The organism is Nocardia sp. NPDC051833 (assembly GCF_040681225.1).
Taxonomy (GTDB): Bacteria; Actinomycetota; Actinomycetes; order Mycobacteriales; family Mycobacteriaceae; genus Nocardia.
The window spans coordinates 453,621-566,687 of sequence record NZ_JBFAYK010000002.1; the positions used below are offsets into that span (position 1 = coordinate 453,621).

Below are 113,067 nucleotides of genomic sequence, written 5' to 3' on the forward strand. Positions count from 1 at the left end.
TCGGCAGCGAGGACGTCACCGTGGCCGTCGCCAGGGACATGCTCGAGGCCGGTTTCTACACCTCCCCCGTGTTCTTCCCGATCATCCGGCGCGGCAGCGCGGGCCTGCGCCTGATGCTGCGGGCCGATCTCGCGCCCGAGACGATCCACCGCTTCGCCGACATCTTGAGCGCGAGCCTGGCCGAGCATCAGCAGCGGGCGGAGCAGCCCGCATGACCGTCACCGTGGAGAACACCCTCGGCTTCGAGGGTCAGCGCACGCTGCTGCGCGAGCACACCGCCGAGATCGTCGCGCCCCGCCGACGTCCGGGCGACGCCAAACTGCCGGTGCGCGAACGGGTCAACCGCGTCCTCGACCCCGGCACGCCGTTCCTGGAGATCGGCCGCCTGGCCGCGCACGAGGTGTACGACACCGACCTGCCCGCCGCCGCGCTGATCGTCGGGATCGGCACCATCCACGGCCGCCCGTGCATGATCTTCGCCAACGACCCGCACGTCAAAGGCGGCACGTACTACCCGCTCACCATCAAGAAGCAGCTGCGCGGCCAGAAACTGGCCCGCGAGTACAAACTGCCGTGTGTCTACCTGGCCGACTCGGGCGGGATCTATCTGCCGCTGCAGGAGGAGATCTTCCCCGACGAGGAACACCTCGGGAAGATGTTCCGCAATATCGCGGAGATGTCGGCGCTGGGACTGCCGCAGATCTCGGCGGTGCTGGGTATCTGCACCGCGGGCGGCGCCTACATCCCCGCCATGAGCGACGAGACGGTGATGGTCAAGGACCTCAGCACCGTCTTCCTCGGCGGACCCCAGCTGGTCGAGGCCGCCACCGGCGTGGTCGTCGACGCCCAGACCCTCGGTGGCGCCGACCTGCACGTGCGCGAGACCGCGGTCGCCGACCATCTCGCGGTGAACGAGGTCGAGGCACTGGCGATGATCCGTGACATCGTCGCGCGCACCCCGGGTGACCGGGTGCATCCCCCGGCCTTCGAGGTACGCGAACCCCTCGACGACCCGGCGCGGCTGCCGGAACTGATTCCGGCCAGCACCAAGAAGGAGATGGACGTGCGCGCGATCCTGCGCTGCGTCGTCGATGCCGGATCCTGGGTCGAGTACCGCAAGGACTACGGCATCACCATGGTGTGCGCGACCGCGCGGATCGCCGGCTACGAGGTCGGCATCGTCGCCAACCAGGGCGTGATCTTCCCCGACAGCGCGCTCAAGGCCACCAACTTCATCCAGATCTGCCACCAGCGCCGCATCCCCCTGTTGTTCGTGCACAACGTGAGTGGGTTCATGGTCGGCGAGGAGTACGAGCGGGCGGGTATCGCCAAGCACGGCGCGAAGATGGTCAATGCCGTGTCCTGCGCGACGGTCCCGAAGATCTCACTGGTGATCGGCGGTAGTTTCGGCGCCGCCAATTTCGCGATGTCGGGCCGCTCGATGGGCGGCCAGTTCATGGCAATGTGGCCCAATGCCCGTTCCACCGGCGTCGGCGGCGAACAGGCCGCCGCGGTGATGGCGATCCTCAAACGCGACCGCCTGCGCCGCGAGGGCAAAGAACTCGGGGCGGCCGAGGAGGCCGCCATCAAGCAGCCGATCATCGACAGTTTCGAACGCCAGTCGCTGCCCACCTATATCGCCGCCCGCATGTGGATCGACGCGGTGGTGGAGCCGGAGGACACGCGATCGTGGCTGGCCCAGTGCCTCTCACTGGCGCACGAACGATGGGACCGGGCCGAGCCCGCGCCCGCGAACTTCGGGGTGTTCCGGCTGTGATCACCCGACTGCTCATCGCGAACCGGGGCGAGATCGCCGCCCGGATCGCACGCACCTGCGACCGTCTCGGCATCGAGTACGTGACGGTCGCCGTCGACGAGGACCGCGACCTGACCGGCCACGCCGGTGCGGTGACCACGGTCCCGCTGCCCACCGGCGGCTACCTCGACGCGGCGGCGTTGATCCGCGCGGCCACCGACACCGGCTGTGACGCCGTTCATCCCGGCTACGGGTTCCTCTCCGAGAACGCGGGATTCGCCCGCGCGGTGCGGGCGGTCGGGCTGGTGTTCGTCGGGCCGAGTTCGCGGGTGATCGAGACCATGGCCGACAAGGCCTCGGCCCGCCGCGTCATGGCGGCCGCAGGGGTGCCGGTCCTGCCGGGCACGGCCGAGGCGACCGAGGACATCGACGTGCTGGTCGACGCGGCCGCCGCCATCGGCTATCCGCTGATCGTCAAACCCGCGGGAGGCGGTGGCGGCAAAGGCATGTCGGTTCTGCGCTCGGCGGCCGGGCTGCCCGCGGCGCTGGCCTCGGCGGCGCGCACCGCGACCGCGGCCTTCGCCGACGGCCGCCTGCACCTGGAACGCTACGCCGAGCGGGCGCGCCACCTCGAGGTGCAGGTGTTCGGTGACGAATTCGGCAGCGCTGTCCATCTTTTCGACCGCGACTGCTCCTTGCAACGACGGCATCAGAAGGTGATCGAGGAAGCACCCGCGCCCGGGATTCCGGCGCAGGTGCGCGAGGCGATGCTCGCCGCCGCGGTGCAGGGCACGCGGGCGCTGCAGTACGTCGGCGCCGGCACCTTCGAGTTCCTGCTGGTCGGCGACGAGTTCTTCTTCATCGAGATGAACACCCGGCTGCAGGTGGAACACACCGTCACCGAGGAGATCACCGGCGTCGACCTGGTGGAGTGGCAACTGCGGGTCGCCGCGGGCGAACCGCTGCCCGCCGATCAGGCCGAGATCACGGCATCGGGCGCCGCGGTGCAGGTGCGGATGTACGCCGAGGACCCGTTCCGGTCGTTCCTGCCGTGCCCTGGCGAGCTCGAGGTCACCCACTGGCCGCCGGTGCGGGTGGAGCGGGCGTTCACGCGACGGCTGCGCGTCACCGGCGGGTTCGACCCGATGATCGCCAAGCTCGTCGCGACCGGCGCCACCAGGGCCGCGGCCCTGGCCGCCGCCCGAGACGCCGCCCTGGCGCTGCGCTGGACCGGCATCTCGACCAATCTCGGCTTCGCCGCACAGGTGCTCGACGCCCCGATCGTCGCGGCGGCCGACCACGACACGGCCTACCTGGACCGCATCGACCCCGTCACCGAGTTCGGCGACCCCGACGAGCTCGCCGCCCTCGCGGTGGCAGCGACACTCGCCGCGCCCGACCGGGCGACGCCGTGGTCGGCGGGCGCACCGGGCGGTGACCGCGTCTGGCTCGATCCCGCCGACGGCGACCTGGGCACCGTCGACCTCACCGTCGACGGCAGGCCGGTCACCGTGCGGGTCGGCGGCTACACCGGCGACGCGGTCCTGCTGCGCGCCGACGCCACCGCACCCGCCGTCCCCGCCGTGCACACCGGCGAGACGGTCACGGTGGACTCGGTGCCCGGCACCGTCCGGCGCCGCGGCGACGGATGGGAGTGCCAGATCTCCGGGGTCACCCGGGCGGTCCGGTTCGCCGAGTACCGCGCACTCGCCGGCGCCGACGCCGACCCCGAAATCCGTTCTCCCATGCCCGGAACGCTCGTCCGGCTGCATGTCGCATCGGGCGCGGCGGTCGAGCAGGGCCAGCTGCTCGGGGTGGTCGAGGCCATGAAACTCGAGCACGAACTCACGGCGACCCACGCCGGAATCGTCACGGTGACCGCCGCCGAAGGCGCGGTGGTCACGACGGATCAATCACTGTTTCTCATCGAGGAGAGGGGCGCCGCGCTGTGATGCGGACACGCCGACTTGCGACAGCTCTGATCGCGGCCACGGCCGTGCTGGTCTCCGCGTGCAGCGGAACCGACACCGCCGCACGCGAATCGGCCCAACCGACGAGCGGCGGCTCGGTGACCTGGGGGGTGGAAACCGAGCCGACCACGCTCAACCCGCACCTCAACGGCCAGAGCAACACCAAGATGCTGCTGCGCAACACCTACGAAACGCTGCTCGCGCGCACCGCCGACGGTGGCTTCGTGCCGTGGCTGGCCACCGGCCACGAGGTGTCTGCCGACGGACTCACCTACTCCTTCACCCTGCGCGATGGCGTGAAGTTCACCGACGGCACCCCGCTCACCGCGGCCGGGGTGGCCCGCAACTTCACCACCATGCAGGACGTCGCCTACTCCGGCGGGTTCTCCTCCGGCCCGCTGTCGAACCTCGCCGGCGTGACCGCCCGCGACGACCGCACGGTGGTCTTCACCCTGAAGAATCCGTACGCGCCGTTCCTGGACTTCGCCTCCGGCTTCGACATCATCTCCCCCGCCGCGTTCGACAAGCCACAGCTCAAGGCCGGTGGGCCCGAGATCGCGGGCACCGGTCCGTTCATCCTGGACCGCTACGTCAAGGGCCAGGAACTGCACTTCCGGAAGAACCCCGACTACAACTGGGCCCCGCAGAACGCCGCGCACCAGGGCCCGGCCTATCTCGACGAGCTCACCTACCGCTTCCTGCCCGAATCCTCGGTCCGCACCGGCGCGCTCACCTCCGGCCAGGTCGATCTCATCGAAGGCGTCTCGGGCAACGACGCGTCGCTGTTCCGGGACAATCCCGACTTCACCTATCGCACCGCGCTCAACAACGGCAGCCCGTACACGCTGTACTGGAACGCCACCTTCGGCGCGGCCACCGACGAGAAGGTGCGCAAGGCGCTCAACAACGCCGTCGACGTCGACGCGGTGCTGCAATCGATCTATCGCGGCCAGCGCACACGCGGCTGGGGCATCGCCTCCACCGTCGACACGCTGTTCTACGACAAGAGCATCGAGCGTGCCTACGGTGCCGACAAGAACGCCGCCAACCGCCTGCTCGACGAGGCGGGCTGGACGGCCAAGGACGCCGACGGGTTCCGGACCAAGGACGGTCAGCGCCTGACCATCGAACTGGTGCAGGCCCAGTCCACGGTCCGCGACCAGCGTGAGGTGTTGCTGCAGGCCGTGCAGGCACAGGCCAAGCAGAACGCGGGCATCGACCTGAAACTGTCCTATGTCGACCTGGGCACCTACGCGGAGCTGCGCAAGAACAACACCTTCGGCTCGATCGCCAACTCCGACACCCTGACCGGCGGCATCGACATCGAGAACCACTGGTACCCGCCCACCGCCAAGGGCACGCTGAACTACAGCCGCGCGGGTGACCCCGAGCTGTCCGGCTGGCTGCGGGCCGCCGCGGCCACGATCGACACCGCCGAGCGCGCGAAACAGTACGCCCAGCTGCAGCGCTTCGCGCTCGTCGACAAGGCCTACGGGCTGCCGCTGTACATCCCCGAGAACCAGATCGCGGCCGCGGCCCACGTGCACGGCGCGGGCTTCCGTCCGTACAAGCAGCTGCCCGAGAGCGCCTACGACATCTGGGTCGATCGTGGCTGACCCGGCGCCCGCACCCACCGCCGCGAGGTGGTGCCGGTGACGCTCGACGTCACCGCGCCCACCCCGGTGGCACCCGCGGCCGACTCCGCTCCCGGCGCTCGCGCCGGGGTGGCGGGACGGGTCGCGCTGCGGGTGCTTTCGGGCCTCGGCGTGCTGTGGGGCGCGGCCACCCTGTCCTTCCTCGGCGTGCGGCTCGCGCCGGGCGACACGGTCGACGTCCTGATCGGCGAGCAGCCGCGCACCCCGGAGGTGGAGGCCGCCATCCGCGCCGAATGGGGTCTCGACAGCCCCACCGTGGTCCAGTACGCGCGCTACCTGTGGAATGTGGCGCACGGCGATTTCGGGCGCTCCTATGTGCTGCAGCGGCCGGTGTCGGAGGTGATCGGCTCGCAGGCCGGGCCGACGCTGGCCCTCACCGGGGCGGCACTGCTCGTCGCGCTGGTGTTCGCCGTCGTCGTCGCGACCACCACGGCCCGGCGGCGGCGCGCCGCCGCGGTGGCGAACGCCGTGGAGCTGGCGTTGGTCTCGACACCGTCGTTCTGGCTCGGCATCGTGCTGCTGTCGGTGTTCAGCTTCCAGCTGAAGATCTTTCCGGTGGCGGCGAACAAAGGGCTGGCGGCGCTGGTCCTGCCCGCGCTCGCGCTCGGCCTGTCGCTGGGGGCGGTCATCTCCCAGGTGCTGCGCGACGGACTGGAGCGGGCTCTTGACGAACCGTTCGCGGTGACGGTGCGCTCTTGGTCGGTCAGCGAGACCGAGCTCCGGCTGCGGCACGGCCTGCGCCACGCCGCCCTGCCCGCGGTGACCCTGACCGGCTGGCTGGTCGGCGGACTGCTGGGCGGGGCGGTGATCATCGAGGAGGTCTTCGGCAGGCCGGGGCTGGGCCGGGTGACGGTGGACGCCGTACTCGCCCAGGACCTTCCGGTGGTGCTCGCCGTGGCCATCCTGTCGGCCTTCGTCTACGTGGTGATCAGCACGCTGGTCGATCTGCTGTACCTGGTGCTCGACCCGCGGCTGCGACGGGGCGGTGCGCGATGACCACGATCGCACTCCCGAGCGCACGACGTCTCACTCCCGCGCCCGGGGTCGCCGTCGCGGCGGTGACGGTGGGGCTCGTCGCCGTCGCGGTGCTGGCGCCCACCGTCCTGGCCGGCGCCGACCCGCTCGCCGCCGATCCGCTGTCGGCGCAGCTGCCGCCCAGCGGCTCCCACTGGTTCGGCACCGATCATCTGGGCCGCGACGTCTTCACCCGGGTGGTCCACGGCGCGCGCTACTCACTGCTCATCGGCGTCACCGCCGTGGCGATCGCGGTCGTGGCGGGCACGCTGCTCGGCCTGCTGTCCGGGCTGGCGCGGGGACCGCTCGACGAGCTGATCACCCGCTTCCTCGACGTGGTCTCCGCGTTCCCCGATCTGCTGCTCGCCCTGGTGCTGATCTCGTTCACCGGGCCCGGCACCACGAATCTGATCGTCGCCCTCGGCATCGCCTCGATCCCCCGGTTCGCCCGGGTCGTGCGCGCACAGACACTGGTCGTGCAGGAGTCCGGATATGTCGAACAGGCCCGCACCTTCGGGCTCACCCGGGCCACGCTGGTGTGGCGTCATGTGCTGCCGCACGCGGTGGCGCAGGTGCCGATCCTGGCGACCATCGGCCTCGGCACCGCGATTCTCGGCGCGGCGGGCCTGAGTTTCCTCGGCATGGGTCCGCAACCGCCGGAACCCGAATGGGGCGCCATGCTCGCCGAGGGCCGCAACTATCTGCGCAATGCCTGGTGGATCGCCGTGCTCCCGGGCGTGGCCGTCACCGCGACGGTGATCGCGGTGAGTTCGCTGGGACGGCACTGGCAACGGCACTACGACGGAAGGCCGCGGGCATGAGCCTGATCGACATCGCGAACCTGCGCATCGGATTTCCGGGGCAGGGCGAGGTGGTGCACGGCATCGATCTGCGGATCGCACCGGGCGAGGCCGTCGCCCTGGTGGGCGAATCCGGGTCGGGCAAGTCGGTGACGGCCCGCGCGCTGGTCGGCCTGTCCGGGCCGGGCGCGACGGTCCGGGCGGACCGGCTCGCGCTCTTCGGACAGGACGCGCGGCAACACCGAGACCGGCAGTGGCGCACGATCCGCGGCAGCGACATCGGTTTCGTGCTGCAGGACGCCCTCGTCTCGCTGGACCCGCTGTGCTCGATCGGCGGTCAGCTGGCCGAAGCGCAACGCGCCCTCACCGATCTGCGCGGGCGGGCACTCGCCGAGCGCAGCGTGCGGCTGCTCACCGAGGTCGGCGTGCCCGAACCCGAACTGCGCCTGCGCCAGTACCCGCACGAACTGTCCGGCGGCCTGCGGCAGCGGGTGCTGATCGCCACGGCGATCGCGGGCGACCCGCGCCTGATCATCGCCGACGAACCGACCACGGCACTCGATGTGACCGTGCAGCAGCAGATCCTGGACCTGCTCCGGCAGCGCAAGGCCGACGGCACCGCGCTGCTGCTGATCAGCCATGATCTCGCGGTGGTCGGCGAGGTGGCCGACCGGGTACTGGTCATGCGCGACGGCGAAGTCGTCGAGCAGGGCAGCACGATCGATGTCCTGACCCGTCCGGCACACCCGTATACGAGGAAACTGCTGGCCGCCGTGCCGTCGGCGGCCTCGCGCGGGTCGCGGTTGTCGGTACCCGCCGAACCCGCGCCGGACCACCCGGCCGCACCCGAGCGTCCGGCCCTGCCGCCACGCGTGGTCGACGAGACCCGGGTCGTGCTGTCGGTGCGCGCGCTGCGCAAGGCCTACGGCGCACGCACGGTGGTCGACGGTGTCGACTTCGACCTTTTCGCGGGCGAAACCCTCGGCATCGTCGGCGAATCCGGCTCAGGGAAGACCACGACCGCCCGGCTCGCGCTGCGGTTGGTCGCACCGTCGTCCGGGCGCGTCGAGGTCGACGGGAAACCGTGGAGCGACTACTCCGAGCGCGAGCTCCGCCCGTCGCGCGGCGCCGCGCAACTCATCGCGCAGGATCCGCTCAGCTCCTTCGATCCGCGCTACACCGTCGAGCGCGTCATCGGCGAGAGCCTGGACACCGTCGCCGTGCGCGGGGCGGCGCGCGCCCGCCGGGTGCGCGAGCTCCTCGACGCGGTCGGCCTCGGCCGCGACCTGCTCGAGCGTCATCCGCGCACGCTGTCCGGCGGGCAACGGCAGCGGGTCGCGATCGCGCGCGCCCTGGCACCCAGCCCGGCGCTGCTCGTCGCCGACGAACCGGTCTCGGCCCTCGACGTCTCCGTGCAGGCCCAGATCCTGGACCTGCTGGCCGATTTGCAGGCCGAGTTCGGTACCGCGCTGCTGCTCATCTCGCACGATCTCGGTGTGGTCCAGCACGTCGCGGACCGCGTGCTGGTGATGAAGGACGGGCGCGTCGTCGAGTCGGGTGCGGTCGACGACGTCCTGCGCGCACCGCGGCACGACTACACCCGCCGCCTGATCACCTCGGTTCCCCGGCTGCCGGAGTTCGCCGACCCGCACCGGGACTGACCGCCGGTGCGTCTCAGAACGGGTACTCCAGGCACAGCTCGCCCGCGAAACCGCGAGCCGCGTGCTCGCGCATGCGCCGCCCGTACACCGGGTCGGCGGCCAGGGCAGTGTAGGTCTCGAACACGCAGTGCACCAAGCCCGCCGCCTCCGCCGCGTAGACGTCGAACCCCGGGTACATCAGGCCGACATAGGGCATGTCGTCCACGTCGAGGGCCAGCACCGGGTACTCCCCCGCCGAATCCGGCTCACCGACCGCCAGCACCCGCCGCGAATCCGAGCCACCGGGCAGCAGGAAGCACTCGGGGAAACGGTCGGCCAGCGGCGCGTAGATCTCCCCCCACGGTGCGCCCAGCTCGTCGTCGACCAGTTCGTCCAGGGTGCGGGGCGCGAAGCCACCGTCGTCCGCGAACCAGCCGTGGCGCTCGAACAGGCCCCGGTCGAAGGCCAGCCATTCCCGCAGGCTCGGCGACAGCGGGCGCCCCGACGGGAACACCGCGCACGCCAGCTCGTCGGCGGACATCGGCCGCGGCGCGCCGTCGACCCACGGCATGTGGCCGACCCACGCGGCGGGCTCGAACATCGACCGGCCGGGATCGGCCCGCACCGCGTCGAGCACCCTCCGGGTCAGGCCGACACCGTGCTGGACCTCTACTGTCATGGCGCGCAACGTAACAGGCCACACCGACAGCCGCGAGCGCACCGGTATCGCGGGCAGCGCAGCCGGAACGGACGCGCGACAGGCCGCGTCGGTGCCGAAATGTGGGCTCCTCCGGGGCGACACTGGGATCCGTGGACACCGACTCCCCGGACAGCACCGCGCCACCGATCGCACGGGCGAGGATGCCCGAGTGGCTCCCGCGGGCGATGGTGCTGGCCCTGGTCCTGTTCGGGCTGTTCCTGCTCGCCGACTGGGCGTTCCGCCGGCTGCTCGGGCTGCTGATCGTGCTGCTGGTCGCGTTCTTCGTCTCGCTGGCGATGGAACCGGCCGTCGGCGTGCTGGCCCGCCGCGGCGTACCGCGCGGACTCGCCACCGCGCTCGTCTTCCTCGGCACCTTCGCCTGCGTGCTGGCCTTCCTCGCGGCGCTGGTGACGCTGCTCGTGGAGACCACGACGAATCTCGCCCACGAATCCCCCCGGCTGCTCGACGAAGGCATCGACCGGTTCAACCGAACCTTCGACCAGCACGTCACCACGCACGACCTCAGCCAGCGCCTGCTGCGCGAGTCCGATCTGATCGAGGGCTACGCCCGCACCGCGGCGGACAACGTCTGGGGCGTGTCGACCACCGTGCTCGGCGGGCTCGTCCAGATCCTCACCATCGCGTTGTTCAGCATCTACCTGACCGCGGGCGGGCCCCGGGTGCGGCGCACCGTGTGCTCGCTGCTGCCGCCGTCGCGTCAGCAGACCTTCCTGCACGCGTGGGATCTCGCGATCGACAAGACCGGTGGCTACCTGTATTCGCGGGTCCTGCTGGCCATCGTCTCGGCGATCGCGCACGGGGTCTTCCTGGCGATCCTCGGCATCCCCAACCCCGTCGCCCTCGGCGTCTGGTTCGGCGTGATCTCCGCGTTCATCCCGACGATCGGCACCTACATCGCCGCGATCCTCCCGGTGCTCGTCGCCTTGACGGTGGATCCCCTCGACGCGGTGTGGGTCATCCTGTTCGCGGTGCTGTACCAGTGGTTCCAGGACTACCTGCTCCAGCCCCGGATCACCGCGCGCACCGTCGACGTCAATGCCGCGATCGCGCTGCTCGCGGTGCTGGCCGGCGGCGCGTTGCTCGGCGCGGTCGGGGCGCTGCTGGCGATCCCGGCCACCGCGACGGTGCAGGCATTCCTGTCCGAATATGTCAAACACTATGCGGTGAGCGAGGATCCGCGCATCGAGCAGACGGCGTCGCGCCGCAAGCGCGCCAAGAGCGCACCGGCCCCGCAGACCGATCAGGACGCGGAGTAGGTCTGATCGCCGCTGATCTACCCGACGGTAGGGGCCACCGGCCGCTATGAATCTTGTACTGTCACAACAGATCAGAAGCTGCCTACCGTCAGCACTGCTCGTCCGGGTGACTGACGCCGTCGAACTCTGCTGAGGAGCCAGGTTCATGACCGAAACCGATACCCCGGTGATCCGGACCGACATCCCCCACTCCGCCCGGATCTGGAACTACTGGATGGGTGGCCAGGACAACTACGAGATCGACCAGATCGCCGGTGACGCCGGACTGGCCGTCGACCCCGACATCTCCACCATGGCCGTGCAGTCGCGCCAGTTCCTGATCCGCGCCGTCGGCTTCCTCGCCCGCGAGCGCGGCATCCGCCAGTTCCTCGACATCGGCACCGGTCTGCCGACCATGCAGAACACCCACGAGGTCGCCCAGGGCATCACCGCCGACGCGCGCATCGTCTACGTCGACAACGACCCGCTGGTGCTGACCCACGCCCGGGCCCTGCTGCGCAGCACCACTCCCGAAGGCGTCACCACCTACATCGACGCCGACTTCCACAACCCCGAGCAGATCGTCGCCGACGCGCGCAACGTCCTCAACTTCAACGAGCCGATCGCGGTGATGTTCATGGGCGTGCTCGGCCATGCCCGGACCTACGACGACCTGCTCCGGATCGTGCGGACCGTGGTCGGCGAGGTGCCTTCGGGCAGTTACCTGATCATGTGGGACGGCTCCGACGACAGCGAGGCCTATGTCACGCTGTGCGAGAACTACACCGGCACCGGCGGCACCCCCTACATTCCCCGGCCGCAGGCGCAGATCCGCGCGGTGTTCGACGGCCTGGAACTGGTCGACCCCGGCTTCGTGTCGATCACCCAGTGGCGCCACGACACCGTCGAGGTGGGCGAGGTGCTGCCGATCTCGGCTTACGGCGCCGTGGCACGCAAACCCTGAACCCCACCGGCCACCACCGGCAGCGCGCCACCACCAGCCGCCCTGCCGGTGGTGACGGGGACCGCTTGTCCGGCGAATGATGTTTCAGTACAGAAACATTCATGTGACATCCGATGGTCGGGGTAGCGAACGGCGAAGAGCGGAAGCAAAGATGAGGAGACCGCCGACTCGCCCCGGGGACCATCTGTGAGTCGAGCGCCACCGATGCCGCGTGTGGAGCGAGATCGCCTATGCCACAAGGGAGCCCGCCGGTGAGCCAAGCATTCTTTCGTGTGACGACCGAGGTCCGCACGCAGACCGAGATCCTGATCCCGGAGCCCGAGGCGGTCGCCGGCTGGGAGGGCGGACAACTCCGCGGCATGGCCGTCGGCGCGGCACTGGCCCGCGCGGTCGAACGTGAGGTCGCGGCCAAGGGCCGGACCGATCTGCGGCCGGTCCGATGGACACTCGACCTGTTCCGCCCGGTCTTCCTGCGCCCCTGCCGCATTCGCGTCACCGTGGTGCGCGACGGCCGCAGGCTCTCGCTCTTCGACGCCGTGCTGATCCAGGACGACCGACCGGTCGCCCGCGCCGGCGCGCTGTACCTGCGGCCCGGGGTCGATCCACAGGGCGTCTGCTGGTCACCCGGCACCATCGCCGATCCCCCGCCCACCGATCGGCTCCCCGAACCCGGCCGGAATCGGGTCTACTTCAGCGAGGACGCGGGCTGGGGACCGGACCCGCGCACCCACCACAATGTGGGCCGCACCGGAATCTGGCACCAGCCCATCGCGGTGGTCGCCGGCGAAGAGCCGACGCCGTTCCAGTTCGTCGCCGGACTGGCCGACGTGACCAATGTGATCGCCAATCTCGGCAGCAACGGCCTCGAATACATCAATGCCGACGCCACACTCACGCTGACCCGCCTGCCGGAGGGCAACGAGGCCGGGTTGCTCTGCCTCGATCGGCTGGCCGAGGACGGCATCGTGATCGGCACGGCCGCGGTCTACGACCGCAAGGGGGTGTTCGGCACCACGACGGTCAGCTCCCTCGCCAACGCACGCGGTGCCGCCGATCTGAGCGTCATCGGGACGCTGGCGCGGGCCGGGGCCGCCGAGGCGGGCTGATCACGGCGCGGCGCGTAGTTCCCGCCTGTAGAGCTTGCCGGAATCGTCGCGCGGGAGCTCGGCCACGACGCGGATCCGCGAGGGCAGCTTGTAAGCCGCCAGCTCCCCGGACAGCGCCGCCGCGACCTCGTCGGGATCGAGATCGTGGCCGGGACGGGCGACGAGGTACAGCGCCAGCGCCTCGCCGAGGTCGTCGCCGGACGGCACGCCGACCGCGGCGGCGTCCTCCACGCCCGGCAGTGTCATGGCCGCATTCTCGATCTCGGCCGGGTAGATGTTCACCCCGCCCCGGATCACCACCTCGCTGGATCGCCCGGTCAGGAACAGGTAGCCGTCGGCGTCGAGATATCCGGTGTCGCCGACCCACAGCAGATCGTTGTGGGTGACCGCCGATCCGGCCCGGTGCAGGTAGTCGAAACGCGGCCAGTAGTCGGCGCCCCGGACGAACACCCGCCCCGGCTGCCCGGCGGGCAGTTCCGCGCCGTCCTCGTCCAGGATCGCGACCGCCGACCCGTCGGCTGGACGCCCCACGCTGCCGGGCCGTGCCAGCCATTCCGCGGCGCCGATCCAGGTGATGGTGCCGGTCTCTGTACTGCCGAAGTACTCGATCACCGCATCGCCGAACCAGTCGATCGCGGCCCGTTTGATCGCGGGCGGGCACGGCGCCGCCGAATGGATCAGGTGGGTGAGGCTGCTGGTGTCGTAGCGCTCGCGCACCTCGGCGGGTAACGACAACAGCCGGGACAGCATCGTCGGCACGATCTTGGCCTGCTGGATGCGATGCCGCTGCACCAGCCGCAGGAATCGTTCGCCGTCCCAGCGCGGCATGATGGTGATGTCGGTGCCCATCCGCAGCGCGAGCACGGCCACCGCGTTCGGCGAGGTGTGATACATCGGCCCGGCCACCAGGATCCGGCCGCCGGGGGTCACCCCCATCCGCTGCGCGATGCCGCCCGCGATGGACAGCAGCTGGTGCGGCGTCATCCGTTCGCGCAGCACGCCCTTCGGGGTGCCGGTGGTGCCGGAGGTGTAGATCAGCCCCATCGAATCGGCCACGGCGCCGTCGAGATAGCCGACCGGCTCGGGGTGGTCGGCGATCCACTCCGCCAGGAGCGGATGCCTGCCCGTCGGCACCGACAGCGCGGGGTCGAGCCCGGCCTCGGACAGTGTCGTCGCCGGCATGGCGATCTCGACGATCCGGGCCGTGCTGCCCGCGCGGTCGCGGGCGTCCTCGACCGTGGCGACGAACTCGGTGTGCGCGAAGATCACGCGCGGGGCGCAGTCGGCGAGCACATGGGCGACCTCGCCCGCCCGCCAGCGGGTATTGATCGGCACCGGGTTCCCGCCCGCCGACGCGATGGCCAGCGACACCTCGAGGAATTCGATGTCGTTGCGGGCCAGCACCGCGACGCGGTCCCCACGGCCGACGCCGACGGCGAGCAGTGCCGCGGCCAGACGGCCCGCCCGGTCGTGCGCGTCGGGCTGGGCACGCACCCGGTCGCCGCAGCGGATGATCGGAGTCGCGGTGTCGGCCATCGCTACCTTCGCCTCGGGAGTCGGTGTCCCTCAGCGTATCCGGACCCCGGAGCGGGGACGGTTCCGCGTGACTCAGGTCGCCAGGTCGATGGCGACGGCGCGCCCGGTGCGGAACCAGTACTCGTGCAGCGCACGGATCTTCGCGCGCGAAGGCAGGCCGCGCAGGTGGAGCGCGCACTCACCGACATCGACCGGGACCACGGTGTCGCACAGCAGCGCGCGGGCGACCTCGAGCTCCGCCGGATCGGAGATCTCCCTGGCCGTGCCGTGGTGGGTGCCGTCGCGCAGTTCCAGGGTGACGCGAGGATCGGCGCGAACATTGCGCAGCCACGCGTTGACCGCCTGCGGCCGGTCGAGGGTGACCTGGGGCGGCATCAGCTGCACCAGATACGCCCGATCACCGGCCCGCATCACCCGCACGCACTTCGGGCGGGGCAGGCCGGTCTTGCGTCCGGTGGTCGTGAGGATGCCGTAGCCACGGGGGACGCGCAGCCGGAACCACGGCAGCATCCCGGCGCTGAGCAGCTTGCCGTCGCGCGGACCGCGGATCAGCCGACCGTGCTTGCCGACTTCCGCCTGCGCCGCCGCCTGACGGGCGCGCTGCTCCGCTGCCTCGTCCATCTGTCCATCATGCGCGCACCGGCCCGGGAGCGTCGCCGCTTCGCCGGTCAGCGCGACGGCGGGTGCGCGCCGGGATCGCGGTGCAGCAGCCACCACGCGACGATGAGATCGTCGGTCCGGCCGAGGTCGAGGCCGGTGAGCTCGGCGAAGCGGGTGAGCCGATTGCGGACGGTATTGCGGTGCAGGTACAGCCGGGCCGCCGTGTCGTCGATGCGCTGGTCGCAGTCGAGGTAGGTCCCGACCGTGCCGAGGATCTCGTCGGCTCCGCCGTGGCGGCGCAGCGGCGCCAGGTGCTTGTCCGCGAGCAGCCGCGCGATGTCCTCGGCCTCCCCGAGCAGCGGGAGCGGCCCCAGCGATCCGAGATCGACCAGGCCGCTCCTGCCATGCCGCATCGCGAGATCGAACGCGCGACGCGCCTCCCGGTAGGACGTCGCGGCGTCACCGAGCGGTACCGCGGATCCCACGGCGACCAGGCTGCCCTCCGGCAGCGTGTCCGGGGTCCGCGGCAGCAGGGCGACCAGGTGCTGATCCACGACCGTGTCCACGACCGGCAGTCGCGTCGTCGAACCGCGTGCCCGCAGGGCGGCGAGCAGCTCCGTGGCCGCGGCCGTGCCGTTCCACGCGGCACAGGCGATCCGGTACCGGTGCGCGAGATCGAGCCGGTGCTCGCGCGCCTCGGCGCGCAGGACCGCCGGGGCGACCGTGCCGTCGACGAGGCTGCGCAGGAAGTCGGCCCGCCGCGCGGCCCCGGTCACCGCCCGTTCCCGCAGCACCCGGTGGATCGCGGTGGCGGACGCGGTCGCCCATTCCCAGGTGAGGTCCTGCATCTCGTCGATCTCGGCGGCGGGCACCCCGTGCGCGGCGGCCCGGCGGCGGATCAGCTCGAAGATCCGGCGCGCGCCGATCTGCAGGCTGTGCGCCACCAGATCCAGCGGGATCTGCTGGTCGGCCCAGGATCTGGCCAGGGTGGTGAGCTCGTCGAACCCCGCCTGCGCGGCGTCGTCCTCGCCCAGTTGCCCGACCACGATGCGCAGCACGGCCCGGGTGTTGGTCTCGATCGAGCCCGCGTCGACCTGGTCGTAGACCGGGATGCTGTCGCGGTAGAGGCGCGTCAGGTCGGCGGCCATCTCGTTGAGTTCCGGATCGACCTCCGCGATCAGCGCGGCCACCCGGGCCGCGGCCTTGCGCCGCCGTGGTCCGAGCTCGAGCGCGGGCATCGGCGGAGTGGTGTGCATACGCACAGTCAACTCGGGTGGCGCGCCTATTTCAACGTCGCTGACCGGGGCTCAGAATGGCATGTGCACAGAGCGCGGCAGTGGGCGGCGCTCGATCACAGGGGAGGCACGCATGGTCGTCGGTGCTCGGTCGGGACCTCGGATGACGCCGGTGCGCTGGTCGCCACCGACGGCGACACGCAGGGCCGCGCAGCGCCGGAGTACGCCGCCGATGCCCGCGATCCGGCGGATCGAGCTCCCCGGCGCGGGCCCCGAAGACGTGGTGATCGGTGCCGACGGCCTCGTCTACACCGGCCTCGCCGACGGCCGGATCCTGCGCGTCGACCTCGCCACCGGAACCGTCGAGACGGTCACGCACACCGGCGGACGTCCGCTGGGCCTGTGCGCGGTCGCCGACGGGACCCTGCTCGTCTGCGACGCCCACCGCGGCCTGCTGCGCTGGACCGGGACCGAACTCGAGGTCCTGGTGGCTGCCGTCGACGACGGCCCGGTGAACATGGCCAGCAATGTCGTGCGGGACCCTCGCGACGGCACCGTCTATTTCACCGCGTCCTCCCGCCGCTGGCCGCTGGACCTGTGGATGGGCGATCTCATGGAGCACTCCGGCACCGGCCGCCTGTTCCGGTACTCCCCCGATGGAACGACCGAGACCCTGCTCGACGGTCTCCAGTACGCCAACGGCGTCGCCTTCACCCCCGACCAGGACGCGCTGATCGTCGCCGAGACGGCGGCCTACCGGCTCAACCGCTACTGGCTGCGCGGCCCGAAGGCCGGAACCCACGAGGTACTGGTCGACAATCTGCCCGGATTCCCCGACAACATCGCCCTCGGTTCCGACGGACTGATCTGGGTCACCCTGGCCTCCCCCCGCAATCCACTGCTCGATCTGCTGCTGCCGACCCCGCCCCTCCTGCGACAACTGTTGTGGCAGGTGCCCGATCGGCTCAAGCCGCGCCCGGTCCGCACCGCCTGGGTGATCGCGGTCGACCCGGACGGGACCATCGTCCACGACCTGCAGCGCGACGGCGCGGACTACGCGATGGTCACCGGCGTCGCCGAGGCGCACGGCACGCTCGTGCTCGGGAGCCTGGACGAAACCGCCCTCGCGATCACCCACCTCCCCGCCTGACCACCGGCGAGATCACCACCCGTTCCCCTTTCCCCGAAAGCAGAGACATGGACTTCGCACCCAGTGCCCGCGCCACCGATCTCGCAGGCCGAGTACGCGGCTTCATCGCCGAGGAGATCGCCCCGATCGAGGCGGACTACCACCGCGCTGTGGCCGCGCTGCGTGAGACCGGCGCCGACCCGTGGGACCCCCTGCCCGTGCTCGCCGACCTGCGCACCAAGGCACGCGCGGCCGGACTGTGGAATCTGTTCCTGCCCGCCGCCCACGCCGGCGAGTACGCCGCCCGCTTCGGCACCGACGGCGGCACCGGCCTCACCAATGTCGACTACGCCCCGATCGCCGAGGAGACCGGGCGCTCGTTCCTGGCGCCGTACGTCTTCAACTGCAACGCACCGGATTCCGGGAACATGGAGGTCCTGCTGCAGTACGGCGACGCCGCGCAGCGGCAGCGATGGCTCGAACCGCTGCTCGACGGCGGCATCCGGTCCGCCTTCGGGATGACCGAACCCGACGTCGCGTCCTCCGACGCCACCAATATGGCCGCCACCGCCGTCCTCGACGGCGAAGACGTCGTCGTGAACGGCCGCAAGTGGTGGACCACCGGCATCGGCCATCGCGACTGCGCGCTCATCATCTTCATGGGCCTGACCTACCCCGACGCCGAGAAGCATCGCAGGCACACGATGGTGCTGGTCCCGGTCGACACTCCCGGGGTGCGGATCGAGCGGATGCTGCCCGCGATGGGCCGCTACGACGAGCCGTTCGGCCACGGTGAGGTGTCGTTCACCGACGTGCGCGTGCCCGCCGCGAACATCGTGCTCGGCCCCGGTCGCGCCTTCGAGATCGCCCAGGGCCGTTTGGGTCCCGGCCGCGTCCACCACTGTATGCGGCTGATCGGACTGGCCGAGGCCGCGCTCGCCGCGGCCTGCGAGCGGGCGACGACCCGCACCGCGTTCGGCAAGCCGCTGGCCCGGCTCGGCGGCAACCGGGAACGGATCGCGCAGGCGCGCATCGCGATCGACGCCGCGCGCCTGCTCGTCCTCAACGCGGCCTGGAAGCTCGACACCGTCGGCGCGTTCGGCGCGCTCAGCGAGATCAGCCAGATCAAAGCGCACGTGCCGTCGATGGCGCAGCACGTCATCGACTTCGCCATGCAGATCCACGGCGGCGCCGGGCTGTCCGACGATGTACCGCTGTCGGCCGCCTGGACGACCGCGCGGGCGATCCGGCTGGCCGACGGTCCCGACGAGGTACATCTGGACATGGTCGGGCGGCTCGAGCTCGCCAAGTACGGGCAGGGGCGCTGACGTGGCACGGGTGCTGATCACCGGCGGCGCGTCCGGCCTGGGCGCCGCGCTGGCCCGACTCTTCGCCGCCCGCGGTGACCGGGTGGTGGTCACCGATCTCGCCGACGACGCCCCGGTCCCCGCGGGCGCCTCGTACCTGCGCCTGGACATCACCTCCGAGCAGGACTGGGACCGCGCCCGCGACACCGTGCGCTCCACCCTGGGCGGCCTCGACATCCTGATCAACAACGCGGGCATCGCGGCGGGCGGGCGCATCGACCGGGTGCCCGCCGAGGAGTGGGCCCGGGTCATGTCGGTCAATGTGCTCGGTGCCGCGACCGGGTGCCGGACCTTCACCCCGATGTTCCAGGCGCAAGGCAGCGGTCACCTGGTCAATGTCGCCTCGATGGCCGGTCTCGTGCACCCACCGGCGATGGCGCCCTATTCCGCCGCCAAGGCCGCGGTCGTCGCCCTCAGCGAGAGCCTGCGCTACGAGCTGGCGCCGCACGGCATCACCGTCTCGGTGGTGTGCCCGTCGTTCTTCCGCACCGACCTGGCGTCGTCGCTGAGCGACGCCGACCCGCTGATGTCCGAGATCGCCCGCCGCCTGATCGACGGCGCGACCGCCGACGCCGATGCCATCGCCACCACCGCACTCGCCGGCATCGACGCCGGCCGCTTCCTCGTCCTGACCGACCGGTCCGGCCGCGTGGCCTTCTGGACGAAACGCCTGCTGCGCCCGCTCTACGACCGGCAGCTGACCACGATGGGCCGTCGCATCACGGCGGCCGAGAACAAGGAGACTTCCCGATGAGCACCGGCACCATCGTCATCACCGGCGCCAGCGCCGGGCTCGGCGCCGAGATGGCGCGGCAATTCGCCGCGCGCGGTTACGATCTCGGCCTCTGCGCCCGCCGCGTGGACCGCCTCGACGACCTGCGCGACGAACTCGTCGCCGCCCATCCCGGCATCGTGGTCCACACCGCCGCCCTCGATGTCACCGACGACGCCGCCGTGCAGACGGTGTTCGAGAAGTTCCGGGCCGAGTTCGGTGCACTCGACCGGGTCGTCGTCAACGCGGGCCTCGGCCACGGCGCCGCCCTGGGCACCGGCGGGCACGCGGCCAACCGGCGGACCGCGCTCACCAATTTCGTGGGCGCGCTCTCCCAGAGCGAGCACGCGCTGGCGGCGTTCCGGGCGCAGGGTCGCGGTCACCTGGTCCTCATCTCGTCGTTCTCCGCGCTGCGCGGCATGCGCCGGTCGATGACGGTCTACGCCGCGAGCAAGGCCGGTGTCGCCGCCCTCGCCGAAGGCCTGCGCTCGGAACGCATTCCCGGCGTGGACATCTCGCTGATCTGCCCCGGCTACATCCGATCGGAGATGACCGACCGCAAGGAGGGCCGCACCACCTTCATGGTCGACACCGAACCCGGCGTCGCCGCGATGGTGCGGGCGATCGAGGCGCGCAAATCCGTCGCCTACGTCCCGGCGTGGCCGTGGGTTCCCCTGTCGGTCGTGGTGAAGCGGCTGCCGGTGTCGCTGCTACGGCGGCTGACATGACCCGGTCCCCCACCCGTTCCGACGCCCGCGCCGTGCGTGCCGAGGACGCCTTCGATGTCGCCGCCCTGGCGGCGTGGCTGCGCACCGAGACCGGCGCAACCCTCACCGGGCTCCCGCAGGTACGTCAATTCTCCGGTGGCGCTTCCAATCTCACCTATCTCGTGCAGTACCCCGAGCGGGAGCTGATCCTGCGCAGGCCGCCCGGCGGGCACCGCGCCGACGGCGCGCACGACATGGCGCGCGAGTACCGCGTGCAAACCGCCCTCGGCCCGGTGTTCGACTACGCGCCGCCGACGGTGGCGCTGTGCGAGGACGACAGCGTGCTCGGCTCGCCGTTCTACCTGATGGAACGGCTCGACGGCCTCATCCCGCGCAAGGAGCTCCCGCCCGAACCCGCCTGGACGGCGCCGCGGGTGCGCGCACTGTGCACCAATGTGCTCGACGTCCTGGTCGACCTGCACGCCATCGATCCGACCGCCGCGGGCCTGGACTGGATGTCCAAGGGCCCCGGCTATGTCACCCGGCAGGTGTCCGGCTGGTCGGACCGCTATCGCCGAGCCCGCACCCGCAACGTCGGTTCGTTCGAGTCGGTCATGTCGTGGCTGGCCGCCCACCAGCCACCCGATCGCGCGACAGCCCTGATCCACAACGACTTCCGCTTCGACAACATCGTGCTCGACCCAGCCGAGCCCACCCGGCCGATCGGGTTGCTCGACTGGGAGATGGCCACCATCGGCGACCCGTTGATGGACCTCGGCAGCGCCCTGGCCTACTGGGTCCAGGCCGACGACAACCTCGCCTTCAAGTTCTTCCGGCGCCAGCCCACCCACACCCGCGGCATGCTCACCCGCGACGAGGTGGTCGAATACTACTGTCGCCGGACCGGAATCGGGCTCACGGATCGCGAATGGGCCTTCTACGAGGTCTTCGGGCTGTTCCGCCTGGCGGTGATCTGCCAGCAGATCTACTACCGCTACTACCACCGCCAGACCACCAACCCGGCCTTCCGCTCCTTCGGTCTCGCCGTCCGGCTGCTGGAATGGCGCTGCCGCGCGGTCATCCGCCGTACCAGGTGAGTTGCCGCCGCACAGCCCGGCGTTCTTCTCGAACACCGGGCTGACCAGGGAGACGCCCAGCGGCTGGCCGGGGCCCACCGGAGCTAGTTCCTGAAGGCGTCTTTGATTTTCGCGGCGGACTGCTTCAGGTTGCCCTTGGCTTGTTCGATCCGACCTTCGGCCTCGAGGCTTCGATTTCCAGTGGCTCGACCGAACACCTTCTTGATCCGGCCCCTGTTGGCCTCGACCGAATTCGCGATCTTCTTGCGCATACTCATGGCGGTTCCTCGCTGTGTGAGAACCAAGTCAACGCCGCGCTCTCCCCGGTGTCAACGATGCTGCGCCAGGGAACACGTGAAGTCTCGACGGACGAGGATGCTGCCGCGGGATGCCCCGGCGTACGATCAGCGAACACACTGAGGCGGGGTAGTCCAACGAGGTGATGTCGCATGGTCGAGACGGATGTGCTGGTCGTCGGTGCCGGGCCGGTGGGCACGGCCGCCGCTGTCGAACTGGTCCGGCGCGGGGTGCGCTGCCGGGTCGTCGACACGCAGGCCCACCCACCCAGATACGCCAAAGCGGTCGGCATCCAGCCGCGCACGCTGGAGCTGTTCGAGCAGATGGGCGTTCTCCGCGACGTCCTCGACGCCGCGATCCTGATTCGCGGCCAGCTCGTCTTCGTCAACGGCGTCGAGTCGGGGCGGCTCGACCTGGCGCTGCCTCCCGAGGTGCCGTTCGCCTTCGTCGGGCTGCCCCAGTACGAGACCGAGCGAATTCTCTGGCAGCGGCTGGCCGCGCTGGGCACGCACGTGGAACGCGGGGTGACGCTGACCGGGTTCACCCAGGACGACGACGGCGTCGACGCCGTGCTGGCCGGACCCGACGGTGAGCACACGGTGCGGACGCGATACCTCGTCGGCTGCGACGGCGCGCACAGCATCGTCCGCAAGACCCTCGGTCTCACCTTCGAGGGCGCGGCGTTCACGGAGCAGTACATGCTCGGCGATGTCGAACTGGACTGGTCGCAACCGCGCGGCTACGGCGTCCGGGCGATGCACCAGACCGACGGCGTCACCGACGACGTCCTGGTGTGCATCCCGCTGCCCGGCCGCCACCGCTACCGCGTCTCGATGCGGGTGCCCCCGGAACTCGAGATCGGCGCGGGCGCCGACGGTGTCGCGCACGGCTTCGGCAGTGGTCCGGCACCCGAATTGGCCGATATCCAGGCGGTACTGGACCGGTTGTCGCCCGAGCCGGTGCGCGCGTCGCACCTGCGCTGGTCCTCGGTGTTCCGGATCAGTCACCGCATCGTCGACTCCTACGGTCGCGGACGGGTTTTCGTCGCGGGCGACGCCGCCCACATCCATCCGCCCACGGGCGCGCAGGGTATGAACACCGGCATCCAGGACTTGCACAACCTGGCCTGGAAACTGGCGCTGGCGGTCGCGGATCTGGCCGCGCCGCAGCTGCTGGCCAGCTACGACGCCGAGCGCAGGCCGGTGGGCGAAGAGGTCGTCGGCCGCACCGTGCGCCATGCCAGGGACGGCATCGGCGCGGGCGACCCCGACCCGGAGCACGTACTGCTGCGCGAAGCCCAGCTGCTCATCGACTACCGCGACAGTCCCATCGTCTTCGATTCCCCGGTCGGCGCACCGGCGCCGACGGCGGGCAGCCGCGCCCCGGACGCGACCGGGCTGACCCGCGACGCGGTGGCCTCGCCGTTCCGGTTGTTCCCCTTGCTCACCGGCCCGGACCACACCGTGCTCTGCTACGTGGACAGCACCGCCGACGCCGCGATGCTCGACGAGATCGAGAGCCGTGTCGACCTGCTCCGGGAACTGGCCGACGACCGGCTCGACGCCTATCTCGTCGCCGCGCCGGGCGCGGCCGTGGCGGCGGCCGTGCTGCCGGTGATCCATGATCGCGACGGTGACTTCGCCCGGCAGTACCACGCCGGACCCGGCGCGGTGTACGTCGTCCGGCCCGACGGCTATCTCGGATACGCGGCCTGCCCGGCGTCCGCGCACGACCTCACCCGCTACTTCGGCGCGATCTTCGCCCCCGTGCCGGAGGGTGTCGCCGGGACCGCCTGAGCGTGGGTCAGTGCTCCCCGTCCTCGACCCGGCGGCGCAGCAGACAGAACTCGTTGCCCTCCGGGTCGGCCAGGACGTGCCACGATTCGGCGCCGGTTTGCCCGATCTCGACCGGTCGGGCCCCGGCGGCGAGCAGCCGCCGCAGTTCCGCGTCCTGATCGCGGTCGGTGGGATTCACGTCCAGGTGCAAGCGCAGCTTCTCGCGCTTCGGTTCCGTGCTGCGGCTGAACAGCAGGGTGGGCTGCGGGCCGCCGAACGCCGTTCCGGGCGGGCCGATCTGGATGTCGCCCTGGTCCCGGTCGAGTTCGACGTAGCCGAGGATCTCGCACCAGAAGTCCGCCAGCCGTTGCGGATCGGCGCAGTCGAGGACGAGTTCGGTGATCCGGCAGGCCATGCCAGCGACCCTACGCGCGAGCGGCAGCCACGGCCGGGGACGACACCCTCTGCCCGGCCCGCGGGGCGATAAGCTGACGCGTGATGGCGACAGGAAGGCGACGATGACCCCCAGGGCCGAGGACCCGCGACCCACCGCGCCGGTGTCCAAGCGCAAAGCGGCGTCGGCCGGACGCGCGGCACGCAGGCTCGGGGTCGAGGACTGGACGAACGCGGCGCTGCGGGTCCTGCTGCGCGATGGGGTCGCCGGCATCACGATCGCCAAGTTGTGCGATGAGCTCGGGGTGACCAAGGGCAGTTTCTACTGGCATTTCGACGGTATCGATCAGCTGTTGCAGACCACGGCCCAGTTCTGGTGCGCCGATCAGAACGATGCCGCGCGCGGCTTCCAGGGCCTCGAGGAACTGCCGCCCCGCGAGCGGCTGGCCCGCATGGGCGAACTGCTCACCGCGGAGCGGGTGTGGCAGATCGAGCTCGCGGTGCGGGACTGGGCGCGCACCAACGCCGAGGTGGCCGCGGCCGTCAAGGCGCTCGATCAGCGGATCTTCCACGCGCTGTCCGACACGCTCGTCGAGATGGGCTTCGCCGCCGATCAGGCCGAGATGCGGGCGGGCCTGATGTGTTTCGCCGGGATCGGCTTCGTCCACGGCAACCAGAATCTCCCGGTGCCGACCGAGGATCAGCGCCGGGAGTTCTTCCGGTTCATCACCAGCACGGAGTCCGCGGACTGACCGCTGGTCAGGTCAGCGCGACCAGTTCGTGCAGGGTCGTCCCGGTGCGGTGCTCGGTGCCCGCGCCGGTGCGCACGGCCAGCGTGAAGGTGGACTCGAACCGGAAATAGCCCGGATGCCCCACCAGCCGGTGCACGAGCGGTTTGATCAGCCGGGACCGGGCCACCGGGACATCGTCGAGCAGGTCGTGGGCGTGGATGACGCGCACGACGTCCAGGCGCAGCTCGAGGCTGCCGGGCACGGTCAGTTCCACCCATTCGGGGTAGGTCCGTCCGGCGGTGGCGTCGAAGCGCGCGGGTCCCTCGGCGAGGACGGTCTCGCCGGTGGACAGCACGATCTGCTCGTGGTGGGCCAGCATCAGCGGGCTGATCTCGTGCCCGCCCCGGCGCTGCTGGGTCAGGACGGAGGCGAACAGCAGGGAGTAGTCCTCGACGTAGAGCCGTCCCCAGTGCCAGCGCTCGATGATCTTCTTCATGTCGCCGACGCCCCAGTTGTGGTCGTGGTACCCACGCCCGGTGACCTCGTGACGCACGCCGTCGAGTTCGATCGCGCCGGTCACCCTGGCCCGGGGCGCGCCCACCATCCAGCCGAAGGAATCCCTGGTGCCGAAACGGGTTTCGCCCTTGCCGGGCATCCAGCTGGGCACTTCGTTGTGGAAGCGCAGGTCGAAGACGATGCCGTCCTCGGCCATCCAGAGGTGATGGACCGGCAGGCCGTCGGATCCGGTTTCGGTGCGGGCGGTGTTGTGGCCGACGCGGACATCGCACGCTTCGGCCGAGAACGACGTGTCGGCGCGGGGATAGCGCCGCGACACCTGACGGCGGGTGCCGTCGGGCGCGTAGACCATCATCTCGACCCACGGCCGCGCGGTGGGCAGATCCTCGGGCCTGCGCTTGGTGAGAAAGCCGATCACCACGTGCCCGGTGTCGAGGTGGGCGTCGAAATACCAGTGCTCGAAGGCGAGCCTGCTCGGCGAGGGATGGAGTCCGTTGTGCCGTGGCTCGACCGCTGTCAGGACACCGTCGCGGCGTCCCGGTCCGTTCCACACTTCGACGATGTCGCTTGTCATAGCTGCTTCCGGTAAGTTCATCGGCGCAGGGCGCCGCTGGCGTCGAAGGCCGCTTCCCGGCCCTGCATCTGGGCGCGATACCAGTTCTCGCGATGCCACAGCATCACCTTCTCGTGCACCCGCGCGAACGGCGGGCAGACTCGGCGGGCGACCTCCATGGCGGTGATCAGCGGGAACCGGACGATCGGCACGACGATCCACGGGAACGCGGGCGGCATCGTGTAGCGCCGGCGGGTACCGGGCGCCATGTACATCGCGGAGTACACGGAATTGATGCGGTAGTTGTACTTCTCGCGCAGCCGGGTCAGGCCACGGTGACCGTCGCGGGGCGCGAAGGCCGCCGGGTAGGACTCGATCAGTTCCGTGCCGTGCTGTCCCGCGTCGTAGGAGCGCGACACGATCGTCATGGCCAGCACCCGCAGCGCGTCCAGGACGGTCTCCGGGTACCAGCGCAACCGCACGCCGAGCAGGTGCCCCAGGTACTTCTGGAAGTGCAGCAGCGCACGGATTTCCGACGGCGTGGTCTGGTAACCCAGTACCCAGAGTCCCAGGCCGGGCGTCACACTGCCGCCGAGCAGCGTCAGCATCTGGTAGGTCTGGCTGATCGGCAGACCCCACCGTTCGATATCCCATTCGGGGTGACCGGCGACCTTCGCCCGCACCGAGACGTGCATGACCCGTACCTTCAGCGCGGTGGCGCGACCGGCCGAGCCCGGGGTGAGCAACGCGTCGGGGGCCGAGACGTCCATCCAGAAGCGGGTGGTCTCCAGGAACCGGCGCAGGGCGCTGTCCCCGGCGTAGCCGCCGGCGAGCGACAGCGGGGTCGCGACCGCCGCCTCGGTGTACATCTCGAGTGTCTCGGCGCCGGCGAAACTGAACAGCATGGTGCCCCAGCGCCGCCAGATGGCCGCACCCTGTTCCACCAGCTCCGGCACCACCCACTCGGGCACGGTCTCGAACTCGGCGAACAGCGCGCGCATGGATTCGGGAGCGTCGGGCACCGCGTCGATGCCCTCGGCCAGCGCGCGGTCCAGCAGCCGGCGTCCGGCCTTCGCGCCGATCGCACCGTGGCTCACCTCGGCGACGAACCGCTCGGCCACCGGGTCGCCGGTGAACAGGTCCGCGCACAGCGCCACGGCTTGTTCGTCACTGGGAAACAACCGCTGCCGGGTCACGGTGGCGAACAGGCGCTCGATCCGGCGCACCCGCGCGGTACCGCGTGCCTCCCAGTAGCGGAAGGCGGTGGGGCACTGCACCGGTGGCCGCTCGACCGCCGACCGGGGTGGGTCGGATCGGACCTGACTGTCGACGAATTCGGCCAATGCCGTGCTCCTGACGTGAAATTCGCTCCCCGGCTGTCGCGATAAGCAGACCATACTACGGAGAACACATATCCGTACCTGAAAGTATGGACGCGGGCGTCAGGGCACGATGCGGTACTTCAGCATCATGTCGTGATCCTCGTGATCGAGCAGGTGACAGTGCCACACGTAGCCCTGCAGATCGTCATGCGAGTGGCCCCCGTGGTCGGCGGTGCGGTGCGTGCCGTGGGAATCCGTGGCGTCGAGTTCGGTCGCGTTCCGGCGGGGGAAGGTCGCGTCGGGGTCGAAGCCGAGTTCGGCCGCGGTGGGGAATCGGACGATGATGCTGGTGACGGTGCCGCCGTCGACCCGCACGATGTCCTTCCAGCCGGCTTCCCACGGCTGCGGCGGCACCATCGGACCGGCCAGGAATCCCTCGGCCGAGGGCGCCCACTTCTGCCCGATCGGCGGCTGCGGATGCGCCAGCTGGTAGTCGACCGTGCGCAGCGGCGTCCGGCCGAGAATCCGGAAGGTGACCAGGTGGAGGTGGATCGGGTGCGGGTCGGGTGTGATGTTGATGATGTTCCACTGCTCGACGGTGCCCTGTCGCGGCCGCTCGATGTCCGAGCTGGCGAAAGTGAGATTGTTCAGCGACATGATCGCGGGCGGCACCCGCAGCTCGTAGGGCTGACTCACCGTCACCTGACGGACCACCGTCGGGGTCGCGAGCGCCGGGAGCACCGCGGGACGAGATCCCCCGCCGCGCAACCGCTCCGGCACGCCACCAACGAACCCGGGCCGATCCTGTACCCGGAACTGGCAGAACACCGGCATCGCGACTTCGCCGAGGACCGCCGCCTGGAAGACCGGGGCCTCGTCGTTGCACAACTCGACGGTCTCCCCTGGCGCCAGTCCGGCGAAATCGACCAGCACGTCCACCCGTTCCCCCGGCGCCAGCCGCAGCTCGTGTACCGGGACCGGCGCGTCCAGCAGTCCGTGCTCGGTGCCGATCACCCAGAACCGCATCCGGTTGCCGAAGAACAGATTCCACACACTGAACGAGGCCGCGTTGAGCATCCGGAAGCGGTAGAGACCGCGCGCGACCGGTAGGTAGGGCCAGATCTTGCCGTTGACCACCCCGACGTCCCCGACCGCCCCGCCTTCCCATCGTCCTTGGGGAACGACCGGCGTCGAGCGCACCGATTGCCGTCCGTCGGCAGTGAACAGCTTCTCCTGCAAGACGAGGGGCACTTCGAACTCCCCGGCGGGCAGACCCAGCGGGTTGCCGGGCGCACCCGTATCGACGTCGTCGCGGAGCAGCAGCATTCCGGCGAGTCCGGCGTAGACGTTCACGCGGGTGATCCCCATCGCGTGGTCGTGATACCAGAGGTGGCCCGCGTCCTGCGCCAGCGGGAAGTCGTGGTCGAGATCGCCGCCGGGATAGACGAGTTGTTCCGGATGCCCGTCGCTGTCCGGCGGCGTCACTCCGCCGTGCAGGTGCAGCGAGGACGGCGGCGCGGACCGGAAGCTCTCGGCGACACCGTGCAGGGTGGTGTCCATGTCGGCGGCCAGCGGATGGGCGCTCATCCGGTTCGCGAAACGCAGGCGCAGCGGCGTGCCCGCCCGATGCTCGACGGTCGGCCCCAAGTAGGTCGACCCGTTGTAGCCCAGCGCCGGCGATTCCGGCAGATCGCGATGGAAGCGATGGGAGGTCGTCGCCGCGACCAGATCGAGCCGGTCGCCGCGCACCACCGGCAATCGGGGCAGCTCGTCCACGAACGGTTCGACCTTCGGGGAAGGGAACAGCAGCGGACTGCGCGCCCGCGGCGGCACCGCGGCGGCCGACGTCTCGAGCAGCGCCGCGCCGAGCAGACCAGCCCCGGCGGCACGCAGAAACCCACGACGTTCGATCGGATATCCCATGGCCGAGCCCTTCCCGGGCTGCACCGTCGCACGCACCGCCGTGCGACCATACCATTGGGTACAGTTATCAGTACCTCATCGAATGTGGCGGGACCGAGCTGTTCATCACCTCGCCGGACAGCGCGACCGGCCGATCGGCCGCCTCGCCTCGGACGCCTCGAGCGGTCGCGGCGCGAACCCGGACATCGGTCTCGTCACCTCGGATGCCGATGCGGGACAGACGACCCCGTCCGCCGGACCGAAGTTCATCGTGGCGAGCGGTGCGCAGACGACCTGGGCGAGGGCGATGAGGCACAGCATCTCGGTGCGCGTCGGTGCCGCATCCAGGTCGCGGGTGCGCCGGAACGCCCGGGAAGCAGCGCCGCCCCGCACTCGGCCGAGAAAGCGTCGACGGCGGCTCACCGGGTCGACAGGCGGTCGTTGGCGACCAAGGCTTCCGAGGCAGCGAGTGCCACTATGCACGCGAGTTCGGTTGCGTACGGCGGGGCCTCGTCGAGCACGCTCAGCCACGCGAACAGCGGCGCGAGGAGCAGCGACCTGGTGATCGCAGGATCGGGGCGGCAGCGCAGCTCGCCACGGCGGATCGCGCGGTCGAGCAGGGTGGCGACCACCGCGCGCTCCGTCGCCGGACAGGTCGACGCGAACCGGGCGCTCAGCGTGCAGTCGCTGCGGATATCGGCCAGCAGACCCGCCACGGCCTCGCCACCCGATCGCCGCAGCCGGACGCCGAGGCCGTCGGCGAGGGCTCCCAGATCGCCCCGGAGCGAGCCGGTGTCGGCGGGCGGATTCTCGCGCAGGGCATGCAGCAAGGCCGCGAAGGCCATCTCCTGACGGGTGACGAAGCGCCGGTGGATCGCCGCCACGCTCACCCCGGCCCGCGCCGCGACCGCGTCGACGGCCAGACCCGCGTATCCGGACTCGTCGAGGATCTCGCGCATCGACTCCGCGATCGACTCGTCGATCCGCCGCTCGCGCGCACGGACATCCCCGCGTTTCACCGTCACCATGAGGGCAGCATACGAAACTGTTAGTTTCGATATCAAGCGTCTCGTAACCGGTGACCCGTTACTCGATCAGACGCTCGCTCTTCAACCAGTCGTAGGCGACATCGGCCGGGTCCTCGCCGTCGATGTCGACGCGGCCGTTGAGGTCCTGCATCAGTTCGTCGGTCAGCCGCTCGGAGATGGTGCCGAGCAGGGGCCGGAGTTCGGGGTGCTGCTCGATGACCACACCGCGGACCACGGCCGTGCCGCTGTAGGGCAGGAAGAACTTCTTGTCGTCGTCGAGGACGGTCAGGTTCAGGTTCTTGACGCGGCCGTCGGTCGTGTAGACCATGCCGAAATTGCAGGGCTGGCTCTTGGCGGTCGCGGTGTAGACGACACCGGCGTCCATCCGGGTGACATTGCCCGAGGGCACGCCGTTCGGATCGTTGTACGGGATGCCGTATTTCTCCAGCATCGGCAGGAAACCGTCGGAGCGGCTGAAGAATTCGTCGTCGACACAGAAGGTGCGCTCGGCCACCGGCAGGGCGGCGGCCTCGGTCAGCGACCGCACGCCCAGCCGCTGGGCGGTCGGCGCGGACGCGGCGAAGGCGTAGGTGTCGTTGAAGTTGGCCGGTGGGAGCCATTCCAGGTCGTAGTCGCGCTTCTCGACGTCGTGGACGCGCTGCCACAGTTCCTGCGGGTCGGCGATCGTCTCGGTCTCGTTGTGGTAGTTCACCCACCCGGTGCCGGTGTACTCCCAGAGCACGTCCGCGTCACCGTTGAGCTGAGCTTGGCGGGAGGAGGCCGAGCCCGGCGCGCCGGTCAGGTCGGTGACCGAGGCGCCCGCCGCGGCCAGATAGGTCGCGGTGATCTTGCCGAGCAGCACACCCTCGGTGAAGCTCTTCGACGTCACCACGATGTCCGCGCCGTCGAGCGGGCGGTCGCCGCCGGGCAGGCTCGCGTCGTGGAAGGTGCCCGACGAGCTCACCAGTCCGCATCCGGTGAGCAGGGTCAGACCGGCCACGAGCACCGGAACCAGCCGTCGTCTCATGAGACACCTCGCGGGGTCGCGGCCAGTTCGACGAGTCGGCCGAGCCAGTCGATGATCAACGCCAGCAGCCCGACCAGGACGGCACCGGAGATCAGCAGCTTGGGCAGGAACAGCGTGACGCCGGTGGTGATCAGGGTGCCCAGGCTGGTCGCGCCGATGAACGTGCTCAGTGTCGCGGTGCCGACCAGGATGACCAGCGCCGTGCGCACCCCGTTGAGGATCACCGGCACCGCCAGCGGCAGCTCGACCTGCACCAGCGTGCGCGTGGCGGAGAAGCCGATGCCGCGCGCCGCTTCGATGGTGCGCTGATCCACCTGCCGCAGTCCGACGATCGTGTTCTGCAGGATCGGCAGCACCGCGTACACGACCAAACCCACGATCGCGGTGCGGAATCCGGTGCCGAGCCAGAACGTGAACAGCACCAGCAGGCCCACCGCGGGCGCGGCCTGCCCGATATTGGCGATATTGACCGCGATCGGCTCGAATCGCTTCAGCGCGGGCCTGGTCAGCGCGATGCCGAGCGGAATCGCCACCAGCACCACGATCAGTGTGGCGACCACCGTCAGCCGGATGTGTTCGGCGATGGTGGTCTGCAGGTTGTCCCAGCCGAGGGAGGCCTGCTCGGTCGCGGTGAAGGTCGTCGACCGGTACCAGAGCAGGTAGCCCAGGCCGACCACCACGATGATGATCGGCTCGAACCACACGTCGATCGGCACGCGACGCAGCCTGCTCATGACGGTTCGGCCGGTGCGGTGCCGTCGTCGGCGGCGACGACCGGGGTCGGCGTCGGGTCGGACCCGTCGACATAGGTCTCGTACGAGGACGCGGGCTCGGTGGCGTGATTCTCGGCCAGCTTCGTCTGGATCACCTCGGTCACCGACCCGATGCTCAGCGAGCCGACGACCGCGCCGCGCCCGTCGGTGACGAGGGTGGCGCCCTGACTGGCGGCCAGCATCGCGTCGAGCGCGTCGTTGAGCGTGGAGGACTGCGCGACCACCGGCAGCCTGCGGTCCAGATAGTCGGAGACCTCGGGCTTGCTGGCGACTTCGGTGAGCGAGGGCCACGAGCGCGGCCTGCCCGCCGCGTCGACGACCACGACCCAGGTGTGCCCGGCCGCCCTGGCCCGCTGGATCACCGCCTGTGCCGGTTCGCCGATGCGCGCCGTGGTCACCGGGTCGTAGGCGACATCGCGCACCCGCGAGACCGTCAGATACGCCAGTTTCGCGCCGGATCCGACGAATTCCTCCACGAACGGTGTCGCGGGATCGGTGAGGATCTCCTCCGGGCGCGCGTACTGCTCGATGTGCCCGCCCTCGGACAGGATGAGCACCTTGTCGCCGAGCTTGGTGGCTTCCTCGAAGTCGTGGGTGACGATCACGATGGTCTTGCCGAGTTCGTGCTGGATCGCGATCAGGCTGTCCTGCAGGCGAACCCGGGTGATCGGATCGACCGCGCCGAACGGTTCGTCCATCAGCAGCACCGGCGGGTCGGCAGCGAGCGCGCGGGCCACACCGACGCGCTGCTGCTGGCCGCCGGACATGTCCTTGGGCAGCCGGTCGGCGAAGGTGGCGGGATCGAGACCGACCAGATCCAGCAGGTACTCGGTGCGCTCGGCGATGCGCTTGTTGTCCCAGCCGAGCACCCGCGGAATGGCGCCGATGTTCTTGGCCACCGTCCAGTGCGGGAACAGGCCGCCGGACTGGATCACATAGCCGATCGACTGGCGCAGCTTGTCGGGGTCCTCCCTGGTGACGTCGCGACCGCCGATGAAGATCCGGCCCTCGGACGGCTCGATCAGCCGGTTGATCATCTTCAGCGTGGTGGTCTTGCCGCAGCCCGAAGGCCCGACGAACGCGACGATGTCGCCGGCGTCGATCTCCAGATCGAGCCGCCGCACCGCCGGCACCTCCTGCCCCTTGTACCGCTTGACGACACCGTCGAGCGTGATCGACGCCCCGGTCACGGTGCGCTCCGGCGTTGCCGGGGCGGGCTGGCTGGTCACTTCGGTCATGTCAGTCCTTCGGCAATCGTGAGCCGTCCGAGCAGGACGAGCAGCGCGTCGAACACCAACGCGATCGCGACGATGAGGATGGTGCCGGTCAGCGCCATCTCGAGGGCGTTGGCGCCGCCGAGGCGGGACAGGCCGTTGAAGATCAGCGAGCCCAGTCCGGGGCCGAGCACATAGGCGACGATGGCCGCCACGCCGACGATCATCTGGGTGGACACGCGGATCCCGGTGAGGATCACCGGCCACGCGATCGGGAACTCGACCGTCAGCAGGATCCGCCATCGCGACAATCCGATACCGCGCGCGGATTCGATCACCGAGGGCGGCACCGACCGCAGCCCCACGATGGCGTTGCCGATCACCGGCAGCGCCGCGAAGAAGGCCAGCATGATGAACGACGGCACCACGCCGAGCCCGAACGGCACCAGCAACAGCGCCAGCAGGGCCAGCGAGGGAATGGTCAGCGCGACCCGACTGGAGGTGAGGGTCAGCGCCGAGGCCAGCGGCAGGCGGTAGACGGCCACCGCGACGAGGACGGCGACGAGGGTACCGACCAACACGGTCTGGAAAGCCAGCGAGGCGTGCTGGTAGGTCAGGAAGGTCAGCAACTCCCCCCGACCCCGCACATAGTTCCACAAGTTCACGGGAATCCCATCGTCGAGCCGGGCCGGTCAGGACCTGTGCGCGCGTGATCACCGGACGTACGTGTCGTCGAAGGGTAATCCATGACGTGCGTTCGGCCGGGGACCCGAAGTTCTGGAGGTGTTGCGATGCCGGTCGATTCCTACGCCGCGCGCCGGTGCTGGGCACTCGCGTAGCCGGCGGCGTCGCCCGCGATCACCGTGCTCGGCGTGCCGTCGACGCCCACCGGGACCGCGCCGGCCAGGGTGATGCGGGTCAGCCTGCGGTGCTCGCGGCCGTCGTAGTCGTCGACGGCGTAGTGCTGGGTGGCGCGGTTGTCCCAGATGGCGACGTCACCCAGCGACCAGTCCCAGCGGGTGGTGTGCTCGAGCCGGGTCACCCGATCCTGGAACAGCCGGAACAGCGCCCGTGGTTCCGAGCTCGACAGCCCGACGATCTCCTTCACGAAGCAGCCGAGCAGCAGGGCGCGTTCGCCGGTCTCGGGGTGCACCTCGACGACGGGATGCTCGGTCTCGAAGTAGGTCGACTCGAACTCGCCGCGGTAGGCGCGGTCCTTGTCGTCGGGCCGGTCCTCGATGTCGGCGGCGTAGTCGTAGCGGTTGGTGTGCCGGGCGCGCAGGTTCTCGGCCAGCAGTTTCAGCGGTGCCGGCAGCGCGTCGTAGGCGGCGACGGTCGAGGCCCAGGTGGTCGAGCCGCCATAGCTGGGCAGTGCGACGGCGCGCAGGATCGAGGCGCTGGGCACCCGGTCGACGAAGGTGACATCGGTGTGCCAGACATTGGAGCGGGTCTGGTGCGAGTCGATGGCCAGGCTCTTCGCCCCCGCCGAGGTGACGGTGGGGTGCGGGGTGGTCGGGGTGCCGAGCAGTTGCGCGAACTCGTACTGCCCGTCCTCGGTGAGGTGGTGCTGATCGCGGAAGAAGATCACCTTGTGCTCGTGCAGCGCGGCCCGCACCGTGCCGACGGTCCGCGCGTCGAGCTCGCCGCCGAGCCGCACGCCCTCGATCCGCGCACCGAGGTGCGCGCCGAGCTTGACCACCCGCACACCGGTCGCGGGGACAGTGGCGTCATCGACGGACATACGGGGGGCCTCTCGCTCGAACCGGGACGATCCGGTCCTACGAAACCATCCGCGCCACGGCGGGAACAGGATTGGACTCACGGCGAGCGGAACCCGCGTCCGACGCCGTGGACCTGCTACTGCGCGGCGTCGCGTACGTTGGTCGGCGCACACCCGGCTCGAGCGAGAGGCAGATTCCCCGATGGTCCTCACCGACGAGCCGCTCCTGCGCTCCCCAGGGCTCTACCTGGACGGGCGCTGGGTGCGGCCGGTCGACGGCGGCACCAGAGCCGTCCACGATCCGGCCGACGGTGGTGTTCTCACCATCGTCGACGAGGCGGGCCCCGCCGACGTGTCGGCGGCGATCGCGGCCGCGCGCGCCGCCTTCGCGACCGGTGACTGGCCCGCGACACCGAAGGCCGAACGGTCGGCCCTGCTGCTCCGGATCGCCGAGCTGCTCGACGCCCACCGTGACGACCTGGCCCGGATCGAGACGGCCGACACCGGCAAGACCCTGCGCGAGAGCCACCTCGACATCGACGATGTGATCGCGGTGTTCCGCTACTACGCGCACCTGGTCACCATCGACACCGACCGGCTCGTCGACACCGGGAACCCGGCGGTGATCAGCCGCGTCGTACACGAACCGGTCGGGGTGTGCGCGCTCATCGCGCCGTGGAACTATCCGCTGCTGCAGATGTCGTGGAAGATCGCGCCCGCGCTGGCGGCCGGGTGCACCGTGGTGGTCAAGCCCAGTGAGGTCACGCCGCTGTCGACGATCGCGCTGGTGCGGTTGATCGACCGGGCCGTGGTGCCCGCCGGCGTGGTGAATCTCGTGCCGGGCAGCGGCGAGGTGGTGGGGGCGGCGCTCACCGACAGCCCCGACGTCGACCTGATCTCGTTCACCGGCGGCGCGAGCACCGGGGCGGAGATCGCGAGCCGGGCGGCCCGGCACGTCACCCGCGTCGCCCTCGAACTCGGCGGCAAGAACCCGCATCTCGTCTTCGCCGACGCCGACCCCGACAGCGCCGTCGACGCGGTGCTCACCGGCGCCTTCCTGCATTCCGGGCAGGTGTGCTCGGCGGGCACCCGGCTCATCGTGCACGCCTCGATCGCCGACGAGTTCGTGGCCGAGCTCGCGCGCCGCGCGGCCGCGATCCGGGTGGGTCCGGGCCGGGACCCGGCCTCGCAGACCGGCCCGCTGGTCTCCCCCGACCATCGCGCGAAGGTGGAAGCGTATGTCGCGCTGGGCCTTTCGGAGGGTGCGCGGCTGGTCGCGGGTGGCCGTCGCCCCGACGACCCCGCGCTGGCGGTGGGCAGCTACTACCTGCCCACCATCTTCGACGACTGCGACCGCTCGATGCGCATCGTCCAGGAGGAGACCTTCGGCCCGATCCTCACGGTGGAACGCTTCACCACCGAGGCCCAGGCCGTCGCGCTGGGTAACGACACCGCCTACGGCCTGGCCGCCGGTGTCCGCACCGCCGACCCGGCGCGCGGCGAACGGGTGGTGCGCGCCCTGCGGCACGGCACGGTGTGGCTCAACGACTTCGGTGTCTACATGCCCGCCGCCGAATGGGGCGGGTTCGGCCGCTCCGGCATCGGCCGCGAACTCGGGCCGACGGGACTGGCCGAATACCAGGAGACCAAGCACCTCTGGCACAACACCGCCCCTTCCGTCGGCGGCTGGTTCAGCACCGGGTAGCCGGACCCGGAACGACTCGGCGACAGCTCACTTCGCGTCGCCGTAGCACTGCACCACCGCGGTGGTGAACGGGAACCGCACGGGGGTGGGCCCGAAGGCGAGCCGGCCCGCGGTGTCGGCGGCGGTGGCGATCACGTCGACGATCGTCGCGGCCTCCTCCTCCGGGCAGTGCACGATCACCTCGTCGTGCTGGAAGAAGACCATCTCGGCGCGCAGTCCCGCGCTCGCGATCGCCTGGCGGATCGCCGCAAGGACGAGCAGCGCCCAGTCGGCGGCGCTGCCCTGGACCACGAAGTTCCTGGTGAACCGGCCACGCGCTCGCGCCGCCGGCGTGCCGGTGAAGACCGCGCCGTTCTCCTCGGCGAGATCCGGGGACGTCGCCGTCACCGGCGGGCAGGTGCGGCCCAGCCAGGTGCGCACCAGCCGACCCTCCTCCCCCGCGTGCGCCGCGTCGTCGACATAGGCCACTGCGGCGGGATACTGCCTGCGCAGGCCCGCCAGATGGGTGAGGGCATCGCCCGAGGTCTGCCCGTAGATGGCGCCGAGCAGTGCGAGTTTGGCCTGCGCGCGGTCGCCCCCGAAGCCCCGGGTCGCCAGGTCGGCGTAGAGGTCCTCACCGCGACCGGTCACCTCCATCAGGGCCGGGTCGCGCGAGATCGCGGCCAGGATCCGCGGTTCCATCTGCGCGGCGTCGGCCACGACCAGCGACCAGCCGGGGTCGGCGCGGATCGCCTGCCGGATCACCTTCGGAATCTGCAGGGCGCCACCACCATTGGTCGTCCAGCGGCCCGACACCGTCCCGCCGGGCAGATATTCGGGCCGGAAGCGGCCGCCGTGCACCCACTGTTCGAGCCAGGACCAGCCGTGCGCGGTGTGCACGCGGTACAGGGATTTGTAGGCCAGCAGCGGCGCGACCGCGGGGTGATCGATCTGCTGCAGTTCCCATTTCCGGGTGGAGGACACCATGATTCCGGCCCGGGAGAAGGCCTTGACGATGTCGTTGGGCAGATCGGGCCGCACCCGCACCCCGCCGCCGAAGGCCCGCGACACCTCGTCGGCCAGCTCCGCCATCCGGCGCGGTTCCAGCGCGCCCGGGAAGCGTTCGCCCAGCATGGTGTCCAGCAGCGCGCGGTGGATGTCGGCGCGCCACGGGATCCCGGACCGGGCCATCTCGGCCGCGACGAGCATGCCCGCCGACTCGGCGGCCAGGAGCAGTCGCATCCGTTCCGGGTGTTCGGTCCGCGCGGTCCGGGCGACCTGCCGCTCGTAGACCGCCACCAGCGCGGTGAATTCGTCGGTGCCCGGCGGCAGCGGCACCGGGCCCGAGTCGAACAGGGAGGGCTGGGTCTCCGCGGCGCGCACGGGAGCGTCCGGCGGGACAGCCAGTCCGTGCAGGCGCGCCCAGGCGGCCGCCAGCGATCTGGCCTGGCCGGACTGACCTTCCTCGTGTCCGATCAGCAGCGCCTCGGCAGCCTCGACGTCGTAGCAGCGCTCGACCCGCACCCCGGCGGCCAGCAGGGTCCGATAGATCTCGGCGGTCGATCGCCACACCCACCGCTCGACCTCGGGACGCGCGCGGACGGCCTCGGCCAGCGACGGTTCGTCGAGGATCGGTCCCGCGGGCCTGCCGTCGGGGTCCAGCGGGCACAGCCGAGCGCCACCGTCACCCGTCTCCGCCACCGCCCATCGCACCCGCCGAGTGTGGCATCGGGGTCCGACACACCACGGCCGCGCTCACCGTCCCGCGGCCGTGAGCTGGTGATCCGCCTCGAGCAGCATCCACCCGCTCAGCTGCACCGACAGATCGCGACTCAGGTTCGCCGCCGACGCCGCGTCGGCGCCGGCGAGATGGAGCAGCGAGCTCGGATACTCCGGCGCGGCGATCGGGCGGGTCCAGTCCATACCGAACAGCGGCAGCCCGTCGACCTCGGCGCGATGCTCCCACGCGGCCCGCGCCGACGCGCGCACGATGGCCGCGGCGGTGGCATCGCCCAGCGCCAGCGCGGTTTCGGCCAGATACCGAGCGAGGATGCCCATGAACAGTCCGGAATCGTTCGCGGTGGCCGCGATGATCACGCCCCCGTTCGTCAGCGCGGTCGCCGTCGCCGCGACGAGCGCCGCCGCGCGGTCCCGGTGGACGACGTCACCGGTGCGCACCGCCAGTTCGGTCTCCAGCCCGATCGCCACGCCCTGGCAGTAGGTGTGGATGGTCCGGTTCACCTGTCCGTCGGGTTCGTGGACGCCGTCGAGGGTCAGTCCGGTGGCTTGGTCGCGCAGGCGGGTGTGCAGGAACTCGGCGAGTTGCCGTGCCCGGCCGAGATCGCCGAGCCGGGCCAGCGCGATCCCGGTCGGCCCCACCGCCGGGGTGTTGAAGTAGGGGTCGCCCGACCGCCACGGCACCGCGCCGACCTGCGCGTTCCAGCCGTCGAGCAGGTCCGACCGCAGGTCACCGATCGCGTCACCGAACCGGATCCCCAGCAGCCGATCGGCGCGTTCGAGCGCCAGCGCCAGCCACGCCATGTCGTCGTAGTACCGGTTGGTCCAGCCGGTGATGTTGCGGGTGCGGATGCCGAGCGCGAGCGCAGCGACCCGGTCTGTGCGGGCGGGCGTGGGGTCGCGGTGGGCGGCGTCGACCGCGCAGTCCACCAGGTGGGCCTGCCACCAGTAGCACCAGCGCCCGAACGACTGTTCCACCGGCGACGCGGGCCAGACCAGCGCGCCCAGACTCCGCTGCGGTAGGCCCCACAGCGCGCGCACGTGCCGGGAGACGATCGCCCGTTCCGCCAGCTCCGCCCGCTGCCCGGAGGTCAGCGCGTCGGCGGCGGGCGGGCGCCGGATCGTGCCCGCTCGCGGTGGTTGCCCCAGCACCCCGATACCGATCGCGGCACCCGCCGCGATCAGCGCACCGCGTCGGCTGATCCCCTCGCTCCGGCGAACCATCCGCTCGGACTCTCCTTCCGCACGACGACGCCCGAGCCGGGAACCGTACCGCCGGGGCGTCGGTCCGCGGTGGCCGGAACTTGAACTGTTCCGGTGTACCGCGAGAACGTTCGGCGGAGCCGGAGGCTGTCCGGCGGGTGTCGGCCGGGCGGTCCGGGCGGGGCGGTCGGCGCGGCCGACGAGATCGGCGGCCCAGCCGTTCACAGCCGACGAGGTCGGCGGGAAGTTCGGTGCCGTCGTCCAGGATCACCACGGCCTCGGCGAATTCCCGCACTCGACCGTGTGCCAATTTTATCTCGCCGTCGGCACCCAGGGCCGCGGTGCAGATGGTCGTGGACCAGGCGGCACCGGCTCAGTCCTGATCTCCCGCCGGACCACGTTTGTGGTCGCCGAACGGTTCGTCGCGTTCGCGCACGGCCTCCCGGAATCCGACAGTGGCCGAACGGAGTTGGAAGGCGTAGCCCTCGCGGGTGTGCCGGGAGATGCCGTCGAAGACGGTGCTGACCATGCCGGACGTGGCGACACCCTGGGCCAGCAGGCTCGAGTTGAGCGCCAGTTTGGCCATCATGAGCTGATTGACCGGCATCCGCGCGATCCGCTCCACCAGCGCCTCGGTGCGCGCGTCGAGTTCGTCGGCGGGCCAGGACTCCACCGCCAGACCCCACTCGGCGGCCTGCTTGCCGGTCAGGCAGTCGCCGGTGAAGAGCAGGCGTTTGGCGCGCTGGTCGCCGAGGCGGTGTGCCCACATGCCCGCCGCCGGGATGCCCCAGACCCGGGTGGGCGGATAGCCGATCTTGGTGTCGTCGGCGCAGATGATCTGGTCGCTGTAGAGGGCGATGTCGGTCCCGCCCGCCACCGCGAAGCCGTGCAGTTTGGCGACGGTCGGTTTGTTCGCGTGCAGCAGGCTGGCGAAGCCGCGATTGAACCGGCTCATCATGGCGTAGTCGAGCATCGGATCCCAGGTGCCCCAGGGATTGTGGTTGACCGCCTGCGCGATCGGGTCGACCGCGGTGCCGGTGACCTCGTCGGAACCGCCCGCGCTCGCGAAACCCCGCTCGGCGAACAGGTCCAGGTCGTAGCCGCCGCAGAAACCCTTGCCGCGACCCGAGACCAGGATGACGTGCACGCGCGGATCGAGATCGGCCCGCTCGACCGCGTGCGCGAGATCCACCGGTGTGTCCGGGGTGATGGCGTTGCCCTTCTCGGGCCGATCGAAGGTGATCCGGGCGATGCGCCCGTCCCGCTCGTAGGTCAGCGTCCGGTATTCCCGCTCGGCACTCGGGTCGGGCCGGTCGCGCCACGGGGACTCGGGCCCTTCGGTCCAGTTCTCGTACCACGCCGCGGGCCGCTGTCCCGCATGCGATTCGTAGTCCGACATGTGGCTGCCTCCTGGGTACACGGAACGTGACGGCGAGGCCGATGCTATCGGCAGGCCAGGCCACGGCCCGCCGATTTCGCCTCGTCGTCTCCCGCCGCAGCCGCGCTAAGGTCGAACGGCGTGGCCGTCCGTGACCGCGGGCGGGTTCCCCAGCCAACCGACACGAAGAGGCATGTCATGCACCTCGGCGGTACGACCATCCGGGCCCTGATCGCGGCGGCTGTCGTCGCGGCACCGCTGGGCGCGCTCGCGCCCGTCGCCGCGGCCGACCGCGGCCTGCTCGACGACGCGATCACCCTCACCAGCGGCGGCATGTGTGTCGGGCACGTCCATTTCGCGACGGTCTTCGGACCGGACACCCCGTATTTCGGCCTGGTCAGCGCGCTGCACGGGATCGGCCCGTGCGCGGTGGAGGTCGCGGTGAACTGGCGCAATCTCGACACCGGCGCCACCGGTACGGTGCGGCAGCAGGTCTACGGGACCGGCGGCACCCAGATCTCGTTCGATCCCGGGCCGGGGCGGATCACCGGCACGCTCACCACCGACGCGCCGCACAAGCCGGGCACCTTCGAATTCCAGCGCACCGCACCGTGATCCGCCGCGACCGGGGGTGGTGACCAGCCGCGGCGGAATCGAGGTGACGCTCAGGCGCGGGTGAGCGCACCCGCGTACTCGGACCGGGCGAATCTGCCCGCGGGCTGGAACCGGGCGAGCACCTCGGCCGCGGGCACCCCGGTGATCTCCTCGATGTAGGCGCCCGCCTGCTCGGCGGTGTCGATCCCGAGGAACGGCTGCGGCTGGTGCAGCAGGCCGACCAGCGCGCTCGCGAACCGGGGCTCCACCGCCGCGGCGGCGAAGAACTGGCCGCCGATGTCGGCGAAGTCCGGGTCGCTGAGGAACAACCGGGTCACCTTGGCGGCGGCATCGCTGCGCGCGGCGAGGAACTCGGCGTAGCGGGCGGCGATCCAGGCCTCGTCGAAGGCGCCGTCGTGCACGGCGGCCGCGGCGACCAGGCGTTGCGCCTGGATCAGTCCGCTCTGCGCGCCCTGCCCGGCGATCGGGTCGTAGGCGACGGAGGTGTCGCCCAGCGAGGCCACCGGATGACCGCTCGCGGTCCGGCCGACACCGGCCCGGACCACCGGTCGCACAGCGCCCTTCAGCCACGAGTGCGGGTCGTCCTCGATCACCCGGGTGGCCAGGACCTCGGGCAGGTCCCAGTCGATGTAGTCGCGGTACAGCTCGGTGACGATCCGGTGCGCCGACGCCGCCGAATCGGCCGCCCCGAACCGCGCCGCCCAGTCGCTGCCAGGCCGGGCCCAACCCAGGAACGCCCAGCTCGGGCCGGCGTCCTTGTGCAGGTAGGGCCCCCACCAGCCCTCGCCCTGATCGGCGAAGATGGAGAACCCGCTGTGCCCGCCGCCCGCCGGACTGCGATGGGCGAACACGCCGGGATCGTGGCCGAGCCCGGTGACGGTGACCGTGAGCAGCGAACGCTGGGGCGCGTCGTAGACGGTGCGCTCGGCGTCGACGGGGAACAGGTCGGACAGGCCTCCGCGGCCGGTCGCGACGAGGGTCAGGTCGTGCCGGGCGGCGATACCGTCGAGGGATTCCGGGGTGACCTGCTCGACGACGAAGCGCCCACCGCGTTCGCGGAACGCGGTGAGCCGCTCGTCGGCTTTGAGCCTGGTGTCGACCGCGACCCCGACGTAGCCGTCGAACACGCCGTCGAAGGCGATCAGCTCGGCGCGGGCGGGGTCGGCGATCCGGACGCTGAGCCCGGTGTGCCTGGGCGCCCTGGCGGTGTAGGTGTCCAGGCCGAGGGCCAGTTCGGCCTGCTGGGTCACCCCGAATTCCAGGGCGGTGCCGGTGGCGGGGACGTCGTCGCGGAGGGCCGGTTGGTCGCGGTCGCTGTAGAGCGTGACCTCGAAGCCGGCGTCGAGCAGACCTAGCGCCGCGGAGACGCCGGTCTGTCCGGCGCCGACGATCGCGGCCGAACGCGTGGAACGAGAAGCGGGATTCTGCGATGTCATATCGACATGGTTCTCGATTCCCTTCCGCCGCAGCAGGGTTGCGATCAGCGGGAATCGATGGCCGCGGCGACCGGGCCCGGTCGCGACTCCGCGTCGGGCAGGACGGTCGAGTTCCGGCCACCCACGCGGTAACTCGCGCCACGGTGGTCGTCCGGGAGCCGGTCGCCCGCACCGAACAGCGCCTGCCGCAGGGTGCCGGGCGCGTACTCGGTGGCGTAGGCGCCGCGGGCGGTCAGTACCGGGACCACGTGCCGCACGATGTCCTCGAACGTGCCGGGGGTGATCGCGTAGGCCAGGTTGAACCCGTCGAGGTCGGTCTCGGCCACCCAGTCCTGGAGCTGATCGGCCACGGTCTCCCCCGACCCGACGAACACCGGGCCCATGCCGCCGATACCCGCCCAGCGGCCGATGTCGCGCACGGTCCACGCGCGGCCGTCGTCATCGAACTCCTGGAACGCGGCGACCGCCGACTGGATGGCGTTGCTCCGCACGTCGCCGATGGGGTCGTCGAGGTCGTAGCGCGACAGGTCGATCCCCATCCAGCCGGACATGAACACCAGCCCGCCTTCCACACTCGTGTAGGACAGGTACTCCGCGTGCTTGGCGTGGGCGGCCTCGTCGGTGGCATCGGTGACGATGGTGGCCAGCGCGTAGATCCGGGCCGCGTAGCGGTCACGGCCCGCCGCCTCGAGCGCGTCCCTGACCCGCGACACCGTCTGAGCGAGTACCCGTTTCGACGGTGCGGCCACGAACACGGCCTCGGCGTTCTCCGCGGCGAAGCGCACCCCGCGCGGGGACGCGCCCGCCTGGTAGATCACCGGGGTGCGCTGCGGTGACGGCTCGGACAGATGGATGCCGGGCACGGTGAAATGCCGTCCGCGATGGCCGATGTGGTGCACCTTCGCCGGGTCCACGTAGACGCCGCGGTCGACGTCGCGCACCACCGCGTCGTCTTCCCAGGAACCCTCCCAGAGCTTGTAGAGGACCTCGAGATACTCGTCGGCCTGGTCGTAGCGGTCGTCGTGGTCGAGCTGGTCGTCGGCGCCGAGATTGCGGGCGGCCGAGGGCAGATAGCCGGTCACCACGTTCCAGCCGATCCGGCCGCCGGTGAGGTGGTCCAGCGTGGACAGCCGCCGGGCGAACGGGAAGGGATGTTCGAAGCCGGTGCCGGTGGTGATGCCGAAGCCGAGATGCTCGGTGACCGCGGCCATCGCCGTCACCAGCAGCAGCGGATCGGCCACCGGCACCTGGGCGCCCTCGCGCAGCGCGGCGAGGTCGTTGCCGCCGTAGACGTCGTAGACGCCGAGCACGTCGGCGATGAAGATGCCGTCGAAGCGGCCGCGTTCGAGCAGCTGGGCGAGCTCGGTCCAGTAGCTCAGCTCCTTGTAGCGGTGCGACTGGTCGTCGGGGTGGCGCCACAGGCCGGGCGACTGATGGGCCACACAGTTCATGTCGAAGGCGTTGAACCGGATCCGGCGGGTCATCGCGTCTGCCCGTCGGCCGCGACCCGCTCGCCCGCGCTCCAGCCGAAGGGCAGGTCGGTGCCGTTGAGCAGGTGATCGCCCACCGCCCTGGCCTTCTGGATGGCGGGGTTGTGCACGGAGATGGTGCGCGCGTTGCGCCAGTGCCGGTCCAGGCGCAGCCCCTCGGACACGATCGACGCGCCACCCACCTCGAACAGCAGGCTCGTGGCGGGCAGCACGGTGTCGATCACCGCGAGCTGGGCTCGCGCCGCGGCGAGTTCGACCGTGACGAGCGCGGCCTCGGCCTTCGCCCCGGCGGCGAGGACCTCGTCGAGCAGCTCGGCGACCGCGAGCACGTTCGCGCGGGCGGAGAACGCGGCCGCCGACAGGCGGCCGATCACCTGCTGCACCAGCGGATCGTGCCGGGGCAGGTCGGCGGCGGAATGGGTGTAGCCGCGCGTGCGTCGCGAGACCCACTCGCGCACATCGCTTTCCGCGCGCTGGGCGATCCCCGCGAGCACCGCGAGCTGGACCAGCTGCAGGTAGGCGGTCGCGTAGGTGGGTCCGGACACGCCGTAGCCGGGGCCGAGGATCTGGTCCTCGGTGACCTGCACCGCGGTGAATTCGGTGGTGCCACTGGCGGTGAGCCGCTGCCCGAAGCCGTCCCAGTCGTCGTGCTGACGCACCCCGTCGGCCTGCGCGCCGACCAGCACGCCGACCCGTTCACCGTCACGGTCGGCGGCGACGAGAATGTGGTCGGCGTAGAGCGAACCGGTGCTGTAGTACTTGGTGCCGTCGAGCCGCCAGTGCTCGCCGTCGCGGGTGAGCCGGGTGCGGTACCGGTCGACGGCGCCGACACCGGGTTCGGTGATGGCGTTGCCGACCAGGGTGCCCTCGGTGACCGCCCGCAGCCACCGCTCCCGCGCCGGGCCGGCGTCCGCCAGCAACTGGTCCTCGACGAAGGAGAAGTGCACGCGCAGGGCCTGCGGCAGGTTCGATTCGGCGGCGGCGAGGTCGATGAGCAGCCGGAACAGCTGGCGCACGCTCGCGCCGTAGCCACCGAACTCCACCGGCACCCGCAGCGCTCCGAAGCGGGCCGCGCGCAGGGCGGCGATCTCGGCATGCGCCAGTGCACGGTCGGTCTCGCGGGCGACAGCGCCCTCGGCGATACGGTCGAAGAGGGGACGGAAGACGTCGTCCAGTTCGGAATCGGCCACGCGTTTCGTCTCTGTGGAAGTCATTCCCCCACCATGACGCCGCGGGCCCGCGCGCTCACGGGTTGCGCGCAGCGGGATCGCAAAGCGGGCCGGGCCGCGTTGCGATCAGGCCGAGCCGGGGGCCTGTGCCCCGGCGGGGTCTCTGCGACGATGTCGGCATGAGCACCGCCACCCGACCGGGTGTCTTCACGACCGGCACGCTGGTTCTGCTGTCCGCGCTGTACTTCGCGCAGGGGCTGCCGTTCGGCTTCTTCACCCAGGCCCTGCCGGTGGTGCTGCGCGAATCGGGCTATTCGCTGGTGGCGATCAGCGCGTCGGGTGTGCTGTTCCTGCCCTGGGCGCTGAAGTTCCTGTGGGCGCCCTACGTCGACCGGTACGGCACCCGGCGGACGTGGCTGCTGGTATTGCAGCTGTCCGCGGCCGCGGTGGCGATGCTGCTGGCGTGCCTGGACCTGTCGTCGTCGCTGCGGTGGCTGTTCGTCGGCATCGTGGTGGTGAATCTGCTGTCGGCGACCCAGGACGTGGCCACCGACGGGCTCGCCGTGCGTCTACTCGGTCCGCGCCAGCGTGGACTGGGCAACGGCATCCAGGTCGGCGCGTACCGCGTCGGCATGATCGTCGGCGGCGGGGCGCTGCTGTGGTTGTTCGCCCTGGCCGGGTGGCGGGCGCTGTTCCTCGCCATGGCGGTGCTGATCGTGGCGACCACGGTGCCGGTGTGGCTGCTGCGCGAACCGGTCGCCGACCGCTCGCCGCGCCCGCATCCGGCCCGCCTGCTCGGCACCTGGTGGACCCGGCTGCGCAGGCCGGGCGTCCTCGCGTTCATCGCGCTGATCGGCGCGTTCAAGTTCGGTGATTCGATGGCGTCGGCACTGACCGGCCCGTTCCTGTCCGACGCCGGGCTCGATCTCGGCCAGATCGCGCTGATCAAGGGGGTGCTCTCCTCGGCGGGTGCCCTGGCGGGCGCGGCCATCGGCGGCTGGCTCGCCTACCGCTTCGGCCGCGGGCACGCGCTGTTGATCGGCGGGGTCACCCAGACCGCGAGCATCGCGCTGTATCTGTTCGCGGCCCTCGGCGTCGGCGGATTCGAACTGCTCGTCACCGCGAGCCTGGCCGAGCACGTCTTCGGCGGCGCCGCCACCGTCGCGGTGTTCGCGTTGATGATGGACGCCGCCGACACCGACCACGCGGGCAGCGACTACACCTTGCTCGCCTGCGCCATCGTCGTCGTCCAAGGGATAGCGGGGCTGGCGGCCGGGGCGATCGGCGACCTCGCCGGCTATCCCGCCCTGTTCGCGACGAGCCTGGTCCTGTCCGGACTCGGTTGTGCCGCACTGATTCTCGGGCTGTCGCGCGGTCTCGGGCCCGTCGGCGTGCGCCGGGCGCTCGCGGACACCGACGCGACCCCGCGTCCGGTCCCGGAACCGGCGGCCGAGGAGTCTGCCAGACTGGGCCGGTGAGCGATGCCGATGCGGGTACCTACGTCGAGCCGGGCGAATTCCGTCGCGATACGAACTACATCACGACGCGGATCACCGCCGACGGTCGCGACGGTTACCCCGTCGAACCGGGGCGCTACCGGCTCGTGGCGGCCAGGGCCTGCCCCTGGGCGAACCGGACGCTGATCGTGCGCCGATTGCTCGGCCTCGAGCCGGTGCTCTCGCTGGGCCTGTGCGGGCCGACGCACGACAAGCTCAGCTGGACCTTCGATCTGGACCCGGGCGGGTTCGATCCGGTCCTGGGCATCCACCGGCTGCGCGACGCGTATCTGGCCCGGTTCCCCGACTATCCGCGCGGGATCACCGTGCCCGCGGTGGTCGACATCCCGACCGGGCAGGTGGCCACCAACGACTACGCCCAGATCACCCTCGACTTCTCCACCGAGTGGACCGCCTTCCACCGCCAGGGCGCCCCACAGCTGTATCCGGAGCCGCTGCGGGACGAGATCGACGAGATCAACCTCGACGTCTTCCGCAACGTCAACAACGGCGTCTACCGCTGCGGATTCGCCGGCGCCCAGGACGCCTACGACGCCGCCTACACACGCCTGTTCGACGCCCTCGATCGGCTCACCGAGCGGCTGAGCACCCAGCGGTACCTGGTAGGCGACACCATCACCGAGGCCGACGTGCGCCTGTTCACCACACTCGCCCGCTTCGATCCCGTCTATCACGGCCATTTCAAATGCAACCGGAGCAAACTCACCGAGATGCCGGTGCTGTGGGCCTACGCGCGCGATCTGTTCCAGACCCCCGGCTTCGGCGACACGATCGATTTCGGTCAGATCAAGGAGCACTACTACGTCGTCCATCGCGACATCAACCCCACCGGCATCATCCCGGCGGGACCGGAGTTGTCGAACTGGCTGACGCCGCACCACCGCGAGGAACTGGGCGGTCGCCCGTTCGGCGACGGCACCCCACCGCCGCCGCCCCTGCCCGCCGAGCAGGTTCCGCCGATTACCTGAGATCGACTGTCCCACATCGACGCCGGGGCGCGTGGACACTGGGGGGTATGCCCGAACTGCTGCCGCCCGTGGTGGATCCCGATCGATTCGCCGCGACACCGCAACCGCATCTCTCCGGCGTCGACGGCCTGGCCCTGCGGCCGTGGGCCGAGGCCGATGCGCCCATCGTGTACCGGGCGTTCCAGGACGCGGCGATCAGCCGCTGGCATGTTCGCACCGCCGAATCCGTCGGCCAGGTGCGCCGGTGGATCGAGCGGTGGCGCACGGCGTGGTCGGCCGGTAACGGGCAGTGGGCCGTCACCGTCGACGACGAGGTGGCGGGGCGGATCGGCTTGCGCCGCAGCGACCTCGGCGAAGGCCACACCGAACTCGCGTACTGGACGCTGCCCGCCTGGCGCGGTCACGAGATAGCGCCCCGCGCCGCCCACATCCTCACCCGGTGGGCGTTCGAGGACATCGGGTTCGACCGCATCCAGCTCACGCATTCGGTGCACAACGCGCCGTCGTGCCGGGTGGCGGCCAAATGCGGATTCGTCCTGGAAGGAACGCTGCGCGGGGCTGGGCGCCACCGCGACGGCTATCACGACATGCACCTGCATGCCCGGCTGCGCACCGATCGCCCGGGAGCCCGCTGAACGATCGACTGCTTGTCTCCCCCTTCTACTGTATACACGAATCCGGGTCCTCATGAGGCGCGCAATCGTGGTCCATAATCGCTCGCGAAATACCGAAACCACCAGGTGAGGAGTAGCGGGGATGGCCTATGTACTGGATTTCGGGGAGATCGATCGCACCCGGGTCGCGATCGTCGGTGGCAAGGGGGCGAACCTCGGTGAGCTGGCCCGGATCGACGGAGTCGACGTGCCCGCGGGCTTCTGCGTCACGACCGAGGCCTTCGCCGAGGCGGTGACGGGCGCACCTTCGATCGAGGGTCTGTTCGAGGAGGTATCGCGGCTCGCGGCCGACGACCGGGCGGGTATCGCCGCCGTCAGCGCCCGTGTTCGCCGCGCGCTCGAAGACCTGGTCGTGCCCGAGCACATCGCGGCCGAGATCCTCGGCGCGCACGCCCGGCTCGGGGTCGACGGCGCCTACGCGGTCCGGTCCAGTGCGACGGCCGAGGACCTGCCGACCGCGTCGTTCGCGGGTCAGCAGGACACGTTCCTGAACGTCGTCGGACCCGCGGCGATCCTCGCGCATGTCAGCCGGTGCTGGGGTTCGCTGTTCACCGAACGGGCCGTCACCTACCGACTGCGCAACGACCTCGGCGAGCAGCCGGTGCGGATGGCAGTGGTCGTGCAGCGGATGGTGTTCCCGCGCGCCTCGGGCATTCTGGTCACGGCCGACCCCGTCACCTCCGACCGGACCGTGGTCTCCATCGATGCCGGATTCGGTCTCGGCGAAGCGCTCGTCTCCGGTCTCGTCAACGCCGACATCTACCGGGTCCGCGACGACGCCGTCACCGAGCGGACAATCGCCACCAAGAAACTCGCTGTCGAGCCGGCGCCGGAGGGCGGCACCCGGGTGCGCGAGATTCCCGAGGAGCACCGCACCGACCCCGTGCTGTCGGAGGCCGAGGTACTGCGGCTGGCCCGGCTCGGCCGCCGGATCGAAGCGCATTTCGGCAGTCCGCAGGACATCGAATGGTGCCTGGACGGTCCGGACCCGCGGATCGTGCAGAGCAGGCCGATCACCACGCTGTTCCCCGTTCCGGTGGCCGCCGACGCGGAGAACCGCGTCTACGTGTCGGTGGGCCACCAGCAGATGATGACCGACGCGATGAAGCCGCTGGGAATCTCGCTGTGGCAGTTGACGAGTCGCGCGCCGATGCGGGACGCGGGTGGTCGGCTGTTCGTCGACGTCACCGAGATGCTGGCGTCACCGGCGATCCGCACCGGTCTCATCGACGGGCTCGGCAAGTCCGATCCGCTGATCGGCGACGCGCTGCGGACCGTGGTCGAGCGCGATGACTTCCTGCGCCCGGCAAACGAGGACACCGCGGTCCGCGCGCCCGCCGGTGTCCCCGCACCGGGCGCGGCTCGCGCGCCGATCGAGGCCGATCCCGCCCTCGTCGCCGCACTGGTCGCCGACATCGACGGCTCCATCACCACGCTGCGGCGCGAGATCCCGGCCTACTCCGGCCCGGCGCTGATCGACTTCCTCCTGGCCGATATCCAGGAGTTGCAGCGGACGGTGTTCGCGCCGCGCAGCCTGCAGGCCATCATGTCCGCGATGGAGTCCACCGAGTGGCTCAACGACCGGCTGTCGGATTGGCTCGGCGAGAAGAACGCCGCCGACGTACTACTGCAGTCGGTTCCGGGCAATGTGACCTCGGAGATGGGGCTGGCCCTGCTGGACGTCGCCGATGCGATCCGGCCGCACCCGGAGGTCGTGGCCTACCTGCGCGAGGTGGAGCAGACGGGTGCGGAGCGCGACGACTTCCTCGATCAGCTGGGCGCACGCTCCGGTGGGGCCGCGGCCCGGGCCGCGCTCGAGGGGTTCCTCGACCGGTACGGCATGCGCTGTGTCGGCGAGATCGACATCACCCGGCCTCGCTGGAGCGAAAGCCCCACCACGCTCGTGCCCACGATCCTGGGCAATATCAAGAATTTCGGGCCCGGCGCGGGCAAGCAGCGCTTCGACGACGGCCTGCGCGACGCCGAGCAGGCCGAGCACCGACTTCTCGCGCGCGTGCGCGCCCTGCCCGACGGTGCCGCGAAAGCCGCGGAGACCGCGGCGATGATCGACCGCCTCCGCACGTACTCCGGGTATCGGGAGTATCCGAAATACGGCATGGTGAGCCGCTACTTCGTCTACAAGCAGGCACTGCTGCGCGAAGCCGACCGGCTCGTGCGCGACGGCGTGCTGCGCGACCCCGAGGACATCTACTACCTCCGGTTCGACGAGCTCGGCGAGGTGGTCCGCACGCAGCAGGCCGACGCCGAACTCATCGACCAGCGCAAGGAGGCGTTCCGCTCGTATCAGTCGCTCACCGCGCCCCGGGTACTCACCTCCGACGGCGAGGCGCTCACCGGCGCCTATCGGCGCGCGGACCTGCCGCCGGGCGCGCTACCCGGGATGGCGGTGTCCGCCGGGACGATCGAGGGCCGCGCGCGCGTCGTGTCCGATATCGGGCAGGCCGACCTCGACCCGGGCGACATCCTGGTGACGGCCTATACCGACCCCAGCTGGACGCCGCTGTTCGTCGCGATCCGTGGCCTGGTGACCGAGGTCGGCGGGCTGATGACCCACGGCGCGGTGATCGCCCGCGAATACGGCCTGCCCGCCGTCGTCGGCGTGGAGCACGCCACCACGCTGATCCGCGACGGGCAGCGCATCCGCGTGCACGGCGCCGACGGCTTCGTCGAGATCCTGACACCGGACGAATGACGCCGGCACCGGCGCTCGGCGGCCCACCTCCGGGCCGCCGAGTGTCCGGTCTAGACGACCTTGGCGTCGATCAGCAGGTTCCAGATCTCGCCCTGGTCGACGACCTCCACGCCGAGCTTCTCCGCCTTGGCCAGCTTGCTGTCACCGACACCGGCGCCGGTGATCAGCAGATCGGTGTTGGCCGAGACCGAGGAGGCCGCGGTCGCGCCCGCCTGCTCGCACAGCCGCTGGAAGGTCGGGCGGGCCACCTTCTCCCCCGACCGCGGGTCGCTGATGGCGCCGGTGATGACGACCGTCTTGCCCGCCAGCGGCGCGCCTGCCGCGACGACCGGGGCGAGGTCTTCCTCGCGCACGTCCAGGTCGACACCGGCCGCCCGCAACCGGTCCAGCTCCGGGCGCAGCCGGGTGAGGTGCGCGGTCAGCGAGGCGGCGACCTTCGGGCCGATGTCGTCCACCGCGACGAGCCGTTCCTCGCCCGCGTCGGCGACCTCCTCCAGCGAGCCGAATCCCGCCCGAGCCAACCTGGCGGCGGTGCCGTCGGAGGCCATCGGGATGGCCAGCCCGATCAGCGCGCGGCGCAGGCCGACCCGGCGGCTCGCGTCGATGGATTCGATCATCCGCGCGGCCGACACCTCGCCGATCCGATCGAATTCGAGCAGGCGCTCCTGGGTGAGGGTGTAGAAGTCCGACGGGTGCTCCAGGATGCCCGCCTCGGCGAGGCGTTCGATCCACACCTGACCGATGGCGTCGATATCGGCCGCCGCGCGCGAGGCCCAGTGGATGAGCCTGCGCACCGTCTGGGCGGGACAGGCGACGTTGGTACAGAACAGCTCTCGGCTGTTGCCCTGTTCGGTCACCGGCTGCCCGCACGACGGACACACGGTGGGCGGCACGATCTCGCGCTCCGCGCCGGTGCGCTTCGCCGCGTCGAGCACGCCGGCCACGAACGGGATCACGTCACCGGCGCGGCGCACCAGCACGGTGTCGCCGATCTTGATGTCGCGGGCGCGGATCACCTCCTGGTTGGCCAGCGTGGCCTTGGTGACGGTGGTGCCACCGACGAACACCGGTTCCAGCCAGGCGACCGGGACGATCTTGCCGGTCTTGCCGACATCCCAGACCACGTCGGCCAGCAGCGTGGTCTTCTCCTCGGCGGCGAACTTGAACGCGAGCGCACCGCGCGGCGAGTTCGACCGGGTTCCGGCCGCCGCGTAGGCGTCCCGGTCGGCCAGGCGCAGCACCGCGCCGTCGATGTCGTAGTCCAGGTCGTTGCGGCCCTGCTCGATCTCGGTGATCGCGGCCTGCGCCGCACTGGCGTCGGCGCACACCCGCATCCGCGCACCCTCCACGCCCAGCGCCAGCAACCCCGCGCCGAGATCGTGGGCGGCGCCTCCGTCGGCGGTGTCGAGGTCGAAGCCGAAGAACTGCAGGCGGCGTTCGGCGACCGTGGCCGGGTCCTTGGCCCGCAGCGTGCCCGCCGCGGCATTGCGCGGGTTGATCAGCGGTTTGTCCGGGTGGGCGGCGTTGTAGGCGGCGAAGGTCGACCGCAGCATCACCGCCTCGCCGCGCACCTCCACGCGCCCGGGGAGCTCGATCCGCTCGGGAACGCCGTCGACCAGGGCGCGGACCAGCATCGTCACGTCGTCACCGGTGGTGCCGTCGCCGCGCGTCACCGCCCGCACCAGGCGCCCGTCCTCGAAGACCAGCGACAGCGACAGGCCGTCCAGTTTCGGCATCACCACCACCGGCTGCCCGGGGAAACGCTGGAAGAACGCCTCGACCTGCTCGGGTTTCGTGGCCTTCTCGAGCGACAGCATGGGCCGCGCGTGCCGGACCGGTGCGTGCAGCACCGCGGGCGCGCCGACCTGGTCGAGCGGGTTCGGGTCGGGCGTGAGTTCGGGGTGCGCCGTGATCAGCGCACGCAACTCGTCCTCGATCGTGTCGTACTCGGCATCGGCGACCAGTGGCGAGCCCTGATAGTAGGCGTCGCGCAGCGCCACGATGCGATCGGCGAGTTCCTGGATACGTTCCCCTGTTTCCACAGCACGCGACGCTACCGATGCCCACCGACAGCTCCGGCGAGGAGGGTGCGCCACCCGCCCGGCCGCTCACGAAATCCTCACGAGGGCGGCGGCAGTATCGGTGCCGGATCAGGTGCCCGGCCACGCCGACCGAGCGAACCCGACACCCGCGGCGGCACCTCGCGCCCCGCGGACCCGCACCCCGAGCTGCCCTCGCGGTGCGGATCGCTTCGTGGCCGCCGCTGATCCGGCGCACCCGCCGACTGTTCCTCCGGCGGGTGCGCCTCTTCCCCGACCGTCGGCGCGATCAGGCCGCGGCGGTCCGCCGAATCGCGTGCAGCCGTTCCGATGTCGGCGGATGGGTGCCCAGCCAGCGGGCCCTGGCCGCGAGCAAGGCCGACTCCGGCGATGTCTCGTACGGCAGCCACTTCCGCAGTGCGCCATGGAGATCGCGGCCGTACCCGAACTCGACCGCCATCCGGTCGGCGGCGAACTCCGCGCGCCGCGAGCGCGCCGCCGCCGTCAGCGGTTCCAGAACGAGCAGGCCGATCAGGACGACGACGGCCGGCACGCCGATGCGCGGCGTCAGCACGACCGCCGCGACCACCAGCAGCGCGGCCGAGATCGCCGACCGGGTCAGGAACCGGACGGCACCGGGCCCCGTGCCGCGCGGACCGGGATCTTGCCGATCGCGCGCACCATGCGGGCCGGGAGCGCGACCCACTCGTCGAGCAGCCGCAACCGTGGATCGAGCATCAGGTGATGGGCGAGTTCATGGGCGAGCACCGCCGCCAATTGCCGTGGCCGCAGCGATCCGATCGCCCAGCTCGTCACCGCGACCATCCGCGCGGGCGCGGCGAACGCGTTGAGCGTGCCCGATTGCTGCACCCACAGCGAATAGGGCCAGCCGTCGACGCCGGCCGTCCGGGTGACGTCGGACCACGCGGTCGCGAGCAGGTCCGGTTCCGCGCCGACCGGCTTGCGGAAGCCGTAGGCGGCCGCCGCCTGGCCCCGGTTCGGGTGGAACCACACGGCACTGGCCACCGCACAGCCGATCACGAACCACAGCGCGAGCACGACCGCCGCCGCCCAGCGACCGACGGCGACGCCGACGACGTAGACCAGGACTCCGTTGAGCGCCACGCTCGGCAGCGTCAGCAGAAATCCCCCGGCGAATGCGCGAATCCTCCCCACGCACGCGAGTTTACGGCGAGCCACCGACACCCTGGTGAGCCCGACCACCAACGCTTGCCGCCCGGTAACCGGCGTGCCATGGTGGAGGCGAGCCCGGACTTCGGGCGACCGGACGAGGGGTGCCGTACCCGGAGTGCGACAAGACGGCCCGAGGAGGGCTGTGATGTCGTGGATTCTGCTCGTCGTGTCCGGATTCCTGGAAGCCGTGTGGGCGACCGCGCTGGGCAGATCCGAAGGCTTCACCCGGCTGGTGCCGTCGGTGGTGTTCTTCGTCGCGCTCATCGCGAGTATGGCCGGATTGGCCGTCGCCCTGCGCGAACTACCGGTCGGCACCGCCTACGCGGTCTGGGTGGGCATCGGCGCGGTCCTCACCGTCACCTACGCCATGGCCACCGGCGCGGAACCGATCACGATCGTCAAGCTGGTGTTCCTGACCATGATCGTGACCGGCGTCGTCGGCCTCAAACTGGCCCACTGACCTGCGAACCGGATGTCCGCTCGTCAGCGGGCCGGGGCGGTGTGGCTTCGACCAGTTCGCGGAGTGCCTCGACGTCGCGGGTGAGGTTGCGTTGCAGCATCCGTGCCAGGAGCGCACCGAAGGGCCGTTGCAGTCCGTGCGGTCGCACCCGCAGGTCGAGGCGGACCGCGCAGCGGGCGGGCGCGAGCGCGGTGACAGTGCGCGCGCCGTCCGCGTCCGCTCCGCTGACGGTGCGCCAGGTCAGGCGGGTGCCGGGGACGACGGTGCCGACCTCGCCCCGGGTCCGCCAGGTACGCCCGGCGAAGCGGAGTTCCTCGGTGGTCCGGGTCGCCGCGGTGGCGATGCCGGGTGGGTCGGCGGTCATCGCGACCACTCCGGTGCGCCACCGTGGGTCGTTGGCGTAGTCGGCGAGGACCGCCCAGACCTGCGCGGCGGGCCGGAAGACGGTCGTCGCGGCACAGAGTTCGAAGGTGCGCGCGTGCTGGGGATCAGACATGGTTCGGCCCTCACGGTGTCGGTGCGAGCGGCCGGTCGGCGGCTCGTCTCGACTGTCGCGCCCGGGTGTTTCAGTCCCGCTACAGCGACGGCGTCCCCGGCCCGAGCTCCGGCCGGTCGGCGCGTGCCAGCGCACCGACCAGGTCGATCACCGCAGGCCAGCTCATCGCCGCACCGTCGGACAGTTCCTCCGGTCGCGAGTGGGCGGCCAGCAGCCGGTCCATCCGCGCGACGATCGCGGGATGGGCGAACTGGGCGTAGCGGCGCGGGTCGGCGCCGACCCGCGCGGAGTGGTGCAATGCCGCCGCGCGCACCCGCAGCGCCTGCTCCGGTCGGCCCCGCGCCATGAGCGCGTACGACGCGGCGTACACCGCCCCCAGCGCGTCGGCGATGTTCGACTGCCGGGCGAACACCCCCAGCGCGCGATCGAGGGCGGTGAGAGCTGCTGCGGCGCCGTCGGTGTCGTCCGGGTCGGCCAGGATCGCCCAGGCCAGCACCACATCGGCCATGCCTTCGCACCACAGGTGACCGCAGTCGGCGCTGCGTTCGCGGGCCACCCGCAACAGGCGCACGGCCTCGGTCCGACGGCCCTCCAGCAGCAGCACGGTGCCCGTGCCGAACTCCGCGCAGCCGCGGATCCACTCCGGCGTCGGCAGCCGGTCGACCTCCGCGACGAGCGCGTCGACCGCCACCCGCGCGGTCGCCGGGTCACCGAGCGCGGTCCACGCCAGCGCCCGATACATCAAGGCGGACAACCACAATTCCCGCTCGGTCTCCGGTCCGCCCAGGATGGCCATGGCGGCATCGGCACCCGCGAGCGCTTCCGCGGGCTCCCCGGCGTGGAACGACACGATCGACAGACCGAGCAGCCCGAAGGCGCGATCGGCGGCGGGAGCATCGGCCGCGGCCGCCAACGCGTCACGCAGCAGCGTGCGGCCGACCACCACGATGCCGAGCACACTCCACGCGAACTGCAGGGCCGCCACGGTACGCAGTGCCGCCACCGGATGGTGTTCGAGATCGTAGGCGATCCCGGCCCGGAGATTCGGCAGCTCCGCGGCCAGCGACCGATAGGCGCCCGCGGCGTGATGGCCGGTCAGCAGGGCCGATTTCTCGGCGGCGAAGGTGCGCACCCAGCGCGCGTGCTCGGCCCGGCTCGTCCCCGGGGCGGGGTCGACGCCACGACAGTAGCCACGGACGGTCTCCAGCAGGCGGTAGCGGGTGCCGGAGGGCGTGTGCTCGAGGGCGAGCACGGACCGGTCGACGAGCGAGGCCAGCGGGGCGAGCACACCCGCATCGGGGTATGTCGCCGCGGCCGCCTGCCAGGTGAATCCGCCCTCGAACGGCCACAACCGCACCAGCAGGGCCCGATCGCCGGAGGCCAGATCGTCGACGCTCCACCCGATCGCCGCGGACAAGTCGGCGTGCCGCGACAGCGATCCGTGCGGGGTCGGACCGAGCACGTCTCGCCGGTCGCGCAGATGGGTCGCGATCTCGGGCAGGCCGAACGCGCGTTCGCGCGCGGCCGCCAGTTCGATGGCCAGGGGCAGGCCGTCCAGCATCGCGCAGATCTCGTGCGCCGCCGTCCGATCCGCGGCGTCGGGCCGCCAGCCCGCCCGGCCGGCGCGCACCCGGTCGAACAGCAGGCGCACCGCGGCACCGTCGTCGCCGAGCTCGTCGAACACCGGCAGCGGCGACAGGGCCAGCACATGCTCGCCGTCGACACCGAGCGGCTGTCGGCTGGTGGCCAGGATCCGCAGGTGCGGGCAGGCGGCCAGCACCGTCACCACGACGCGGGCGACCGGTTCGACGAGATGCTCGCAGTTGTCGAGCACCAGCAGGCCGGGCGTCGCCGCCAGCGCCCGGCAGATCTGGGTCACGGGGTCGCCGGTGCGCTGGACCAGCGACAGCGTCGTCGCGATCGCGGTCGGTACGGCGTCGCCGTCGTCGACGTCACCCAGGCGCACGAACCATCGGTCGACGGGCGCCTCCGCCGCGGTCCAGTGTTCGATCGCCAACCGGGTCTTGCCCACGCCGGCGGGTCCGACCACACTCACCAGTCGCTCGGTGGTGAGCAGCTCGCCCAGCACGCGCAGCTCGTCGTCGCGGCCGAGGAAGGTCGACAGCGGCCGCCGGTGCGGTGGCCGGCGGCCGGGCGGGGAATCCGGCCGCGCACCAGGCGATTCCACCAGCAGACCCGGATCCTGCTCGAGCATCCGGCGCTCGAGCGACCGCAACGCGGGCCCGGGTTCCACCCCCAGTTCCGCCACCAGCAGCTCGCGCACCCGCCGCAGCTCGGCCAGTGCCTGCGCCTGACGACCGCTGCGATACAGCGCCGAGGCCAGCAGCTCCCAGCGCCGCTCCCGGAACGGTGCGGCCGTCACCGCCTCGCCGAGATCGGCCACCACCGTCGCGAGCTCACCGCACGCCAGCCGCGCCGCCGCCCGCTCCTCGATCGCGACCTCGTACAACTCCCTGAGCCGGATGCGCTCCGCCAGCGGACCGTCGGCCTGCTCCAGTTCCGGCCACGGGTCACCCCGCCACAGCGCGAGCGCTTCGCTCAGTACCCGCTCGGCGGACACGGGATCGTCGACGGCGAACTCGCGCACCCCGGCGGCGACCAGGTCGGCGAACCTGCCGAGATCGGTGCGCTCGGCCGGGAGTGCCAGCAGGTAGCCGGACCCCCTGCGGCGCACCAGCTCTCGCCCGGCGGGGCCCAGTGCGGACCGGAGCCGGGAGGCGACGACCCGCAAGGTCGCCGATGCCTGCCGTGGCTGCTCGGCACCCCACACGAGGTCGGCGAGGGCGGCATCGGAGAGCGGCGAGCCCGCACCGGTCGACAGCGCCGCGAGGAACCGTCGCGGCACCGGGCCGCCCAGATCCACGACGTGCCCGTCCACCTCGACCTCGATCGCGCCCAGTGCCCGCAGGAACACCACCACGAAACCCTATCCCGAGGCCGACACGCGATCCGGGATCCGCGTTGCGACCTTGTCGCCCCGCACCCCCGCTGGCACAATTGCTCGGAAATTGCCGAGGTCTCGCTCTTCCCTCCCGCTGAAGGGGTAGCCCATGCCGCAGACATCGAAGACGCGAAAGACCCATCGATCGGCAACCGGTCCACGACGTTCAGCGGCACGCGGGGGTACGTCCGCCGCGCTGCTCACGGCACTGGGTGTGGCATGGCTCGAGATACAGAGTGTCGGCGCGGTCGCGCTGGCGACGACGGTGCTGATCGTGCCCGGCACCGGTACCAGCGACCCGTCGGTGGCCCACGATTTCGAGAGCAACGCGTACCAGAACTTCGTCGTTCCCGGCGCACACGGTTGTACCGACAACGCTTGTCCCGGCGTCACCTTCGTTCCCGTTCCCTACGACGCGTCGCTGTGGCCGGTCATCTCGTCGAAGGGCCCCGAGGCATCGTCGGCGAAGTGGGACCCCTCGGTCGCCGACGGCGTCGCCACTCTCGGCGCGCTGGCCGCGCGTCAGCTGGGTGCGCCGGGGAACGGCGGCATCGTGATCTTCGGCTATTCGCAGGGTGCGACGGTGGCCAGCGCGGAGAAGGCCGCCCTGGCCGGGCTGACGCCGGCGGAGAAGAACCGGCTGGCCTTCGTCCTCATCGCGAATCCGAACCGTCCCAACGGCGGCATCATCGAACGGCCGGTGCGTTTCGGTGAGATCCCGGTCGCCGACATCAGTTTCGGCCCGCCCACCCCGACCGACACGGGCATCACGACCACGGATATCGCCATGCAGTACGACGGCATCTCGGACTTCCCCGCCTATCCACTCAATGTGCTCGCCGATGCGAACGCCCTGCTGGGCACCCTGCTGATCCACCCCTCCTACCTGCAGCCGAAGGGCGACGGCGCGGGCAGCGCACCCAAGGCGGGCGCGGCGATCTACGGCTACCGCGATCCCGCCGCCTTCGTCGCCCAGCAGAACTGCGATGAGCACCCCGAGAATTGCCAGCGCCACGGTGACACCACCTACACGACGATCCCCAGTCCCGAGGGCACCTTGCCCCTGCTGTACCCCTTGCGCGCGGTCGGACAGCACACGAACACCACGAATGTCACCGAGCCCGCCGCGGTCCTGCTGGAACCGGCGCTGCGGGTCCTGATCGAGACGGGATACGACCGCACCGACTACGCGGAGCCGACGCCGCTGCGGTTCGACCAGCCGCTGAACCCGAGCAAGACCGCCACCTTGCCGGTGGACCTGCCCGCCGCCATCGACGAGGGCATCGCCGACGCCCTCGCGGAAATCGACGACCCGGCACGCACGCCGGACCGGACCCTGCCCCCGGCCGCGGCCCTGGCCAATCTCGACGACCTCCTGCCCCCGAACCCGGTGACACCGCTGCTGCGCGACTTCTTCCCACCCGCGCCCTGAGACCACGCCGGAATCGCGGGATACTTGATACCGAAACTAATAGTTTCGTAGGCTGCCCTGGTGGCGACAGGGCGACGAGGGGCCGGCCGACCGCGCGAGGAACGCGTGGACGCGTCGATCGCGGCGGCGGTGCGTGCGGTACTCGACGAGCGCGGGTACGCGGGGTCGACCGTGGACGCGGTCGCGACCCGCGCGGGCGTGAGCAAAGCGACCATCTACCGCCGCTACGCGACCAAGCAGGAGATGACGTTCGCCGTCCTGCTGCACGATCTGCGCGCGGAGGCGCCCGCCGACACCGGCAGTCTGTCCGGCGATCTGCGCGCGCTCACCGCCCAGATCGCGACGCAGGTGCGCGGCGCGGGCACGGGCAACCTGACCGGCCTGCTCGCCGACATCCGCGCCGACCCCCGCCTGCGCACCCGTTTCGCGACGACCTTCCTGCCCGTGGAACGGCGCATCATCACGACGGTGCTCGACCGCGCGATCGCCCGCGGTGAACTGACCCGCGCGCCGGACCCGGCCGTCGTCCAGGCGCTGCTGCTCGGCCCGCTCTACTCCTGGCTGATCATGCTCGACGAAAACCCCACGCGCGCCACCGAACTCACCGGTCTCGTCGCCACGGTGGTCACCGAGGCGCTCACCACGAATCTGCTGCCGACCCGCAGATCACCCGCCGCACGGCCGGGGACCGAGCCCGGCGGGCCACGGCCACCACCGGCGCCACGCACGTCCCCATGGCCAGGACTCAACGCTTCCACCGAAGATCGTCCCGAACAGAGGAGTTCCATGAACAAGACATTCACCGCCGTCGCCCGCGTCGCGGCCGCCGGGGTCAGCGGCCTGGCGTTCGTCGCCGTTGTCGGTTCCGGCACCGCGCAGGCGGCACCGCAGGACTGCCGGGTCGAACGGGATCTCTTCGGCGCGTCGGCCACCTGTCAGCCCGACGGCGGAAGCAACTACGTCCTGCACCTCGACTGCTTCGGCTTCTACGCCAACGGCCCGTTCCCGATGTACACGATCGGCTCCTACACCGTGCTCAGCTACCCGTTCGAGCCCTCGGGCCAGCGCATCTCGGCCGCGTGCACCGGCGTGGGCCCGGGTGTCGTCGCGGCCGCCACCAACGCGTACGTCGAGGTCTATCGCGGCTAGCGAACCGCGCGGCGCGCCCGATGTCGGGGACCACTGACATCGGGTATCCGCGGCACCCCGGTTCGGCTAGGGTCCGAGCAGATCGACCCGCGCCGAGCGAAAGGAGCACGATGTCGCTCTCCCGTCGGCAGTTGCTCGCCGCGGCTGCGCTCGGCGGCGCCGTCACCACATTGGGGCTACCCGCCGCGAGGGCCGAGGGCCGGGTGCTCGGTGCAGGCGACCACGAGTACGAGGAGCTGACCCGACGCGGCTACAACCGCCGGTTCCAGGCCCGACCGGCGAAGATCTACCTGCCCACGACGACCGAGGAGGTCCGCACCGCCGTCGCGAGATCCGTCGCCGAGGGGACGCGGATCGCCGCACGCTCGGGCGGGCACTGCTTCGACGACTTCGTCGACCACGCCGCCACCCGGTCGCTCATCGACCTGAGCAGGATCGACGCCGTCTACTGGGACGAGCGCCTGCGCGCGTTCTCGGTCGGCGCAGGCGCCGACATCGGCACCGTCTACGACGCACTGCTCCGGAACGGGGGCGTCACCGTGCCGGGCGGGATCTGCCTCGGCGTCGGCATGGGCGGCCATCTCTGCGGTGGCGGCTACGGCCCACTGTCGCGGCGGCACGGACTCGTGGCCGACCACCTGGCCGGAGTGGAAGTGGTGACGGTCGACGCCGACGGCGCGGCGAAGGTGGTGCTCGCGACCCCCGACGGACCCGACCGCGATCTGTGGTGGGCCCACACCGGCGGTGGCGGCGGCAATTTCGGTGTGGTGACGCGGTTTCTGCTCCGCTCCCCCGGCGCCGACGGCACCGATCCCGCCGCGGCCCTGCCGAAGCCGCCCGGCGGCATGCTCAGCACGCGACTGATCGTGCCGGTCACGACGGAGGAGTCGTTCGTCCGCTTCGTCGGCAACTACCTCGGCTTCTTCGAACGGCACAGCGCGCCCGGCGACGAGTTCACCGGCCTGTACGCCCCGCTCATGATCAGGACGACCGGCACCGCCGCCGCGGAGCTGCTCGTGCTGCTCGACGCCGACGCACCCGACGCGCGCGCTCGACTGGACGCCTTCGTCACGACGGTGACCGACGGTGTCTTTCCCCCGGCGATCCCGACGCCGGTCGCCCAGCTGTCCTACCCCGACACCGTGCGTCAGGTGTACTACGCGAAGGGCCCGAGTGAGCTACGGGTCAAGGTGAAGGCCGCCTATCTGCGCACGGCGTACTCTCCCGACCAGCTCCGGATCTTCTATCGCTACCTCACCGATCCCCGGTTCCTCGGCGAGTCCCAGCTCGAATTCCTGCCGTTCGGCGGCGCGATCAACGCCGTCCCCGCCGACGCGACCGCCATGCCCGCGCGCGATTCGTTCATGACGATGCTCATCCACGCCGCCTGGCGCCAGCCCGCCGGCGACGACCGCTTCCTGCGCTGGGCCCGCGAGATGTACCGCGACGTGCACGCCGACACCGGCGGGGTCCCGGTCCCCGGCGACACCTACGGCGGCAGCTACATCAACTACCCGGACCCGGACCTGGCCGACCCGGCGTGGAACACCTCCGGTCTGCCCTGGCATGCGTTCTACTACCGCGACAACTACCCCCGGCTGCACCGGATCAAGACCGATCGGGACCCGGGAAACGTTTTCGCGCACCAGCTCTCGATCGGCAGGCCCGAGTGGGAACCGATCAGGTGAGGGCGAGCACTCGGCACGGTCCACCCGTACCGCCCGCGTGTTTCGGCGCGCCCACGACGACCGTCGCCCCGGACGGCGGAACCGTCGCGAGGTTCGCGAGCATCTCCACGCCGTAGCGGCCCGCGCCGAGCAGCGTGGTGTGCGCGCCGAAGTCCGGGTCAGCGCCGCAGTCCAGGCTGAGCGTATCGACGCCCGCCCCGACGATCCCGCACTGCGCGACAAGGTATTCCGCGGCATCGGCCGAGAATCCCGGCGCGTGCGGCCTGCCCTGACCGTCCAGATTGAGAAAGGTCGACGGTTCGACCAGGCGCCGCTCCCAGCCGGAATACATCGCGACGAAGGCCCGCTCGGGGATCTCCCCGAACTGTGCTCGCCATCGGTCGATATCGGCGACGGTGACCACCGCGTCGGCCTCGGTGGCGGCCTTCGCGCTGATGTCGATGACCACGAGCGGGGCGACCAGATCGTCGACGACCAGCGCGTCCGTCGTCGCGCCGCCGACGATCCGATGCGCGGGCGCGTCGAGGTGCGTGCCGGTGTGTTCCCAGTAGCCGAGGGCGAACTGCCCGAAGCCACCGGAGGCGTGCCACGCCACCGGCACCAGGGCGATCGGCGGATTGCCCGGCCACACCGGCAATTCCGGTGTGAGCGTGTGGGTCAGGTCGATCACGCCCCCGACACGCGGCGCGGCGGCAGCGGGAGCGGGAGCCGCCGCGGCGAGCGCGGTCAGGCCCGCGAGACCGAACAGGGCCCGCCGGCTGGGACGCGGCGCACCGTCATGGGCGAGACGAACGATCTCCGGCGAGCACATCGGCCCAAGATAGCCGAGCGCGCCGGGCCCGGCGCAGATCTACGCGCCGGGCGAATGCGCCTCCCCGAGATAAGTCGGACACGATGTCCAGGTAAACTGTGCGGCGGGCACGGTCGTGGAGGTATGTGATGGTCAGCTGGGACAACGCCGTGCGCAATGTGGGCGCGCTGCTCGGCCCCGGAATCGAGCCGTATGTTCCGACGCCGTCGGAGGTCGTCTACGACCATCCGCACCGGCGGTTGCGGCGCTATCGCCGCGGCACCGAGAGCACCGGCAACCCCGTTCTGCTGGTCCCGCCGCTGGCGGTGACCATTTCCTGCTACGACCTGCGGCCCGGCCAGAGCCTGGTCGAGTATCTGCTGGAGATGGGCCGCGACGTCTATGTCCTGGACTACGGCGAGATCGGCTACGCCGACCGGAACCTGGGTTTCGAGGAATGGGTCGACGACATCGTGCCGACCGCCGTCCGCCGGGTCAGCGCGGCGCACGCGCACGCTCCAGTCGACGTGATCGGCTGGTCCTTCGGCGGCACGATCAGCCTGCTCACCGCGGCCGCCGACCCCCGGCTGCCGCTCGCCTCGCTCACCGCGGTCGGCACACCGTTCGATCAGCGCCGCAACGGCCCGATGGCGCTCGCGCGCTCGGTCGGCCGCCTGACCTCGGGCCGGATCGTCACCGAGCCGGTCCGGCTCGTCGGCGGCATACCGAAACAGGCTGTGCGGCTGGGCTTCCGGGCCCAGGCGCTCGATCGTGAACTCACCAAACCGTGGTACATCGCCCGCAATGCCGGTGATGTGGAGGCGCTGGCGCGCATGCAGGCCGTCGACCGGTTCATGGACGAGATGCCCGGCTATCCCGGCCGGTTCTACCGGCAGGTCTATCGCCAGCTGATCGTGCGCAACGAGATGTGGAAGGGCACCGTGCATCTGAGCCCCTTTCACGCGATCGAGCTGGCCGCGATCACGGTCCCGGTCCTGCTGATCGGCGGCCGCCGCGACAAACTCGCCTCGGCCGCGTCCGTCGCCGCGGGGACCGAGGTGCTCACCGGCGCGCCGGTGCGCTTCGCCGAGGTCGACGGCAGTCACCTGGGCATCATCGCCGGTCCCGGTGCCCGCGACTCCAGCTGGGCCGCGATCCGTGACTTCCTCGCCACCGAGGTCCCCCAGTGCGTCTGAGCCGCTAGTCCAGCTCTTTCGCGAAGGCACCAAGGATGGTGTCACGCAGCCAGCGCTGCGCCGGGTCGGTGTCGAGCCGGGCGTGCCACGACAACCGCACCTCGACCGCGGGCAGCGGCGCTGGCACCGCGAACCAGCGGATACCGAGGGCCGGACCGTACTGCTCGGCGAGGCGCTGCGGAACGAGGCCGACGTAGCGACTCGACGACACCAGCAGGGCGGCGACCGCCGAGGTGGGCACCACGGCGGCGACCTGACGGCGCAGTCCGGCGGCCTCGAGCACCTCGTCGAGCGGACCCCTGGTCCGTCCGCGCCGGGACGCCGACACGTGCGGATGACGACACAACTGTGCCAGGGTCGGGCGCCGGTGCCTGCCCAGCGGACTGTCGGCGCGCACGATGCCGACGAGTCGTTCCCGGTACAGCGGCGCCGTCCGGATATCGGGTGCGGCGCCGTCACCGGCGCCGATATCCAGGTCGACGGAGCCGTCGCGCAACGCCTCCACGCTCTCGGTGCCCTCGGTGACGAACCGCAGGATCACCCCCGGAGCCAACGCCGCGGTGGCCTCCACCACGGTGGTCGCCAGGGTGGCGGCCACGCCGTCGTTGATGCGAATCGTGAAGGTGCGCTGCAGGTCCGCCGCGGCGATATCGCGCTCGGCACTGATCAGCGCCGACGCCTCGTCGAGCAGCGAGCGCACGCGGGGCGCGGTGCGCAGCGCGAACGGGGTCGGCGTCATCCCCCGGCCTGCCCGGACCAGGATCGGATCGTTCATCGCTCGCCGCAACCGGCTCAGCGCACGGCTCGTCGCGGGAATCGACAGGTGCAGCCGTTCGGCCGCCACGGTGACGCTGTGGTCCTGCAACAGCGCGTCGAACACCCGCAGCAGGTTCAGATCGAGCTGCTCCGCCATAGTTGCATCGTACGCAAAGTATTCTTGCCAAAGTTGCGTGGCAGGAAGTAACAGCAGGCACATAGCGTTTTTCCCATGCAATGGAATGTGCTCACCCGCGAGCGGATGCCGCGGGAATCGTCATCGGCGCCGGCCTCTGGCCCCGCCCTCCTCGCGATCATGTGCGCCTGCGTCGTCCTCGTCGTCGGCATGGTGGCCGCGATCAACCTCGCCGTCCCGATGCTGGCGTCGAGCGGCCTCCGCCCGTCCGCGTCGGCACTGGTCTGGATCGTCGACTCGTATGTGATCGTGTTCGCCTGCCTGGTGATTCCCGGTGGGGCGGCCGGAGATCGGTTCGGGCGCAAGGGCGTGCTGATCGCCGGTCTGGTGGTGTTCGCGAGCGGTGCGCTGCTGTCCGCCGTCGCGCCGAACATCGCGGTCCTGCTCCTCGGCCGGGCGCTCACGGGAGTGGGTGCCGCCGCCGTACTGCCCAATACGCTGGCGGTGCTGCTGCACGCCGTCGCCGCCGAGCGCCGGGGCCCGACCGTCGCGACCTGGGCGTCGATGACCGGCATCGGTGGTGTCGTCGGCAATGTCGGCGGCGGGGCGATCCTGTCCGGGGGATCGTGGCGGTGGCTGTTCGTGGCGGTGGTGCCGCTCGCGCTGGTTCTCGTGGTGCTCGTGGCCCTGTTCGCGCCGGTGTCACCGCGGCACGACCGGCGACTCGATCCGCTGGGAACGGCCTTGCTCGTCGGAGCCTCGGTGGCACTGCTGGTCGGCATCGTCGAAGGGCCCGAGGCGGGGTGGGGCAGCACGGTCGTGATCGCCGGATTCGGCTGTGCCGTGGTGCTGTTCGCGCTGTGGGTGTTCGTCGAGCTGTCGGTCGAGCATCCACTGCTGGATCCCCGTGTGTTCCGCTCGCCCGAGCTGCGCAGCGCGTGCCTGGGGATGACGACGATCTTCTTCGGCATGTTCGCGCTGTTCTACGTGAACGCCTCGTTCCTGCAGTACGGCAAGGGGTTCGGGGTGCTGCGCACCGGGCTGGGCATCGTCGCGCTGACCGTGCCGATCATCGTCGGCGCACGCCGGGTCGGCGGGCTGGTGCGGCGCATCGGCGCGGACGCGACGATCGCGCTCGCGTTCGTGTTCGTCGGTGGTGGCCTGCTCGGGTTGTCGACCTGTGGCGCGAGCACGCCGTATCCGGCCTATGCCGCCTGGCTCGTCGTCACCGGAATCGGTGTGACACTGGCCCTTCCGACGCTCTCGGCCGCCATCGCCGGATCGCTGCCGCCCGCGCAGGCCGGTGTCGGCGCCGGGCTCCAGGCCACCACCCGGGAATTCGGCAGCGCGCTCGGGGTGGCCGCGGTGGGCACCGTGCTCACCGCACGGTTCTCCGACCTGCTGCCGGCGGACCTGCGCGCCGCGCACGCACCGCACACCGTCGCCCAGGCGCTCGCCGTCGCCCCCGATCGAGCCGACGACATCCTCACCGCGTTCGTCTCGGGCACCCAGTCCGGGCTCCGCGTGATCGGCGTGGCGGTGCTGGTTCTCGGCGGCTCGGTGGTCGCGCAGTCCTTGGTCTCCGGGCGCGGAGAGCAGCGGTAGGTCAGCGAAACCCAACCTCCCACTCTGGATTTCACACTTTCTGCGGCCGCGAGTCGACCGCCTCCACCCCGTCCGCGCGAGTCGCGGGCAACCCTCGAGGAGTTTCACCATGCATGTCTTCATCACCGGAGCGACCGGATGGATCGGCTCGGCCGTCGTCGATCACCTGCTCGCCACCGGACACGTCGTCAGCGGCCTCGCCCGCTCCGAGACCGCCGCGGAGGTACTCGCGCGCAAGGGCGCCCGGCCGCGGCGCGGCGACCTCGACGACGTCGACGGCCTGCGCGCCGCCGCCGCGGCCGCGGACGCCGTCGTCCATCTCGCCAACAAGCACGACTGGACCGACCCGGCCGGAACCAACCGCACCGAACGCGCCGCGGTCACCGCGATGGCCGAGGCCCTGACCGGCAGCGACCGGCCGTTCGTCCTCGCCGCCGCACTCTCCGGCCTGACCAGGGGCCGCCCCGCAACCGAGCGCGATCCCTCCCCCGCCGTCGGCCCGGATTCACCCCGCGGCGGCAGCGAGAACCTCCTGCTCGCCTACGCCGACAGAGGCGTGCGCGTGATCAGCAGCCGATTCGCGCCCTCGGTCCACGGGCGCGGCGACACGGGATTCGTGGCGAGTCTGGTCGCGGCGGCACGGCGGCACGGCCGCTCCGCCTACCTCGGTGACGGTGACACAGCCTGGGCGGCCGTGCATCGCGGCGATGCCGCCCGGCTCGTCCGGCTCGCGCTCGAGGCGGCACCGGCCGGATCCGTCCTCCACGCCGTCACCGAGGAGGCGATCTCCACCCGCGCCATCGCCGACGCCATCGGGCGGATGCTCGACGTGCCGGTCGTGTCCATCCCACCCGAGGACGCCACCGCGCACTTCGGATTCGTCGGCCGGTTCTTCAACATGAACATGTCGGCGTCGAGCGCGCACACCCGGGAACTGCTGTCGTGGACGAGTTCCGGTCCCGCCTTGCTCGCGGACATCGAGAACGGCGCGTACGCCTGAGACCGGGCGCCGGCGCCCGCTGTGCTCCTCGGACAGCGGGTGACGGCGTCCTGTCCCGTCGGCGATCGCCCGGATGCCCGGTACGGCGGTCGCGCAGGTGTGACGCTCGGTACTTTCACCCTGTCGCGGACCGCGCGTCGATGGCAGGATCGGCTGCGGGAGTTGCCTGATCTACCCGGAGTGACGCTGCATCATGACCGAAACCCGCACCCCCGGCCCGGCTCGCCCGTCGAGATCCACCGACGGCGACCTCGTGAACGTCCGGCTCATCGCCCTGGCGATGGCCATCGGCTCGACCCAGCTGTTCATCCTCCCGCTACTGCTGCTTCCGCGGAACGCGGCCTGGGGCTGGATCCTGGTGCCGCTGGCGCTGACCACCACCCCGTTCTGGTCGCTGATCCACGAGTCCATCCACGGCACACTGCTGCGGGACCGCGCACGCAACGATCGTGCGGGCCGGGTGCTGGCCACCGTGTACGGCTCACCGTTCGCGCTGCTGAAAGCCGGTCACCTGCTGCATCATCGCTACAGCCGGATCCGCGAACGCGCCGAGATCTACGATCCCGCCACGACCAGCCGGTTCCGGGCCACGCGGTCCCACTACCTGCAACTCCTCGGCGGCCTGTATCTGCTCGAGCTGATCGCCCTGCTCCTCGCCGTGCTGCCGGCGCGGACCATCCGGGCGCTGGCCCGCCGGGTGGAGGCCCCCGAGTCGGTCGGTGGCCTCCTGCTCGAGCGGGTCGCCCAGCCCGCCGTGCTCGACAAGTTCCGCACCGACGCCGCCGCGATCGTCACCGTCCACGCGGTGGCGTTCCTGGCCTACGGCGCGCACGGCTGGATGCTGCTCGCCGCGATCGCCGCCCGCGCCCTGATCATCTCGCTCTCGGACAACGCCTACCACTACGGCACCGACCTCGACGCACCCCGCGAGGCGATGAACCTGCGCCTGCCCCGCCTGCTCGAACGCTGCACCCTCAACTTCACCCTCCACGACGTCCACCACCGCCACCCCGGCCTGCGCTGGCACGAACTCCCCACCCGATTCCGCGACGACGGCGCCCACTACCACCTCGGCTGGTTCACCGCCGTCGCCCGCCAGTTCCGCGGCCCCATCCCCCTCGACCGACCGACCGTGCGCCACGACTGATTCCCTCCCACCCCCCACCCGGGCTTGACCCGAACTATTATTCAGGTTTTACCGTGGCGTTCATGATCGAATCGCATACGTCGACGAAGACGATTCTGGTGACCGGCGCGACCGGGAACATCGGTCGGGAACTGCTGGCGCGCTTGGCCGGTCGGGACGATGTCCGGGTCCGGGCGGCGACCCGCGACCCCGCTTCGGCAACCTTCCCGCCGGGCATCGAGGCGGTGGCGACCGACCTGCGTGACGCCGAATCGCTGCGGGCGGCGCTCGACGGTGTGACGACGCTGTTCCTGGTATCGCGCGTGGGTGACGACGCGCGCATTCTCGCGGCGGCCCAGGCCGCGGGAGTCGAGCACGTGGTGCTGGTGTCCTCCATCACCGTGCAGACCCACCCCCATCTCGGACCGGCCATGGAGAACGCGGCGGTGGAACGGCTGCTCGTGGACAGCGGCATGGCGTGGACGATCCTGCGGCCCACCCAGTTCGCGTCCAATGCGCTGTGGTGGGCGCCCGCGATCCGCGAATCCGGGGGTGTCGAGATACCGTTCGCCGACATCGGGCTGCCGACCATCCATCCTGGCGACATCGCCGCGGTGGCCGCGCTGGCCGCGACCGAGCCCGATCATCGCGGACGCACTTACGCCCTGACCGGACCACAGCCGATCACCGCCCGCCGGCAGGTCGAGGTGATCGCCGCCGCACTCGGACAACCCCTTTCGGTCACCGAGATCGGCCGAGCGCAGGCCCGCGCGCGGCTGCTTCCCGCGCTGGACCCCGACACCGCCGACGCCCTCCTCGACGTCACCGGCGGCGACGTCACCGACGACCTTCGCACCGTCCACGACACCGTCGCCCGGATCACAGGCAGGCAGCCCCGCCCGTTCCACGAGTGGGTCACCCACCATCTCACCGAGTTCAGGTGAGAAACAACGACGAGCTGGTCCCGTGGCCGAAGCACGGGACCAGCTCGTCGTGATGGGGCTATCCGGTGGTGTCGATGATGGAGCCGACCAGGCTCCAGCGGTCACCGGTCAGGCGCTGGATCTGCAGGGCCTCGATGGGGAACGCGTCGCCGTTGCCGGTCTTCAGCGAGACTCCCGGGAGCAGCAGATCGATCGGGATGTTGTTCAGGTTGCGCATGGAGTCGCGCAGGCCCTCGCGGGTCGGGCAGGTGGCGGCGGCCATGGTCTTGGCGAAGCTGTCGGCACTGGTCCAGCCGATGATCGCGTAGTTGCTGGTCGGGTCGATGCCCTGGCCGTAGCGGGCCAGCTTGTCCTTGTAGTCGCGCATCGCCGGGTCGGCGTCGCGGGCAGGGTCGGCGGGGTCCTTGGTGTAGGCGGCCGACACCACACCCTGGATGTTCTCGACACCGACCGGCTTCAGCGTGGTCACCGAGTTGGAGACGGTGGTGATGACATGCAGCGGGTTCCAGTCACCGGTGCGCGCGTCGGCGGCGAGGGCTTGCGCGGTGAACTTCGGGGTCGAGAAGTTCAGCAGCACATCGGCTTTCGAGGCGGCCAGGTTGCGCACCTGCGGCTCCACCGTCGGATCGGTGACCTCGTAGCTCTGCTCGGCCACGATCCGCACGCCGCTGCCGGCCACCGCCGCGCGGAAGTTGTCGAGCAGGTCCTTGCCGAAGTCGTCGTTCTGATAGAGCACCGCGACGGTCGCGTCGGGCCGTTCCTGCCGGACGTACTTCGCGTAGGCCCGCGCTTCGGACCGGTAGCTCGGCTGCCAGCCGATGGTCCACGGATGCGCGGTATCCGAGCCCCACTTCGTGGCGCCGCCGGCGACGAACACCTGCGGGACCTTGCGCTGGTTCAGGTAGTCCCACACCGCGGACGAGGTGGCCGTGCCCAGCGTCGGGAAGATCGCGAACACCTGATCCTGCTCGACCAGCCGGCGGGTCTCCTCCACGGTCTTGGGCGGCTGGTAGCCGTCGTCGCGCACCAGGTATTCCACCTTGCGGCCGTTGATGCCGCCCTTCTCGGCATTGAGATAGTCGAAGTAGGCCTTCCCGGCCTTGCCCGCCTCGCCGTAGGCCGACGCGGGCCCCGACAGCGGGTACACCCCACCGAGTTCGATGGTGGTGTCGGTGATGCCGACGGTCTGCTGCCCCTGGCAGTCACCGCCCGCGGTCGTCGCCGTGTCGCCGCGACCACCACACGCGGTGAGGGCGAGCATCGCCGCCGCCGTGACACCGGCGACCCGGAATACCTTGGTTCTCATGGTCTTACGCCTTTCCGAGCAAGCAGGGTGAGGAGGTGACGAGGGAGCCGGGCGAGGAGTCCGGCCAGTCCGGTGGGTGCGAGATACATCAGGCCGATGACGACGATGCCGAAGATCACCCCGGGTGCGGCGTCGTTGACGTCCTGGGCCAGGCTCGGCACGTACATGACGAACGCGGCACCGAGCACCGCGCCCCACAGCGACCCGAGACCGCCGACGACGATGCCGGCGAGCAGCGTGATCGACAGGGCGACGGTGAACGAATCCGGTGACACATAGGCGATCACCCAGGTGTAGACGCAGCCCGCGATCCCGGCGAGCATGGCGCTCCAGGCGAAGGCGAGGGTCTTGTAGACCGCGAGCCGGACACCCATCATCTCGGCGACGATCTCGTTGTCGCGGATCGCCCGCAGCGCCCGGCCGACGCGTGATCGCAGCAGCCCGGCCACCGCCGCGAAGCTCAGTGCCGCCGTGGCCGCCGCCAGGAAGTACAGCCACTGGTCCTCGGCCAGACCCGTCCACGCCGGGGCGCTCGGCTTGGTGACGGTCAAGCCCATGGATCCGCCGGTGACCGCATCGAATCGCTTCAGCAGCGGCACCAGGAAGACCGCGATCGCCAGCGTCACCAGGGCCAGGTAGAGCCCGTGCAAGCGCAGGGCCGGGATGCCCACCGCGACACCGAACAGGAAGGTCACCGCGGCGGCCGCCGGGAGAGCGGCGAGATACGGTGCGTCCCAGTGGTGCATCATCCCGGCGGCCACATACGCACCGGCGCCGAAGAAGGCGCCGTGCCCCAGTGAGATCTGCCCGGTGTAACCGACGAGCAGGTTCAGCCCGAGCAGCGCGATCGCGTAGACCATCACCATCGAGAGCTGGAAGGTGTAGAAGGGCGCCAGCTGGAACGGTGCCACGCAGACCGCCACGGCCAGTGCCGTGAGGACGAGCGCGGTCCGGTGCGCGGTCACGAAGGCGACCAGGCGCGCACGCGGTGCGGGTGGCGTCCCACCGGGTTCGGCGGCGGGCGCGGTGTGGTGCAGTGCGGTCTCGCTCATACTCGCTGCACCGCCGGGGTTCCGAAGAGACCCTGCGGGCGCACCAGCAGGACGGTGATGATGATCAGCAGCGGCACGGCGATCTTGAGCTCGGTGCCGATCGCGTCGATATAGGCGCCCGCCAGTGTCTCGCTGACCCCGACGATCAGGCCACCGGCGACCGCGCCGACCGGCGAGTCGAAACCACCCAGCGTCGCCGCGGCGAAGGCGTAGATGAGGACGCCGCCCATCATGTTCGGTTCCAGGAACAGCATCGGCGCGGCGAGGATGCCCGAGACCGCGCCGACCAGGGCCGCCAGGCCCCAGCCGAGGGCGAGCACGACGCCGACGCGAATCCCGTTCAGCCGGGCCGATTCCGGGTTCGCGGCCACCGCCCGCATCGCCAGCCCGATCTTGGTGAACCGGAACAGCGCGAACAGCGCCACCATCACCAGGCCGACCACCGCGAGCACGCCGAGGCTCTGATAGCTGGCGCTCACCCCGCCGGTGCCGATCGCGCCCGCGGGGAACGGGCTCGGAAAGGTGTGCAGCTGGAACGACCAGATCCATCCCGCCGCGGCATTGACGAAGAAGTACAGGCCGACGGTGACGATCACCAGCGTCAGTTCGGGTGCGCCCTCGACCGGGCGGATCACCACCCGTTCGATGAGCAGGCCGCCGGCGAAGGAGACCGCGAGGGCGGTGAGCATGGCCAGCCACAACGGCATTCCGCTCTGGCCGAACTGCCAGGCGAGAAACGCCGAGAACATGGCCAGCTCGCCCTGGGCGAAGTTCGCCACGCCGGTGAATCGGTAGATGAGGACCAGTCCCAGCGCCAGGCTCGCGTAGATCGCGCCCGCGGTGAGACCGCCGAGGAGTTGTTCGAGAAATGCATGCATGGGTCAGGCCTGATATCCGAGGTAGGAACGAGCGATGTGGTCGTCGGCGTCGATCTGGGCCGGCGTGCCCGACAGCACTACCCGGCCGGTCTCCAGCACGTGGGCCCGATCGGCGATGGCCAGCGCGAGATGCGCGTTCTGTTCGACCACCACGACGGTGGTGCCGTCGGCTTCGTTGACGGCGGCGATGATGGCGAACAGCTCCTGGGTCACCAACGGCGACAACCCGAGTGAGGGCTCGTCGAGCAGCAGCAGGCGCGGCCGCATCATCAGCGCGCGGCCGAGCGCCAGCATCTGCTGCTGGCCACCGGACAGGCCGCCCGCCTGCTGCCGCAGTTTGTCTTTCAGGATCGGGAAGTAACCGAAGACTTTGTCCAGGTCGGCGCGGATCGCGGCGGTGTCGCGGCGGGTGAACGCCCCGACGCGCAGGTTCTCGGCGACCGTCAGCGGCGCGAAGGTGCCGCGCCCCTGCGGCACGTGCGCGACGCCGAGCCGCGCCACCGATTCCGGCGTCGATCGGCCCAGCACCACGCCGTCCACGCGCACGCTGCCCGCGCGCGCCCGCACCATGCCGCTCGCGGTCCGCAGCAGGGTGGTCTTGCCCGCGCCGTTGGGGCCGAGGATCGCGCACACCTCGCCCTGGGCCACCGACACACTCACCTCGTGCAGCACCTGCGCCGCACCGTATCCGGCGCACACGCCGTCGACGACGAGGAACTCGCTCATGCCGGGGTCCCCAGGTAGGCGGCGACGACCTCGGGATGCCGTTGCACCTGCGCGGGCGTGCCCTCGGCGATCACCCGGCCGAAGTCCAGGCACACCACCCGATCGCACAGGCCCATCACGAATCCCATGTGGTGTTCGACCACGATGACGGTCAGGGCGAATTCGGCGTGCACGGCGCGGATGAGCGCGGCGAACTCGAAGACCTCGCCGTGGCTGAGGCCGTTGACCGGCTCGTCCAGCATCAGCAGCCGCGGCCGGCAGGCCAGTGCCCTGGCCAGTTCGATCCGTTTGAGTGTGCCGAACGGGAGTCCGGCCGCCGGGTGGTCGGCGACCTCCAGCAGATCCAGGCGTTCGAGGACCTCGTGCACGTCGGCGACGAGCCGGGTCTCCTCGCGCCGGACCCCGGGCAGCCACAGGGCCGCCGCGCCGAATCCCGACGTCGCCCGGTGGTGCGCGCCGACCAGGACGTTCTCGCGCACCGACATGTGCTCGAACAGGCCGAGATTCTGGAACGTGCGGGCGATTCCCAGCCCGGTCAGCTCGTCGGGGCGCTTGCGCAGCAGATCGATTCCGCGATAGGTGACCGTGCCTGCGTCGGGCTTGCCGCGGCCGGTCAGGCAGTTGAACAGCGTGGTCTTTCCGGCGCCGTTCGGGCCGATCAACCCGAGCATCTCCGACTCCCCGACGTCGAAGCTCACTCCGTCCAGGGCGGTCACGCCACCGAATCGGACGGTGATGTTCCGTATTTCCAGCAAGCCGTCCTCCGCTCCCCGGATCGTGTCGCCACGATGTCGAGCTGTGCGCTGCCGACGCTGGTCTGCGCGTCGGGCGCCAGTATCAAATCAAGGGCCTGCGGCGGCGGGGAGGACGAACGAGTAGCACCGATGGGACGAGTGAAATGTCCCAATTGTCCCGGATGACCGGGACGGGATGCGGTAGCCGGTCACGGCACCGGACCCGGACAGACGACCACCGGCCGGGCACAGTGCCCGGCCGGTGGTCGTGGTGCCGATCGGATCAGCGCGGCGCCATGCGGATCGCGCCGTCGAGGCGGATGGTCTCGCCGTTGAGCATCGGGTTCTCCACGATGTGCCGGGCCAGCGCGGCGAACTCGGTGGGCTGGCCCAGGCGCGAGGGGTGCGGCACCTGCGCGCCGAGCGACTGCAGCGCCTCCTCGGGCAGCGTCTCGAACAGCGGGGTGCGGAACAGACCGGGCGCGATGGTGACGACCCGGATCTTGAAGCCCGCCAGGTCACGCGCGACCGGCAGGGTCAGGCCGACGATGCCACCCTTGGACGCCGAGTAGGCGGCCTGGCCGATCTGGCCGTCGTAGGCGGCGACGGAGGCGGTGTTGACGATGACGCCCCGCTCCTCGCCGACCGGTTCGGTGGCCGCCATGCGCTCGGCGGCCAGCCGGATCACGTTGAACGTGCCGACCAGGTTGACGTTGATCACCTTGGTGAAGTCGGCGAGCGGGAACGCGCCCTTCTTGCCGACCGTCTTGATCGCGTTGCCGATGCCCGCGCAGTTCACCGCGATCCGCAGCGGCGCCAGCGATTCGGCGACGTCGAGGGCCGCGGACACCGCCGATTCGTCGGTCACGTCCGCTGCCGCGAAGGCCGCGCCCTCGCCCAGCTCCTTGGCGATGGTCGCACCGTTGGACGACGGCAGGTCGACGATGACGACCTTGGCGCCCTGCGCGTGCAGTTCCCGCACGGTCGCCAAGCCCAGACCCGACGCGCCGCCGGTGACGATCGCGGACGCATTGACGAATTCCATACCAGTTACTCCTGTTCGATGAGGTGACTCGTGGTCGACCGCAATATTGACACACCTCGCCAAAACTGGTTGGCTTTCGCCGTGACGCCGCCCGCTGCCCGCCGCCCCGGCCGCCCGTCGGTGCTGGACACCCGGGCCGTCTCCGTGGGCGCGCTGCGCCTGTGGACCGAACGCGGTTTCGCCGCGACGAGCTGGAACGACCTCGCCGAGGCCACCGGGATCAGCGCGCGAACCCTGTTGCGGCACTTCTCCTCCCGGGCCGAGATCGCCTGGCTGGGGGTCGCGCCTGCCACGGATCGGCTGCGCGACGCTCTCACCGGCGCGGCCGAGGACGCGCCGCCCGCGCTGGTGGTCCGCACGGCGATCGTCGAATCGGTCTCGCGCGACCCGCGGATCCACGAGCTCGCGCCGGATTGGCTGCGATTGATCTCCTCCGAACCCGAGCTCGCCGCGACCGCGCCCCGGATCTACCAGCCCTGGATCGATACGCTCTCGGGCTATCTCGCCCGCCGGCTACCCGGCTCCCCCGCCGCCATCTGCCGGGCGCTCGCGACCGCCTACCAGTCCGCGACCTTCGCCGCGCTGATCGAGTGGGCCGAGTCCGGCGCGGGTGACGACTGCGCCGACTCGGTCGATCGGATGCTGCGGTGGATGGACGGTCACCTGCCGGGAACCGGCACCGCCCCGGACTCCTCGTCGCGGATCTCGGCCAGCGCGCCGAGCTGATCGCAGTAGTGCTCGGCCGAGGTCGCGGTCAGCGCGGCGCCGATCACCGTCGCACCCGCGCGGGTCGCCGCCGCGAGCTTCTTCCTTGTCCCCGTGGGGTTTCCGAGCGGGTCCAGGGAGCCGGCCGAGAGCACGATCTCGAAGCCGGCGGGCGGCTCGCGGCGGGCGAGCAGCGTGCCGATGTCGTCGAAGGTCAGCCCGAACGGGACCCAGCCGTCGGCGAGGTCTACCGCGCGCCGCAGCGACCGGGCCGTGCGGCCACCGACCCACAGCGGGACCGATTCCTGGACGGCGTGCGGTTCGACCACCAGGTCCGAGAACCGGTGATACGGGCCGTCGTGGTGCGGGACGCGCTGCGACAGCGCGGCTCGCAGCGCGACCAGGGCAGCGTCGGCACGGGCGCCACGGTCGTCGAACGGCACGTCGAGGAGCTCGAATTCCTCCTGGAGCGAGCCGACCCCCAGGCCGAGGACCAGCCGTCCACCGCTCACGACATCGAGGGTGCCGTAGCGCTTGGCGATCTCGAGCGGATGGTGATAGCCGAGGACGAGCACCTTGGTGGCCAGCCGGATCCGTTCGGTGCGCGCGGCCAGGTAGCCCAGGGTGGCCAGCGGATCCCAGTACGTCGCGCCACGCACCGCCGCGACGGCGGTCGGCACCGCGACATGTTCGCTGCACGTGAGGTGATGGAAACCGAGCCGGTCGGCGGCGACCGCGATCCGCGCCAGTTCGGCGATGCCCGCCGACTCCTCCCACGGGCTGTGCGCGCCGGGCACCCGGGTGACCACCGGGGTGTCGATCCCGATTCTCATCGCGCCGCCTCCCGAGCGCCCGGCGGCGGCAGGAGCTTGCGCGCCCCGGCGCTCGCCGCCAGCAGCAGCGCGGCCCGGTCGGTTCCGCTGTTGCGCTCGGCGATCGCGGCGAACTCCGTCACCACGACGACAGGTCCGTTCGGCAGGCTCGCCAGCCCCTGCGCGGCGACCTCGCGGGGTTCGGAGACCCGCAGGCCGGGCCGGTCCATCCGCAGGCCCGCTCGGGCCATGGCCGGGGTGCGGGTCACACCGAGGACCAAGTGCAGGACATCGACGTCGTAGTCGCGCATCTCCAGCCACAGCCCCTCGGCGAAGGTCCGCAGGAACGCCTTGGCCGCCGCGTAGACGCTGATCTGCGCCGACCCCAGATAGCCGCTGAGCGAGCCGACCAGCAGGATCCCGCCGCGGCGCCGCTCGCGCATGGGCGCGCCGAAGTGCTGGACCAGCCGCAGCTGGGCGGTGATGTTGAGGTCGATCACCTCGCGGAATCGGTCGATGTCACCGGTCACGAACTCGTGACCGTAGGTGTTGGCGCCCGCGTTGTAGACGAGCAGGCCCACGGTCAGGTCCTCGGTGAGGGCCGCGATGCGGTCGGGCGCGTCCGGGGCGAGCAGATCGACCGACAGGGTGCGCACCTCGACGCCGTGGGCGCGGCAGACCTCGGCGGTCGCCAGCAGCGGTTCTTCCTTGCGTGCCAGCAGCACCAGATGCGTGCCCGCGCGGGCGAGCTGCTCGGCGAACTCGGCGCCGACGCCTTCCGATCCGCCCGCGATCACCGCCCAGGGTCCGTACTTGTCGAGATCCATGATGCTCAGCTCCGTTCGGATCCGGTGCCGACACCGCCGAGCAGCTCGCGCGCCTCCGGCCTGCCGTCCAGCAGCCGGGCCACCCGGCGCTCCACCTGCCAGCGACCGTCGGCCTTGACCAGTTCCCAGCGGTTCGCGGTGATCCGGGCGACCCGGAAGTCCGCGGTCGTGCCCGGCACCTTCAGCACCAGTTGCGAATGGCCGATGGCCACCGCGCGGTCCCCGTCGACCTCGATGTGCGGCAGCCCGAGCAGGTGCGCCGAGCCGTTGGTGATGAAGCCCTGATGCGGTGCGCCGCCGACCATCGCGCGCAGTTCCGCACGCCCGCGCAGCATTCCCGAATCGACGTCGTACTCACCGTCTTCGGACCACAGTGCGGCCGTGGCGTCGGCGGCTCCGCTGTCCACCGCGGGACCGTAGGCGGCGATCAGCTCGAGGATCTGCCATTTGTCCTCCATCACCTGCACGCGTCGCAGCAGTGCGCCGATGTCCCCGGTCGTCTGTGTCATGGATCCCTCACGTCGTCGAATGGCTTCGACAGTAACCACGTTCCACCTGACGGTGTAAGAAATTCCTCCCACTCAGTGGGCCGAATCCGGTCAGGACAGGGCGGCCCGCCGCGCCGCGACCCGGGCCCACACCTGCGGGTCGGTGCGCGGACCGCCCGGGGTGTCGGCACCGTATCGGCGGATCTGGGCGTCGATGTCCAGCGGCGCGGTCAGGGAGGTGCCGGGCGCCAGCGCGTCTTCCACGTGCGCGTCGGGCACCAGCCAGCACACCTCGAACTCGATGCCGTCGGGGTCACGCGCGTAGAGCGCCTTGGTCGACCCGTGGTCGCTCGCGCCGGTCAGCGCGTCCGCGGCGGCCAGGGCGTCGCGGACCGCGGCCAGTTCCGACAACGTATCCACTTCCCACGCGACGTGATACAGCCCGACCGAGCCCTGTCCCGCACCGCGCGTCCTGGCCTGGAAGAGCCCGAGATCGTGGTCGTTGGCCGAGCCGGGGTGACGCAGGAAGGCGCCGCCGGGGAACCCCTCGGCGAGCCGCTCGAATCCGAGCACGTCCTCGTAGAACGCGATGCTGCGCGGCAGATCCGCGACGAACAAGACGATGTGGTTGATTCCCCGCATGCCCGGTGACCTCCTGGGTGGACTGTTCTCGACCCGTCACCGTCCCACGGAACCGCGCCGGGACGACATCGGGTGACCGCCGAGTGGGACTGTTCGCGCGGTCCTCACTTCGGGACCAGCCCGGACAGATCCGCGTCCCGGATCGGCGTGTCCGGATTCGCCTGCCCGCCGCACATCAGGTTGATCGCGGCGACCGCCAGGTCGACATCGTTCTGGTCCGCCGCCGCGTTCCCGCGGCCCTCTTCCTCGAGCAGCTTCGTGACCGTGGTGTGCTTCTTCGCCGAGTTCTGGGCGAGGTACTCACTGCACCGGGTCTCACCGCCCTTGTTGACCGCTTTCTCCAGCTCCGCGCATCCCGTCGACCCGCCCAGGGCGGCCAGGATCAGCGCGGTCGTCACGATCGTCGTTCGCAGGTCCATGATCACTCTCGTTCCTGTCGCATCCGTGCGCCGCGAAGGCCCTACACAGGGGGCATAGCCACGATCGACGACGGTAATCAGCCGCGCCACGAATACGCCCGCACGGCCGTCATCCGCGCCGCGCGAGCGCCACCGACAGCGCCTCGGCGCCCGCGCGGATCGTGTCGACGTACCGCTCGCGCTCGCCCCGGCGCACCGTCGATCGCAGCGGGCCGATCTGGACCTCGTAGGGCGCACCGGCGCCGGTGAGCACCGGCGCCGACAGATAGCTGACGGGCAGCGGGTGCTCGTCGGCGAGGTCGGCTTCCCGGTAGGGGCGCGCGGTCAGGCGGGCCAGCTGCCGCAGCACCCGGGCGCGGAGTTCCGGCTGGACCACCTCGCCGCCGACCGCGCCGAGCAACTCCGCGAGCACCTCCACCAGACCCGCGTCGGCGGAGTCCGGCCCGAAGATCGCGCAGCCGTGGGTGGTGACGAACCGCAGCAGCGCGGGCGCGCCCCGCCGTGCCGGACCGGTCGCCGCCGCCGACCACGCGCGGCGTTCGGCGTCCCCCCGCCACGGCATCACCGCCGCGCCCGCCGGGTAGGACAGCGGAATGGACTGTCCGACCGCCAGTCCCGGCACGATGCGCGCGCCCTGCGCGTACTCCTTGGCCACCACGGTGAGCCGTCCGTCGGCGATGCGGCTCAGCGTCACGCCGCACTGCGCGGCCACCGCCATCGCCCGTAGCTCGGCGCTCACCGTCGCGGCCGGGATCTCGGGGTCGGCGACGGACAGCGCGGCGAGCGCGGGGCCGGGACCGAAGCGCCGGTCGCGGTCGCGGCGCACCCATCCGGCGTCGGTGAGTTCGGTGAGTACCGCGGTGACCGTGGCACGGGCGAGCGAGAGCGCCGACGCGATCTCCGAGGCGGTCAACGCCCGGTCGCCGCGCGTCAGCAGTTCCATCACCTCGATGACCCGACGGGTCGGCGGCGACGCGGATTCCGGCATGACACCCCTTGTCTGCGGATGTGACCCGCCCTACACTGCTTCGACTATTCGCCACATATTAGTCGAATATTCGACGCACGAGAGGTGCACATGATCCTCGACCAGTTCCGTCTGGACGACCGGGTAGCCGTTGTCACGGGAGCGGGACGCGGCCTCGGCGCCGCGATCGCAACCGGATTCGCCGAGGCCGGTGCCGACGTGGTGATCGCCGCGCGCACCGAGGCCGACCTGCGGCGGGTCGCCGATCAGGTCGAGGCGGCGGGTCGGCGCGCGCACGTCGTGGTCGCCGACCTGGCCGACCCGGACGCCGTCACCGCGCTGGCCGACGCCGCGACCGCGCAGTTCGGCCGTCTGGACATCGTCGTCAACAATGTGGGCGGGGCACTGCCGCGACCGTTGCTCGACACCTCCCCCGACGATCTCACCGAGGCCTTCGCCTTCAATGTCGGAACGGCGCACGCCCTGGTGCGGGCCGCCGTGCCGAAGATGCTCGAGACCGCGGGCGGCGGATCGATCGTCAACATCACCTCGACCATGGGCAGGCTGCCGGGCCGCGCGTTCGCCGCCTACGCCACCGCCAAAGCCGCCCTGGCGCACTACACCCGCAGTGCCGCCATGGATCTCAGCCCCCGGATCCGGGTCAACGCGATCGCCCCCGGCTCGATCCTGACCTCGGCGCTCGACATCGTCGCGGGCAACGACCAGATGCGCACGGCGATGGAGCAGGCGACACCGCTGGGGCGCCTCGGCGAGCCCACCGACATCGCCGCGGCCGCGCTGTTCCTCGCCTCGCCCGCGGGCGCCTTCCTCACCGGGAAGGTGCTCGAGGTCGACGGCGGGCTCATCGCGCCGAACCTGACCATCCCCCTGCCGGATCTGTGAGGACGACACCATGGTTCACCGCGTAGTCCATTGGGGCACCGGCAATGTCGGGCGGCACGCCCTGGCGGGCGTGCTGGCCGACCCCCGCTTCGATCTGGTCGGCGTGCGCGTCTCCGGTCCCGACAAGGCCGGTCGCGACGCCGCCGAGCTCGCCGGGTCACCCACGCCCACCGGCGTACTCGCCACCGCCGACACCGCCGATATCCTGGCGCTGCGGCCCGACTGTGTCGTCTACACCGCCATGACCGACAACCGGTTGATGGAGGCGCTGGCCGACCTGCGCGAGCTGCTCGCCGCCGGGATCAATGTGGTGGCCAGCGCACCCGTCTTCCTCCAGTACCCGTGGCAGGTGCTGCCTGCGGATCTGCTCGGCCCGGTGGAACAGGCGGCGGCGCAGGGCAATTCCTGCCTGTTCGTCAACGGCATCGACCCGGGTTTCGCCAACGACCTGCTGCCGCTGGCCCTGCTGGGCACCTGCCACTACGTCGAGCAGGTGCGCTGCCTCGAGATCGTCGACTACTCGACCTACGACAATCCCGCGGTCATGTTCGACATCATGGGCTTCGGCAGGCCCATGCACCAGACGCCCCTGCTGCTGCAGCCCGGCGTGCTCTCGCTGGCCTGGGGCAGCGTGGTGCGCCAGCTCGCCGCGGGTCTGGACCTCGAACTCGACAGCGTCACCGAGCATTACGAGCGACTGCCCGCGCCGGAGACCTTCGAGATCTCGTCGGGCACCATCCCCGCCGGTACCGCGGCGGCCCTGCGATTCGAGGTCCGCGGCATGGTCGGGGACCGGCCCGTCACCGTGCTCGAGCACATCACCCGGCTGCGGGCCGACCTCGCACCCGAGTGGCCTCAGCCCGCCCGCACCGGCGGGTCCTACCGCGTCGAGATCACCGGCGAGCCGCACTACACCCTGGATCTGGCCATGTTCAGCGACCACGGCGACCACAACCACGCCAGTCTCGTCGGCACGGCGATGCGGGTGGTCAACGCGATCCCCGCCGTCGTCGCCGCGCCGCCGGGCATCCGCACCACGCTGGACCTTCCCCTCGTCACCGGTGCGGGCCTGGCCGATCCGGGCCGTAAGCCCGGACAGCGCAGGTGAAGAACGGCCGACCCGAGGGTCGGCCGTTCACTCGTCCGCGCTCGGTCCGGCGACACCGGCCTCCCGTCCCCACGCCGGCGGGTCCACGACGGTCGGCCGGATGTCGGCGGGCGGCCAGGTCGTCCAGGCGGCCGCGGCCGCGTGTTCAGCGATGGATTTTCCCCAGTTCCACATCGTTTCGCTCCTCCCCAGAGCTCCTCGGTGGTCTCACCAGGCTATCCGGCGATGATGTGGAGAGCTAACGATTATTCGCCGCGCGCGCCGCATCCGCGCGGCGCCGAACCGCTTCGTAAGCTGCGGGTGTGCGCCTGATCGACCTGACCCAGCCGATCCACACCGGCATGCCGGTGTTCCCCGGCGACCCGGAAGTCCTGCTGGAACCGGCCCTCCGGGTCGCCGACGACGGGGTGAACGTGCTGCGCGTGCACCTCGGATCGCAATCCGGGACCCACGTCGACGCACCGGCTCACCTCGACGATCGCCTGCCCACCCTCGACGAACTGCCGCTGGAACGGTTCATCGGGCCCGCGCACCTCGTAGATGCCCGTTCCGTGCCCGCGCGCGGCGCGATCGGAGTCGAACTGTTCGACCTCGATCCCGTCCCGGGTGCGGTGGTGCTGATAGTCACCGGCTGGTCGACCCGCTGGGGCACCGCCGGCTATCTCGGCCATCCCTCTCTACACCCGGATGCCGCACAGTGGTTGGTGGACAAAGGAATCCGGACCGTCGGCATCGACGCTCCCAGCATCGACCCGTCCGAGGCCGACGATCTCGCCCTCCCGGCGCACCGGATCCTGTGCGGCGCGCACGCGGTCATCGCCGAGAATCTCACCGGGCTGGACCGGCTGCTGACCGCGCGGACCGCGGGCGCCGCGATCGAGATCTCGCTGTTCCCGCTACGGCTCAGCGGGGCGGACGGTGCCCCGATCCGCGCGGTGGCCCGAGTAGCCGACCGGTAGCGGCCCGCCACGCGGCCGAGACGCTACCGACGCCGGCGTCGAACACCAGGATCGGCGCGGCGATGTCCCGGTTGTGGCGGCCGGGCCCCGGGTTACGAGAGCAGCCATCTGCCGAGACGACTTCCGAAGCCGAATCGAACCAACGCTGCGAGCTGTCGCTCGGTCGCCGGGGAATACGGGTACCAGATCGCTTCCCGTTTCGATCCACCTCGGGCGACCAGGACGGGTTGGGGATGCGTATAGCCACGCAGCCCCTCCGCGCCGTTGTTGATGTGTCCGAGCCCGCTGCTCTTGCGCCCGCCGAACGGCGCCTCCGGCACGCCGTAGATCACCGCGGCGTCGTTGTGGACGACGGACCCGGTGTTGAGCCTCGCCGCGATCCGGCGCGCTTTGGCGCCGTCTTCGGTGAATATCGAACCGCTGAGACCGTAGCGACTGTCGTTTGCGAGCTCGATCGCCGAGTCCTCGTCGGGCACCCGCATTATCGCCACGACCGGGCCGAAGGTCTCCTCTGTCATCAGGTCCATCTCGTGGGTCACGTCGATGACCACCGTCGGTGCGAAATGCAGGCCGTCTCCCCCGACCGGATCACCGCCGACCAGGATCGACGCGCCACGCAGTCGCGCATCCTCGAGATGGCGCCGCACCACCTCGAGCTGCCGGTCCCAGATCAGCGGTCCGACATCGGCGGCCTGGTCACGACGGAACCGCACCTGCGCAGCCTGCTCCCGCACCCGCCGGATGAATTCGTCGGCAACGCTTTCCACCACGTAGACGCGTTCCACACTGAGGCACACCTGACCGCAGTTGAACAGCGACAAGTACACGGCCCCGGCCGCCGCGCGCTCGAGGTCGGCGTCCGCGCAGACGATCATGGCGTCCTTGCCACCCAGTTCCAGGGCACACGGTGTCAGCGCCGCGCCGCACGCCGCGCCGACCTTGCGCCCCGTCGCGACGCTTCCGGTGAAGCAGATCTTGTCGACACCCGAATCGACGAGCGCGGCACCTGTCTGTCCGTCACCGTGCAGGACCTGGACGACGTCCTCCGGGACACCGGCTTCCCGCAGCAGGCGAACAACCCACGCACCCGAATACGGCGCGACTTCGGACGGTTTGAGAATCACGGCGTTGCCTGCGAGCAACGCCTGGACGACCGGATTCAACGACAAGACGAACGGCGCGTTCCACGGCGTGATCACACCGACCACACCGAGCGGCTGGTAGTGCACGAACAGTTTCCGGAACGGCCGGATATATCCGTGCAAACCGCGACGCTCCGGGTTCAGAGCGCGCGCCGCGTGCGCGCTCCAGTAATTGATGAAGTCGCAGGACGGAACCAGCTCCATCGTCAGCGCCTCGATGCGCGGCTTGCCGGTCTCGGCATGGACTGTATCGATGATCTCTTCGCGCCGGCGAACGAGGACATCGAGCGCGCCGCGCACGATCCTCGCCCGTTCCCGCACCGGCAACGCCGCCCACACAGGCTGGGCGGCACGGGCGCGGGCCACCGCGCGCTCGACGTCTTCCGTGGTGCTCACCACCAGTTCCCCGACCCGATGCCGATCGATCGGACTCTCCAGTGCGATCCGGCGTCGTCCGTCCGACGTCTCGGGCAGCGGTTGGGTTATGGCCATCAGTTCTCCTTGGAACGCCGCGACTCACGCTCTATTCTGGCCACCATTCCATACTAATGTCTAGAGTATTGTCCAGTTCACTGCCGCCGACCACGGTGCTATTTGGTCGGCAAAGCGTTCTGCAGACCACCGACATCGGTGATCTTCCAGTCCGCGTTGCGATCCAGCGTCAGCGAGTAGGTCACGGTGGTCTGGGCACCGGTCGGGGTTTGCGCGCTCGTCGAGGTCACCGTGAGATAGGCGTTCACCTTGTAGATTCCGCCGGCCTCGGAGATCACCTGCGCCGACAGCGGCGTCGCTGTGGACGTCCACTGCAACGGCAGCAGAATCTGTTCCAGTTGTGGGGAGGTGGCCTCGAACTTCGCCGCAAGTTCGGGGGTGGTGCCCGCTTTCAGCCGGTTCAGCCATGCTCTGGTGTCGCGGTAGTCGATCGTCGAGGCACCCACCGCGTAATTCGACGCGACCTGTTCGGCATGCCGGTCGTCAACGGACTTCGCCTCCCGTGCGGCCAGGTCGGCGTCGGCCGATCGGTAGAGCATCGCGAAAACCGCGGTCGACACGAGCAGCGCCACGATCGCGAACGCGGCTACGAGCGTGGTAACCGACAGCGACACCGTCCGCTCACCCACCCGGGGTAGTCGAGATCCGCGCGTCGCCGCGGACGCCTGATCGGTGGATGTGTCGTCGACCTCCGCTGTCGCGGTGTCGCCGACTTCGTCGGTCCGCGTTGTCATGTGCTGTCCTTCCGCCGAATCGGTGGGCTACGAGGTGGATCCGCTACTTGACGCCGATTCGGAATTGCAGGGTGCCGTCGGCATCGACGCCGTGGAGCGCCTGATTGATCAATGCGCTGATGTCCAGCGCCGGGGTCCGGTTCATCGCGTCGGTGACGACCGGTTCCAGCACCGGCCCCAACTGGGCGGCGGTCGGCCCGATCTGCTCGACGAGGGTGGTCATGTTCCGCAGGAAGGGCACCAGCCCGTCGCCGGTGAAATAGTCGGTGACCGGACGGCTTTCCGCGAGTGCCGCGCCCGACTCGACAATCCGGTTCAACGTGGTACCGAACGCCGCGAACTCGGGGCCCGCCGCGGCCAGCGACGGCCCCAGCCATTCGATGTCGCCGCCGAGCGCCTGAAGGTCGTCGAACAATTGCCGGACGGTCTGGGTGCGGCTGAGCAGCGTCGCGGCCAACAGCGACGTCGATCGTTGCAGGGTGTGCACGGCCGAATCGGTTCCGCTCAGCGCGCGATCGAAGGTGCCGACCAGATTCCCGATCACCGCGGGATCGATCTGTTCGAGCAGTCGCACCAGTTTCGCCGACAACGCGGTGATGGTCATCGGCATCCGGATCCGCTCGGTGGGCACCACCTGTCCGTCCTCGAGATACGGCGCGGCATCGCGCACCGGCGAGAACTGCACATAGGGCTCACCCAGCGCCGAGAGTTGTTCGATCCGCACCTCGCTGGCCACCGGAATCCGGTACCGGTCCTCGATCCGCAGGCGCACGAGGACACCGCCGGCTTGCTTGGTCACCGTCTCGGTACGGCCGACCTGCACCCCGGCCACCAGCACCGGGGCATGGGCGCCCAAGCCGCCCGAGTCGTCCAGGCGCATCTCGACGGTGACGAAGCCGCGCCGGGGATCGACGTGCAGCACACCGAACGCCATGTACCCGACGCCGAATATCAACACCGCGACAATCGACGAGAGCGACACTGCCGCACGGATATTCATCGCAGCACCCCGATCATGCGCAGAGTGTCGACAATGCGGGCGGTCTGATCTTCCGACGAGATCGCCGCGGGCTGCGGCGCGCCCACCGTCACACCGACAACGTTCACTTTCGGGCCCCGATCGGCAAAGGGAATGATCTTGTTCTGGATCAGGTCGACGACCTGTTTCATCGTCGAGGGCGAGTCGGCGTCGAGCGGGCGGCTGCCGAAGAGCATGGGCACGATCGCCCGGGTGGTGCCATCAAGGGATTGCACGACCGGCCCGAGCCAGCTCAGGCTGGGCGCGACCGGACCGAGAGCGGTGAGGACGAAGATGACGCCGATCTGAGCGTTGATGGAATCGACGGTGTGCGCAACGCCGTACGGCGTCAACAGGTCGTCGAACACCGGGACGTCCTCGCGCAGGCCATGGCCGGTCGCCGCGAGACCGTCGAGCACGGCACCCACGGAGCTCAGATTGCCGCCGAGGTCGACCAGGTCGCGGCCGAGTACCTCGGCGATGCGCGCGGTCTCGCGTGGATCATCGGGCATGATCGCGTTCATCTGGGTGACGATGGTCTGGATATCGGTCACCGCCCCGCTGCCGACGAAGGTGGCCAGCCCCGCGAAGATGTCCTCGATCGGCACCGAGGGGATGCTCTGTGCGAGGGGAATCGTGGCGCCCGGCGGCATCGGGGCCGCCGTCGAGTCCACCGGTACGCGCAACGCGATGTGCACGTCACCCAGTGGTGTCTCCTGCCGCAGCGCGGCTGTCGTCGCCGCGGGCAGCTGTACCGACGAGCGGACGGCGACATCGGCGACGACGTACCCGCGCCTGCCCTGTTCGGTCGGCGCGGTCGAGATCGGGTCGACGAGCCGCAGGCCGGTCAGCTGGCCCACCCGGACGCCGTCGGCGAACACCTTCGCTCCCGGCGGAAGATTGAGAACGTCGGCGAACTCGATGTGCAGATCGTAGGTGGGGCCGTCGACGCCGGCACCCGGCACCGTGATCTCCGCCGGCTGAAATCCGCAGCCGGTCACCGCGAGTGCCACGGTGAGTGCCACGGTCGTGCCCATACGTCGACATCGAGCGGTGAGCAGGGTCATCGCGCGCTCACCCCCGCCAGCAGAACCGGCAGCGGGGGCAGGGTGAGCGCGCCGTTGTCCGCGGTCAGGCAGCCCTGCCCGGTGATCGCTTGCACCGCGGCACAGACCTGGCCCGAATCCGGTGACGCCAGGACGAGTTTCGGTGCGGCGTAGCCGAGCGTGGGCCGCCCGGTGGCCGGATCGAGGGCCGTGGCGAACCCGGTCGCGATCGCCGGGATCATTCCGATGAGCTCGGTCAGTGATCCGACGCCCGCCTTCAGCAGGTCGGCCAGGCTCGCTGCCGAATCCAGCGCGCGCAACGCGGGCGAACCGAACATCATGATCACATCGTTGATCTGGGGTAACACCTGGCTCAGCGCGGCCACGAGGTCGATGATCGGCGGGAACGCGATCACATTGATGTCGTTGAAGGTCCGCGGCAGTCCGCTGACGGTCTCGCGTACCTGCGGCCAGCCGCCGCGGGCCCGCTGGGTCAGTTCGGCTACCGCGTCCAGCAACGCCCCGATGTGCCCGATGGCGGCGTCGGGGGCGGCCAGCGCCGCGCTCGCGCTGTTGATGAGTGCGTTGATCCGCTCGCCGGAGCCGTGGGTCGCGCGGTCCAGCGCCGCGATCCCGGATCCGAGCGCATCGCGCTGCGCCGGGTCGTCGACAGCGTTGAGCTGGTCGCTGAGCTGGGCCAGGGCGTCGAAGGTTTCCGACATGCTCTTCGGGGTCAGCGTTCTGGTGATGCACCGGCCCGGGCTCCAGCCGCCGTGCGTCGGCTCGTCGCCGATCAGCGCCAGCTTCCGGTCCGCGATCAAGGTGTCGCTGACGGTGACAGCGCCGACGTCCTCCGGCAGTCTGCGGTCGGCCCGCACCGTGAACCGCACACGCGCGATGGTGCCGACGAGTTCGACCTCGGTCACCTCGCCGACCGGTACGCCCAGCACCGTGACGGAGCTGCCCTGATACAGGCCGATGCCGTCGGGCATGTCGGCGCAGTAGTCGCGCGTCGCCGGGGCCGGTTTACCGATCGCCAGCACAGTTGCACCGGCGACGACGACAGCGACGATCATCGCCACCGACATCACCGCCCGTGATCCCAGGAATCGTCGCATCATCAGCAGGTCCCTCCGGGTACGGGCACACAGATGGCCGCGGCGGACTGGTCGACGGTGATCCCACCGCCGGGGGGCAGGAGCGGCAGCAGTTGCCGGTGCATGGTGCGCAGTGCCTCGAGCAGTTCGCCCAGCCGGGCCTCGAGCTGCGTCAGCGGGGGGATCGCATCGGCGAGCGTTCGGGCCCGCTCCTTCACGCCGTTGTCCCAGGCCCGCCCCAGGGGCGCGATATCCGACAGCACGACCGCCAGGTCGTTGAGGGCCTGCGCTACCACGACCTTGTGGTTGGCGATGATGTTCACCATCGTGCCCAAGGTGGTCAGCAGCTTCGCCAGCACAGCGGAGTTCTCCCGCATCGCCGTGAGGTACTCATCGGCCAGCGACAGCGTGCGCGAGACCTCGGAGTTCTGCCTTTCCATCAGCCCGACCAGGTCCGACGCGGCGCCCACCACGGCCCGGATCGATTCCGGGCTCTGGTTCAGCGATGTCGACAACTGGGCCAGGTTCTGGCGCAGCACCGCACCGTCTATCGCGCGGACCGGCTCGACCGCGTCCTGGAATGCCTGGGTGAGGTTGTAGGGGATGATGACCCGTTCCGGCGGGATGACGCCGGCTCCGAGAGGCTTGGTCCCGGCAGGCTCGACGGCGAGGTAGTAGCCGCCGACAACGGTCAGCATGCGGATGTCGAGCACGGTCTGGTCGCCGAGGAAGGCGTCATAGTCGGCGGTGAACTCCATCCGCACCCGGTCCGGCAGCAGCGTCAGCGATTTCACCTTCCCCACCGGGATGCCCGCGATCCGGACATCGTCGCCGGTCCGGATCGTCCCGGCCTGGCTCAGCTCCGCGCGGTAGGTCCTTTCCCTGGTGGTCCCGGTCAGCGAGACGACACCGACGGCCGCGACCAGCACGACCACCGCGCACAGGCCACCGAGGCCCCAGCGCAGATCGGTGTTCCTCGGTGCGGTGGCTACTCCGGTGCGCCGCACCGAGATCCGCGCGCGCAGGTTCATGAGTTGCACAGGACAATCCTTTGACCGGCGAGCAGGATATGGAGTGGCTCGGGAGCCTGAGCGGCGCCATGAGCGCAGCCCGCCCGCGGACCGGACGCCGGTACCGCCGCGGCGATCGACTCGATCAACCCGGGCATCCGCTCGAACACCGCGACCGCGTCGTACGGGTCCGGAAACGACTGCTTCAACAGTGCGTCGAGATCTCGATCCTCCTGCCCGGTGAGGCCGAGCACGGTCAGCATGCTGCGCAGCGGCTGGATCACCGGGGGGATCTGCTGGGAGAAATCGACCAGTCCGGGCAGCTTGGCGGCGATCACGGCGAACAGATCCGTCAGGCTGCCCAGCAGTTTCATCGCGTTTCCCGAATCGCCGCCGATGTGATCGGAGACCTCGGCCAGGTTGTCCACCAGCACCGACAGCACCGCCTGCTGGTCGGACGCGTACCGGCTCAGGTTCTCGATCGCGCCGAGCGCGGGGCCGATACCCGTGCCGTTGCCCTCCACGACGGCGAGCAGGCTGGTCGTGAAACGGTTCAGATCCTCGGGTGAGAGTTCGCGCAGCACCGGCTGCAGACCTTTGAACAAGGTCGTGATGTCGAAGGCGGGCACCGTCTGATCGACGCCGAAAGTCGATCCCGCGCCGCGTTGTTCGCCGGGCTGCGCGGGCTGCTCGACGTCCAGATAGCGGAACCCGGTGAGATTCTGATAGCGGACCGCGACCTTGGAATTGACGAACAGCGGGCGATCGGACCCGATGGTGAACCGCACCCGGGCCAGACCACCGTCGAGCTCGACAGCGACGACCTTGCCGACCTGGACGCCGTAGAGGCGCACGTCGTCACCCGGCCGCAGGCCGTTGGCGTCGGTGAACATCGCGGTGTGGGTGTCGGTGTCACCCTCGACCGGACGTGTGATCACCGTGAAGATCCCCGACAGGACTATCAGCATCGACACCGCCGTGACCACGACCCGGATCAGTAGCGCACGGGTTGTCATCGCGGTCCTCCCCCCGCGGGCAGTCGATCGACCAGCGCCGCCAGCGGACCCGCCAGCCCGGGGACGAGGTCGAGTTCGACGCGGGCGTCGAGCACCGGCCCGTCCGGACCGTCGCGGAACGCGCGGTCGAGCCGATCCATCAGTTCGGTCAGCTGCGTAGCCGAAACCGTCGGATCGCCGACCGATCCCGAGACTCGATCGAGCAGCATGCTCACGATGGGCAGCAATCCGCCGAAGTAGGGTCGCGCGGTGCCGAACAGGGCGGTGACGGCGGGCAGCAACTCGTTCTGGATGCTCGGCCACATGTAGCCGAACTTGTCGAGATGCTCTTGCTCGGCCAGGTAGCCGTTGCGGTAGCTGGCGTGCAGCACGGTCAGACCGCCGCTCAGCATCGGCGGCAGGCCGGCCAGCGCCGCGCCGTAGCGGTCGAACAGCACCGACGGCGGGAGCTGCGCGGTCTCGGTGTAGGAACGCACCGTCGTGCCGATCGCTTGCATGAGTGGAGTGAACGCGCCCAGGTCACGGGCCACGGTGTGCAGTAGTTCGGTGAGCTGAGGCGTCAGCACGTCCTCGGTCAGCTCACCGGTGTAGCTCAGCAGCGAGGCGAGAGTGGCGTCGCGGACTCGATCGGTCCGGCCCTCGGTGAGGTCGACCGTCGACCCGTCCGCGAGGATCACACCGCCGGTGTCAGGGTGCACCTCTAGTGCGCTGATGCCGAACAGGTTGCCCGGCACGTAGTCGATCGACAGCGCGCTGGTCAGACCGAACAATTGGGATCGGACCAGGTTCAGCTCGATCTGCCGTCGACCCGGCCCGACGACATCGATCCCGCTGACCGACCCGACCCGGACTCCGTCGAGCCGCACATCGGTCCCCGGCCCGATCCCGGCACCGACATAACCGACGATCAGGACGACGTCGATCTCCTCGGCCGACTCCGCATCGGGCAACACCCGCCACACCCCGGCGGCTATCAGTGTGAGCGCGACCGCGCACACACCCAACAACCGAGCTTTGAGTGGCCCGACTTCCGATCCAGACAATCCATAGACAGGCATGCCGTCACCCCGTAAACGTAATGGGAGATCGGAATCCCCACAGCAGAATTGTCGCGAGCATGTCCAGGGCGATGATCGACACCAGGCTCGCCCGAATGGCCCGGCCCGATCCGATGCCGACACCTTCGGGACCGCCCGTCGCGAAATACCCCTGGTAACAGTGGATCAAGACCACAGCGATCGCGAAGATCATCACCTTGATCGTCGCGGCAACGACATCCCAGGTGAGAATGAACTGATCGAAATAGTGGTCATACGTTCCCGAGGGTGTGCCATGCACAACCGTCACGATGAATGCGCAGGAAGAATAGCTCAGGATCAAGGCGACGACGAACGCCGGCGCGACCGCGATGATGCCGGCGATCACACGGGTCGTCACCACGAAAGGCACGGAACGAATTCCCAGCGATTCCAGGGCATCGATTTCCTCCGAGATTCGCATCGAACCGATTTCGGCGGTCATACGGCACCCGGCCTGCGCGGCGAACCCGACCCCCGCCGCGATCGGCGCCAATTCGCGGGTCACGCCGAAGGCCGAGATGAGTCCGCTGAGTTGCCCGAGCGACAACAGGTTCAGCGCGCTGAACGCCTCGATACCGATCGAGGCACCCATCGCCGCACCCATCAGCAACATCAACGGCACGACCCCGCCGCCGACGACGATCGAGCCACGGCCCCAGGTCATATCGGTGATGACGGCGACCGTCTGGCGCCGGTAGCGCATCAGCGTGTAGGGCACCGTCGAGATCACCTGCCAGCAGAACCCGAGAACGAATCCGAGCGAATCGACCGGCCGCAGTGGCGGGAACCGGCGCTGCAGCCATCCCGTCCAGCGAAGCACCGGCGGCCGGTAGGGCGCGGCCGCCATCACGCCATCCTGACCGGCAGGAACATCGTTACCACCTGGGTGATCGCGGTATTGAGGACGACGACGGCAGCAATGGACATCACCACGGCGGCATTGACCCCGTCCGCGACGCCACGCGGTCCCCCGTTGGCCTCCAGCCCCCGCTGACAGGCGATGACGACCACCAGGAAACCGAACAGAGTCGCCTTGATCAGCGAGACCCAGACATCGGCCGGCGTGGTGAAAGAACCGAAGGACTGCCAGTAGCTACCCGGTGTCACATCCATCGCGGTCACCGCGGCCACGAAGCCCGAGGCGATGCCGACGAAGATGATCAGGATGTTGAGCAGCGGAGCGACGAGCATCATCGCCGCGATCCGCGGAACAACGAGGCGCTGCACCGGATCGACACCCATCACACGCAGCGCGTCGACCTCTTCGCGGACAGTACGGGCACCCAGATCGGCCGCGATAGCAGCGGCACCGGCGCCGCCGAGCAGCATCGCCGTGGCCATCGGAGCCCCCTGCTTGATGACGCCGAGCCCACCGGCCGCACCGATCATCGAATCAGCGCCGAGCTGGGAAACGATATTGCCGACCTGCGCGGAGACGATGACGCCGAACGGAATCGCCATCAAAATACTGGGCACCGCGGTGACTTTGATGAGAAACCATGCTTGCCGCAGGGTTTCGTCGACCTGCACGCGCAATCGAAAGATATCGGAGACCCCGACGGCGACAGCCTGCGCACCCATTCGCAGCGCCCGCCCCAGTGTGGCCACACTCGATAAAACGGTGTCGGCGAAATTCTTGCGAATCACCGCCGCCGGCGTCGGAATCGACACCTCATCGACTTCGGTGTTCATCGTCATCGCGCGACACGCATTCTGAAGTCGAATGATTCGTGTGCCATGCCGCGACACTACCATATGATGTGGACCACATTCCAGACACAAATCCAGATTGGTGAGCAGATTACTGTCAGCTCGTCGGAACCCGCCGATCGACCGCGTCGACCAGCGCGAATGCCGAGCAGCTCCCGACAACGACGAGGGGGCGCGAGACTCGTCTCGCGCCCCCTCGTCGTCGGGGCTAGGGAAGCTCCACCGCGGCCAATCTGGCGCTGAGCCGGTCCAGGTAGGCCAGTACCTCGTCGGCGGACCGGTCCGGCACGCCGTAGAGGACATCGGTGACGCCCTCAGCGGCCCACCGCGCGAGCTTGTCGGGATCCGGCTTGAAATCCAGCGCGACCACGCGGGGACGATCGGCCCGACCGGCTTCGGCCCAGATCTTGTGCAGCATCGCGAGCCTGACCGAGATGTCGGTTTCGGTCGGCGTGGTGATCCAGCCGTCGCCGGTGCGCGCGATCCACCGGAAGGTCTTCTCGGTGCCCGCCGCGCCGATCAGCACCGGAATGTGCGGCTGCACCGGCTTGGGCCAGGCCCAGCTGGGACCGAAGCTCACATACTCGCCCTGGTAGCTCGCTTCCTCGTGAGTCCACAGTTCCCGCATGGCCTCGACGTACTCGCGCAGCACGGTGCGGCGCTTGTTCGGCGGCACCCCGTGATCGGTGAGTTCGTCGGTGTTCCAACCGAATCCGGCACCGAGGGTGACGCGCCCACCGGAGAGATGGTCGAGCGTCGCCAGCGTCTTGGCCAGGGTGATCGGGTCGTGCTCGACCGGCAGGGCGACGGCGGTGGACAGTTCGATGTGCTCGGTCACCGCCGCCGCCATGGACAGTGATACCCACGGATCCAGGGTGCGGGTGTAGCGGTCGTCGGGCAGGGAGGCATCACCGGTCGAGGGATGCGCGGCTTCGCGTTTGACCGGTATGTGGGTGTGTTCCGGCACGAAGAACGACCGGAAGCCGCGTTCCTCGGCGGCCTTCGCGGCGGCCGCCGGCGTGATGCCACGATCGCTGGTGAACAGTACTAATCCGAATCGCATGGGCGCTCTGTCTCTTTCGTTGTCTGCTCGCGCGCGGCCGAGCGGCCGGCTCGACGCCCGTAGAAGCTGCCGTCACCCAGTGACGCGCCACTGGCATAGCCGCCGGTACAGATGCCCGCGGTGCACCGGCCCGCGGCGTAGAGGCCAGGGATCGGGACGCCCGCGGTGTCCAGCACCCGTGCGTCGAGGTCGGTCCGCAGTCCGCCGAGCGGGAAACCGGCGGTGAACCCGCGCATGTCGAAGGCGGCCACCGGGGAACCGATCGGCTCGAGCCATTCGGGCTTCTTGCCCAGCAACGGATCCGCCCCTCGTGCCGCATGCTCGTTGTAGGAGGACACCGACTCCTGCAGCGAGCCCGCGGGCAATCCGATCTCGCTTTCGAGTTCGGCGATGGACTCCGCGACCCAGGTGGGCTGCTGACGGAAGAACGGCGTGGCCGTCACGGTCGCCAGGGCCGCCTCGTGGGCTTGTTCGTCGATGATCAGGAAGGCCTGGTTGTCCTGCTCGATCAAGGTGGCCTGGCCGATGCGACCGGGGTAGGTGTCCTCGGCGATGTATCGCTGTCCCCGCCCGTTGACAACCACACCGCGAGCGAGCATCTGCGGATCACCGAAGAAGGCGACCTCGGTGGCGTCCATGGCTTCCACCTGCGCGCCGAGCTCCTGCGCGACCTGGATGCCGATGCCGTCGTGCTCCTCGATCGCGGCGGCCGGACGGCCGAGCAGGCGCGGGGCGTACTCGGCCACCATCTCCTGGTTGTAGGCGAAACTGCCGGTGGCCAGGACGACCCCGGTGCGCGCGGCGACAGCGAGGTCCTTGCCGTACCGGCGGGCGAGCACGCCGACCACCCGGCCGCCCTCCTCGACGATCAGCCGCTGGATCCGGGTATCGAATTCCACTCGAACACCGAGCTTTTCGGCGGTCTCGACCAGCGGCTTCATCAGCATGTAGCCGCCGCCCTTCTCCCCCGTGCGCTTGTTCTGCATCTGCGGAACGTGACCACGCGGCGCGGGCGTCGCGATCGTGTTGAACGGTGCCGCGTTCTCGCCGCCGGAGTACATCAGGCCCTCGTCGTGCGGCGGTTCCCAGCCCGGCTCGCCCCAGAACTCCTCCTTGAACCGGACTCCGCAGTCGACGAGCCAGTGATAGTGACCGACGCTGCCCGCGCAGTAGTCGGCGATCTTGACCGGATCGGCACTCGGCCCGACGGCGGCCAGCAGGAATTTCTCCATGTTCGCCGCGTCGTCGTCGAAGCCGAGCGCCTGCTGCAACGGGGTGCCGCCACCGAGGTAGACGAAGCCGCCGGCCAAGGCCGCGGCCCCACCCCAGCCGCCGGTGCGTTCCAGGATCAGGACATCGGCGCCGGAGCGCGCCGCTTCGATCGCCGCGCAGACACCGGCGATCCCGTAGCCGGCGATGACGACGTCGGCCTGGGCATCCCACTCGTCGATCTCGACTGCCCGGTGGGGCTGTACGCCGCTCATGACTGCTTGCGGCGATGCTGGGACACCACGGTGCCGACGGCGTTGTCGAGCTTCATGCCCGGCGCCCAGCCGATGTAATGGGTCAGGAACACCGCGATCTCGCGCAACTGCGCTTCGTCGAGTTCGTCGTTGCGCAGTGCCGCGCCCAGCTGGATCTCGGCGACATCGAAAAGCCCTTGGGCACTGAGCGCCCCGAGCAACAGCAGCCGCCGGTCACGGATCGTCAGTCCCGGCCGCGACCAGATCTCGGCGAACAGGTGGTCGGCGGTGATAGCGAAGAGGTCACCGGGGCCGTCGGCGAAATCCCAGCCGTACACCTCGCTCATTTTCGCCAGTCCCCGTTGCCGGCGGCTGTCGCTGTCCGGCTGTCCATTGGTGGTCATGCGGTCTCCTTGCCTAGCAGCTGTTTTCCGACACCGAGCCCGTCGGCCAGCCGCGTGGCGGCCAACTGGGCCAGCGGGAGCGGCACGTCGAGTCGCTCGCCCAGTTCCACCGCCAGCGCGAGATCCTTCTCGCCGAGGTCGCGGACGTGGCCGAGTATGGGGAACCAGAAGTCGTCGGGGTCGACCGCGCGGGTGGTCTCGCGCAGCATGATCGAGCCCGGCCCGCCGGTGATCGCGTCCGAATGACGCACCACCTTGCCCAGGTCGGCGATGCTCAATCCGGCACTCTCGGCCAGTCGCTGGGCCTCGGTGGCGGCGGTGAACGCGACGAAGTGCAGCAGGTTGCGGGCCAGTTTCATGCGCGTGCCGGCGCCGACCGGTCCGGCGTGCACGATCAGGTCCGAGAAGCAGCCGAACGGTGCCCGGATGCTGTCCACCGCGGCGTCGCTGCCCCCGACCATGACGGCCAGGCTGCCGCGCTTGGCCGCACCCGCACCGCCGCTGACCGGCGCGTCGACGAATTCCACCCCGCGCTCAGCGCAGACCGCGGCGAGCTGCTCCGCGGTCCGGTCGCTGATCGTCGAGTGCACGGCGATGACGGTGCCCGCCGCGGCGGTGCTCAGCAGGCCGGCCGGCCCGGTGATGACATCGATGACCTGCGCGTCGTCGAGGACGGTCACACAGATCACCCGTGCCGCCGCCGCCAGCGCGGCCGGGTCGGCGGCCGAGGCCGCGCCCTGCTCGGTGAACGGCAGCGTCGCCGCGGGACGCACATCGCAGACCGTGAGCCCGCCCGGCCAGGCCAGCAGCCGCTTCGCCATCGGGGCGCCCATATTGCCCAGCCCGATGAATCCCACCGGGAGATGGCCGGATTCGGTCGTCATCGGATGATCTGCCCGCCGTCGACATTGAGGATCTGGCCGGTGACCCAGCTCGCGTCGTCGGACAGCAGATACAGGCACGCGCCGACGAGATCCTGCGGGGTGCCCATCCGCTTGATCGGGATGCGCGAGACCATATCCTTGACCATGTTTCCGGGCGTGACGGTCTGGGTGGCCTCGGTGTCGATCGGTCCGGGCGCGATGGCGTTCACCCGGATCTTCGAGCCGCCGAGCTCGGTCGCCAGCTGCTGGGTGAGACCGTTGATCCCGACCTTGGCCAGCCCGTAGAACCCGGAATACAGCCAGGCGGCCGTGGAGGATTGGTTGACGATGGACCCGCCACCGGCCGCGGTCATCGGCTGCCAGACCGCACGGGTCACATTGAGCGCGCCGTCGAGGTTCACGCCCATGAACTTCTTGTAGTAGTCCCACGGGACGGTGAGCAACAGGTCCAGCTTCATCTCGCCGTAGATGGCGGCGTTGTTGACCAGGTGGTTGACGGCCCCGAACTCGGCGACGGTGAATTCCGCGAGCGCGGTGGCGGATTCGGGATCGGACACATCGACCCGGTGGAAGACCGCGGTGCCGCCGTCGGCGCTGATCTGCTTGGCGACCTCCTCGCCGCGCTCGACATTGAGATCGGCGACGACGACGTTGGCGCCCTCGGCGCCGAGTGCTGCGGCGTATTCCGCGCCGATGCCCTGGGCCGCGCCGGTGACGATCGCGGTCCGGCCAGTGAAACGTGCCATGGTGTGTTCAGCTCCTCATGCTGGGGTGACAGTGAATTCGGACGGGTGTGGAATTCAGGCGGGGGTGGCGACCACTTTGGTTTCGAGGTATTCCTCGAAACCCGCGACACCCATCTCCCGGCCGATGCCGGATTGCTTGTAGCCGCCGAAAGGCGCGTCGGGGTGGTACCAGAGCCCGCCGTTCACGCTCAGCGTCCCGGTGCGCACGCCCGCGACCACCCGCTCGACGCGGTCGGGATCGGTGCCCCACACCGCACCGGACAGGCCGAAGGGTGAATCGTTGGCCAGCCGGATCGCGTCGGCGTCACCGTCGTGCGCGATGACCACGAGCACCGGGCCGAAGATCTCCTCCCGGGCGACGGTGGCGGTGTTGTCGAGTCCGGCGATCAGCGTCGGCTCGATGAAGTAGCCGTGGTCTTTGTCCGCGGGCCTGCCGCCGCCCACCACGATGCGCCCCCCTTCGGCGCGCGCGATGTCGAGATAGTGCTCCACCCGGTCGCGCTGCCGAGCCGAGATCACCGGCCCGCACACGGTTCCCGGGCTCGTCGGATCGCCGGCCCGCAGACCCGACAGCGCCTTGGCCGCGGCGTCAACGGCCGCGTCGTAGGCGGCGCGGGGCACCAGCAAGCGGGTGGTCAGCGCGCAGCCCTGGCCGGCGTGCACCGCGACCGAGAAGGCCGTGTAGCTCGCCGCCGTGGCGATATCCGCGTCGTCGAGCACGATGGCGGCCGATTTTCCACCCAGCTCGAGGAAGGTTCGCTTGAGGGTGGCCGACGCACTCGCCATCACCGAGCGGCCGGTCTGGGTCGACCCGGTGAAGGTGATCATGTCCACCCGCGGATCCTCGACCAGCCGGGCGCCCAGGGCGTGATCGTCGGAGGTGACGATATTGAGCACCCCGGCGGGGAAATCGGTGTGCTCGGCGATGAGCGGACCCAGGACCGCCGCGCACCACGGAGTGTCGGGAGCCGGCTTGAGCACCACCGTGTTTCCGGCGGCCAGCGCGGGCCCGATCTTCGCCAGGTTGATCTGGTGCGGGAAGTTCCACGGCGTGATGGCGCCGACGACGCCGACCGCCTCCCGCCGGATCACCCGCCTGCTCGAGATCCCCATCTGCTCCGCGACACCGAGATCGGTCTGCCACACATAGTTTTCGGCGAGGTCGGCGGAGAACGACAGATCCGCGATGGGACCCTCCAGCTGCGGGCCGCTGGTGAGCATGACGGGCGCGCCCACCTCGGCGACGGTGATCGCGCGCAGTTCCTCGATGTTGTCGCGCAGGACATCGCGCAGCTGACGCAGGCAGTGCGCGCGCAGCGCGGGATCGCGCGACCACTCGGTCTCGTCGAAGGCGGTGCGCGCGGCACCGATGGCGGCGTCCATGTCGTCGGCGGAGGCATTGGCGGCGTGCCCGAGGACTTCTTCGGTCGCGGGATTGATCGTCGCGAACACCCCCGCCCCGCCGGGGACGAGCTTTCCGCCGATCAGCAGCGGCGTGCCATCAGGAGGAACGAGGCCGTTCATAGAATCTCCGATACATGTCTGGACAGGTGTTCGGACCATAGTTCACATCGACTGCTGGGCGCAAGGCCGCGACGAGATGGCGACACTCGGCCGGTAATTGCACTGAACAATCATTGATGATACCGTCCAGACACATGTCCGAACTCGTATCTACCGGTATTGAAGCAACTCGGCGGCGGCTCACCGAAAAGCAGGCCGATACCGTCGACCGCCTGACCACCGCGACGGTCGAGGTCTTGGCGCGCGAGGGCTATTCCGGGACGACGGTCCGGCTGATCGCCGCCGCCGCGGGTGTCGGCACCGCCACCGCCTATACCTACTTCTCCTCCAAGGAGCACCTCATCTCGGAGGTGTTCTGGCGACGACTGATCGCCAGCCCCGCCATGGAGTCGAGCGATCCGGATCCGACCACCCGCGTCGTCACCGTCCTTCGCCAGGTGTCGATGCTGGTCGCCGACGAGCCATCCCTGGCCAGCGCCGTCGGGAACGCCCTACTCGGCGACGACCCCGACGTGGGACACCTGCGGGTTCGCATCGGCTGGGAGATCCGCGGCCGGCTCGCCGCCGCGCTCGGCGTCGACCGCAAGGACACCGAGCGCGTCTCGATGCTCGAACTGCTCTACTCGGGCGCCCTGCTGCAAGCCGGCATGGGGCTGCTGTCCTACCCCGAGGTGGCCGAGCTGCTGGAGGCCTCGGCGCGGCGCCTGCTCGCCGAGCCGGGCACCACGGACTGAACGTCACCGGCGGGCCGTTGAGGCCTTGTCGAACCAGTGCAATCATAGTACCGTCCAGACACATGTCCATCACTTGTCTGGACATGTCTCTCGGGAAGGATTGTCAATGACGCTGATCAAGCCGCAGCGAGTGTCCGGAGGCGAGGACGAGCACGGGCACCTCGAGGAATTCCGCACCGATCCCATCGCGCTCATGCAGCGGGTGCGCGCCGAATGCGGCGACGTCGGAACATTCGAGCTCGCCGGACGTGACGTCATCCTTCTTTCCGGCGCCGAGGCCAACGAGTTCTTCTTCCGCGCCAGCGACGAAGACCTCGACCAGGGTGCGGCCTACCCGTTCATGAAGCCGATCTTCGGCGAAGGCGTCGTCTTCGACGCGCCGCCCGAGCGTCGCAAAGAGATGCTGCACAATCAGGCGCTGCGCGCGGATCACATGCGCGGACACGCCGTCACCATCGCCCGCGAGGTGGACGCCATGCTCGCCCAATGGGACGACGAGGGCGAGATCGACCTGCTCGAGTTCTTCGCCGAGCTGACCATCTACACCTCCTCGTCCTGCCTGATCGGGGTGAAGTTCCGCAACCAGCTCGATGGCCGCTTCGCGCACCTGTACCACGAACTGGAACAGGGCACCGACGCCCTGGCCTACGTCGATCCCTACGCGCCGATCGACAGCTTCCGCCGCCGCGACGAGGCCCGGGTCAAGCTCGTCGAGCTCGTGCAGGCGATCATGGACCAGCGCGAAGCGAACCCGCCCACCGGCAAGGACGACCGGGACATGCTCGACGTCCTCATCTCGGTGAAGGACGAGAACGGCATCGCGAGGTTCTCCGCCAGCGAGATCACCGGCATCTTCATCTCCATGATGTTCGCCGGCCATCACACCACCTCGGGCACCGCGGCCTGGACGATCATCGAGCTGCTGCGCAACCCGCAGACACTGGCGACCGTCGTCACCGAACTCGACGAGTTGTACGCCGATGGCTCGGAGGTGAGCCACAACGCGCTGCGCCAGATCCCGAACCTGGAATCGGCCCTCAAAGAGGCGCTGCGCCTGCATCCTCCGCTGATCGTGCTGATGCGCATCGCCCGCGACGAGTTCGAGGTGTGCGGCCAGCGGATCGCGCCGGGCGACATGGTGGCCGCCACGCCGGCGATCTCCAACCGGATTCCGGAGGACTTCCCGAACCCCGACACCTTCGATCCGGGCCGCTACCTCGATCCGCGGCAGGAGGACATCGTCAATCGCTGGACGTGGATCCCCTTCGGCGCGGGCCGTCATCGCTGTGTCGGCGCACCGTTCGCGCTCATGCAGCTCAAGGCCATCTTCTCGATCCTGCTGCGGGACTGGGAGTTCGAGCTGGCCCAGCCGTCGGACACCTACCGCAACGACCATTCCAAGATGGTGGTCCAGCTGCAACAGCCCTGCCGCGTCCGCTACCGCCGTCGGCAGCGGTGACCCGCGCACCCCGGTCCACCACGCCGTCGGCCTTTCAGGAGGAAGCTGTGCCAGCGCCGTCCATCCCCGCCGGATTCGACTTCACCGATCCGGCACTGTGGGAAACCCGAAACCCTGTCCAGGAATTCGCCGAGCTGCGCCGCAACGCTCCGGTGTGGTGGAACCACCAGCCCGACGACCAGTCCGGCGGGTTCAAAGACGGCGGCTACTGGGTGGTCTCCAAACACGAACACATCAAAGAGATCTCCCGGAAGCCGGAGCTGTTCTCCTCCCAGGCGAAGGGCTCGGTCATCCGGCTGCCCGGCCAGATCACGGTCGACCAGATCGAACTCACCAGCGCACTGCTGCTCAACATGGATCCGCCGAAGCACACGAAGATCCGCCGCATCATTTCCAAGGGCTTCAGTCCGCGCGCGGTGGAAGGATTGCGCGCCGCCCTCGCCGCGCGAGCGCAGGCCATCGTGGCCTCGGCCAAGGTGGCGGGCACCGGCGACTTCGTCGAACAAGTCGCGTGCGAGCTGCCACTGCAGGCCATCGCCGAATTGATCGGCGTCCCCCAGGAAGACCGCCGCAAGCTGTTCGACTGGTCCAACCAGATGCTCAACTACGACGATCCGGAATACGGCGACACCGCCACGACCACCGTCAGTGACAACGCCTCGGTCGAGCTGCTCGGCTACGCCTGGAACATGGCCGAGCAGCGTCGTGCCGATCCACTCGACGATATCGTCAGCCGACTCGTGCACGCCGACCTCGACGGCGAAGCCCTCGGCTCCGACGAGTTCGGCTTCTTCGTGATCCTGCTCGCCGTGGCCGGTAACGAAACCACCCGCAACGCCATCACGCACGGCATGAAGGCCTTCGTCGACAACCCCGACCAGTGGGAGTTGTTCAAGCGACAGCGGCCGCGCACAGCGGCCGACGAGATCATCCGGTGGGCGACCCCGGTGACCGTCTTCCAGCGCACCGCCACCGCCGACACCGAACTCGGCGGTCAGCTCATCCGCGAGGGTCAGCGCGTCGGTTTGTTCTACAGCTCGGCCAATTTCGACGAAGAGGCCTTCGAGGATCCGTTCCGATTCGACATCCTGCGCGATCCCAACCCTCATCTCGCCTTCGGCGGCACGGGCGCGCACTACTGTGTCGGTGCCAACCTGGCACGGCTGGAGATCGATCTGATGTTCAATGCCATCGCCGACGCGATGCCGAACCTGTCGCAGGTATCGGCACCGGAGCGGTTGCGCAACGGCTGGATCAACGGCATCAAGCATTGGCACGTGCGCTACGAGTAGCACCCGAACGACAGGCGAGAACATGCGCATAGCCCTGCTGTCCTACCGCAGCAAGACCCACTGCGGTGGCCAAGGGGTCTACGTCCGGTATCTGAGTCAGGGCCTGGCCGAGCTCGGCCATCAGGTCGAAGTCTTCTCCGGCCAGCCCTATCCGGAACACCTCGATCCGCGCGTGCGGCTGACCGAGGTACCCAGCCTGGATCTGTACCGTGACGACGATCCGTTCCGCACCCCGCACCCGAGCGAGATCCGCGACCGGATCGACCTGCTCGAACTCGCCACCATGTGGACTGCCGGCTTCCCCGAGCCGCGCACGTTCAGCAGGCGCGCCGCGCGGCTGCTGCGCTCGCGCGCCCACGAGTTCGACATCGTGCACGACAACCAATGCCTCGGTGACGGCCTGCTCGACATCGCCGAACTGGTGCCGCTGGTGGCGACGATCCACCATCCCATCACCCGGGACCGGGCGGTGGACCTGGCCGCGGCACCCTGGCGACGTAAACCGCTGGTGCGGCGCTGGTACGGATTCCTCGGGATGCAGCAGCGGGTAGCCCGCGCGATTCCCGATCTGATCACCGTCTCCACGTCCTCGGCGGCCGACATCGCCGCGGACTTCGGGGTGTCGCCGCGGCAGCTGCACACGGTCCCTCTCGGTGTGGACACCGACCTGTTCCGGCCGCGCGACACCGGGCGGGTACCCGGGCGGATCGTCGCGGTAGCCAGCGCGGACAAGCCGCTCAAAGGTATCGCGCACTTGTTGAAAGCTCTCGCGCGACTGCGTAATACGCAGGATGTCGAGCTGCGGCTGGTAGCGAAACTGGAGCCGAACGGGCCGACCGAGAAACTCATCGCCGAGCTCGGCCTCGCCGACGTGGTCACCACGGTGAGCGGACTGAGCGACGAGCAGTTGGCCGAGCTGCTCGCCTCGGCGCAGCTCGCCTGTATCCCTTCGCTGTACGAAGGGTTCTCGCTGCCCGCGGTCGAGGCCATGGCCAGTGGAACCCCGCTGGTCGCCAGCCGGGCCGGGGCGCTGCCCGAGGTGGTCGGCGACTGCGCCGAACTCGTCGAGCCCGGCGATGTCGACGCGCTGACCAGCCGGCTCGACGCGCTGCTGGGAGATCCGGGTCGGTTACTGCATCTGGAGCGCGCGGGCCGCCGGCGCGCCCTCGACGTCTACAGCTGGGCCGCGGTCGGCGCACAGACCGTCGCGGTCTACGAACAGGCGATCGAGCGACGTCACCGGGTCCAGGCCCGATCGATACATCCCTTCACTTCGAACAGCCAGGAGCGCACATGCTGACCGTCGACTTCGATCGGCTGGGCATCGGCCCGGGGAAACGCGTCATCGATGTCGGCTGCGGGGCAGGCCGGCATTCCTTCGAGGCCTACCGCCGCGGCGCGGATGTGGTGGCCTTCGACCAGAACTCCGAGGATCTGGCCGGCGTGGCACTGATGTTCGAGGCGATGGCCGATGCCTGCGAGGCGCCGGAGTACGCGAAGGCCGAGACGGTGCGCGGCGATGCCCTCGATCTGCCCTACGGCGACGGAGAATTCGATGTCGTCATCGCCTCGGAGATCCTCGAGCACATCCCGCACGACAGTCAGGCCATCGCCGAGCTGGTCCGGGTGGTGAAGCCCGGCGGCACCCTGGCTGTGACGGTGCCACGCTGGTTGCCCGAACGGATCTGCTGGGCCCTGTCGGATGAGTACCACGCCAACGAGGGCGGCCATGTGCGCATCTACCAGGCCGACGAGTTGCGCGACAAGATCACCGCGCGCGGCGTGCGGTTCGTGCACCAGGACTTCGCCCATGCCCTGCACTCCCCTTTCTGGTGGCTCAAGTGCACGTTCGGGGTCGCCAACGACAAGCACCCGGTGGTGGCCGCTTATCACCGGTTCCTGGTGTGGGACATGATGTCCGCGCCCACGCTGACCCGGACCGCCGAAACCCTGCTCAATCCACTGATCGGCAAGAGCGTGGCACTCTACTTCACAAAACCGGTTGTGGCCCATGGTCTTTCCTGAGTTGCCGGCGGTTCCTGGGGTCCTGACCAGCCGGGATATCAGCCGAACCGGCGAATCCATCGCCGCCGCACAGGAACCCGACGGTGCGCTGCCGTGGTTCACCGGCGGCCACACCGACCCCTGGGACCACGTCGAATCCGCCATGGGCCTCACGGTCGCGGGCTTGTGGGACCAAGCGCGCGACGCCTACATCTGGTCGGCCAAGACCCAGCGCGACGATGGCTCCTGGCCCATGCAGATCCGCCAGGGCGTGATCGAGAACGCCGATGCCGACACGAACTTCTGCGCCTACCTGGCCACCGGGATGCTGCATTTCCTGACCGTCACCGGTGATCGCGGCTTCGTCGCCGACCTGTGGCCGACCGTGCGCGCCGGCATCGATTTCGTCCTCGACCTGCCACGGGGTGCGCACGGCGAAATCCACTGGTCGGCCGGTGAATCCGGGAGCTCGGGCGAAGCCCTGCTCACCGGCTGCTCCAGCATCTACCACAGCCTCGGCTGTGCGCTCGAGCTCGCCGACCGGGTCGGCGATCCCCGGCCCGACTGGGCGAGCGCGCGCCGCGGGCTCGGCGGCGCGCTGCGCGATCACCCGGAAGCCTTCCTGGACAAGAGCAGATACTCCATGGACTGGTACTACCCGATCCTGGCGGGAGCGCTGCGCGGCCGGGCGGCACACGCGCACCTCGAGCGGCACTGGGGTGAATTCGTCGTGCCCGATCTCGGCATCCGCTGCGTCTCCGACGCCCCGTGGGTCACCGGCGCCGAGACCTGCGAGCTGGTCCTGGCGCTGGACGCCAACGGCAACGACGCCGCGGCCAACGCCCTGTTCACCGCTATCCAGCACCTGCGGGAATCGGACGGATCCTATTGGACCGGCCTGGTCTTCACCGACGGGAAGCGCTGGCCCGAAGAACGGACGACCTGGACCGCGGCGGCCGTCATCCTGGCCGCGGACGCCCTGTCGCGCACCACCCCGGGCAACGGCATCTTCCGCGACGCGCTCCCCTCCTGAACCCCCGTCGGCACACCACCGCCGGGCGGCGAGCGCGACCACGAGTGCGCTCTCCGCCCGGCGGTGCCGTCAGACTCGCGCCGCGGCCTCGACGAACCGTCCGGGGCGGGTGACCAGCGGAAGATCCAGCATCGTCCGGATACCGGACGGCGCGGCCACGACGGTGGGGATCGCGTTCACGATGCGGCCCGCGGCGGCGACGATCGCGGCGTGGTTGTGGTCCCCGTTGCGGCTGGTCGGGCAGATGTCGACGTGATACGAGGGCTCACCGACGATCTCGACGCGATAGGAGCCCCCCTCCTGCGCGGGTCGCGGCCAGTCCGGGCACAGGTCCTCACGCAGCCTGGTGATGTGTTCGACGACGATCACCGGCCGGTCCGCGACCATGCCGCGGACCTGGAAACGCAACGCGGCCAAACCTCCTTCGGGAATGCGCCCGGCCGCGATATCGAACCCGGTCGGCGCCGCGACCCGCTCGTAGTCCTCGGTGATCGCGTCCAGTGTGAGACCGAGCCCCGAGGCGAGTTGCTGGATCGCGGGCCCCCAGGCGAGACTGAGAATGCCCGGCTGCAACAACATCGGGACCTCGTCGAGCGGCTGCCCGAAGCCCATCACGTCGAACATCACGGTCGCGCCGTCGTAGGTGGCGTAGTCGGCGATCTCGAGGCAGCGCACCTGCTCGACGGTCTGACACGTTCCGGTCAGCGCCAGCGGCAGCAGATCATTGGCGAAACCCGGATCGACGCCGGTGATGAACAGGCTCGAATCACCTTGCTCAGCAGCATCCTCCACCCTCGCGATGTATTTGGGCGGGAGCGCGTTCCAGGGATACTGCAGCATTCCCGGCGCCGAACCCACGACATTCACACCGGCGGCGAGCAGGCGCCGGCAGTCCTCGATCGCTTCCTTCAAGCGTGTGTCACCCATGGCGCAGTAGACGACACATTCCGGATCGGTGGCCAGGAGGTCATCGAGGTCACCGACCGCGGCGATCCCGGTGGTGACCTCCAGGCCCGCGAGGTCCCCGGCATCCCGGCCGAGTTTCTCCGGAGACGACACACAGACCCCGGTCACTGTGTAGTCAGGGCTCTCGATCAGACCGGCCAGCGCCAACCGGCCGACGTTTCCGGTGCCCACATGGGCGACACGGATAGGCATCCGTCCTCCTCATTCCGCGAGCGAACGATCGCGGCACACGACGCAAACACTCGTCCACTCTCAATTCCAGACACTAGTCTGGATTTCATTCCAGCTTGCATGTTAGCCTCTCCCGCATGGGACGTGTAGACGGAAAAGTTGCCATCATCAGCGGCGGCGCACGCGGGATGGGCGCAGAACACGCGCGCGCACTGGTCGCCGAGGGCGCCCAGGTCGTCATCGGCGACATACTCGACGACGAGGGCCGGGCGCTGGCCGAATCACTCGGTGACGCAGCGCTGTACGCGCACCTCGACGTCGCCGATATCGAGCAGTGGGAGGCCGCGGTCACGCAGGCGGTGAACCGTTTCGGCACGCTGAATGTTCTGGTCAACAATGCGGGCATCGTCAACGGCGGGCCGATTCAGAAGTTCGATATGGCCAAGTGGCAGCGGATCATCGACGTCAACCTCACCGGGACCTTCCTCGGTATCCGCGCCTCGGTCGACGCGATGATCGCCGCGGGTGGCGGCTCGATCATCAACGTCTCCTCGATCGAGGGGCTGCGCGGCGCGCCCTGGGCACACGGGTATGTGGCGTCCAAATGGGCGGTGCGGGGATTGTCGAAATCCGCCGCGCTGGAACTGGCCCCCCACAACATCCGGGTGAACTCACTGCACCCCGGCCTCATTCGCACTCCCATGACCGAGCGGATCCCGAACGACCTGCTCAATATCCCGCTCGGCAGGCCCGCCCAATCCAGCGAAGTGTCGCCGTTCGTGGTGTTCCTGGCCAGTGACGAATCGTCCTACTCGACCGGGTCGGAATTCATCGTCGACGGCGGTCTGGTGACCGCGGTGGCCCACAACGGCTCGTAACCGCCCCGAAGGAGCAGCGACAATGACCGAAACGGTCCGGGGCATCATCGCCCGCCATCCCGGCGCCGCCGTGGAAATGGTCCAGATCAGCCTCCCCGATCCCGGCGCGCACGATGTCGTGGTCCGGGTGCTGGCCTGCGGCGTGTGCCATACCGACCTCACCTACCGCGAGGGCGGAATCAACGACGAGTTCCCGTTCCTGCTCGGCCATGAGGCCGCCGGCGTCGTCGACCGAGTCGGCGCCGACGTCACCCATGTCGCGGTCGGCGATTTCGTCGTCCTCAACTGGCGCGCGGTGTGCGGCGCCTGCCGCGCGTGCCGGCGCGGGCGGCCGTGGTACTGCTTCGACACTGCCAATGCCGAGCGTCGGATGACCCTCGAGGACGGCACGGAGCTCACACCCGCGCTCGGCGTGGGGGCGTTCGCCGACAAGACTCTCGTCCACGAAAAGCAGTGCACCATAGTCGATTCCACTACCGATCCGGCGGTGGCCGGCCTGCTCGGGTGCGGCGTAATGGCCGGTCTCGGCGCGGCGCTCAACACCGGCGCGGTCGGCCGGGGCGACACCGTGGCAGTGATCGGATGCGGCGGCGTCGGCGCGGCAGCGGTGGCCGGTGCGAAACTCGCGGGTGCCACCACCATCATCGCGGTCGACCGTGACGCGGCGAAACTGTCCGCCGCCGCCGAACTCGGCGCCACGCACTTCGTCGACGCCACCGCGGACGATGCGGTCGAGCGAATCAAGGACTACACCAGCGGTTTCGGTGCCGATGTCGTGATCGATGCGGTGGGCCGACCCGAGACCTGGCGGCAGGCCTTCTACGCGCGGGACCTGGCGGGGACGGTCGTCCTGGTCGGGGTACCGACTCCGGACATGCGCCTGGACATGCCGCTGCTGGACCTGTTCTCCCATGGTGGCGCATTGAAATCGTCCTGGTACGGCGACTGCTTACCCGAACGCGACTTCCCTGTCCTGATCGAACTGTATCGCCAGGGGCGTCTGCCGCTGGACCGGTTCGTCACCGAACGGATCGGGCTCGACGAGGTGGAGAAGGCCTTCGCCACGATGAAGTCCGGCCGGGTCCTGCGCTCGGTGGTCACCTGGTGACCACCGATTCCACCGCCGCGCAGTCCACCGAGAACATCCGGCAGGTGATCACCTCGGGAACCTTCGAACTCGACGGTGGCAGCTGGGCGGTCGACAACAACGTGTGGGTGGTCGGGGACGGCACCGAGGTTGTCGTCATCGACGCAGCCCATGATGCCGCGGCGATTCGCGAGGCGATCGCCGGGCGAGCGGTCCGCGCGATCGTCTGCACGCACGCGCACAATGATCACATCGGTGTCGCGCCCACTCTTGCCCGATCGGTCGACGCCCCGGTGCTGGTGCACCCCGGTGACGACATGCTCTGGCGCGCGGTTCATCCGACCGCGCGGTACCAGCCGATCGAGGACGGCCTGCGAATCACCGTGGCCGGTACCGAATTACATATCATCCATACGCCAGGCCACTCCCCTGGGTCGATATGCGTGTGGGCGCCGGAACTCTCGGCCCTGTTCAGTGGCGATACACTCTTCGCGGGCGGCCCGGGCGCGACCGGGCGCTCCTTCTCGGATTTCCCCACCATCATCGGCTCGATTCGAGACCGCCTGTTCAGTCTGCCACCCGAAACGACCGTACTGACCGGTCATGGTTTGAGTACCCGGGTGGGCACTGCGGCACCCTGTCTCGACGAGTGGATCGACCGAGGCTGGTAGCTCGGAGACAAGGCGGTGACTCGCGATCGACTCGATCGCGAGTCACCCCAACAGGCGACGAGCGCACCGCTCCAAGCGATCTGCCGCCGCGGCGTATGTCAGATGTCCCATTCCCGCCTGCAGCATCGCGCCGTAGTACACCAACTCGAGGTCCTCGAGGTCCTCGACGAGCTCGGGGTTGTCCGATCCCAGCGCCTCGACCAGACGCTCGTGCAGGGCCGTGCCGATCCGGACCCGCAGATGCGCGACATCGGGGTCCTCGCCGAGCAGGGCTTGGCTCATCGCGGCCGCCAGGGCGGGCTCGTCGGCGACCAGCGTGGATACCTGCCGCAGCACCGCGATGGCGCGGGTCGCGGGATCGGCGTCGGGAAGGTCCTCGGGTTCTGTGGCGGTGAACCGCCGCCAGTACACCTCGGCGATGATGTGATCCTTGGAGGAGAAATAGGTGTAGGCGGTGGCCGTGCCGACACCGGCCTCGGCCGCGATCAATCGGATGGTGGTGGCCGCGTAGCCTTCCCGAGCCAACACGACGACCGCGGCGCTGGTCAGCCGGGCAACCGTCTCGGCCTGTTTACCGGTCAGACGGCGCCGGGTGGCTTCCATGGGGTTCGACGCAGGAGCAGACATATGTCCGAATACTACACCGACATCTGTCCAGAACGACAATTGTGCCACGCCTGTCGCCGGACCGGCGGTGAAATGGTCAGCGAATGAGGCGCTCGTTGTAGCTGCGGCGTGCGGACTGGTCCACCCCGTCGAGGAAGGTGTGGTCGATGCCGAGCCGCCGGACCATGAATTCACTGATCAACCGTGGCGTCACCTTGTCCATCGCGGCGAGCCAGCCGGCTCGGCGCGTTACCGTGACCCGCCGACGCGGTCGCGCAACCAGGCCCGCGACAGCCCGGGCGACGTCCTCGGGTTCGGCCAGCAGCCCGAAGGGCGCGCGCGTCCCGGCGATCATCTCGGTGCGGGTGAACGTCGGTAGGACCGCCGAGAAGTGCACACCACGACCACGGTGTTCCCGGCGCATCGCTTCGGTGAAACTCAGCACCGCCTGCTTGCTGGCGCAGTAGGTAGCCATCCCCGGGGTCGGGTTCTCGCCGGCGAGTGAGGAGATGTTCACGATGTGCCCGCGCCGGCGCGAGAGCATCTGCGGCAGTGCCAGTTTCGTCCCGGCGATGACGCCGTAGACATTGATGTCGAGTATCCGGCGGGTGATGTTGTCGGATTCTTCGACAAAGGGCCCGACGGGCATGACCCCGGCATTGTTGATCAGGACATCAAGGGGCCCGACCGCGTTCTCCGCGTTTCCGAGAAAGCGCTCGAACGAAGCCGGGTCGGTGACATCGAGTGCGAAGGCGCCCGCGAGCCCGAGGGCCGCCGCAGTGTCGGCCGCCGTGTCGAGATCGATGTCGCCGATGACGACCGAGCACCCGCGCGTCGCCAGCTCGGCGGCGATGGCCCGCCCGATTCCGCGCGCACCTCCCGTGATGGCGATCGTGCGCGCCGCGGTCGAGGTTGGACTCACACCCATGACCGCCGCCAGATACTCAGTTGCCTGCTCATCAAGTTTCCGCACCTCCTGGGCGATATGACTGTCGTCTCAGCCACTATCCATTGCCTTGCAGTGGTGTCCAGAATAGCATCTAGACTTGTGTCCGAAACAGTGTCTTCCACCGCTGAAATTGACCGACGGATTCCCGACGACGAGGCCGAGACCCGCGCGCGAATCCTGGATGCCACGATTCGTGTCCTGTCCCGCAACGGCTTCGACGGTCTCAGCCTCCACGCTGTCGCCGACGACGCCGGAATCACGACAGCCACCGTGCGGGCCTACTTCGGCTCGCGCGAACGACTCGCGGCCGAGACGATATGGCGCAGCCTGTCATCGGCCGCGCACAGCCCTCCACCGGCCACGCTCACGGTCGCGGCCGGTCCCGACCCCGACGACACCTCCATGCCGCTCACGATCTCTCGGATGGCGGAGGAGGCCGCCGATCTCGGTGACAACCCCGGGATCACCGCGCTACGGGATCGGCTGAGCGCTCGTGTTCGCCGACGTGCCCTGGCCGCCCTCGGACCCGATGCCGATGCCGAATCCGTCGACCTGCTCGAACGGGTATGCACCGATGCGCTCATCGATGCGGCCACGGGATACAGCTCGCGGATACTCGAGTTGCCTGCTACGCAAGCTCCGGAACAGCCGGTCACCGGCCGGTGAGCCGAGCTACCGGTTCGCGCCGACATGGCCGGTCGCGAACCGGGAACAGCAGGCCCACAACAGGTGGTGCACGCCCGGACGACAGAGCGCCGTACGAGCGTGCACCACCGTGCGCCGGGTTCAGTGCCGGTTCACGAGCGAGCCGACGGCGCGGCCCGGTAATCGGGATCGCGGGCGGTGGCGTAGTTCTCGGCCCAGCGATAGTCAGGTTTGCCACTGGGCGAACGAGTGACCGACTGCGCGATCCACAGGGTCCGCGGCACCTTGTAGCCGGCGAGATGGGTGCGCACGTGGGCGATGATCGATGCGAAGTCGGGTTCTGTCGAGGCCGACAGTGACATCACCGCCGCGACTTGCTGTCCCCATCTTTCGTGCGTGACGCCGACGACCACCGCGTCGAACACCGCGGGGTGCGCTTTCAGCACGCTCTCGACCTCTTCCACGAAGACTTTCTCGCCGCC

The 113,067-nt window shown here is 70.0% G+C and carries 107 protein-coding genes and 1 riboswitch (2 of these 108 running past the window's edge); of the genes, 46 read left to right on the top strand and 61 right to left on the bottom strand.

Annotated elements, in window-relative coordinates; all coding sequences use genetic code 11:
- The 7 genes from AB0L91_RS20110 to AB0L91_RS20140 form a co-directional block, all read left to right on the top strand.
- Positions 1-215, top strand: the final stretch of a protein-coding gene (locus AB0L91_RS20110; protein WP_365011960.1) for an aminotransferase class I/II-fold pyridoxal phosphate-dependent enzyme. It extends 1,021 nt beyond the left edge of the window; 215 of the gene's 1,236 nt are visible here — the last part of the coding sequence; its start codon lies beyond the left edge, outside the window; it ends in the stop codon at positions 213-215.
- Positions 212-1,777, top strand: coding sequence for a carboxyl transferase domain-containing protein (locus AB0L91_RS20115; protein WP_355272345.1), 1,566 nt, complete (start codon positions 212-214; stop codon positions 1,775-1,777). Before AB0L91_RS20110 ends, AB0L91_RS20115 begins: the two co-directional genes overlap by 4 nt.
- Positions 1,774-3,708, top strand: coding sequence for a biotin carboxylase N-terminal domain-containing protein (locus AB0L91_RS20120; RefSeq protein ID WP_365011962.1), 1,935 nt, complete (start codon positions 1,774-1,776; stop codon positions 3,706-3,708). Before AB0L91_RS20115 ends, AB0L91_RS20120 begins: the two co-directional genes overlap by 4 nt.
- Positions 3,709-3,824: 116 nt before the next feature.
- Positions 3,825-5,342, top strand: a complete 1,518-nt coding sequence (locus AB0L91_RS20125) for an ABC transporter substrate-binding protein (RefSeq protein WP_357346879.1) — start codon at positions 3,825-3,827, stop codon at positions 5,340-5,342.
- 36 nt (positions 5,343-5,378) lie between these two features.
- Positions 5,379-6,377 (top strand): ABC transporter permease, encoded by a 999-nt coding sequence (locus tag AB0L91_RS20130; protein ID WP_357346878.1) that lies wholly within the window; start codon positions 5,379-5,381, stop codon positions 6,375-6,377.
- The gene (locus AB0L91_RS20135; protein WP_365011964.1) at positions 6,374-7,216 is read left to right on the top strand and encodes an ABC transporter permease; all 843 of its coding nucleotides are present in this window, start codon (positions 6,374-6,376) and stop codon (positions 7,214-7,216) included. The genes AB0L91_RS20130 and AB0L91_RS20135 overlap by 4 nt, the downstream gene beginning before the upstream one ends.
- Positions 7,213-8,856: an ABC transporter ATP-binding protein gene (locus tag AB0L91_RS20140; protein WP_365011966.1), complete on the top strand. Its 1,644-nt coding sequence runs from the start codon at positions 7,213-7,215 to the stop codon at positions 8,854-8,856. Before AB0L91_RS20135 ends, AB0L91_RS20140 begins: the two co-directional genes overlap by 4 nt.
- 13 nt (positions 8,857-8,869) lie before the next feature.
- Here AB0L91_RS20140 and AB0L91_RS20145 read toward each other — a convergent pair whose 3' ends face one another.
- The gene (locus tag AB0L91_RS20145; RefSeq protein WP_365011968.1) at positions 8,870-9,514 is read right to left on the bottom strand and encodes a hypothetical protein; all 645 of its coding nucleotides are present in this window, start codon (positions 9,512-9,514) and stop codon (positions 8,870-8,872) included.
- A 131-nt stretch (positions 9,515-9,645) separates the two neighbouring features.
- Between AB0L91_RS20145 and AB0L91_RS20150 the strand changes: the two genes are divergently transcribed.
- The 3 genes from AB0L91_RS20150 (at position 9,646) to AB0L91_RS20160 (ending at position 12,861) form a co-directional block, all read left to right on the top strand.
- Complete coding sequence (locus AB0L91_RS20150; RefSeq protein ID WP_365011969.1) at positions 9,646-10,812, top strand: AI-2E family transporter; 1,167 nt, start codon at positions 9,646-9,648, stop codon at positions 10,810-10,812.
- A gap of 145 nt (positions 10,813-10,957) precedes the next feature.
- The gene (locus tag AB0L91_RS20155) at positions 10,958-11,755 is read left to right on the top strand and encodes an SAM-dependent methyltransferase (protein WP_365011970.1); all 798 of its coding nucleotides are present in this window, start codon (positions 10,958-10,960) and stop codon (positions 11,753-11,755) included.
- Positions 11,756-12,006: 251 nt separating this feature from the next.
- Entirely contained in the window at positions 12,007-12,861 is an 855-nt protein-coding gene (locus AB0L91_RS20160) for an acyl-CoA thioesterase domain-containing protein (protein WP_365011972.1), read from the top strand.
- On the opposite strand, the gene AB0L91_RS20165 is transcribed toward AB0L91_RS20160, so the two are convergent.
- The 3 genes from AB0L91_RS20165 to AB0L91_RS20175 form a co-directional block, all read right to left on the bottom strand.
- Positions 12,862-14,397 carry an AMP-binding protein gene (locus AB0L91_RS20165; protein ID WP_365011974.1) on the bottom strand — a complete coding sequence of 512 codons (1,536 nt, stop codon included), beginning with the start codon at positions 14,395-14,397 and terminating at the stop codon, positions 12,862-12,864.
- Positions 14,398-14,469: 72 nt separating this feature from the next.
- On the bottom strand, positions 14,470-15,018 hold the full coding sequence (locus AB0L91_RS20170; protein ID WP_365011976.1) for a nitroreductase family deazaflavin-dependent oxidoreductase: 549 nt from the start codon (positions 15,016-15,018) through the stop codon (positions 14,470-14,472).
- A 47-nt stretch (positions 15,019-15,065) separates the two neighbouring features.
- Positions 15,066-16,253 carry a helix-turn-helix domain-containing protein gene (locus tag AB0L91_RS20175; RefSeq protein WP_365011977.1) on the bottom strand — a complete coding sequence of 396 codons (1,188 nt, stop codon included), beginning with the start codon at positions 16,251-16,253 and terminating at the stop codon, positions 15,066-15,068.
- Between the two features lie 211 nt (positions 16,254-16,464).
- Here AB0L91_RS20175 and AB0L91_RS20180 point away from each other — a divergent pair, with 211 nt between their 5' ends.
- The 5 genes from AB0L91_RS20180 to AB0L91_RS20200 are packed head-to-tail and all read left to right on the top strand — an operon-like array spanning position 16,465 to position 21,304.
- Positions 16,465-17,382 carry an SMP-30/gluconolactonase/LRE family protein gene (locus AB0L91_RS20180; RefSeq protein WP_365011978.1) on the top strand — a complete coding sequence of 306 codons (918 nt, stop codon included), beginning with the start codon at positions 16,465-16,467 and terminating at the stop codon, positions 17,380-17,382.
- Between the two features lie 47 nt (positions 17,383-17,429).
- The gene (locus AB0L91_RS20185; RefSeq protein WP_365011979.1) at positions 17,430-18,689 is read left to right on the top strand and encodes an acyl-CoA dehydrogenase family protein; all 1,260 of its coding nucleotides are present in this window, start codon (positions 17,430-17,432) and stop codon (positions 18,687-18,689) included.
- Between the two features lies 1 nt (position 18,690).
- A complete protein-coding gene (locus AB0L91_RS20190; protein ID WP_365011981.1) occupies positions 18,691-19,482 on the top strand; it encodes an SDR family NAD(P)-dependent oxidoreductase in 792 nt (263 codons plus the stop codon).
- On the top strand, positions 19,479-20,228 hold the full coding sequence (locus AB0L91_RS20195) for an SDR family oxidoreductase (protein WP_365011982.1): 750 nt from the start codon (positions 19,479-19,481) through the stop codon (positions 20,226-20,228). Before AB0L91_RS20190 ends, AB0L91_RS20195 begins: the two co-directional genes overlap by 4 nt.
- Positions 20,225-21,304, top strand: coding sequence for a phosphotransferase family protein (locus tag AB0L91_RS20200; protein ID WP_365011983.1), 1,080 nt, complete (start codon positions 20,225-20,227; stop codon positions 21,302-21,304). The genes AB0L91_RS20195 and AB0L91_RS20200 overlap by 4 nt, the downstream gene beginning before the upstream one ends.
- Positions 21,305-21,387: 83 nt before the next feature.
- On the opposite strand, the gene AB0L91_RS20205 is transcribed toward AB0L91_RS20200, so the two are convergent.
- Positions 21,388-21,555, bottom strand: a complete 168-nt coding sequence (locus tag AB0L91_RS20205; RefSeq protein WP_357347548.1) for a CsbD family protein — start codon at positions 21,553-21,555, stop codon at positions 21,388-21,390.
- A gap of 177 nt (positions 21,556-21,732) precedes the next feature.
- On the opposite strand from AB0L91_RS20205, the gene AB0L91_RS20210 reads away from it, so the two are divergent.
- Positions 21,733-23,376 carry an FAD-dependent monooxygenase gene (locus tag AB0L91_RS20210; RefSeq protein WP_365011985.1) on the top strand — a complete coding sequence of 548 codons (1,644 nt, stop codon included), beginning with the start codon at positions 21,733-21,735 and terminating at the stop codon, positions 23,374-23,376.
- Between the two features lie 7 nt (positions 23,377-23,383).
- Here AB0L91_RS20210 and AB0L91_RS20215 read toward each other — a convergent pair whose 3' ends face one another.
- Positions 23,384-23,770, bottom strand: a complete 387-nt coding sequence (locus AB0L91_RS20215) for a VOC family protein (protein ID WP_365011986.1) — start codon at positions 23,768-23,770, stop codon at positions 23,384-23,386.
- A gap of 103 nt (positions 23,771-23,873) precedes the next feature.
- Between AB0L91_RS20215 and AB0L91_RS20220 the strand changes: the two genes are divergently transcribed.
- Positions 23,874-24,500 carry a TetR/AcrR family transcriptional regulator gene (locus tag AB0L91_RS20220; protein WP_357346861.1) on the top strand — a complete coding sequence of 209 codons (627 nt, stop codon included), beginning with the start codon at positions 23,874-23,876 and terminating at the stop codon, positions 24,498-24,500.
- 7 nt (positions 24,501-24,507) lie between these two features.
- Here AB0L91_RS20220 and AB0L91_RS20225 read toward each other — a convergent pair whose 3' ends face one another.
- The 9 genes from AB0L91_RS20225 to AB0L91_RS20265 all read right to left on the bottom strand — a co-directional run bounded on the left by AB0L91_RS20225 (position 24,508) and on the right by AB0L91_RS20265 (position 34,555).
- On the bottom strand, positions 24,508-25,569 hold the full coding sequence (locus AB0L91_RS20225) for a lipocalin-like domain-containing protein (protein ID WP_365011988.1): 1,062 nt from the start codon (positions 25,567-25,569) through the stop codon (positions 24,508-24,510).
- A gap of 17 nt (positions 25,570-25,586) precedes the next feature.
- Positions 25,587-26,825 carry an oxygenase MpaB family protein gene (locus AB0L91_RS20230; protein WP_365013646.1) on the bottom strand — a complete coding sequence of 413 codons (1,239 nt, stop codon included), beginning with the start codon at positions 26,823-26,825 and terminating at the stop codon, positions 25,587-25,589.
- A gap of 165 nt (positions 26,826-26,990) precedes the next feature.
- Positions 26,991-28,793, bottom strand: a complete 1,803-nt coding sequence (locus AB0L91_RS20235) for a multicopper oxidase domain-containing protein (protein WP_365011990.1) — start codon at positions 28,791-28,793, stop codon at positions 26,991-26,993.
- A 398-nt stretch (positions 28,794-29,191) separates the two neighbouring features.
- A complete protein-coding gene (locus AB0L91_RS20240) occupies positions 29,192-29,800 on the bottom strand; it encodes a TetR/AcrR family transcriptional regulator (protein ID WP_365011991.1) in 609 nt (202 codons plus the stop codon).
- 58 nt (positions 29,801-29,858) lie between these two features.
- Positions 29,859-30,827, bottom strand: a complete 969-nt coding sequence (locus tag AB0L91_RS20245; RefSeq protein ID WP_365011993.1) for a glycine betaine ABC transporter substrate-binding protein — start codon at positions 30,825-30,827, stop codon at positions 29,859-29,861.
- Complete coding sequence (locus AB0L91_RS20250) at positions 30,824-31,561, bottom strand: ABC transporter permease (protein ID WP_365011994.1); 738 nt, start codon at positions 31,559-31,561, stop codon at positions 30,824-30,826. The genes AB0L91_RS20245 and AB0L91_RS20250 overlap by 4 nt, the downstream gene beginning before the upstream one ends.
- Complete coding sequence (locus AB0L91_RS20255) at positions 31,558-32,838, bottom strand: ATP-binding cassette domain-containing protein (protein WP_365011995.1); 1,281 nt, start codon at positions 32,836-32,838, stop codon at positions 31,558-31,560. Before AB0L91_RS20255 ends, AB0L91_RS20250 begins: the two co-directional genes overlap by 4 nt.
- Positions 32,835-33,479, bottom strand: a complete 645-nt coding sequence (locus tag AB0L91_RS20260) for an ABC transporter permease (protein ID WP_355272404.1) — start codon at positions 33,477-33,479, stop codon at positions 32,835-32,837. Before AB0L91_RS20260 ends, AB0L91_RS20255 begins: the two co-directional genes overlap by 4 nt.
- 140 nt (positions 33,480-33,619) lie before the next feature.
- Entirely contained in the window at positions 33,620-34,555 is a 936-nt protein-coding gene (locus tag AB0L91_RS20265; RefSeq protein WP_365011997.1) for a TauD/TfdA family dioxygenase, read from the bottom strand.
- Between the two features lie 181 nt (positions 34,556-34,736).
- On the opposite strand from AB0L91_RS20265, the gene AB0L91_RS20270 reads away from it, so the two are divergent.
- Positions 34,737-36,239 (top strand): aldehyde dehydrogenase family protein, encoded by a 1,503-nt coding sequence (locus AB0L91_RS20270; RefSeq protein ID WP_365011998.1) that lies wholly within the window; start codon positions 34,737-34,739, stop codon positions 36,237-36,239.
- Between the two features lie 27 nt (positions 36,240-36,266).
- On the opposite strand, the gene AB0L91_RS20275 is transcribed toward AB0L91_RS20270, so the two are convergent.
- The 3 genes from AB0L91_RS20275 to AB0L91_RS20285 form a co-directional block, all read right to left on the bottom strand.
- Complete coding sequence (locus tag AB0L91_RS20275) at positions 36,267-37,931, bottom strand: bifunctional 3'-5' exonuclease/DNA polymerase (protein WP_365012000.1); 1,665 nt, start codon at positions 37,929-37,931, stop codon at positions 36,267-36,269.
- A 42-nt stretch (positions 37,932-37,973) separates the two neighbouring features.
- Entirely contained in the window at positions 37,974-39,179 is a 1,206-nt protein-coding gene (locus AB0L91_RS20280; protein WP_365012002.1) for a glycoside hydrolase family 76 protein, read from the bottom strand.
- A gap of 352 nt (positions 39,180-39,531) precedes the next feature.
- Positions 39,532-40,557: a crotonase/enoyl-CoA hydratase family protein gene (locus AB0L91_RS20285; RefSeq protein ID WP_365012003.1), complete on the bottom strand. Its 1,026-nt coding sequence runs from the start codon at positions 40,555-40,557 to the stop codon at positions 39,532-39,534.
- 177 nt (positions 40,558-40,734) lie between these two features.
- Between AB0L91_RS20285 and AB0L91_RS20290 the strand changes: the two genes are divergently transcribed.
- Positions 40,735-41,151 carry a hypothetical protein gene (locus tag AB0L91_RS20290; RefSeq protein ID WP_365012005.1) on the top strand — a complete coding sequence of 139 codons (417 nt, stop codon included), beginning with the start codon at positions 40,735-40,737 and terminating at the stop codon, positions 41,149-41,151.
- A gap of 50 nt (positions 41,152-41,201) precedes the next feature.
- Here the strand turns inward: AB0L91_RS20290 and AB0L91_RS20295 are convergent, their stop codons facing one another.
- The 3 genes from AB0L91_RS20295 to AB0L91_RS20305 are packed head-to-tail and all read right to left on the bottom strand — an operon-like array spanning position 41,202 to position 45,291.
- Positions 41,202-42,587, bottom strand: a complete 1,386-nt coding sequence (locus AB0L91_RS20295; protein WP_365012007.1) for a styrene monooxygenase/indole monooxygenase family protein — start codon at positions 42,585-42,587, stop codon at positions 41,202-41,204.
- 44 nt (positions 42,588-42,631) lie between these two features.
- A complete protein-coding gene (locus tag AB0L91_RS20300; protein WP_365012008.1) occupies positions 42,632-44,071 on the bottom strand; it encodes an LLM class flavin-dependent oxidoreductase in 1,440 nt (479 codons plus the stop codon).
- Positions 44,068-45,291 carry an acyl-CoA dehydrogenase family protein gene (locus tag AB0L91_RS20305; RefSeq protein ID WP_365012010.1) on the bottom strand — a complete coding sequence of 408 codons (1,224 nt, stop codon included), beginning with the start codon at positions 45,289-45,291 and terminating at the stop codon, positions 44,068-44,070. The genes AB0L91_RS20300 and AB0L91_RS20305 overlap by 4 nt, the downstream gene beginning before the upstream one ends.
- Before the next feature lie 134 nt (positions 45,292-45,425).
- Here AB0L91_RS20305 and AB0L91_RS20310 point away from each other — a divergent pair, with 134 nt between their 5' ends.
- From AB0L91_RS20310 to rph, 4 genes are all read left to right on the top strand, one after another.
- Positions 45,426-46,724 carry an MFS transporter gene (locus AB0L91_RS20310; RefSeq protein WP_365012011.1) on the top strand — a complete coding sequence of 433 codons (1,299 nt, stop codon included), beginning with the start codon at positions 45,426-45,428 and terminating at the stop codon, positions 46,722-46,724.
- Positions 46,721-47,731 (top strand): glutathione S-transferase C-terminal domain-containing protein, encoded by a 1,011-nt coding sequence (locus AB0L91_RS20315; protein WP_365012013.1) that lies wholly within the window; start codon positions 46,721-46,723, stop codon positions 47,729-47,731. Before AB0L91_RS20310 ends, AB0L91_RS20315 begins: the two co-directional genes overlap by 4 nt.
- A 47-nt stretch (positions 47,732-47,778) precedes the next feature.
- Entirely contained in the window at positions 47,779-48,366 is a 588-nt protein-coding gene (locus AB0L91_RS20320; protein WP_365012016.1) for a GNAT family N-acetyltransferase, read from the top strand.
- Between the two features lie 121 nt (positions 48,367-48,487).
- Positions 48,488-51,118: a rifamycin-inactivating phosphotransferase gene (gene rph, locus AB0L91_RS20325; protein ID WP_365012018.1), complete on the top strand. Its 2,631-nt coding sequence runs from the start codon at positions 48,488-48,490 to the stop codon at positions 51,116-51,118.
- Between the two features lie 50 nt (positions 51,119-51,168).
- Here the strand turns inward: rph and ligA are convergent, their stop codons facing one another.
- The 3 genes from ligA to AB0L91_RS20340 all read right to left on the bottom strand — a co-directional run bounded on the left by ligA (position 51,169) and on the right by AB0L91_RS20340 (position 54,333).
- Positions 51,169-53,160 (bottom strand): NAD-dependent DNA ligase LigA, encoded by a 1,992-nt coding sequence (gene ligA / locus AB0L91_RS20330; RefSeq protein WP_365012019.1) that lies wholly within the window; start codon positions 53,158-53,160, stop codon positions 51,169-51,171.
- Positions 53,161-53,446: 286 nt separating this feature from the next.
- Positions 53,447-53,746: a M48 family metalloprotease gene (locus AB0L91_RS20335; protein WP_365012020.1), complete on the bottom strand. Its 300-nt coding sequence runs from the start codon at positions 53,744-53,746 to the stop codon at positions 53,447-53,449.
- A 29-nt stretch (positions 53,747-53,775) separates the two neighbouring features.
- Positions 53,776-54,333, bottom strand: coding sequence for a M48 family metalloprotease (locus AB0L91_RS20340; protein ID WP_365012022.1), 558 nt, complete (start codon positions 54,331-54,333; stop codon positions 53,776-53,778).
- Positions 54,334-54,419: 86 nt separating this feature from the next.
- Positions 54,420-54,486: riboswitch (guanidine-III (ykkC-III) riboswitch) on the top strand.
- A 10-nt stretch (positions 54,487-54,496) separates the two neighbouring features.
- Between AB0L91_RS20340 and AB0L91_RS20345 the strand changes: the two genes are divergently transcribed.
- Positions 54,497-54,811: a multidrug efflux SMR transporter gene (locus tag AB0L91_RS20345; RefSeq protein WP_365012024.1), complete on the top strand. Its 315-nt coding sequence runs from the start codon at positions 54,497-54,499 to the stop codon at positions 54,809-54,811.
- Here AB0L91_RS20345 and AB0L91_RS20350 read toward each other — a convergent pair.
- Complete coding sequence (locus tag AB0L91_RS20350) at positions 54,795-55,307, bottom strand: SRPBCC family protein (protein ID WP_365012025.1); 513 nt, start codon at positions 55,305-55,307, stop codon at positions 54,795-54,797. The genes AB0L91_RS20345 and AB0L91_RS20350 overlap by 17 nt on opposite strands.
- A gap of 79 nt (positions 55,308-55,386) precedes the next feature.
- Positions 55,387-58,245 (bottom strand): BTAD domain-containing putative transcriptional regulator, encoded by a 2,859-nt coding sequence (locus tag AB0L91_RS20355; RefSeq protein ID WP_365012027.1) that lies wholly within the window; start codon positions 58,243-58,245, stop codon positions 55,387-55,389.
- Positions 58,246-58,483: 238 nt separating this feature from the next.
- On the opposite strand from AB0L91_RS20355, the gene AB0L91_RS20360 reads away from it, so the two are divergent.
- The 3 genes from AB0L91_RS20360 (at position 58,484) to AB0L91_RS20370 (ending at position 62,538) form a co-directional block, all read left to right on the top strand.
- Positions 58,484-59,701 (top strand): PE-PPE domain-containing protein, encoded by a 1,218-nt coding sequence (locus AB0L91_RS20360; RefSeq protein ID WP_365012029.1) that lies wholly within the window; start codon positions 58,484-58,486, stop codon positions 59,699-59,701.
- Between the two features lie 105 nt (positions 59,702-59,806).
- Entirely contained in the window at positions 59,807-60,850 is a 1,044-nt protein-coding gene (locus AB0L91_RS20365) for a TetR/AcrR family transcriptional regulator (RefSeq protein ID WP_365012031.1), read from the top strand.
- 110 nt (positions 60,851-60,960) lie between these two features.
- Positions 60,961-62,538, top strand: coding sequence for an FAD-binding protein (locus AB0L91_RS20370; RefSeq protein ID WP_365012032.1), 1,578 nt, complete (start codon positions 60,961-60,963; stop codon positions 62,536-62,538).
- On the opposite strand, the gene AB0L91_RS20375 is transcribed toward AB0L91_RS20370, so the two are convergent.
- A complete protein-coding gene (locus tag AB0L91_RS20375; RefSeq protein WP_365012034.1) occupies positions 62,531-63,349 on the bottom strand; it encodes a cyclase family protein in 819 nt (272 codons plus the stop codon). The genes AB0L91_RS20370 and AB0L91_RS20375 overlap by 8 nt on opposite strands.
- Positions 63,350-63,477: 128 nt before the next feature.
- Between AB0L91_RS20375 and AB0L91_RS20380 the strand changes: the two genes are divergently transcribed.
- Complete coding sequence (locus AB0L91_RS20380) at positions 63,478-64,524, top strand: alpha/beta fold hydrolase (protein WP_365012036.1); 1,047 nt, start codon at positions 63,478-63,480, stop codon at positions 64,522-64,524.
- A 4-nt stretch (positions 64,525-64,528) separates the two neighbouring features.
- Here the strand turns inward: AB0L91_RS20380 and AB0L91_RS20385 are convergent, their stop codons facing one another.
- Positions 64,529-65,437, bottom strand: coding sequence for a LysR family transcriptional regulator (locus tag AB0L91_RS20385; protein ID WP_365012037.1), 909 nt, complete (start codon positions 65,435-65,437; stop codon positions 64,529-64,531).
- Between the two features lie 75 nt (positions 65,438-65,512).
- Between AB0L91_RS20385 and AB0L91_RS20390 the strand changes: the two genes are divergently transcribed.
- The 4 genes from AB0L91_RS20390 (at position 65,513) to AB0L91_RS20405 (ending at position 70,091) form a co-directional block, all read left to right on the top strand.
- Complete coding sequence (locus AB0L91_RS20390) at positions 65,513-67,021, top strand: MFS transporter (RefSeq protein ID WP_365012039.1); 1,509 nt, start codon at positions 65,513-65,515, stop codon at positions 67,019-67,021.
- A 109-nt stretch (positions 67,022-67,130) separates the two neighbouring features.
- Complete coding sequence (locus AB0L91_RS20395; RefSeq protein WP_365012041.1) at positions 67,131-68,021, top strand: SDR family oxidoreductase; 891 nt, start codon at positions 67,131-67,133, stop codon at positions 68,019-68,021.
- 193 nt (positions 68,022-68,214) lie between these two features.
- Positions 68,215-69,168: a fatty acid desaturase gene (locus AB0L91_RS20400; protein WP_365012043.1), complete on the top strand. Its 954-nt coding sequence runs from the start codon at positions 68,215-68,217 to the stop codon at positions 69,166-69,168.
- A gap of 62 nt (positions 69,169-69,230) precedes the next feature.
- Positions 69,231-70,091, top strand: coding sequence for an NAD(P)H-binding protein (locus AB0L91_RS20405; RefSeq protein WP_365012045.1), 861 nt, complete (start codon positions 69,231-69,233; stop codon positions 70,089-70,091).
- 58 nt (positions 70,092-70,149) lie between these two features.
- On the opposite strand, the gene AB0L91_RS20410 is transcribed toward AB0L91_RS20405, so the two are convergent.
- The 6 genes from AB0L91_RS20410 to AB0L91_RS20435 all read right to left on the bottom strand — a co-directional run bounded on the left by AB0L91_RS20410 (position 70,150) and on the right by AB0L91_RS20435 (position 75,832).
- Positions 70,150-71,397, bottom strand: a complete 1,248-nt coding sequence (locus AB0L91_RS20410) for an ABC transporter substrate-binding protein (protein WP_365012047.1) — start codon at positions 71,395-71,397, stop codon at positions 70,150-70,152.
- Positions 71,394-72,449, bottom strand: a complete 1,056-nt coding sequence (locus AB0L91_RS20415; protein WP_365012049.1) for a branched-chain amino acid ABC transporter permease — start codon at positions 72,447-72,449, stop codon at positions 71,394-71,396. Before AB0L91_RS20415 ends, AB0L91_RS20410 begins: the two co-directional genes overlap by 4 nt.
- On the bottom strand, positions 72,446-73,327 hold the full coding sequence (locus AB0L91_RS20420; protein ID WP_357346826.1) for a branched-chain amino acid ABC transporter permease: 882 nt from the start codon (positions 73,325-73,327) through the stop codon (positions 72,446-72,448). The genes AB0L91_RS20415 and AB0L91_RS20420 overlap by 4 nt, the downstream gene beginning before the upstream one ends.
- A gap of 3 nt (positions 73,328-73,330) precedes the next feature.
- Positions 73,331-74,053 carry an ABC transporter ATP-binding protein gene (locus AB0L91_RS20425; protein WP_365012051.1) on the bottom strand — a complete coding sequence of 241 codons (723 nt, stop codon included), beginning with the start codon at positions 74,051-74,053 and terminating at the stop codon, positions 73,331-73,333.
- Entirely contained in the window at positions 74,050-74,808 is a 759-nt protein-coding gene (locus AB0L91_RS20430; RefSeq protein WP_365012053.1) for an ABC transporter ATP-binding protein, read from the bottom strand. The genes AB0L91_RS20425 and AB0L91_RS20430 overlap by 4 nt, the downstream gene beginning before the upstream one ends.
- A gap of 262 nt (positions 74,809-75,070) precedes the next feature.
- Positions 75,071-75,832 carry a 3-hydroxyacyl-CoA dehydrogenase gene (locus tag AB0L91_RS20435; RefSeq protein WP_355272460.1) on the bottom strand — a complete coding sequence of 254 codons (762 nt, stop codon included), beginning with the start codon at positions 75,830-75,832 and terminating at the stop codon, positions 75,071-75,073.
- Between the two features lie 81 nt (positions 75,833-75,913).
- Here AB0L91_RS20435 and AB0L91_RS20440 point away from each other — a divergent pair, with 81 nt between their 5' ends.
- Complete coding sequence (locus AB0L91_RS20440) at positions 75,914-76,558, top strand: TetR family transcriptional regulator (RefSeq protein WP_365012055.1); 645 nt, start codon at positions 75,914-75,916, stop codon at positions 76,556-76,558.
- Here AB0L91_RS20440 and AB0L91_RS20445 read toward each other — a convergent pair.
- The 6 genes from AB0L91_RS20445 to AB0L91_RS20470 all read right to left on the bottom strand — a co-directional run bounded on the left by AB0L91_RS20445 (position 76,492) and on the right by AB0L91_RS20470 (position 80,713).
- The gene (locus AB0L91_RS20445; protein WP_365012057.1) at positions 76,492-77,370 is read right to left on the bottom strand and encodes a TIGR03619 family F420-dependent LLM class oxidoreductase; all 879 of its coding nucleotides are present in this window, start codon (positions 77,368-77,370) and stop codon (positions 76,492-76,494) included. The genes AB0L91_RS20440 and AB0L91_RS20445 overlap by 67 nt on opposite strands.
- The gene (locus AB0L91_RS20450) at positions 77,367-78,179 is read right to left on the bottom strand and encodes an SDR family NAD(P)-dependent oxidoreductase (RefSeq protein ID WP_365013649.1); all 813 of its coding nucleotides are present in this window, start codon (positions 78,177-78,179) and stop codon (positions 77,367-77,369) included. The genes AB0L91_RS20445 and AB0L91_RS20450 overlap by 4 nt, the downstream gene beginning before the upstream one ends.
- A gap of 2 nt (positions 78,180-78,181) precedes the next feature.
- Positions 78,182-78,685 carry a nuclear transport factor 2 family protein gene (locus AB0L91_RS20455; RefSeq protein ID WP_355272465.1) on the bottom strand — a complete coding sequence of 168 codons (504 nt, stop codon included), beginning with the start codon at positions 78,683-78,685 and terminating at the stop codon, positions 78,182-78,184.
- Between the two features lie 90 nt (positions 78,686-78,775).
- Complete coding sequence (locus tag AB0L91_RS20460) at positions 78,776-79,306, bottom strand: VOC family protein (RefSeq protein ID WP_365012059.1); 531 nt, start codon at positions 79,304-79,306, stop codon at positions 78,776-78,778.
- A 104-nt stretch (positions 79,307-79,410) separates the two neighbouring features.
- A complete protein-coding gene (locus tag AB0L91_RS20465) occupies positions 79,411-79,725 on the bottom strand; it encodes a hypothetical protein (protein ID WP_365012061.1) in 315 nt (104 codons plus the stop codon).
- A gap of 109 nt (positions 79,726-79,834) precedes the next feature.
- Positions 79,835-80,713, bottom strand: coding sequence for a helix-turn-helix domain-containing protein (locus tag AB0L91_RS20470; RefSeq protein WP_365012063.1), 879 nt, complete (start codon positions 80,711-80,713; stop codon positions 79,835-79,837).
- A gap of 90 nt (positions 80,714-80,803) precedes the next feature.
- Here AB0L91_RS20470 and AB0L91_RS20475 point away from each other — a divergent pair, with 90 nt between their 5' ends.
- A complete protein-coding gene (locus AB0L91_RS20475; RefSeq protein ID WP_365012065.1) occupies positions 80,804-81,595 on the top strand; it encodes an SDR family oxidoreductase in 792 nt (263 codons plus the stop codon).
- A gap of 10 nt (positions 81,596-81,605) precedes the next feature.
- Positions 81,606-82,703, top strand: coding sequence for a diacylglycerol kinase (locus AB0L91_RS20480; RefSeq protein WP_365012067.1), 1,098 nt, complete (start codon positions 81,606-81,608; stop codon positions 82,701-82,703).
- A 27-nt stretch (positions 82,704-82,730) separates the two neighbouring features.
- Here AB0L91_RS20480 and AB0L91_RS20485 read toward each other — a convergent pair whose 3' ends face one another.
- Positions 82,731-82,877, bottom strand: coding sequence for a hypothetical protein (locus AB0L91_RS20485; RefSeq protein ID WP_365012068.1), 147 nt, complete (start codon positions 82,875-82,877; stop codon positions 82,731-82,733).
- 128 nt (positions 82,878-83,005) lie between these two features.
- On the opposite strand from AB0L91_RS20485, the gene AB0L91_RS20490 reads away from it, so the two are divergent.
- A complete protein-coding gene (locus AB0L91_RS20490) occupies positions 83,006-83,662 on the top strand; it encodes a cyclase family protein (protein ID WP_365012070.1) in 657 nt (218 codons plus the stop codon).
- Between the two features lie 92 nt (positions 83,663-83,754).
- On the opposite strand, the gene AB0L91_RS20495 is transcribed toward AB0L91_RS20490, so the two are convergent.
- From AB0L91_RS20495 to AB0L91_RS20570, 16 genes are all read right to left on the bottom strand, one after another.
- Positions 83,755-85,296 (bottom strand): aldehyde dehydrogenase family protein, encoded by a 1,542-nt coding sequence (locus AB0L91_RS20495; RefSeq protein WP_365012071.1) that lies wholly within the window; start codon positions 85,294-85,296, stop codon positions 83,755-83,757.
- A 98-nt stretch (positions 85,297-85,394) separates the two neighbouring features.
- Positions 85,395-85,868, bottom strand: a complete 474-nt coding sequence (locus AB0L91_RS20500; RefSeq protein ID WP_365012072.1) for a hypothetical protein — start codon at positions 85,866-85,868, stop codon at positions 85,395-85,397.
- A gap of 205 nt (positions 85,869-86,073) precedes the next feature.
- Positions 86,074-87,030 (bottom strand): MlaD family protein, encoded by a 957-nt coding sequence (locus tag AB0L91_RS20505; RefSeq protein ID WP_357346815.1) that lies wholly within the window; start codon positions 87,028-87,030, stop codon positions 86,074-86,076.
- The gene (locus AB0L91_RS20510; RefSeq protein WP_365012074.1) at positions 87,027-88,085 is read right to left on the bottom strand and encodes an MlaD family protein; all 1,059 of its coding nucleotides are present in this window, start codon (positions 88,083-88,085) and stop codon (positions 87,027-87,029) included. The genes AB0L91_RS20505 and AB0L91_RS20510 overlap by 4 nt, the downstream gene beginning before the upstream one ends.
- 26 nt (positions 88,086-88,111) lie before the next feature.
- Entirely contained in the window at positions 88,112-89,215 is a 1,104-nt protein-coding gene (locus AB0L91_RS20515) for an MlaD family protein (protein ID WP_365012076.1), read from the bottom strand.
- On the bottom strand, positions 89,215-90,222 hold the full coding sequence (locus tag AB0L91_RS20520; protein WP_357347542.1) for an MlaD family protein: 1,008 nt from the start codon (positions 90,220-90,222) through the stop codon (positions 89,215-89,217). The genes AB0L91_RS20515 and AB0L91_RS20520 overlap by 1 nt, the downstream gene beginning before the upstream one ends.
- Complete coding sequence (locus AB0L91_RS20525) at positions 90,219-91,217, bottom strand: MlaD family protein (RefSeq protein WP_365012078.1); 999 nt, start codon at positions 91,215-91,217, stop codon at positions 90,219-90,221. The genes AB0L91_RS20520 and AB0L91_RS20525 overlap by 4 nt, the downstream gene beginning before the upstream one ends.
- Complete coding sequence (locus tag AB0L91_RS20530) at positions 91,214-92,170, bottom strand: hypothetical protein (protein WP_365012079.1); 957 nt, start codon at positions 92,168-92,170, stop codon at positions 91,214-91,216. Before AB0L91_RS20530 ends, AB0L91_RS20525 begins: the two co-directional genes overlap by 4 nt.
- 109 nt (positions 92,171-92,279) lie before the next feature.
- Positions 92,280-93,143 (bottom strand): ABC transporter permease, encoded by an 864-nt coding sequence (locus AB0L91_RS20535; protein ID WP_365012081.1) that lies wholly within the window; start codon positions 93,141-93,143, stop codon positions 92,280-92,282.
- Positions 93,143-93,994, bottom strand: coding sequence for an ABC transporter permease (locus tag AB0L91_RS20540; RefSeq protein ID WP_365012083.1), 852 nt, complete (start codon positions 93,992-93,994; stop codon positions 93,143-93,145). The genes AB0L91_RS20535 and AB0L91_RS20540 overlap by 1 nt, the downstream gene beginning before the upstream one ends.
- Positions 93,995-94,214: 220 nt before the next feature.
- Positions 94,215-95,069 (bottom strand): LLM class F420-dependent oxidoreductase, encoded by an 855-nt coding sequence (locus AB0L91_RS20545; RefSeq protein WP_365012085.1) that lies wholly within the window; start codon positions 95,067-95,069, stop codon positions 94,215-94,217.
- A complete protein-coding gene (locus AB0L91_RS20550) occupies positions 95,054-96,553 on the bottom strand; it encodes an FAD-dependent oxidoreductase (RefSeq protein ID WP_365012087.1) in 1,500 nt (499 codons plus the stop codon). The genes AB0L91_RS20545 and AB0L91_RS20550 overlap by 16 nt, the downstream gene beginning before the upstream one ends.
- Positions 96,550-96,936, bottom strand: a complete 387-nt coding sequence (locus AB0L91_RS20555; RefSeq protein ID WP_357346806.1) for a carboxymuconolactone decarboxylase family protein — start codon at positions 96,934-96,936, stop codon at positions 96,550-96,552. The genes AB0L91_RS20550 and AB0L91_RS20555 overlap by 4 nt, the downstream gene beginning before the upstream one ends.
- Positions 96,933-97,820, bottom strand: a complete 888-nt coding sequence (locus AB0L91_RS20560) for an NAD(P)-dependent oxidoreductase (RefSeq protein WP_365012088.1) — start codon at positions 97,818-97,820, stop codon at positions 96,933-96,935. Before AB0L91_RS20560 ends, AB0L91_RS20555 begins: the two co-directional genes overlap by 4 nt.
- On the bottom strand, positions 97,817-98,566 hold the full coding sequence (locus AB0L91_RS20565; protein ID WP_365012089.1) for an SDR family oxidoreductase: 750 nt from the start codon (positions 98,564-98,566) through the stop codon (positions 97,817-97,819). The genes AB0L91_RS20560 and AB0L91_RS20565 overlap by 4 nt, the downstream gene beginning before the upstream one ends.
- A 54-nt stretch (positions 98,567-98,620) precedes the next feature.
- Positions 98,621-100,090, bottom strand: a complete 1,470-nt coding sequence (locus AB0L91_RS20570; protein ID WP_357346803.1) for an aldehyde dehydrogenase — start codon at positions 100,088-100,090, stop codon at positions 98,621-98,623.
- A gap of 134 nt (positions 100,091-100,224) precedes the next feature.
- On the opposite strand from AB0L91_RS20570, the gene AB0L91_RS20575 reads away from it, so the two are divergent.
- The 6 genes from AB0L91_RS20575 (at position 100,225) to AB0L91_RS20600 (ending at position 106,612) form a co-directional block, all read left to right on the top strand.
- Positions 100,225-100,824 carry a TetR/AcrR family transcriptional regulator gene (locus tag AB0L91_RS20575; RefSeq protein WP_365012090.1) on the top strand — a complete coding sequence of 200 codons (600 nt, stop codon included), beginning with the start codon at positions 100,225-100,227 and terminating at the stop codon, positions 100,822-100,824.
- A gap of 106 nt (positions 100,825-100,930) precedes the next feature.
- Complete coding sequence (locus AB0L91_RS20580; RefSeq protein WP_357346801.1) at positions 100,931-102,283, top strand: cytochrome P450; 1,353 nt, start codon at positions 100,931-100,933, stop codon at positions 102,281-102,283.
- A gap of 47 nt (positions 102,284-102,330) precedes the next feature.
- Positions 102,331-103,575: a cytochrome P450 gene (locus AB0L91_RS20585; RefSeq protein WP_357346800.1), complete on the top strand. Its 1,245-nt coding sequence runs from the start codon at positions 102,331-102,333 to the stop codon at positions 103,573-103,575.
- A 22-nt stretch (positions 103,576-103,597) separates the two neighbouring features.
- Positions 103,598-104,875: a glycosyltransferase family 4 protein gene (locus AB0L91_RS20590; RefSeq protein WP_365012094.1), complete on the top strand. Its 1,278-nt coding sequence runs from the start codon at positions 103,598-103,600 to the stop codon at positions 104,873-104,875.
- Positions 104,869-105,600, top strand: coding sequence for a methyltransferase domain-containing protein (locus AB0L91_RS20595; RefSeq protein WP_357346798.1), 732 nt, complete (start codon positions 104,869-104,871; stop codon positions 105,598-105,600). The genes AB0L91_RS20590 and AB0L91_RS20595 overlap by 7 nt, the downstream gene beginning before the upstream one ends.
- Positions 105,587-106,612: a prenyltransferase gene (locus tag AB0L91_RS20600; protein WP_365012096.1), complete on the top strand. Its 1,026-nt coding sequence runs from the start codon at positions 105,587-105,589 to the stop codon at positions 106,610-106,612. Before AB0L91_RS20595 ends, AB0L91_RS20600 begins: the two co-directional genes overlap by 14 nt.
- A 69-nt stretch (positions 106,613-106,681) precedes the next feature.
- Here AB0L91_RS20600 and AB0L91_RS20605 read toward each other — a convergent pair whose 3' ends face one another.
- A complete protein-coding gene (locus AB0L91_RS20605) occupies positions 106,682-107,770 on the bottom strand; it encodes a diacylglycerol kinase (protein ID WP_365012098.1) in 1,089 nt (362 codons plus the stop codon).
- 116 nt (positions 107,771-107,886) lie between these two features.
- Between AB0L91_RS20605 and AB0L91_RS20610 the strand changes: the two genes are divergently transcribed.
- The 3 genes from AB0L91_RS20610 to AB0L91_RS20620 are packed head-to-tail and all read left to right on the top strand — an operon-like array spanning position 107,887 to position 110,385.
- The gene (locus AB0L91_RS20610) at positions 107,887-108,627 is read left to right on the top strand and encodes a glucose 1-dehydrogenase (protein WP_365012100.1); all 741 of its coding nucleotides are present in this window, start codon (positions 107,887-107,889) and stop codon (positions 108,625-108,627) included.
- 22 nt (positions 108,628-108,649) lie between these two features.
- Positions 108,650-109,735 carry an S-(hydroxymethyl)mycothiol dehydrogenase gene (locus tag AB0L91_RS20615; protein WP_365012102.1) on the top strand — a complete coding sequence of 362 codons (1,086 nt, stop codon included), beginning with the start codon at positions 108,650-108,652 and terminating at the stop codon, positions 109,733-109,735.
- Between the two features lie 35 nt (positions 109,736-109,770).
- Positions 109,771-110,385, top strand: coding sequence for an MBL fold metallo-hydrolase (locus AB0L91_RS20620; RefSeq protein WP_365013654.1), 615 nt, complete (start codon positions 109,771-109,773; stop codon positions 110,383-110,385).
- 42 nt (positions 110,386-110,427) lie between these two features.
- Here AB0L91_RS20620 and AB0L91_RS20625 read toward each other — a convergent pair whose 3' ends face one another.
- Both AB0L91_RS20625 and AB0L91_RS20630 read right to left on the bottom strand, forming a co-directional pair.
- Positions 110,428-111,012 carry a TetR family transcriptional regulator gene (locus AB0L91_RS20625; RefSeq protein ID WP_357346792.1) on the bottom strand — a complete coding sequence of 195 codons (585 nt, stop codon included), beginning with the start codon at positions 111,010-111,012 and terminating at the stop codon, positions 110,428-110,430.
- Positions 111,013-111,088: 76 nt separating this feature from the next.
- Positions 111,089-111,919 (bottom strand): SDR family oxidoreductase, encoded by an 831-nt coding sequence (locus tag AB0L91_RS20630; protein ID WP_365012105.1) that lies wholly within the window; start codon positions 111,917-111,919, stop codon positions 111,089-111,091.
- 96 nt (positions 111,920-112,015) lie between these two features.
- Between AB0L91_RS20630 and AB0L91_RS20635 the strand changes: the two genes are divergently transcribed.
- A complete protein-coding gene (locus AB0L91_RS20635) occupies positions 112,016-112,606 on the top strand; it encodes a helix-turn-helix domain-containing protein (protein WP_365012107.1) in 591 nt (196 codons plus the stop codon).
- Between the two features lie 131 nt (positions 112,607-112,737).
- Here AB0L91_RS20635 and AB0L91_RS20640 read toward each other — a convergent pair whose 3' ends face one another.
- A protein-coding gene (locus AB0L91_RS20640) for an acyl-CoA synthetase (RefSeq protein ID WP_365012109.1) crosses the window boundary here: on the bottom strand, positions 112,738-113,067 show its 3' end. 1,293 nt of this gene lie beyond the right edge of the window; 330 of the gene's 1,623 nt are visible here — the last part of the coding sequence; the start codon falls outside the window, past its right edge — the gene reads right to left on this strand; the stop codon is at positions 112,738-112,740.

Excerpts from the sequence above, each read along its gene's own strand:
- AB0L91_RS20420 (WP_357346826.1), bottom strand. The coding sequence starts at position 73,327 with ATGCATGCATTTCTCGAACAACTCCTCGGCGGTCTCACCGCGGGCGCG.
- AB0L91_RS20210 (WP_365011985.1), top strand. The coding sequence starts at position 21,733 with ATGGTCGAGACGGATGTGCTGGTCGTCGGTGCCGGGCCGGTGGGCACG.
- AB0L91_RS20225 (WP_365011988.1), bottom strand. The coding sequence starts at position 25,569 with ATGACAAGCGACATCGTCGAAGTGTGGAACGGACCGGGACGCCGCGAC.
- AB0L91_RS20395 (WP_365012041.1), top strand. The coding sequence starts at position 67,131 with ATGCATGTCTTCATCACCGGAGCGACCGGATGGATCGGCTCGGCCGTC.
- AB0L91_RS20405 (WP_365012045.1), top strand. The coding sequence starts at position 69,231 with ATGATCGAATCGCATACGTCGACGAAGACGATTCTGGTGACCGGCGCG.
- AB0L91_RS20565 (WP_365012089.1), bottom strand. The coding sequence starts at position 98,566 with ATGGCACGTTTCACTGGCCGGACCGCGATCGTCACCGGCGCGGCCCAG.
- AB0L91_RS20285 (WP_365012003.1), bottom strand. The coding sequence starts at position 40,557 with ATGTCGGACTACGAATCGCATGCGGGACAGCGGCCCGCGGCGTGGTAC.
- AB0L91_RS20385 (WP_365012037.1), bottom strand. The coding sequence starts at position 65,437 with ATGGCGGAGCAGCTCGATCTGAACCTGCTGCGGGTGTTCGACGCGCTG.
- AB0L91_RS20135 (WP_365011964.1), top strand. The coding sequence starts at position 6,374 with ATGACCACGATCGCACTCCCGAGCGCACGACGTCTCACTCCCGCGCCC.
- AB0L91_RS20505 (WP_357346815.1), bottom strand. The coding sequence starts at position 87,030 with ATGAATATCCGTGCGGCAGTGTCGCTCTCGTCGATTGTCGCGGTGTTG.
- AB0L91_RS20345 (WP_365012024.1), top strand. The coding sequence starts at position 54,497 with ATGTCGTGGATTCTGCTCGTCGTGTCCGGATTCCTGGAAGCCGTGTGG.
- AB0L91_RS20445 (WP_365012057.1), bottom strand. The coding sequence starts at position 77,370 with ATGAGAATCGGGATCGACACCCCGGTGGTCACCCGGGTGCCCGGCGCG.
- AB0L91_RS20415 (WP_365012049.1), bottom strand. The coding sequence starts at position 72,449 with ATGAGCGAGACCGCACTGCACCACACCGCGCCCGCCGCCGAACCCGGT.
- AB0L91_RS20570 (WP_357346803.1), bottom strand. The coding sequence starts at position 100,090 with ATGAACGGCCTCGTTCCTCCTGATGGCACGCCGCTGCTGATCGGCGGA.
- AB0L91_RS20390 (WP_365012039.1), top strand. The coding sequence starts at position 65,513 with ATGCAATGGAATGTGCTCACCCGCGAGCGGATGCCGCGGGAATCGTCA.
- AB0L91_RS20580 (WP_357346801.1), top strand. The coding sequence starts at position 100,931 with ATGACGCTGATCAAGCCGCAGCGAGTGTCCGGAGGCGAGGACGAGCAC.
- AB0L91_RS20535 (WP_365012081.1), bottom strand. The coding sequence starts at position 93,143 with ATGGCGGCCGCGCCCTACCGGCCGCCGGTGCTTCGCTGGACGGGATGG.
- AB0L91_RS20375 (WP_365012034.1), bottom strand. The coding sequence starts at position 63,349 with ATGTGCTCGCCGGAGATCGTTCGTCTCGCCCATGACGGTGCGCCGCGT.
- AB0L91_RS20475 (WP_365012065.1), top strand. The coding sequence starts at position 80,804 with ATGATCCTCGACCAGTTCCGTCTGGACGACCGGGTAGCCGTTGTCACG.
- AB0L91_RS20595 (WP_357346798.1), top strand. The coding sequence starts at position 104,869 with ATGCTGACCGTCGACTTCGATCGGCTGGGCATCGGCCCGGGGAAACGC.
- AB0L91_RS20600 (WP_365012096.1), top strand. The coding sequence starts at position 105,587 with ATGGTCTTTCCTGAGTTGCCGGCGGTTCCTGGGGTCCTGACCAGCCGG.
- AB0L91_RS20270 (WP_365011998.1), top strand. The coding sequence starts at position 34,737 with ATGGTCCTCACCGACGAGCCGCTCCTGCGCTCCCCAGGGCTCTACCTG.
- AB0L91_RS20610 (WP_365012100.1), top strand. The coding sequence starts at position 107,887 with ATGGGACGTGTAGACGGAAAAGTTGCCATCATCAGCGGCGGCGCACGC.
- AB0L91_RS20235 (WP_365011990.1), bottom strand. The coding sequence starts at position 28,793 with ATGGGATATCCGATCGAACGTCGTGGGTTTCTGCGTGCCGCCGGGGCT.
- AB0L91_RS20240 (WP_365011991.1), bottom strand. The coding sequence starts at position 29,800 with ATGGTGACGGTGAAACGCGGGGATGTCCGTGCGCGCGAGCGGCGGATC.
- AB0L91_RS20185 (WP_365011979.1), top strand. The coding sequence starts at position 17,430 with ATGGACTTCGCACCCAGTGCCCGCGCCACCGATCTCGCAGGCCGAGTA.
- AB0L91_RS20195 (WP_365011982.1), top strand. The coding sequence starts at position 19,479 with ATGAGCACCGGCACCATCGTCATCACCGGCGCCAGCGCCGGGCTCGGC.
- AB0L91_RS20495 (WP_365012071.1), bottom strand. The coding sequence starts at position 85,296 with ATGGCCATAACCCAACCGCTGCCCGAGACGTCGGACGGACGACGCCGG.
- AB0L91_RS20465 (WP_365012061.1), bottom strand. The coding sequence starts at position 79,725 with ATGGACCTGCGAACGACGATCGTGACGACCGCGCTGATCCTGGCCGCC.
- AB0L91_RS20575 (WP_365012090.1), top strand. The coding sequence starts at position 100,225 with ATGTCCGAACTCGTATCTACCGGTATTGAAGCAACTCGGCGGCGGCTC.
- AB0L91_RS20295 (WP_365012007.1), bottom strand. The coding sequence starts at position 42,587 with ATGACATCGCAGAATCCCGCTTCTCGTTCCACGCGTTCGGCCGCGATC.
- AB0L91_RS20460 (WP_365012059.1), bottom strand. The coding sequence starts at position 79,306 with ATGCGGGGAATCAACCACATCGTCTTGTTCGTCGCGGATCTGCCGCGC.
- AB0L91_RS20485 (WP_365012068.1), bottom strand. The coding sequence starts at position 82,877 with ATGTGGAACTGGGGAAAATCCATCGCTGAACACGCGGCCGCGGCCGCC.
- AB0L91_RS20605 (WP_365012098.1), bottom strand. The coding sequence starts at position 107,770 with ATGCCTATCCGTGTCGCCCATGTGGGCACCGGAAACGTCGGCCGGTTG.
- AB0L91_RS20400 (WP_365012043.1), top strand. The coding sequence starts at position 68,215 with ATGACCGAAACCCGCACCCCCGGCCCGGCTCGCCCGTCGAGATCCACC.
- AB0L91_RS20320 (WP_365012016.1), top strand. The coding sequence starts at position 47,779 with ATGCCCGAACTGCTGCCGCCCGTGGTGGATCCCGATCGATTCGCCGCG.
- AB0L91_RS20480 (WP_365012067.1), top strand. The coding sequence starts at position 81,606 with ATGGTTCACCGCGTAGTCCATTGGGGCACCGGCAATGTCGGGCGGCAC.
- AB0L91_RS20305 (WP_365012010.1), bottom strand. The coding sequence starts at position 45,291 with ATGACTTCCACAGAGACGAAACGCGTGGCCGATTCCGAACTGGACGAC.
- AB0L91_RS20560 (WP_365012088.1), bottom strand. The coding sequence starts at position 97,820 with ATGACGACCGAATCCGGCCATCTCCCGGTGGGATTCATCGGGCTGGGC.
- AB0L91_RS20290 (WP_365012005.1), top strand. The coding sequence starts at position 40,735 with ATGCACCTCGGCGGTACGACCATCCGGGCCCTGATCGCGGCGGCTGTC.
- AB0L91_RS20520 (WP_357347542.1), bottom strand. The coding sequence starts at position 90,222 with ATGAACCTGCGCGCGCGGATCTCGGTGCGGCGCACCGGAGTAGCCACC.
- AB0L91_RS20545 (WP_365012085.1), bottom strand. The coding sequence starts at position 95,069 with ATGCGATTCGGATTAGTACTGTTCACCAGCGATCGTGGCATCACGCCG.
- AB0L91_RS20540 (WP_365012083.1), bottom strand. The coding sequence starts at position 93,994 with ATGACGATGAACACCGAAGTCGATGAGGTGTCGATTCCGACGCCGGCG.
- AB0L91_RS20615 (WP_365012102.1), top strand. The coding sequence starts at position 108,650 with ATGACCGAAACGGTCCGGGGCATCATCGCCCGCCATCCCGGCGCCGCC.
- AB0L91_RS20300 (WP_365012008.1), bottom strand. The coding sequence starts at position 44,071 with ATGACCCGCCGGATCCGGTTCAACGCCTTCGACATGAACTGTGTGGCC.
- AB0L91_RS20630 (WP_365012105.1), bottom strand. The coding sequence starts at position 111,919 with ATGGGTGTGAGTCCAACCTCGACCGCGGCGCGCACGATCGCCATCACG.
- AB0L91_RS20255 (WP_365011995.1), bottom strand. The coding sequence starts at position 32,838 with ATGACCGAAGTGACCAGCCAGCCCGCCCCGGCAACGCCGGAGCGCACC.
- AB0L91_RS20245 (WP_365011993.1), bottom strand. The coding sequence starts at position 30,827 with ATGAGACGACGGCTGGTTCCGGTGCTCGTGGCCGGTCTGACCCTGCTC.
- AB0L91_RS20310 (WP_365012011.1), top strand. The coding sequence starts at position 45,426 with ATGAGCACCGCCACCCGACCGGGTGTCTTCACGACCGGCACGCTGGTT.
- AB0L91_RS20625 (WP_357346792.1), bottom strand. The coding sequence starts at position 111,012 with ATGTCTGCTCCTGCGTCGAACCCCATGGAAGCCACCCGGCGCCGTCTG.
- AB0L91_RS20265 (WP_365011997.1), bottom strand. The coding sequence starts at position 34,555 with ATGTCCGTCGATGACGCCACTGTCCCCGCGACCGGTGTGCGGGTGGTC.
- AB0L91_RS20525 (WP_365012078.1), bottom strand. The coding sequence starts at position 91,217 with ATGACAACCCGTGCGCTACTGATCCGGGTCGTGGTCACGGCGGTGTCG.
- AB0L91_RS20555 (WP_357346806.1), bottom strand. The coding sequence starts at position 96,936 with ATGACCACCAATGGACAGCCGGACAGCGACAGCCGCCGGCAACGGGGA.
- AB0L91_RS20455 (WP_355272465.1), bottom strand. The coding sequence starts at position 78,685 with ATGACACAGACGACCGGGGACATCGGCGCACTGCTGCGACGCGTGCAG.
- AB0L91_RS20215 (WP_365011986.1), bottom strand. The coding sequence starts at position 23,770 with ATGGCCTGCCGGATCACCGAACTCGTCCTCGACTGCGCCGATCCGCAA.
- AB0L91_RS20250 (WP_365011994.1), bottom strand. The coding sequence starts at position 31,561 with ATGAGCAGGCTGCGTCGCGTGCCGATCGACGTGTGGTTCGAGCCGATC.
- rph (WP_365012018.1), top strand. The coding sequence starts at position 48,488 with ATGGCCTATGTACTGGATTTCGGGGAGATCGATCGCACCCGGGTCGCG.
- AB0L91_RS20515 (WP_365012076.1), bottom strand. The coding sequence starts at position 89,215 with ATGATGCGACGATTCCTGGGATCACGGGCGGTGATGTCGGTGGCGATG.
- AB0L91_RS20205 (WP_357347548.1), bottom strand. The coding sequence starts at position 21,555 with ATGCGCAAGAAGATCGCGAATTCGGTCGAGGCCAACAGGGGCCGGATC.
- AB0L91_RS20435 (WP_355272460.1), bottom strand. The coding sequence starts at position 75,832 with ATGGAATTCGTCAATGCGTCCGCGATCGTCACCGGCGGCGCGTCGGGT.
- AB0L91_RS20550 (WP_365012087.1), bottom strand. The coding sequence starts at position 96,553 with ATGAGCGGCGTACAGCCCCACCGGGCAGTCGAGATCGACGAGTGGGAT.
- AB0L91_RS20155 (WP_365011970.1), top strand. The coding sequence starts at position 10,958 with ATGACCGAAACCGATACCCCGGTGATCCGGACCGACATCCCCCACTCC.
- AB0L91_RS20380 (WP_365012036.1), top strand. The coding sequence starts at position 63,478 with ATGGTCAGCTGGGACAACGCCGTGCGCAATGTGGGCGCGCTGCTCGGC.
- AB0L91_RS20115 (WP_355272345.1), top strand. The coding sequence starts at position 212 with ATGACCGTCACCGTGGAGAACACCCTCGGCTTCGAGGGTCAGCGCACG.
- AB0L91_RS20145 (WP_365011968.1), bottom strand. The coding sequence starts at position 9,514 with ATGACAGTAGAGGTCCAGCACGGTGTCGGCCTGACCCGGAGGGTGCTC.
- AB0L91_RS20370 (WP_365012032.1), top strand. The coding sequence starts at position 60,961 with ATGTCGCTCTCCCGTCGGCAGTTGCTCGCCGCGGCTGCGCTCGGCGGC.
- AB0L91_RS20470 (WP_365012063.1), bottom strand. The coding sequence starts at position 80,713 with ATGCCGGAATCCGCGTCGCCGCCGACCCGTCGGGTCATCGAGGTGATG.
- AB0L91_RS20510 (WP_365012074.1), bottom strand. The coding sequence starts at position 88,085 with ATGGGCACGACCGTGGCACTCACCGTGGCACTCGCGGTGACCGGCTGC.
- AB0L91_RS20280 (WP_365012002.1), bottom strand. The coding sequence starts at position 39,179 with ATGGTTCGCCGGAGCGAGGGGATCAGCCGACGCGGTGCGCTGATCGCG.
- AB0L91_RS20590 (WP_365012094.1), top strand. The coding sequence starts at position 103,598 with ATGCGCATAGCCCTGCTGTCCTACCGCAGCAAGACCCACTGCGGTGGC.
- AB0L91_RS20425 (WP_365012051.1), bottom strand. The coding sequence starts at position 74,053 with ATGAGCGAGTTCCTCGTCGTCGACGGCGTGTGCGCCGGATACGGTGCG.
- AB0L91_RS20175 (WP_365011977.1), bottom strand. The coding sequence starts at position 16,253 with ATGCACACCACTCCGCCGATGCCCGCGCTCGAGCTCGGACCACGGCGG.
- AB0L91_RS20220 (WP_357346861.1), top strand. The coding sequence starts at position 23,874 with ATGACCCCCAGGGCCGAGGACCCGCGACCCACCGCGCCGGTGTCCAAG.
- AB0L91_RS20170 (WP_365011976.1), bottom strand. The coding sequence starts at position 15,018 with ATGGACGAGGCAGCGGAGCAGCGCGCCCGTCAGGCGGCGGCGCAGGCG.
- AB0L91_RS20200 (WP_365011983.1), top strand. The coding sequence starts at position 20,225 with ATGACCCGGTCCCCCACCCGTTCCGACGCCCGCGCCGTGCGTGCCGAG.
- AB0L91_RS20410 (WP_365012047.1), bottom strand. The coding sequence starts at position 71,397 with ATGAGAACCAAGGTATTCCGGGTCGCCGGTGTCACGGCGGCGGCGATG.
- AB0L91_RS20350 (WP_365012025.1), bottom strand. The coding sequence starts at position 55,307 with ATGTCTGATCCCCAGCACGCGCGCACCTTCGAACTCTGTGCCGCGACG.
- AB0L91_RS20165 (WP_365011974.1), bottom strand. The coding sequence starts at position 14,397 with ATGGCCGACACCGCGACTCCGATCATCCGCTGCGGCGACCGGGTGCGT.
- AB0L91_RS20180 (WP_365011978.1), top strand. The coding sequence starts at position 16,465 with ATGCCCGCGATCCGGCGGATCGAGCTCCCCGGCGCGGGCCCCGAAGAC.
- AB0L91_RS20140 (WP_365011966.1), top strand. The coding sequence starts at position 7,213 with ATGAGCCTGATCGACATCGCGAACCTGCGCATCGGATTTCCGGGGCAG.